The organism is Bradyrhizobium liaoningense (assembly GCF_018130955.1).
GTDB lineage: Bacteria > Pseudomonadota > Alphaproteobacteria > Rhizobiales > Xanthobacteraceae > Bradyrhizobium > Bradyrhizobium liaoningense_C.
Window position 1 is genome coordinate 1 of the sequence record NZ_JAFCJM010000020.1, and the last position, 108265, is coordinate 108265.

Consider the following 108265-nt stretch of genomic DNA (forward strand, 5'->3'; position numbering starts at 1 on the left):
GCGCTTTGCTAATCCTTCGCCGCCATCAGGCTGGATAGAAGACTTCCACCTCCAAGCTGTCGATCATGCTCGGCACACACAAAAAAAGCGGACCGGCTTGCGCCGGTCCGCTTCAAAACGCTGAACTGAAAAAGCTTAGGTGCCGGTGCGCTTATCGTTGCCGAAGCGGCGTACGACCCGGCGTTCGACCACCACCGAGCGCTGTGCGCCCTGCTCGCCGGCGATCACGCGGGTCGCGGTGATGCGGTTGTTGACCCGCGCCTGCTTCTTGACCTCGGCCTGCACGACGTCGAGCGGCATCCCCATCAGGGATGCGGCGATCTCGGCCTGCTGCTCCTGGTCATCGGTGATGCCGACAGCGGCGAAAATCGCCTCGTCCAGGGTCGGCGGATCGTGGCGGACGCGCCGCGTGCCATATTTGGTATTCCAGTCTGCGCTCATAGGGGCCTCGTTTCGATCCGGGATACCTAGTGCCGACCATGTTGCATTGCAATATGAATTTGGGGTGGCAATCCAGCCATGCACTCACAATTTCTCAATCCGGCTCGCCTCGTAGAGGTCGATCGTGGTCGGGGCGGCCGCTAGCGACCGCAGCGCATAGACGAATTCACCTGATGCAGGCACCCTGAAATGGGCAGCCAAGGCCGCCTTGTCAGCCCATTGCTCGAAAAATACCAGCCGGAGCGGATTCTCGCAGTCGATGTGCACGGCGTGCGAGATGCAGCCGGGCTCGGTGCGTGAGCGATGCACATGTTCGAGGCTGAGCCGGCGCACCTCGTCGAACGTCTCTGGCCGGGCCGTCACGCTTCCTGTCACCACGATCATCACGCGCTCCGTCATTTCGCCGCAGCATCCAGCGCCATCTCGACGGCCGGCTGTTGCGGCCAGCGTTTGAGCGCGGCATGCCCCGCGTCCGTCAGCTCGTAGACCCCGCGCTCGGCGCGCGCGAACCAGCCATAGACGTTGTGCAAGAGAATCTTGCCGGCATCCGGGCATTGCACGCGCAATTCGCGCACCTTGCGCGGGCCTGCCGCAAGCTGGGATGCGCAGGCCAGCGCCTGCTGGCGATAGGCGGTCATGATCGGCGCGCGCGTGCTGCCGCCGAGCACGGGATCGCCCTGGCGGCGCTGGTGTTCGGCAACGAGTCGCGAGCGCTTCTTTGGCTCGCGGCGCGGTGCTGATGTCGGCGGCTTGACCAGCACCTCGACCTGGCCGCGATCGGTCACGCCGAGCATGCCGAAGCCGAGGCGGCGGCACAAATTGCGATAGCGCGCATCGCTCTCGCGTCCCTTGCCGCGCGACGACATCTTTGCGGCGATCCAGATCTCGTCGCCTTTTGGCGCGCGATCGACCGCCTGTAGAATCAGTTCGAGGTTGAAGGCGAGCTTGAGTTCGCCGATCACCACGACGGGCGGATCATCGCCGCTGAGGCCCACGAGATCGCAGCCCCCGATTTCGCCCTTCACGGTGAAACCAAGCTTTTCCAGGAAGCATTTGACGGGCAGATAGAGCGCGGTTTCCACGGGCGTTCCGGCGACAGAATCAGTGCGGGCAGTCTAGCCCGGATTGATCCCGCGCTGATCGGGCCTTTCGAAGGAGGGTGAAGCTAAACCCGCCCGCTCACCGGGATCAGGGCGCCGGTGACCGCGCTCGCGGCGTCGCTCGCCAGGAACAGGATCACCTCGGCGAGCTCCTGCGGCGTGACCCATTTGGCGAAATCGGCGTTCGGCATGCTGGCGCGGTTGGCCTGCGTGTCGATGATCGAGGGCAGCACGGCATTCACAGTGACCTTGCCCTTCCATTCGTTGGCGAGCGCCTCGGTCAACCGGTGCACGCCGGCCTTCGAGGCCGCATAGGGGCCCATGCCGGAGCCGGCCTGCAACGCGCCCATGGCGCCGACATTGACGATGCGGCCGCTGCCGGAGGCGGCGAGATGCGACAGCGCGGCGCGCGAGGTATTGAGCGCGGTCAGCACGTTGAGCGCATACATGCGCTGCCATGTCTTGATGTCGCCGTCGCCGATCGTCTCGAAGGCAAAGCCGCCGGCGATGTTGATGAGCGCATCCAGCCGGCCGAAATGTTTTGCGGCGGCATCGATCGCCTTCTTTGCCTGCGCCTCGTCAGACAAGTCGACGCCGCCGATCTCGATGCGGTCTGCCGTGGCGGGCACTTGCGACGGCGCATGGTCGATACCGGCCACGCGCGCGCCACGGGCTTGCGCGATCTGGGCGACCACTTGGCCCAGGGCGCCGAGCGAGCCGGTTATGACAATGACTTTTCCCTGCACGGTGCTCTCCGTCATTTCTGTTCGACCGGACTATTGCTCCGCCCGAATTGGACTTGCAATGGCGATGCCTTGAAGGCTGAATGATGGCTACAACTTTAGATCGCAGGTTGTTCCCATGACAGATGATTTTCCAACCATCGATTTTCCCGCTGAGATCGTCGACATGAAATACCCGCTCACGCATTTTCAAGAGGCGCTGAGCGGACGCGGCGCGGTGCAGATCGTGGCGCTGGGGTCGTCCTCGACCGCGGGCCTGTACAACGTCGTGTCTTATCCGGCACGGCTCGAGCTGTATCTGAGGGCGCATTACAAGGACCACGATCCGCATCAGAACATCCGGATCGACGTGTTCAACCGCGGTAAGGGCGGGGAGGAGGCGCCCGAAGAGCTCGATCGCTTCCAGACCGACATTTTCCAAGACAATCCAGCGCTGGTGATCTGGCAGGTCGGAACCAATGCGGTGTTTCACAACGACCAATACGACGTCGACGTCGTCGCCGCGAAGATCGAGGAGGGACTGGGACGCCTGTGCGGCCACAACTTCGACGTTCTGCTGATCGATCCGCAATACACGACGAAAATGCTCTGGGACGACCGCGCCGAGCTGTCAGACAGGATGGTGCGTCTGATCCGCGCCGCAGCGGACAAGGCCGAGGTCAATCTGTTCCAGCGCTGGGCCTTGATGCGGCACTGGCACGTTCACAACAAGGTCCCGCTCGAGCTGATGGTGGACAAGGCCGATCACGACATGCTGCTGCACCAGAGCGACTGGAGCACCATGCAGGTCGCGCGGGCGCTGACGTCGGCTATTCTCAAGAAAGCCGGCGCGACGAAGAAGTGCGACTGCCTGATTACGACTGGAGATAACGCGCCCGCAGCGCCTCTCGCTCCGCCGGGCCAATCCTGAGCCCGTCCCGCAAATAGGTTTCGAGATCACCATACTCGGCACGCACCGCCTCGAAGCCGGCGTTGAGGTAGGAAGCCTCGACGCTCCCGATCGCGTTGCGCACGTCGTCAGGCAGCTCTGTCGCAGCCGACGCTTCGCGCCGATAGAACTGGTTGGTCAGCAGATAGTCTTCCGCGATGATGTCATCGGACACGCCGAGTGCGTGCAGGATCAGCGCGCTGGCAAAGCCGGTGCGGTCCTTGCCGGCGGTGCAGTGGATGACGAATGGCGCGTGGTCTTCGAGCAGATGGCCGAACAGCGCGCGAAAACTGTGCGTGTTGTGGCGGACATAGTTGCGGTAGGATTCGCGCATGATCTCCAGCGCAACGGGCGCCGTCAGCGTGCCGGCTTCGAGCCGCGCGCGCAGCGCGGCGACCACCGTCGGCTCGATCGGCAGGGAATGTACGGTGATCTCGCGCATGCCGCAGACGCCGGTTGTGCGCTCCTCGACGCCGCGGAAGTCGAACGCGCGCGTCACACCGAGGCCGCGGACGATCGCGACGTCGGCCTCGGTGAGTTGACCGAGATGGTTGGAGCGAAAGATCTGCCGCCAGCGCGTCAGGCGGCCGTCTGCGGCCGGATAGCCGCCGAGGTCGCGAAAATTGCTGGCGCCTTGCAGATTGAGGTGACGGGAAGGGGAGTCTGACATCTGGGCAGCTTGAGCTATCTTGTTGGCGAAGATCGGCGCGTGGCTGACGCGTCGGGCAGTCCATTACAGGGGGCGAACATGGGCCGGCACAAGGCCATTATTTTGGCTGTCGCAATTCTGGCGGGCGGAACTGCGAGCATGCGGCCGGCGGCGGCGCAGACGTTCCAGAATTATCACTGCGCCGATGGTACCAATTTCATCGTCGGTTTTTATGACTACGACAAGCGCGCCTTCGTGCAGATCGACGGCACGTCGCTGCCGCTGAAGAAGCGGGTGACGCTGTCGGGTGCGCGCTATTCGGGAGCAGGGATCACGCTGAAGATCGGCAAGGGCGGCACGACGGTTCAGCATCTCAAGCGGCCGGTCACGGCCTGTGAACCGATCCAGCGATCATGAATCAAAAAGGGTCGAAACGCCGTTGTTTCGACCCTTTTTCAAACTTCCGCCGGGCGCTTGGCGCAGGGCGGTACTTCCGAAGTCGGTAAAGGCATCAGCGATCCCATTTCGGTTTGGCTTCCTCGATCGCCTCCTGATGATACCAGCTTCCGCTGCACACCGTTTCGACCACGGGGGTTGAGCCCTGATTGGCCGGCAGCCTGGGCTCGCCGTAGCGGCGACCCCCGAGGGCGGCACGGCCCCCGACCGGAAACTGGAAGATCTCAGCAGATCCGACACTCAGACCATTGTTCATCATTGCGGTAGTCTCCTTGAGCCGGAGCGGTTGACCTCCATCGTGCGCCCGACTCGTTCGCTTGTGGTTACTGGAATCCCCATATCGGCCGCCCCTTTCGAAATTCAAAGTGCTGAAAAGGAAATCACTACTGGCCTATTTTTTGAGCAGTGAGAGTTCTGCACCCTCCAAGGCAGCCCTTGACTGACTAACGCGTGGGCCATTCCGAAGGTTGCGGGCAGACGGCCGTCGGCTTCGCAAATATTGCGGGCGCCTGATGCGCGTTTCATCGGCAGGGCGGTGCACAACCCCAGGTGCATCAGAATCGGGCGTTTTCCGCGGGATTTTTGCGGTGCGGGGTAACGCAGTCGTGCGCTGCTATGACGCACTCGCCTGTGAATTGCCGCGCGCCGGCGGGACCGGGTTCCCCGCAGTGGAAAACCGCCAGTTCTGCGGCGTTTTGGCACGTTAAATGCTTGTAAGCGGGCGGCCGATGGTGGCCGGGTACAACGTGCGGGGGCCTGAGGTCCCCACCTTTCGCATCATCTACAGAGAGGCTCAATGACCAAGTACAAGCTCGAGTACATTTGGCTCGACGGATATACGCCGACTCCGAATTTGCGCGGCAAAACTCAGATCAAGGAATTTTCGTCGTTCCCCACGCTCGAGCAGCTTCCGCTCTGGGGTTTTGACGGCTCCTCCACCCAGCAGGCCGAAGGCCACAGCTCCGATTGCGTGCTGAAGCCGGTCGCTGTCTTCCCGGACGCTGCGCGCACCAACGGCGTGCTGGTGATGTGCGAAGTCATGATGCCCGATGGCAAGACCCCGCACGCGTCCAACAAGCGCGCGACCATCCTGGACGACGCTGGCGCCTGGTTCGGCTTCGAGCAGGAATACTTCTTCTACAAGGACGGCCGTCCGCTCGGCTTCCCGTCGTCCGGCTATCCGGCCCCGCAGGGCCCGTACTACACCGGCGTCGGCTACTCGAACGTCGGCGACGTCGCCCGCAAGATCGTCGAAGAGCATCTCGACCTCTGCCTCGCGGCCGGCATCAACCATGAAGGCATCAACGCGGAAGTCGCGAAGGGCCAGTGGGAATTCCAGATCTTCGGCAAGGGCTCCAAGACCGCTGCCGACCAGATGTGGATGGCCCGCTACCTGATGCTGCGCCTGACCGAGAAGTACGGCATCGACATCGAGTTCCACTGCAAGCCGCTCGGCGACACCGACTGGAACGGCTCCGGCATGCACGCCAACTTCTCGACCGAGTATATGCGCACGGTCGGCGGCAAGGAGTACTTCGAGGCGCTGATGGCGGCCTTCGACAAGAACCTCATGGACCACATCGCCGTCTACGGCCCGGACAACGACAAGCGTCTGACCGGCAAGCACGAGACCGCGCCCTGGAACAAGTTCAGCTACGGCGTGGCCGACCGCGGTGCTTCGATCCGCGTTCCGCACTCCTTCGTCAACAACGGTTACAAGGGCTATCTGGAAGACCGTCGTCCGAACTCGCAGGGCGACCCATACCAGATCGCTTCGCAGATCCTGAAGACGATCTCGTCCGTGCCGACCGACAAGAAGGCGGCCGCCTAAGATCCTCCGGCCCGGGCTGGGGGGCTTGCCCGGGCTGGCAATCAAATCCGCCGAGGCCGAAAGGCCTTGGCGGATTTTTGCATTTTCATGACAACTCGCCCGCGCGGCGAAATTGGTGCGGCATTCTCGGTGCGCGCTATATCCAGCCTGGGCGAAAGCGGGATAAACTGCGTGCCGGATGCGCGCAGGCCGGGGACGGCTGGTGTTTGAAGGTTTCTACAAGGTTCAGTATGGCCTCGCCGGCGCCGTCGGCCGGAGCGTGATGCATGTCGGCAACGGCAAGATGCTGGGCGGCAACTCGGCCTTTGCGCATATCGGCACTTACGAGAAGACCGCCGAAGGTCTCACGATTGAGATCAAGACCTTTCGTCACAATCCCGATCCCCACTATCGCGCGATGGCGGGGACCGACAATGCGACCCTGATCGCCAAGGGTTGGGCGGACGGCGATCTCGTTCGCTTCAAGGGCGAGATGAAAGAACTGCCCGGCGTGCCCTTCCAATCCGTGATGACGCCGCTGAGGGAGGACGAGGCGCCGATCGCCGGCGGCGTCGGCGAGGGCGGCATCGTCGACGGGCTCTACTCCATCCATTTGCGGATGCTCGACGGTGTGGACGGCGGCTTGACCGGCGTGATGCTGCTCAACCAGGGCCGCATTCTCGGCGGCGATGCCTCCTTCTACTATCTCGGCAGCTACACGGCCGCGAATGGCCGCTGGAAGGGGCAGATCCTCAACCAGGAGCATACGCCGGCGCGCGACGAGAACCCGGTGTTCGGCGGCCATGAGGTCGGCATCGGCTTCTCCGGCACCTATGACGACGATCACGCGGTGCTGGAAGCAACCGCGCTGGCGGGCAAGCGCAGCCTGCGCCTGACCGCCACGCTGCGGCTGATGCACCGCCTCTGATCGGGCAATCTAAGCAGGGCTGTCCATGGACGACACGATCCGCATGCTCTCCACGCTTGGGCTAATGGGCGCGATGCGCAGCCTGTCGTCGGTCTGCGAAGCCGCAATTGGTATGCGCATCGACGCCGACTACGCGCCGACCATGGCGCTGCTGAAGCGGCTGCGCGCGGGCGAGACAGCCGATCTCGTGATCCTCACCCGCGAAGGACTCGACGAGGTCATTGCCGAGGGCCGCGTGGCCGCCGAAAGCGCGGTCGACCTGGCGCGCTCCTACGTCGGCATCGCGGTCAGGGCAGGGGCTGCGTATTCCGACATCACAACCGAAAGCGCGCTGCGCAAGACGCTGCTTGCGGCGCGCGCGGTTGCCTATTCGCGGCTGGGGGCGAGCGGCATCTATTTCGCGCAACTGATCGAGCGCCTCGGGATTGCCGATAAGATCAACGACCGCGCCGTCATCGTGCAGCAGGGCTTTACGGCCGAGCGGCTGGTGAGCGGCGAGGCCGATCTCGCCATACAGCAGGTCAGCGAATTGAAGCAGGTTGCCGGCATCGAGGTCGTGGGTCCGATTCCGCGCGAATTGCAGACGCCGGCGCTGTTTTCCGCCGGCCGGATGGTTGCCGCGAAAGACGCTGTGGCCGCCGACCGGTTGCTGCGTTATCTCGCATCCGCCGAGGCCGCGCCGGCCTTGCGGGCGTCGGGACTCGAGCCTTGAATTTGCCGATTGCCGGACGCAACCTGCGCGCCATGCGAAAGATCGCCTTCGTTCTCTTGCTCGCTCTCGCGTCGCCCTTTCAGGCGCACGCGCAATCGGCCGACCTCGTGCTGTGCGACAGGCTGGCAGCCGATCCCAGCGATCCCGACAAGCCGGCCGATGTCCGGGGCGTGGCTGACGTTGCGTCCGCGGACATTCCGACCGCGATCAAGTTCTGCAAGACGGCGTCGGGCGCCTCGCGGCGCGCGATGTTCCAGCTCGGTCGCGCCTATGCCGCCAACCGGCAGATGCCGGAAGCGATGGCGGCCTGGCGCAAGGCCGCCGACAAGGGCTCGACCTCGGCGATGGTCGAGCTCGGCGTGCTCTACGGCACGGGCGCGGGCGTCGCGAAGGACGAGGCGCAGGCACGAAAACTGTTCGAGAAGGCGGCGGAAGCCGGCAATCCCCGCGGCGTCAGCAATCTCGCGGCCATTGGCGGCGGTACGGCCGCGCCAGCCGATCCGGCGCGCTCGCGCGAGCTGCTCGGCAGGGCCGCCGAGACCAATGCGGAGGCGCAGTATCAGCTCGGCCTGATGCTGTCGAACGGCAGCGGCGGCCAGCAGGACGACGTTGCGGCGCGTGCGATGTTCGAAAAGGCGGCGGCGAAAAACCATCCCGGCGCACTGGAGCGGATGGGCGCTTTCGCGCAGGAAGGCCGCGGCGGTCCGAAGGACAAGGACGCCGCAAAGGCCTATTACGAGCGCGCCGCGGCGCTCGGCGACGAAGATGCCAAGAAGGCGCTGGAGCGGATTCGCTGTCCCTACGCGATCAAGAACAAGCAGGGCCAGCTCGTCACCACCCTGTGTTTCTGATCGCATCCACCAGATTCGGAAGGCATTGATCGAGCGCAACACCCTGCGCCGCCGCGGCACGATAGATTGCATCGCAAGAACAACAACGGAGCTTGCGATGAAACTTCGATGCGGGATGGTGGTGCTGGCCTGGCTGGCATCCTCCACGGTGGTTGCGATGGCCCAGGATCTCAAATCACCGACCGCGAGCGACTATGTGCCGAAGCTCGGCGATATCATGAGCGCGGCGCAGGCGCGTCACCAAAAGCTCTGGCTCGCCGGCAAGGCCCAAAACTGGGAGCTCGCGGCCTACGAGCTGCATCAGCTCAAGGCAAGCCTCGTCGAAGCGGCCTTGCTCTACTCCGGCATTCCCGTCAGCAACGTCACGACGCTGGAGCCGTCATTGCAGTCTGTCTCGGATGCGATCGGGGCCAAGGACGGTCGCAAGTTCGCGAAGGCGCTGGGCGAACTCACTGAGGGCTGCAATGCCTGTCACCGGTCGATGGGGCGGAGTTTCGTCGTGATGCGGGTTCCTGTCGACCAGCAGCCGTTCGGCAATCAAGCGTTTCAGCCGCAGGGCAAGCCGTGAAGGAACTTCCATCTTGCGGTCGCGCTTGAGGGGAAGGGGGCGCCAAGAGGAGGAGCGATCATGATCCGCAAGCTGCGATCCGGCGAATACCGGCTCTATTCGCGCAAGGTCAATCCGAAGACCGGCCGACGCCGCAACCTCGGCACCTTCAAGAGCCGCGCGGCGGCCGAGAAGCACGAGCGCGAGGTGCAGTATTTCAAGCGTCACTAAGGCGTGATGAGCGTCCTGCCGGTGCCAAAAAACAAAACGTCGAAAACAACCCCATGCACAGTAGAAAAGGAGAGCGTTACGAGCGATTGCTGATTTTACGAAAATCGCTTGACCCGTCGGGCAAATCAGGTGTATATTGCCATCATCGCGAGGGATGGGCCCACCAACGGCGGGACCGCGGAAAAGCCTGATGGATCCCGATGGATTCGGTGCGGCGGCGGTGCTAGGTAGCGCGCAACTCGCAAATGGTTTTCCGGGATTTTTTTCGTTGCCGAACGGGCTCTACAAGGTCGAATGCGGCGTCAACGACGCCTTCGGCCGCAGCATCATGTGCATGCACAACGGCAGGCTGCTCGGCGGCAATTCGGCGTTTGCCCATCTCGGCACCTACGAGGAGCGCGATAGCGGGATCATCGCAGAAGTGATCACCCAACGTCACAACCACGACCCCTATTACAAATCGCTGTTGGGGAGCGACGCGATGTCCGTCAGCCTGCTCGGCCGGCCCCACGAAAAGGGCATCCGCTTCGAAGGCGAGGCCGCGCCGGCTCCGGGTTCGCTGTTCTGGGCCGAACTCACGCGGCTCGAGGACGATGCATTGCCGCCGCGGGGCACAGTCGGAGCAGCCGGCATCGCGAACGGGCTCTACTCCATCCACCTGAACGCGCTTGACGGTGTCGATGGCGGGCTGTCCGGCGTGATGCTGCTGATGGACGGCCGCATCCTCGGTGGTGACGCGTTCTTCTACTATCTCGGCTCATATTCGTCGGAGAACGGCCGCTGGAAGGGCGAGATCCTCAATCAGGAGCATACGCCGGCGCGCGGCGAGAACCCGGTATTCGGTGGCCATGAGGTCGGGATCGGCTTTTCCGGCAGCTGCAACGACGAGGGTGGCGAGCTGGAAGGCATCGCGCTCGCGGGCAAGCGCAGCCTGCGGCTGGCGGCGTCGCTCAAGCTGATGCGCCGCGCGTAGAACGTTAGGACGTCTATTGGCTCAACCACGGAAGCGTCGACTGCGGCATTTGTCGGGTGCCGTCGACTGCGTCGCTAGCGCTTTGGCTTGGACAACGAGCGCTTTTGAGCGGCTTCTTGAGCATCTTGCAGGGACTTCGGCAGCAATTTGACAGCGTTAATATCGACGGTCTTCTGCTTGTCTCCACTTCCGTCGATCGAGAATTCATGCGGCTTTATTTGCATGATGCCTGGCTGCATTTTCAAGGTTTCGAATCGACTATCCTTTGCGCGAGAGTCTGATTCCGGGCACGTCCCACCTGGAGAGCTCTCACAAAAGCACCAGCCCACACCTGTGACAGTGTCGGTCTCGTCTAGGCTGTCAAGGATGGTTTGACCGTTAATTCTGCAAGCTGCCGGCGTCGAGAACTCCATGGTGGTGCTGCTCTTGAGCGTCCATACAGACTTGGCTTTACGTGTTGCCGTATCCACGTGTTGAGCCGGCGGAGTGGAGAACAACAAGAGGAATAGGACGTATTTCATTGAACGGCCTTCAGGCTGCGGAGCGTGTTTTGCAGTTGCTGAAGATCAAGACGCTGGTTGGCAACGGTAGCGGAGATCGCGGCCGCATTGCGGACATTCGAATTGATATCTGCAACTGGCAGAGTTCTGACAGTGTACGGCTTTGGCGGTGGATCAATGGGCGTCATGCTAATCTGCAACTGTTCGTCGATGGAATAACTTCCCGATGCAGCAACAAATGCGCCGCCAAACGGAAACGCGTAGCTATAACTTCCGTCGCCGTTGAACCTGATCGTTATTTGAGTGTTATAGCTTGGACTGTCTGCGTTGGCGGACGGATTGACATTCAGTGCGGAAGCACTCCGAACGAGCCAATCATACAAGCCTAGGTTATTCGTAAGTGCGTTGAATGTCGGGCTGGTGTCGCTGCAATCGAGTCGGATTTCCTTGATCAAATCGCCCGAGTTGATCTTGAAAGTGATCGCACTGTTGCGCTCACCCGTCGCGTTGACGGCTAGACCCGGTGGAGATCCGATGACCCACGAAGTGGAATAGGGCGCCCCGATCGAGGAGCTTCTTCCATTGTAACCTGCGCCGGCCGTGATCGCGGAGTCGACCTTCGGCAGGAGTGCGATGCTGATCAGCCAATATCGCGGCTTGAACCGGGCGAAAGTAGGCTGGTCCAGATATCTAAGCGCTGTCTGCAGCCCACAGCTTGCGTTCAAAAGAATTTCCGCAACTGGAAGCTGCGTTTCTCGCGGAATATCCGGGACTAGGCTGCAACCTGCAACAAGGGCTGTTGCCCCTGCGGATAAGAACGCTCGACATAGTCTCCACATGATTGCCGCCCCCCAATGCGACCACCACGCGCTGATTGAAATAGGCGCTGTAACCAAAGGTAGAATATCCGAGGATACGGCTTTGGCAAGTGCGCTCGCGGCCGGCGTGGACGCATCCCTCGGGCAGATCGTGCGCGCCCGGCGGAATGTTCCGGAGGCGAATTTCGTCCACGCGGATATGACGAGCATCCAGCTCCCTACCGGGTCGTTTGACGCCATATCTGCTTTCTGTTCGATGACGCATGTGTCGGGGAACGAGCATGCAGCCCTCATTCGGCGCATCGCGTCGTGGCTTCGGCCGGATGGGATCTTCGTGGCGAGCTTTGGATCGGCGGAAGGCGACTGGCTGAGATTGGCTCGGCACTCCGATGTTCTTCAGCCATCTTGATCCCGATGAGACGAAGCGACTCGTCGTCGACGCTGGTTTCGACATCGAGCAAGCAGAGTTGCTCAAGCAGGACAACGAAGATGCAGTATTCCTTTGGATCTCGGCGCGCCTGAGCATGAGGGCACGTACCGACAAGGGGCGGTCAATGTCCGCTTCGCCCCGATAGCGATGCTCGCACCGCGTCCTAGACCTGCGCTTGCGCCCTCGTCTCCGGGCTGCCTTGACCGAGGCGCGGCTCCATTCCCGCCAACAGTCGTTGCATGTTGGCACGATGGCGAAGATGATGTAGAGGCCTGCGATCACCATCAGCCGATAGGGCAAGGGGTGGTCGAGAGCCCAGACGAGAACGATCGCGGTCAACGCTGCGAGCATCGAGCCGAGGGATACGATCCGGCTTATCGCCAGCACGATGCCAAAGGCCGTCGCAGTGCCTAATCCCACGGGCCATGACATCGCCAGCAACACGCCGAGCCCGGCGGCTGCGGATTTGCCGCCCGTTAAGTTCAACCAGATCGAACGGCCATGCCCGAGCAGCACGGCAATTCCGGCCAGGCAAACGGCCCACGGCACCCAGACTTGCAAATCAGACGCCGTCTGCGGCGTTGGAGATAGCACTGTATAGAGCCAGGGACAGAACGAGCGGGCCACCATGATAGCGGCCACGCCTTTCAGCACATCTGTCATCAGCACCACCAGGGCCGGCCATTTTCCAAGCGTCCGCAGGACATTCGTGGCGCCGGTGGATTTGGAGCCATGCTCCCTGATATCGATGCCTCTCAGGAGCTTTCCCGCCAGATAGCCCGTGGGGGTCGAGCCCAGGAGATAGGCGATCACCAATCCAACCGCGCTCGCTGTCCAGAAACCCATGATTTCGTCTCAAGGAAGCGGTGTGATCGTCATCAAATCGAAGCGCGTCACGCTGTCGGACTTGGTCCAAAGCGCAACGCCACCGGCCTCCGTGAACGTAGTGTCGGTTACCTCGAACAGCATGGCGCCGTCATAGACCACGGTGAAGCGCTGACCTTGCGCTTCCAGTGTCAGCGTGTGCCAATCGCCCGAGGTGACGCGAAGGTTCGCCGTGCCGAGTTGTTGCCGCTTGCCGGCGACGACGCGATAGAAGCGCACATTGTCCTCCAACGCATTGGCGCGCGCGATGTAATAATTGTCCGGGCCGTGCATCCGAACGGCGATGCCGGCAGCTCGATCCACCTTACCGCTCACCGCCTTGAATCTGATCTCGGCTTTGACATTCTTCCCTGAAATCGTGGTGGGGATGGCGAGCGGAAAGCGGTAATCGGTTGTATCAGTGCTGGATTGCTCGATCGCAAAGCCCGTTTTGGCGGTGGGATCGGCAACGACGGTCCATTGCCCCTGGGTGCCCCGGCCGGTGCGCGCAAACGAGAAACCCGGCGGCGGCTTCCCTGCTGTCATTTGGTCAATCTGGATCATGTTGATTTCTCCCTCAGCAAATGCCGGAGCGCTGACGTGTGCGACAATCAACGCAATGGCTGCAGTGATCGCCCTCAAAGACCAAGAAGACCTGTGCATGTGCGCCCTCCCGATCTAGGAATCCGCGAGCACGAGCACCCCGCCATGGACCGCCGAGATCACATAGAGCCGGTCCGGCGGCACCAGCACCGTCGTGTGCGCGTCGGCAGCCGTGACGGTCTGCAGTCTGCGGCCGCTGACGGGGTTGATGGTCTCGACCACCCCTGGTTCGCCAATCGCGACATGGACATTGCCGGTTACCGGATTGAAGAACGTGACATCCGGGGGGCCGGCGATCGGCCAGACGTTGGTGACCTTGCCGGATTGGCTGTCGACTTCGACAAGCTCTGCGTCATCGCAGGCCGCGTAGAGGCGTCCCCGCGCATGGTCGATGTCGAGGCCGTGCGCCCCACCGGACGGAAGCCGCCATTGGGCGAGCGGACTCAGGTCAGGCAAGCTTGCGACCAGGATCATCGAAGGCTCGCGGATGCAGAGAAACAGCCGCTCGGCGACCGCATCCGTCACGCACCAGCGCGGGCGACCGGGCAGGTCGAGGCTCGTGGTCCTGCCGCCGCCGAGACGAAAGGCCTGCAGTGTCGGCTGCTCCCGCTCGTCGCCGATGCAGGCGACGATGCCGAGCGCGAGCCGCTTGACGATTGCGGCGCCGTTCGGCCGGGCGCCGGTTTCGTACACCGCCCTGGTCGCGAGCGTTTCAGCATCGAGCCAGGCAACGCTCGCCGCGCCACGATTGGTGACGAGTATGTCTCCGTCATCGGCGACGGCGCCGGCGCAGCCGGGAAATCCCGACAGCGTTATGGTATGGGAGCCGGCGAGGGGATCGATGACCTCGACCGTGCTGCGCGCGGTGTGGGCGATGAAGACGCGGCGGCTCTTCGGATCGAAGATGCCGTGATCGAAGGAACTCCCCGCGGCATCGGGTATGTCGATCACGCCAATGCGTCGCAGCGAAGCGGTGCTGTCGTCTCGTTGCGCGGTTGCGGTCTTGTCGCGGAATCCGTCCATGTGCAATCTCCCGGAAGAAGCCGAGCGTTGCACAGGCTTGGACGGCGGAGCCGTCTGGCGGGGAGCCTGTGGTGTCCCCGTGCGCGAAACCTAGCGGCGGAGCGTCTCCGCGGCAAGAAACTTCGCGGTCAATATTTCGGCCGGTGCGAGTTAGCCCATTCGCGGGCGTGCCCGATGGGTAGCCGTTGCACCGCCGCGCGGACCTTTTGCGTCGCCGGCAGATTGTCCATGCGCTCCCGCCAGCGGCAGAACGCCGGGAACTTTGGATACATTGCCTGTCCTTCCGCCGTCAGGCTGAACGCAAAAGTGCTCGGCAGCAGATAGAAATCCGCGATCGAAAGCTGGTCGCCCAGCAGAAAGTCCTTGCCGTGAGCCAACTCGCGTTCGACGACGCGAAGCGCTGTGTCGACCTTGGGGAGCGCATGTGCGACGACCTTCTCATCGGATGCGATGCCGAGCTCGGGGAACACCAGGCGTTCGTGCGTCACATGGTAGATCATGTACGGGTAGTAGTAGGAATTGACCGCGCCGATCCACTGGTTCATGCGCGCCCGCGCGCGAACGTCCTGCGGTGTCAGGCGCGGCCCGTTGAAAGCTTCGTCGACGTAGGTTGCGATTGCGCTCGTCTCGTAAACGGTGAAATCGCCGTGCTTGAGGATCGGCACGCGGTTGAACGGGTGCAACGCCAGGTGATCCGGCTTTCCCATGACGGACTCGAGGTCATGGAAGCCGTAGCTGACCCCCTTGTGAGTCAGGAGGAGGCGGACGATGTTGACGAATGTGCTGCGCGGAAAGCCGTAGACGATTGGATCGAACATCCGTTTTCCCCTTTTTGCTTGTCGATCAGAGCGCGAACCAGATCCAGAACGACTTTGCGGCCTCGCGCAGCGCCTGTTCTTGGGTTAGGCCGATGTCGTTGAGCAGATGCGGGTCATCCGCAATCTCGCGGAGCACGGCACGTTCATAGGGCTGGTCGAGCCAGCTCCACCAGCCGCGCCGTCGCGCGGGTCGGGGCCCTCGTCCTGAGCTGGATTGAGGAACTGGCGCGGCCGGCTCGACGGCCTGCACCGGCGGGATCGACAAGGTGTCGGTTAAAAGGAGGGACATCGACAAGCTCCAAATCTCGTGAAATGCTTCGCTGGAGCTTCCCAATAATGGTGCGGGGCGCCGCCCCGCAAAGCATCGTTTCTCTTGCCTGCCCTAGTTTTTCTCATGAAGTCGTGTGATGCGCCCACGCCTGCCGCCGCTGAATGCCCTGAAAGCCTTTGAAGCCGCTGCGCGGCATGAGAGTTTTACGCGCGCCGCCGAGGAGCTTTGCGTCACGCAGGGTGCGGTCAGCCATCAGGTCAAGGCGCTCGAGGCCGAGCTTGCGGTCAAACTGTTCAACCGCGAGCGGCAGCGCCTGATCATCACCGAGGCCGGCCGCGAATATCTCGCCGTCGTGCGCGATGCGCTAGACCGCATTGCGATCGGTACCGAGCGGCTGTTGCAGCGGCAGAATTCCGGCGTGCTGACGGTCTCGACCTCACCGGACTTTGCCGCCAAATGGCTGGTGCATCGGCTCGGCAATTTCGTCGAGGCGCATGCGGGGATCGACCTGCGGGTCTCCGCAACGCTGCATCATGTCGACTTCGCCCGCGAGGAAGTCGACCTTGCCGTGCGTCATGGCGACGGCAACTGGCCGGGGCTTGACGCGGTGCGGCTGAGCCCGGAGCAGCTCTTTGCGGTCTGCAGCCCAAAACTTCTGTCCAGCCGCAAGCGCCTCGGCAAGCCGGCCGATCTCCTCAAGTTTCCGCTGATCCATATGGACAGCCGCGCCGACTGGGATAGCTGGCTGCAGGAGGCAGGGGTCGACCGGGGGGCCGTCACGCATGGTCCGGTGCTCAACCGCGCCAGCATGGTGATTGATGCGGCGATCAACGGGCAGGGGATTGCGCTCGCGCGCACCACGCTTGCGGCATGGGATCTCCTCAAGGGTCACCTGGTGCGACCGTTCGCATTGTCGCTGCCGTTGTCGAAGACATATTGGATCGTGTGCCCGAAAGCGACAGCCAGCCTGCCCAAGATCGTCACGTTTCGCGACTGGTTGCTGGCCGAAGCCACGCGCGATCTCCGGCAGCTTCAGAAGAAGGGAGCCCGGAAAACCTGACGATGTCGTCGAGTTCCCATTCGATGTGCCTCCCTCATACTCCCTTGTGATCGCGCGGGACGCGCTGGTCCCTCACAATTATTGCATGGCCATCGTGATCGGCGGTACTAATGTCGGCGGGGACAAGCAGACTCCCCTTCAGACGCGCGTCGTCCAAGCTCTGCGCAACACTCGATTTGTCGAGGGGATTGCGCGTGGACGAGCGAAACCTTCCCAATATTCCTTCCGAGATCGCCGTCGAATCCGAGCAGAGGATCAAGCGCGGACCTTCCGCGTTTGTCTTTGCCGGCGATCCGGCCCGCGTCAGGGAAGGCTTTGAACTCGCGCTTCACATCATGGGCATCGGCGCGTCGATGGCGGATGAGATCGGGAACGATCCATCCGAACAAGGAGAATGACCATGCGAAGCGTGCTCTGGCTGATAGCCTCGATACTCGCGATCTCCTTCACCACGGTCGCGATGGCCCAAGATATCGAGTGGCAAAAAATCGACGAAGCCTTCGGCAGGAAGGCGGCCGTGTCCGGCGACGCGCACCGCTATGGCTTTCCCCGCAGCGACCTTTCGGTCACGCTGGATGGCGTGGCCATCAAGCCGGCATTCGCTCTGGGTGGCTGGGTCGTGTTCAAGCCCGCCCATGGCGGCGTGATGGTCATGGGCGATCTCGTGCTGCTGGAGACCGAGATCAACCCCGTCATGCTGAAGCTGATCGAGGGCGGGTTGGAGGTCACGGCCGTGCACAATCATTTGCTGCGCGCGAGCCCCGCAACTTTCTACATGCATGTCGGCGGCCACGGCGATGCCGTGAAGATTGCGAACGTAATTCGGGATGCGCTCGGGGCCAGCAACACGCCGCTTGCGACGACCGTCGGTGCCGCTCCACCGCCGGCCGTCGATCTCGACACGGCGCAGCTTGACCAGATCATCGGCGTCAAGGGCCAGAGTAATGGCGGCGTTTACCAGTTCGCCGTGCCGCGCCGCGACCCCGTCAGCGAGGGAGGCATGCAGCTTGTCCCGGTCGGTCCGATGGGCGTTGCGGAGGCGATCAATTTCCAGCCTACCGGAGGCGGCAAGGCGGCGATCACCGGCGACTTCGTTCTGACCGGCGATGAAGTCAACCCGGTCATCAAGGCGTTGCGCAGCAACGGCATCGAGGTGACCGCGCTCCACAGCCACATGATCGATGAGCAGCCGCGCCTGTTCTTCTGCCATTTCTGGGCCAACGATGATGCGGTGAAACTTGCCAGGGGCCTGCGCGCGGCGCTCGACAAGAGCGCGGTGAAGCTACAATGACCGAGGAGGGCTTGTTGACTCGGCTGCTTGACGTCGCGCGCAACGACGGACCGGCTTTTACTGCCCCTTGGCCCTCTGGTCGAATGCGCTCAGGACGGCGAGCGTCATTGCGGTGACACCGGTCTGGATGGTCGGCTTCGGCACCGGCGCGTACAGCGGGGAATGGTTGCCCGGAAGCGGCGGGCCGCCATTGAGCGACGCGGCGACGACTTCAGGATCGTAGACGCCGATATTGAAGAACATCGAAGGCACGCCAGAATTGATGTACTCGGAATAATCCTCGCTCGCGGTGACCGGCGGCGCGAAGTTGAACCTGTCGCCGAAGGCCACCTTCAGCACCTTCTCGGCGGTTGCGCCAACAACGGCATCGTTGACCAGCGCCTTGACCCCTTCGGTAATCATGATGTCAGGCGCCGGCGCATCCGCCATGTCGGCGACCGCCTTGGCGGTTCGCTTGATCCCGTCATGCATTTTGGCGCGCACGTCAGCATCGAAGGTTCTGATGGTGCCCTGTAGAACCGCCTCGTCGGGAATGATGTTGCCGGAGGTGCCGGCATGGAACGAGCCGATCGAGATAACGCCGAATTTGGTCGGGTCCTTCTCACGGCTGATGACGCTCTGGACATCGACTACGAAACGCGACGCCATCGTCACGGGATCGATGGTCGCCTGTGGCGACGCGCCATGGCCGCCACGGCCCTTGAATCTGATGAAGAGGGCGTCGGCGCTGGATGAGCGGACCCCGGGGGTGAAGACGACGGAGCCGTAGGGGAAAGGCCCGCCGCCGCTATGGAGGGCGAAGCCGACGTCGGGCTTGGGAAAGCGGGTGAACAGGCCGTCCATCAGCATGGCCATCGCACCCGCGCCCACCTCTTCGCCGGGCTGGGCGATGAACATCAGCGTGCCCTTCCACCGATCCTTCAGTCCGACCAGCGTTTTTGCCGTTCCGAACCAGCTCGCCATGTGGATGTCGTGGCCGCAGCTATGGGCCACGAAGGTTTCGCGCCCCTGCCAGGTCGTCTTGTCACGGCTTGCATAGGGCAGGCCGGTCTTCTCTTCCATCGGCAGCGCGTCAAGCTCGGTGCGCACCATGATGATCGGGCCATCGCCATTCTTGTAGAGCGCAACCAGCCCGGTCCTGCCGACCTTCTCCGTCACCTCGAAGCCGATCGCGCGCATCTCGGCGGCGAGTTTTGCGGCGGTCTTCTCCTCCTGGAAGGCGAGCTCGGGATGCGCGTGGATGTCCTTGTAGAGCGCATCGAGCTTTGGATATTCGCGCTCGAAGGAGGTCTCGATCGATTGCTTCAAGCCTGCCGCGTCGATCTCCGCATGCGCCGGCAGCGCAACGATGTTGCCCAAAGAAAATGCGGTGGCCAGTGCTGTGAGCAGGGGCTTTGCAAACCGCATGGTCAGACCTCCCTTGAGCTTTCTCCTCGGCCTTGCTTCCCCCACCCAGAATATCGCGATGCAGGAATTTTGACCACCTTCCGCCAAATGCAGGAAGCTCACACAGGCAAGGCCGCGGATGACACGGCTGGCCCGCTCGCTGCACCGCTTTGGCGCCAAAAAGGCGACATCTCCTCCTCGGTTGAGTAGAGTGGGAGGGGAGCGTCGCAGGCCGGGTGTGAGGGGTAAGATGATGAAGAGCGTCTCGGCGGACATGATACCCGAGCACTTCTGGCGAGTTAGGTACGACCAAGACCACGATCCGAATACGCCGACGCTACCGAGCATGTCCGACAGCCCGAACTGCCAGAATTTCGCGTACGCCCTGCTCAAGCACTTCGGATTTGAAATATCCCCGTTTCGGTCCAGCAACCTATGGCAGGACACCAGGGAAACCCATGTGGTGTCGGACGAGTTGAGACCACTCGACCTTTTGCTTTTCAATCGGACTGAAAATCCCTGGGGAGCGCATGTCGCGCTTTATCTCGGCGAGGACCATGCCATTCATCTTAGCAAAAAACAGTCAGGACCGGTGATCTGGCCGCTGGACCAATTCCTCCAGCTTGCTGAGTATCGAACGTTCATCGGGGCAAAGCGGCTCCGAAATATCGGCGTCTGCCCATAGTCGAAGGCACATGGAATGAAGACACGTGCCCGCGATTCCCTGGCGATCGTAGATCCGCTGTGAATGCTGGGCGAGTGGAGGGGGCAATGGAGTGCACGATCCGTCCAGCGCTTGAACATGACGCGGACGAAATAAGCGCGGTCATCTTGCGTGCATTGCGCGAAACGAATGCGAGGGACTATACAGACGAGATCATCCAGAGGGTCGAGCGCAGCTTCAGTCCCAGCGCCGTGCTGGAGCTGATCGGCAAGCGCACGGTCCTTGTTGCCACGATTGACGGCCGCGTCGCTGGGACAGCAAGCCTCGATGGAAGCGTGGTCCGTTCAGTTTTTGTCGCCCCTGATGTTCAGGCTCGGGGGATAGGCAAGCTGCTGATGGCCGCGATCGAGCGCACAGCGCGCGAGAGAAACGTCCCCAGATTGGCCGTCCCCTCTTCGGTCACCGCCGAAGCCTTCTACGCGCGGCTTGGATTCAGGGCCGTGCGCGATAGCTACCATGGTGATGAACGCACGATCATCATGGAGCGATTGCTGGATGAACCACCATAACTCTCGTTAGGTCGAAACCGGGCCTCGCGACTGGTCGCTTCGAAGGTCAGCTGCCTGAAGGTAGCTTCGGCAAAAAGCCGACGCTGGGCCCGCCGCGGCGTTGGAGCGCTTAACGCGCCGGGCAGGCCGCGCCAGTCTTGACCCAGGCTTCGACGAGTGCTCCGGCCTGCTCCTGCGTGCCTGGCGCCGGCGCGCGGCCGAAGCCCGGCTTCCAGGCCCAGCCGACCAGCGTGTCCTTGCCGATGTGCTCGATCAGGTCTTCCACCTTGCGGCCGCCATTGCGCGCAGAATCTGATATCTGCGCGCAGATTTCGCCGACGGTCTTGCCTTCCCAGGCCATCTCGCGCGGCGCCAGATGCCATTCGGGATGACCGGGCACGCGGCCGGGCTCGAAATTGGCCTTCTGGTGGCAGGTGTGACAGCGCATCGTCTCTAAGCCGTGGCCGTCGGCGCCGCGCGTCACCGGCGGCTGATGGATGCGGGGATTGTCACCCTGGCGCGGACTGTCGCCGGCCGGGTGGCAGTTGGTACAGCGCGGATGGGTCAGGACCTTGCCGAGCTCGGTGAACATCGCGGCCGATCGCTGCGCGGTGTCGCTGATGCCAGCAAAGCTATCGGGGGAGGCCAGCGCATGGCTTGCCGTCTCCGAGGCCGCGTAGCCCGCGCAAAGGCTGCTCGTGAGTGCCGCGACGGCAACGACCAGTCGAATTCGCGCGCCGGATTGCATGGCTCTCAACCCCGCGCTCATTTGGTGGCGATCAGGTAGCGCTTGGCGTCGGCCAGAATCACGTCGCGCACGGCCTCGTGGTACTTGATGTAGCCGGTGCAGCGGCAGAGATGGCCGTCGAGCGCCTCGGAGATGGTGGCCTCCAGCGCGTCGCGCGCCACCGGCGTGCGCGAGAGACGTTCGAGCAGCACCTGTCCCTCGTTGAGGAAGCCCGCAGTGCAATAGCCGCATTGAAAGGCGAAGTGGTCGATGAAGGCCTTTTGCAGGGCGGAGAGCTCGCCGTCCTTGGCGTGACCCTCGACGGTGCGGATCGACTTGCCGTCAAAGTTCACGGCCGGTGCGATGCAGGTCGGGCTGGTATAGCTCGTGCCGTCGGGGTTATCGACGATGATGGCGCAGCTCAGGCATTGCGCGGCGCCGCAGCCGAATTTTGTGCCGGTCATGCCGAGCATCTCGCGCAAAAGATCGTTCATCGAGAGATCGTCGCGCACGTCCATCGGACCGTGCTTGCGGCCGTTGATGGTGAGGCTAAGTGTCGTCACGCGAGCACTCCCTTGAGCAGGCTTGCGGTGACCGGCAGCGCGCGGAAGCGGTGGCCGGTGGCGTCGAAGATGGCATTGATGAGGGCCGGCACGATCGGGATCATGACGACCTCCGCCATGCCTTTCGGTGGCTCATCCGGCGTCAATGGCTTCAGCATCTCGATCTCGAGATCGCGCAAGGGCAGGTCGGAGCCGCGCGCGACCAGATAGCGCCCGAGATTCCATCCGCCGTTGCCGGGGCCGCCCTCGAATGGCGGCAGGCTCTCAAGCAACGCGTAGCCGACACCCATGGCAAAACCGCCATGCGATTGGCCCATCACCACCTCGGGCACGAGCGCGGTGCCGCATTCGAACACGCTGTAGGCCTTGGCGATGCGCAGGTTGCCCGAGGCGCGCTCGATCTCGACGCGCACCAGCGTGCCGCACATCGAGGTGTAGGAGGTGCCGATGCGGTTATTGTCGGTCGGTGGAAATTTGACGCTGGTGCGATTGACCCGCTCGAATTTGCCATTGCCCTTGCGGATCGCCAGCGCGTCGATGTCGGCGCGGTACTGCTCGCCGAACAGCGGGAAACGCGCCCGTGACCAGGCCCAACGCGAAAAGCTATGCGCGACCGCGCCGGTGACGAAGCCGCGCGCATGGGCAGTTGCGGCCAGCGCCGGTAGCGCGAGGGGCGCGAGGCCTTCCATTGTGAGCTGGCCGTTCTGCCAGCGCGCATCAGCCCATTGCTTCGCGCGCGGATCGGTTTTCGGGATGCGCCACAGCTCAAGTGCCGCGGGCCACAGGCCGAAGCTGAAGATGACCCGCGCGGCCTCGGCTGCGGAATGCGTGCCGACATGGGCGCCGATCGAGGCTGATGTCGCCGAGCTGATCGACGGCACCCAACGCGGGTTCTTCTCGGCGGCGTCCTGAGTCTTCTGATCCATGGTGTAAGGATCGCCCGAGGTGACGAGGCCGAGCACGTCGTAGCTGTCGACGCGGGCGACCGAGACTTCGTCGGCGATCGCGCCGAGATGCGCGGCGACGCGGTTTGCAAGCGCCGTGCCGATGCCGTTGCCCATCTCGACATGATCGCAGAAGATCGCGATCTTGCCGTCGGCACCGAGCTCGACGCGGCCGAGCGAGCAGTCAGCGCCCGCGCCGTAGTCCTTGGTGACGCAGGCAACGCCGGTGCCGACCAGCCGATCTCCAGACGTTTGCTTGAGCTGCGCGCGCTGCTGCCAGATCGGATGCCTTTCGAGCTTGTCGAGAATTTCAGGCGTGCGCACCGAGACGATGTAGGGATTGCCGGTCATGGTCCGGCCGTTCTGCTTCAAGGCATTGCGGCGGCGGAATTCGATCGGATCGAGCTTCAATTCGGCCGCCGCTTCGTCGATCAGCACCTCCAGCGCCGTCATGGTCTGCAAGGTGCCGTAGCCGCGCATCGAGCCCGCGGTCACGCCGCGAGAATGCAGTGCGACTGTTGTGACGTCGGCCTTCGGGATGTCGTAGATGCCGATCGCAGCGGTGGCGGCGACGGTGGCGACATTGGCGGAGAAGTTGGCGAGACCGCCGCCGTCGAGGACATGGTCGGCGGCGAACGCCTTGATCTTGCCGGTGGCCCGCTCGATGCCGATGCGCGAGCGCATCTTGATCGGGTGACGCTTGATGCCGCCCTGGAATTGCTGGTAGCGATCATGCGCCAGCCGCACGGGCTTGCCGGGGAAGCAGACCGCGGCGAGTGCGACATAGAGCACGAATGGCGTATGATCGCGGCCGCCAAAGCCGCCGCCGACATGGGCGAACTGCGCGTTGATATGCGCGGGCTTGTAGGGCGCGCGGGCCTTGCCGAGCAGGGTCGCGATCGACTCCGCGGCCTCATAGGGCGACTGCACGCCGAGGACCAGTTCGAGATTGCCGCCCTTGCCGTTGTACCAGGCGAGCCCGCATTCCGGCTCCAGGAACATCGGGTCGACCGACTGTGTTTCGAACTCGCGATCGAGCACGAGCATGGCGGCGTTGTCCGCAGCAAGCTCGGCGCGAATCTGCTCGCCATAGCGGGCCGCCTTGGCGTAGTCGGGCGGGGTCTCCCTTGCGAGGGGCGACCACACCGGCAGCGCCGCGGTCTGGACTTTTTTCGGCGAGACCCAGCCCGCCTGGATCGGCGAATACACATCTGGCTGCTCGGGCGAGGCGCCCGCGACGCGCGTGAAGCGGTAGGCGCCGTAGTCGGGAACGATGACCGGCCCGGTTTCCTCGCCGAACCTGACGAAGGTGCCGTCGCGCAAGGCGAGCCGCGCCTGGTCGAAGGCGTCGAACCGCTCGAAGATCAGAAGCGCGACCGGCTGGCCCAGATAAATCGGCGTCTTGCCGACCGGACAGAACAGGTCGCCTTTGTAGAACTCAGGAACCTGCGTGCCGATCCGATCGAGATCGGCTGATGTGACGACCACTGACGGCTTGAGCGCTCCGGAAAGGCGCGCGAGGTCCATACCGGTGTAGACATGCATGGCGTCGTTGGCGCGCACGAGGATGGCGTGCGAGGTGGTTGCGGGCCAGCCCGGCAGGTCGTTGGCGCGGAAGTCGGAGGCGTAGAGTTTTGCGCCGGTGACCTTGGCGACACCGTCGACGCGGCCGGCGCCATTTGCCGCGGGATTGAAACGGCCGCGTCCGGGAAGCGTCTCGTGCGTCGCGAAGGGGGCGTCCTTCGCGAGTGCCAAATGCGACAGGCTGACCGAGATGCCGCCCGCCGATAACCACTTCACGAACTCGCGTCGCGAAGGCCGCATGAGCCGATCCTTGCACAAGGTTTTGAGGGGCACGTCGATGCTGACGGCATCGATGCCCGGGGGATCATCGTTGCGACGTCAGGAGTCGTCGCACCACAATAGAAGCGGGTCGGGCGTTACCATTCGGTGAAGACGGCGGCGGTGTTGCCGCCGCCGTGTGTTCCGATGTTTCCCGGGCCTACTTGAGATCGGCGATCGTCGCGGGGCCGGGCCCCGGCGTGACCAGCGTCGGCCACTGCTTTGAGCCGAATGGAACCAGCGGCGGCAGGAACGGTGTCATGCCGCGCTTGGCCGTCTCTGCGATGATGGCGGCGCGCGCGTCGCCTCCCATCAACTCGTAGTCCATCAGGTGATAATTGCCGAAGAACAGCGAGCCGACCGAGCGGTCGGCGATGATCCGCGTCAGCGATTCCAGCATGTCGGCCGGCGTCGTCGTGAACGAGACGGTCTCGATCAGAAGGAGGCGGGTGTTGATGGCATCGGGGCCGAAGAATTGCGCGAGCACGCTGAAGATCACGTTGTTCTGCCGCGCGACATAGATGGTGTTGCTGGCGGCATAGGTCTTTTCCCAGTCGGGACCGAGTTGCGCCTTCCAGTCCGCGAGCACGCCCATCCAGTGTGCGACCTGGGTTTGCGCGGCCCAGGCGACGTTCCTGGCGAGGGACGGCGCCTGCTTCTTGCCGAACGCCTCCAGTTTCGCGAAGGGAATGGCGCCGGCGGCGAGGCATTCATCCATGAAGGCGAGATTGTTTTGCAGGATGGTGCGGTTGTTGTCGCGCCAGTCGGCCTGCATCGGGGTCGCATCCAGGCTGTCGAGCGCCGACTGCATGCGGCTGCGGAAGGCGAGCATCGGGCCGCGCCACGACTTGTTGTCGGGATTGTCGACATAGGGGCCGACGACTTCGGCCAGGGCCATGGTGCTGTGGCCGACCGATTTCAGGAGCTGATAGACGATCGGCACCTGCGGCGCGTCAAGAGGCGGCTGGCCCGGCCGGTACAGGATCAGGCGGCCGCCGGCGCCGGAGAACAGGCCGAGGATGACCGGGTGCTTGCTCAGGATGTTCTTCTGGAACAGCTTTGCGGCGTCACCATAGAGCTCGAACATCGCCGTGTTCAGCGCAAGCACGTCCTTGGTCGCGACCTCGCCCGGCGCGGCCGTGCTCTTGCCGGAGATCGGCGCCATGTAATCGGGCAGGGTTTGGGCGGTTGCGGCCGCGCCGCTGCCCAGCATCAGTGAGGCGGCGACGGCCAGGCGAAAGTGATGTTTCATCGGCACTCCCCAGGGGCATTTTCAGAAGGCGTTACATCGCCACACGCCCGTTAAGATTCCGCTGGGCGCGCCCGCGCTTTTGGCGAAAAATTGCTAAGGATTCGTCAGGAACGCCTGAACCCGGGGCAAGACCAGGAGATTGCCGGGCTTCCCCTTGCCGCCCATATGGACTAAGACGCGGCAACGCAAATTTCCCCCAAAATGACCTCATGATCCGCCTCGACAACGTCAGCAAGCAGGCTGGCCACCAGATCCTTTTCATCGAAGCCTCCGCGGCCCTGAACAAGGGCGAGAAGATCGGGCTCGTCGGCCCGAACGGCGCCGGCAAGACAACGCTGTTCCGGATGATCGCCGGCCAGGAACTGCCCGATGAGGGACAGGTCTCGACCGATCGCGGCATCACCATCGGCTATTTCAGCCAGGACGTCGGCGAGATGTCTGGCCGCAGCGCCGTGGCCGAGGTCATGGACGGCGCAGGCCCCGTCAGCGAGGTCGCGGCCGAGCTTCGCGAGCTCGAAGCCGCGATGGCCGACCCCGACAAGGCCGACGAGATGGACGAGATCATTGCGCGCTATGGCGAGGTGCAGCACCGCTTCGAGGAGCTCGATGGCTATGCACTGGACGGCCGCGCGCGGGAAGCGCTCAACGGCCTCGGTTTCAGCCAGGAGATGATGGAGGGCGATGTCGGCGCACTCTCCGGGGGCTGGAAGATGCGCGTGGCGCTGGCGCGCATCCTGCTGATGCGCCCCGACGTCATGCTGCTCGACGAGCCGAGCAACCATCTTGATCTGGAAAGCCTGATCTGGCTGGAAAAATTCTTGCACGATTACGAAGGCACGCTGCTGATGACCTCGCATGACCGCGAGTTCATCAACCGCGTGATCTCAAAAGTGATCGAGATCGATAGCGGCTCGCTGACGACCTACACCGGCGATTACGAGTTCTACGAGCAACAGCGCGCGCAGAACGAGAAGCAGCAGCAGGCGCAGTTCGAGCGCCAGCAGGCGATGCTCGCCAAGGAGATCAAGTTCATCGAGCGTTTTAAGGCACGCGCGTCTCATGCAGCTCAAGTGCAGAGCCGGGTGAAAAAACTCGACAAGATCGAGCGCGTCGAGCCGCCGCGTCGCCGCCAGAGCGTCGCGTTCGACTTTCCGCCGGCACCGCGCTCCGGCGAAGACGTCGTGGCCTTGAAGAAGGTCCACAAGGGCTACGGCAGCAAGCGCATCTATGACGGGCTCGACTTCATGATCCGCCGGCGCGAGCGCTGGTGCGTGATGGGTGTCAACGGCGCCGGCAAGTCGACGCTGCTCAAGCTGGTGGCCGGTGCGAGCGAGCCGGACGAGGGCACGGTGGCGTTAGGGGGCAGCGTCAAGATGGGCTATTTCGCCCAGCACGCGATGGACCTGCTCGACGGCGAACGCACCGTGTTCCAGTCGCTGGAAGACGCGTTCCCGACCGCGGGGCAGGGATCATTGCGCGCGCTTGCCGGCTGCTTCGGCTTCTCCGGCGACGACGTCGAGAAACGCTGCCGCGTGCTCTCGGGCGGCGAGAAGGCGCGCCTGGTGATGGCAAAGATGCTGTTCGACCCGCCGAACTTTTTGGTGCTGGACGAGCCGACCAACCATCTCGACCTCGCCACCAAGGAAATGCTGATCACGGCGCTGTCGGATTTCGAGGGCACCATGCTGTTCGTCTCGCACGACCGGCATTTCCTGGCGACGCTGTCGAACCGCGTGCTGGAGCTGACGCCGGAAGGCATCCATCAATATGGCGGCGGCTACACCGAATACGTCGCCCGCACCGGGCAGGAAGCGCCGGGATTGCGGAGCTAAAGCATGATCCGGTTTCCGAAAAGATCATGCTCAAACAAAGACCTAAAGCGCGATGACGAGTCAGCCTAACGCCATCGCGCTTTAGGGCGCGCCGAACTTCGCGCGTCAGAAGCTGTCGTCTAACGCCGCGACGGATGCTTACGCGCGCGTCGTCAAGGTCGATAACTGATCGGTGTCGTAGCGGTTTCGAAGATCGGCAAGCGCTTTTGGATCGGGCGCACCTTGCGCCGCGAGTTTGGCGAGTTCTTCGAAATAGTGCTCGTGGCCGGGCGGAGAGACGGTCATCAGCACGCGGGCCGGTTTCTCGCTGACATTCGTGATGTTATGCGGCACCCCCGGCGGGATGAACAGATAGGTTCCGGGCGTTGCGCGGACCGTCTCGCCGCCGATCTGCCACTCGCACTCGCCCTCGAGCAGGTAGAAGGTCTCCTCCTGCACCCGGTGAACGTGCCGCCCGGTGGCGAACCCCGGCGGGATCGTCCAGTCGAACATGCTCGTGTGCTTCGTGTGTTCGCCTGTCACGAGAAAAACCATGGGATGACCGCGCAACATGACGCCCTTGTTCTCATCGGGCAGGCGAATGACGGCGTGGGCGCTCATGTGATCCTCCAATGACCAGGTGCTTGCTTCTGCTGGCATTTGTGAACATCCGCCGTTCGGGCCGGGAAGTCGTGAATCCATTCCCAAAAATTTGCTAAAAGCGTCCAATGACAATGGGCGGTGACCACTACCGGTTCGGTCCGTTTCGCCTGGACCCGGCGGCCGGCATTCTCTACCGCGGGGCCGAGCCGACCATGCTTGGCCACCGCGCAGTCGCGCTCTTGCGGCTCCTGCTCGACAAGGCGGGGGCGCCGGTTTCGAAGGACGCGCTGGTCGAGGCTGGCTGGGGCGGATTGGCGGTTGCCGACAATAATCTGACGGTCCAGATCGCGGCGCTCCGCCGGGTGCTGGCCGAAGGGGCGGATGCCGAGAGCTGGATCGAAACACTGCCGCGCCGCGGTTATCGCTACGTCGGACCGGCCGTTGCGGCCATTGGCCTTGACGCGGCAGCCGCCCGTGCCGCGTCGGCACCGACACTGCCCGATAAGCCGTCCGTGGCGGTCCTGCCGTTCTCGAACCTCAGCGACGACCCGGAGCAGCAGTACTTCGCGGATGGAATAGTCGACGACATCATCACCGGCCTTGCACGCATCAACTGGCTTTTCGTGATCGCGCGGAACTCGAGCTTCGTCTACAAGGGCCGCGCGGTGGACGTGAAGCAGGTCGGCCGCGAGCTCGGCGTGCGCTATGTACTCGAAGGCAGCGTGCGCAAGGCTGGCGGCAGCGTGCGCGTGACCGCGCAGATGATCGATGCAACGACTGGCGTTCATGTATGGGCCGAGCGCTACCACCGCAGCTCCGAGGACATTTTCGCGCTTCAGGACGAGATCGCGCTGTCGGCGGTGGGCGCGATCGCGCCGAGTGTCCGCCGCGCCGAGATCGAGAGGGTAAAGCGCAAGCGACCCGACAGCCTCGACGCTTACGATCTCGTGCTGCGGGCCCAACCTGACGTCGATTCAGGCATGCCGGAGCAGGTGACGAGAGCGCTGGCGCTTCTCGAGCGTTCGATTGCGCTCGAGCCGGCCTATGCGCTGGCGCATGGTAATGCCGCAATGTGTCACCATTGCCTGTTCCTGCGTGCCGGCTTTAAGGAGCTCGACCGCGCCGCTTCGATCCGGCACGCCAGATCCGCCATTGCCCATGGACAAGACGATGCGCTCGCTCTGACATGGGCCGGATTTTCCATCGGTATGGATGCGCATGATCGCGCGGCGGCCTTCACCGCACTGGACGCCGCCCTCGCCATCAGCCCATCATCGGCGCTGACCTACATTCTCGGCAGCGTCATGCTCGGTTGGGGCGGTGAAGCCGATCGCGCGATAGAATGGAGCGAGCAGGGTCTGCGGCTAAGCCCGTTCGATTCGTGGACCTGGGCCGCGTTGGATGCGCAAGCAATGAGCCATTTGCTGCGCGGACGTTATGAAGAAGCATGTCGTGCGGCCTACAAATCCGTTCAAGCCAATCCGGCACACAGCATCACTTATGTGCAATTGACCGCCGCGCTGGCCAAGCTTGGCCGGTTGGACGAGGCGAGGGCGGCCGCCGCGCGCGTGCTCGAGCTTCAGCCGGCCTTTCGATACGGCCGCCAGTTTGCTGGCGTGAACTGTGCGCCGGCGCTTGCAGAAGCGCTTGGGGGAGCGTTGCGGTCCGCCGGACTCCCGGAGTAGCGCGGGCGTTCGCCGCGGAGCGTATCGCCATCGACGCCACGCGCTAGTTCCTCGGCCCGTTGACGAGACCGGCGACCATGTCGATCTCGTTGGTGAGAATGCCGCCCGAATAATGCCTGGGCAGGCGTGCAAAAAGTTCGGGCGTGTCGATCCCGGTCGAGAACTCGCCGCCATGATAGGGGCCGAGCACGAACACAACGCTGTTTGCCCCGCGCATCCGGTCCAGGAAGCGATCCGGCCAGCCCCACAGCCACGGCGCGACGTTAATCGGCACCAGGACCATCGCGTTGTGACACGTCTGCGGCACGAGGCCGGTCCAGCCATAGCCGATGTAGCGAACCAGGCAGCTCCTGATCGCCGATCGCGAGATCGTCCGGATTTCCGGCGCGCGGGCACGAAGCGCCTCGATCGGCTCGTCGCCGCCATAGACCATGATCCGGCTGCGGCGCGTGGCTGGCAGATTGTTCAGCACGGCGGCGAGTTTCTCGCCTTCGCCGGGATCGCGGCTTTTCACATTGATCAGGAGCCGCCTGTCAGGAAAGGTCTCGAGCACGTCCGCCAGCGACGGCATCATGCCGATTCCCTTGCCGCGAAACGGAAACGTCCTGCCGTTGTCGGCGGTGTAGCCATAGCCGACGTCCAGCGTTTTCAAGCTGGCCATGGTCTGCTCCCGCGTCACGCCATGACCATCGGTGCGGCAATCGAGCGTCCAGTCATGAAATACCGCGAAGGCGCCGTCGGTGGTGGGATGCACATCGAGCTCGACGATATCCGCACCGGCGTCGAAGCCGGCGCGGATCGCCGGGAGCGTGTTCTCGAGATAATCGTGAGTCGGCGGCAGCATCCGCGCCGCCGTGCAGGTCTCATTCGTCAGGCCCTGTTCGTCGAAACGTTGGGCCTTGCCGCGATGCGCGAGCAGCACGGGTTTGTCGGCACGATGGGAGGCGAGAAGGCTGGTGTTGTTGGCGTAAATCCCAGCTGTGATCACGAGGGCAGCGGCCGCGGCGTATTTCAGTTTCCTGCCCAATGAGTCACCCCGGCTTCGTGCTCAGTGTTGCTGGGCATCAAATTCGGTCGATTTGCGGCGATGACGATGCGCCAAGGTGGAAAAATCGTAACCCGGCGATCACGGCGCGCAGCTGTCCGAGGAACGCGCAATCCGGCTATCGTGCCCTAGTAGGTGCGGCCTTGTCGCCCGCGGACGCGCCCCGGCGGTGCCTGATGTGTCTGCGGGCCGTATGGGTTGGCGAAGCACGTCGCTGAGAGTCCCGACGCCGTCGCCCTGCACTGTTCCAGGGATGTATAGCTGCAGTCTATGTAGGTGGAGCCGCTCTGTCCCCACCGCTGGAGGCAAACCGGAGATTGGGAATCGTATCGTTGGGCCGTGGCCGGGGCGACGGCCAGGATCGTCGTGAACGTCGGGATTATCCAGCGAAGCAAGCGCATCGCAACCTCGTTCCAACCGGCGCCATGGAATAGGACACCGCCGACCCGCGCAAGGTGCACTTGGCCGCGCTCAAGAAGAAGTGTGCGATCGGCTTGCATAGACGATCTTCGATCGTCACGGCGAACAAGGATCCGCCAGGACAAAGTGCGTCGATAGCGAACGACGTGACGACCGACGATGCGTGGACGTTTGAGATGCCATGCGGTGCCGTAGCTTGAAGGTCCGTGGACAGCCCGTTACGCTCGCCTCGCTTTTTGGGAATGCGGGAGTTTTCGGGATGGGCGGCTTGGTGATCGCGGGTGGCCGGGTGGTCGATCCGGCCAGCGGGATGGATGCCGTCGGCGACGTCGCCATCATGGATGGCCGGATCGTTGCCGTCGGAACCGGGCTTGGCGGAGCTGAAAGGACGATCGACGCGACCGGGCTGGTGGTGGCGCCCGGCTTCATCGATTTGCACGCGCATGGTCAATCGCTGCCCGCCGACCGCATGCAGGCGTTCGACGGCGTGACGACGACGCTGGATCTCGAGGCCGGCGTGTTGCCGGTCGCGTCCTGGTACAAGAAGCAGGCGAGCAGGGGGCGCGTGCTCAACTACGGCGCCGCCGCGAACTGGGCCTTTGCGCGCATCGGTGCGATGACGGGCTCGAACTCCGAGAGCTCGCTGGAGGCGTTTGGCAATGCCATGCGCGACCGGCGCTGGATCGAGAACGTGGCGAGCGAGACCGAGGTTGCCGGCATCCTCGATCGCCTTGGCGGCGGGCTCAACGAGGGCGGCATCGGCATCGGCATCCTCAACGCCTATGCGCCGGGGGCCGGCGTGCAGGAGCTCACGGCTGTGTGCCAACTGGCGGCCAAGCACGACGTGCCGACCTTCACCCATGTCGCCTTCATGTCCCGCATCGATCCGGAGAGCGCGGCGGAGGCCTATATCCGCCTGATCGGCTACGCCGGTGCCACCGGCGCGCATATGCACATCTGCCACTTCAACTCGTCCAGCAAGACCGACATCGAGCGTTGTGTCGCGCTGGTGGCGAAGGCGCAGGCGCAGGGGCTTCCGATCACGGTCGAATCCTATCCCTACGGCACCGGGTCGACGGTGCTCGCGGCGGCGTTCTTCAGCGACCCCGAATTCGAGGCGCGCAACGGCACCGGCTACGATTCAGTGCAGCGGGTCACCGACGGCAGGCGTTTTCGCGATCGCGAGGAGCTGCTGGCGGCGCAGGCCGCCGAACCCTCCACGCTGGTGCTCTGGCACGTCCTCGATATCGAGAACAACGCGCATCATCGCGATCTCCTCGACATGGCCGTGCTCTATCCCGGCGGCGCGATTGCCTCCGATGCGATGCCCTGGACGCTGTCTGATGGCAAACCCTATACCGGCGATGCCTGGCCGTTGCCGAAGGATGCCACGTCGCATCCGCGCTCGGCCGGCTGCTTCACGCGCTTCATCCGCGAGTGGGTGCGCGAGCGGCGAAAAGTGTCGCTCTCGGAAGGCATCCGCAAATGCTCGCTGATCCCGGCGCAGATTCTGGAGCACAGCACGCCCGCGATGCGCAGCAAGGGACGGCTCGCGGCCGGCGCGGACGCCGATATCGTGGTGTTCGACTACAACACGCTGACCGATCGGGCCGAGTTCTCGGCGATGAACCGCCCGTCGGAGGGCGTCCGCCATCTCGTGGTCAGCGGCCATCCGCTGATCGCCGACGGCGTGCTGGATCTGGCGGCCCGGCCGGGCAAGCCGGTGCGCCGGCCTGTTGTCGAGGCCTGAGGCGTGGCCGTCCCGGTTCTGCTCGTGACGGGCTTCCTCGGGGCGGGCAAGACCACGGTCGTCAACCACCTGTTGAAGCATGCCGAGGGCCGGCGGATCGCCGCCGTCGTCAACGATTTTGGCGCTGTTAACATCGACGCCGAGCTGATCGCTGATGCCGCCGACGGTGTGGTGAGCCTCGCCAATGGCTGCATCTGCTGCACGCTGGAAGGCGACCTTTTGCGCACGCTCGCTGGTCTCCTGCGGCGCGATCCACGACCCGAATTCATCGTGATCGAAACCAGCGGCGTGGCCGATCCGGCCGACATCGTGCGCAACCTGATGGACCCCGTGATCTTTCGCGAAGCGCCGCTGGAGACGGTGCTGTGCGTGGTGGACGCGTCGATGCCGGTGGCAAAGCTCGATGACGCGCTGCTGCGGTCCCAGGTGCGCGCAGCCGATCTGGTCGCGCTGAGCAAGGTCGATCTGGCTGACGCGGCGGGCGCCGCGCAGATCCGCGAAGCCGTTCGTGCGCTGCGCCCGGCGGCGGTGGTGGTCGATGCCATCAACGGTGAAGTGCCCGCGGCGCTGCTTTTTGCACCTGATGTCGATCCCGTCCCAGTGCCGCGCGAGACCGGCCCGCGACGGCCGACGGTCGAGCGCTTCGAGACGCTGAGCTGGACGTCGGACAAGCCGGTGTCGTTGCCGCGGTTGCAGGCGGCGATCGGCGGGCTTGCGCCAAGGCTCGCGCGGGCGAAGGGATTTTTTGAGACGGTCGAGCAGCCCGGCCGCTCGATGGTGTTTCAGCTTGCCGGCGGGCGGGCGACGCTGGCGCCCGGCGGATCGGCGCCAGCGGGGGTGCCAAGGACGCGGATCGTCTTTATCGCGGAGCTGGGCGTGCTCTCGCACGAAGAGATCGAAACGGCCATGCAGGGATGCGTCGCATAAGGCGCACGCGCGGCATCTGGCGAAGCGGGACTGACTAATCCCTCGCCGTCATGGCCGGGCGTAGCCGTGCGAAGGACGGCGTCGCTCACGCTCGCCTGTGCCCGGCCATCCAGGTCTATCCAAAAACGTGGATGCCCGGGACAAGCCCGGGCATGATGAGTTCGTGGAGTCATTGTTCGCTAAAGAGGCAGCGAACTTGCGGCGCCTTACGCGCTGGTCGCGCACTTCTTCATAAAACTGTTCTTGGCGGCGCCTGCGAGCGGCTTGCCGTCGGAGCCGACGGCCTTGGGGGTGCAGGCATCTTCCTTGCACTTCTTCAGGAATGACGTCTTGGCGGCGCCTGCCAGCGGCTTGCCGTCCTTGCCGACCGCCTTGCTCTCGCAGGTCTCTTGCGCGAATGCCGAGCCGGCCGCGAAGGTGGCAACGACCGCAGCCAGGAAAATCCGCTTCATCATGGGTGTCTCCCTAAACCAGAATTGGCGCTTCGAATTGAACGCGGAATCGTGACGCAATCAAGCAGGATCGTGTGAACACGTCGTTCATATTCATTTCTTCCAACGCTCGACGGCGGCTTGCGCCTTGGTCAGGACATCGCCGAGCGCGGCCTGATTGGCGCCGACGGACTGCCGGCGCGAGGAGGGCTCGTCGAAACCATGCGTCGCGCCCGGATAGAGCGTGATGTCGATCGGGGTGCCGGCAGTCCGCGAGCGCCCGGCGATATCCTGGCATTTCGCCGCCGATACTTCCTCGTCACTGGTGCCATGGAAGATCGCAATGGGGGTGCTCGTGACGACAGTCTGCTGAAGCAGAGCCTTCACGCCGCAGCCGGGGTAGAACGCCAGCGCGCCGCGAAAGCCCGTGCCTGAGCCCTGCCGGATCATCACGTTGAGGGCCGTGCTACCGCCGTTCGACCAGCCTTGCAGAAAGACCTGCCCGCTACTGACGTCGCTTCGGCTACGCAAATAGGCGAGCGCGCCTTCGGCATCGAGCGGACGCACCGTCTTTTCATTGACGTCGTCGCGGTCGGGATCGCCGTGGGTGAAGCGGCCAAAGCCGCGCGCCTTGCCGCGCGGCCCAAAGCTGTCGGGCAGCAACGCCAGGTAGCCGCGATCGGCCCAGTACCGGCCCCACATGACATTGCGCTTCGACAGCGTCGAGGCGTTGCAGGCCGATGGTGTCTTTGGTGAGACGAGGGTGCAGTCGGCATTGTGGTTGCTCGAATAGGGCCCGCCGCGGCCGTGCAGCATGACCATGGACGGGTAGGGGCCGGCCGTCTTCGGCTTGAAGACATAACCGACGATGTCTGTCGTGCCGTCACCGCTGCGGAATGACACCGTCTGGGGTTCGGCGGCGGCGGCAGCGCCGGTGACCAGCCACGCCCCGGCGGAGAGGCCGATGAAAAGTCGGAACAGGCAAATTGGCATTGACAGCAGAATCTCCTTGGCGCGCAGGAGACACCGCCGGGAGACAACATTCAACTGCACTTGCTGCACTGCGCGCTGACCGGCCTGCACAAAGCTGTTAGCCTGCCCAAAAATCCAGGTGAGAAAAATCCAGGTGGAGGAGCACCGTGATGGACGCCGTGAGCCCGACAGGCCCCCAGACCGCCGATCAGCATTCCCATCTCGTGCAGCCGCAAGGCATGGAATGGCAAACAACGCGTTTTCCCGGCTGCGAGGCCAAGACGCTGCTGTTCGACCGCTCCACCGGACTGATGACGGCCCTGATGCGCTTTGCGCCGGGTTCGGTGCTGCCCGACCACGAGCATGTCGGCATCGAGCAGAGCTACGTGATCGAAGGCGCGCTGGTCGACAAGGAGGGCCCGGCCAAGGGCATCGCCTGCAAGGCCGGTGAGTTCATCTGGCGTGAGGCCGGCAGCCGCCACGCCGCCTGGTGCCCCGACGGCGCGCTGATCCTGGCGATCTTCCAGGTGCCCAACAAGTTTTTTGAGGCCGACGGTCGTGTGGTGGATGCGTCGGGTCAGGACTGGGACGAGACCTGGGGCCACACCGACGCGCAGCGGGCGCGACGGGGCTAGCCTTCCTCTCAGACGCCGCGCGCGAGCAGGGCCTTGAAATCAGAGCGGGCGCGCTGCGCCTCGGCGCGCGCGACCTCCGACGTCTCGCCCATGCTGAAATAGCCGTGGATCAGGCCGGGGCCTTCGTGATGCTTGACGCGCACGCCGGCGGCTTCGAGCGCCCGCGCATAGGCCGCGCCTTCATCGCGCAGCGGATCAAACCAGGCTGTCGTGACCACGGCGGGTGCGACACCCGCGAGTGACGCGGCACGCAGCGGCGAGACGCGCCAGTCCGTCGCTTGACCAGGATCCGCAAGATAGTGACCGGCAAACCATTCCATCACCGCGCGTGACAGAAAATAGCCTTCGGCGTTTTCGCTGCGCGAGGGGAAGCGGGCGTTCTCGCGCGCATCGGCGTAATTGCCGACGGTGTCGGTCGCGGGATAGACGAGAAACTGTCCGGCGAGCTTGATGCCGGCGTCGCGGCAGGCAATGGCCGTTGCAGCCGCGAGGTTGCCGCCGGCGCTGTCGCCGGCCACCCCGAGCCGTTTTGCATCGCCGCCAAATTCCGCGACACGGTTGAAAATGTCACGTGTCGCCGCAAAGGCGTCCTCGAACGCGCCTGGGAAGCGCGTCTCCGGCGGCCGCCGGTAGTCCACGGACACGACGACCGCGCCGGTCTCGATCGCGAGAAACCGCGCCTGCCGGTCATGCGTTTCGAGATCGCCCGCGACCCAGCCGCCGCCATGGAAGAACACCACCGTCGGTGCCGGTCCCGAGCCGACGCGATAGACGCGCGCGGGAATCGGCCCTGCACCGCCTTTCACTTCGATATCCCCGACGCTGTCGACGGCCGGCGGCGGCACCGCCGCGCGCGCGGCAGCGAGTGCACGCAAGGAATCGCGGGCGCTCTGCGGTGTCATGGTCGCGGGGTCGCGCAGCGGCAGCAGCGGAATGATCTGGGCGATGACGGGATCGAGCGGTGCAGCCATGGCTATTCCCTGGATTTCCTAAATTGAGGCTTCTTGGTTTCGATTGGCCGTTAGCATAGATTTCGCGCGCCGCGCCGGCAATCGGCCGGTCCGTCATGCCCGCGTTGCGTCGATGCAAGTGTCGGGCGGGACGCGCGCAAGGGCAGGGAGCAAGAGACGTGGAATTCGAAGAGCTGGTGCAGTCGCGTCGCAGCGTGCGCGGTTTCAAGAAGCAGGGCGGTGCCGCGGCCGGTGATCGAGGCGATCATCGATGTCGCCAAGCGTGCGCCGTCCTCGATGAACACGCAGCCCTGGCACGTCCACGTGCTCACGGGCGCGCCGCTCGAGGACGTTCGTCGCCGCAACATGGAGGAGATGGTCGCCGGCGCCAAGGTCAAGCGCGACATCGTCAGCCATGGCGAATATCAGGGCATTCATCGCAGCAGGCAGGTCGACATCGCCAAGAAACTGTTCGGCGCGATGGGGATCGCGCGCGACGACAAGCCGATGCGGCAGGATTGGGTGCTGCGCGGCTTCCGCCAGTTCGACGCGCCGGTGTCGCTGGTCCTGACCTACGATCGCGTGCTGGACCCCGGCGCGGTCTGCCACTTCGATCTCGGAGCGCTCTGCTACGGTATCGTGCTGGCGGCGTGGGATCGCGGGCTCGGCTCGGTCATCAACGGGCAGGGCATCATGCGCTCCGACATCGTGCGCGAGGTCGCGCGCATCCCCGAAGACGAGGTCATCATGACCTGTGTCGCGATGGGATATCCCGACGATACGTTTGCCGCGAACGCGGTGCGCTCCGATCGCGAAGATAACCGAGAGTTCGTGCGCTACGTCGGGTTTGCCGATTAGCGCCGTCGTTGCGCAACGAATCATGTGCAGGCTTGTTCGAACGCAGGAAAGATAATTCCGATTTCGAGATGCGTCGCGTTGCTGACGATGGCTCGCCGTTCGAGCGCCCGCAATTCCACGGCGTTGCCTTAGCCGTTCGGAGCATTTGATACCGACCAAGGTCGTAGGCCGCACCAATCATAACTGAATGGCAATACCGAGCGCGTAGGCGTCGTGGCCAGAGGCGCAGCAGGCGTCGCTTGGGGTATTCCGATGCTTTCTTCTCTTTTCAAGGCAAATCATAAGCAGCCGACCGTTTCCATCGTTCCCGACGTTCACGACGAGCCCCCGGCCGTTCGCGCGGCTTGCGCGATCCGCGTGCTGGAGTGCGACGACCGGCTGAACACGATCTCCCCTGAGGATTTCATCTTCGACGGCGTTCACGCGCCGCTGGCGATCGCATTCGTCTCACCGCACACCGACTTTGCGCGCGTGACCTCGTCGCTGCAGCGGCTGGCCGGCACGACGCCGGTCATCACGGTCTCGACGGCCGGCGAGCTGTGCTCGGCAGGCCAATCCCTCTACAAGCCGACCGGCACGACTTGGTCGTCCGTCGTCGTGCAGGTCTTCCCGCCGGATCTTCTGCAAGCGATCAGCATCCACAGCATACCCCTGCACAACTCGGACATTCGCAGCGGGCAGCCCGGCACGGCGCACGAAGCGCGCATCGATGCGATTGCCCGCGACGTCGCCTCGATCAGGACGCCTTTCGCGATCGACGTGCGTGACACGATTGCGCTCGCCATCGTCGACGGCGTGTCGGCCTCGGAGAGCTATCTGATGGAGGCCGTGTATCGGGCCGGCAAATTCCCGTGCGCCTTTGTGGGTGGCTCTGCCGGCGGCAAGCTCGATTTCAAGAACACCTACCTGAGCGACGGCCGCAAGATTCTCGAGAATCACGCCGTCGTCATCTTCATGAAGCTTGCGCCGGGTCGCGCCTACAGCGTGTTCAAGACGCAGAACTTCAAGAAGACGGGCAAATCCTTCGTCGTGATGGGCGCCGATCCCGACCGGCGCACGGCATCGGGCGTGATGGATGTTTCGGCGAACGAGATCCGGCCGTTCGCCGCCGTGCTCGCGGAGGCGCTGAACACGACGCCCGCGAACGTGATGTCGAAGATGTCGCGCTACTCGTTCGGCATCGAGGTCGGCGGGGACCTGTTCGTGCGCTCGGTCGCCGGCATCGATGCCGAGACGGGCGTGATCTCGTTCTTCTGCGACGTCAATTCGGGCGATCGGCTCGAGCTACTGGAAGCAACCGATTTCGTCGATCAGACGCGGCGCGATCTCGAGGCCTTCCTGCGGGACAAGCCGCCTCCGATCGGAGCGATCCTGAACGACTGCATCCTGCGGCGTCTCAACAACGAGGCACAGTTGCGCAGCATGAGCGGCCTATGGCCGATGCCGGTTGCGGGCTTTTCGACCTTCGGCGAGCTGTTCGGCATCAACATCAACCAGACGCTGACGGCGATTGTGTTCTTCGATGTCAGGCAAGAGCCGCTGTCCGATCCCTTCATCGAGATGTTCCCGATCCACTACGCGCATTTCGTCGAGTATTTTACCCGTGCCTATCTCAACCGCATGGTGATGTTGAACCGCATCAAGGACGACATCGTCCGGCGGCTGACGGACTATCTGGGCGCAAGCGCCGCGCTCAGCGGCAAGGTCGAAGGCGCGATCCGGCGGACCGCGTCCATCAGCACCATGGTGGAGCAGATTCGCGCGGTCATCACGGCGAACGCGCAGTCGGCAGCGAAGGCCACCGACACCACCGCGCTGTCGCAGGAGTTTGCCGGCCTCACGCAGTCCATGAACGGGTTGCGCGATATCTTGAAGATCATCGATACGATCGCAGGCCAGACCAATCTCCTGGCGCTGAACGCGACCATCGAGTCGGCGCGGGCCGGCGAGGCGGGTCGCGGCTTCTCGGTGGTGGCGACCGAGGTGAAAAAGCTCGCCCAGGACACAAGAAGCAGCCTGACGCGCACGCACACCTCGATTGGAGGCATGGAGACCTCAATCGAGTCGCTTGGCAGCAACATCACCGCGACCCGCGATCAGCTGATCCGGACCCAGGAAGGCTTCGACGGCATCGTGACTCAGATCGAGGAGATGTTCAAGAATCTCCAGACGATCAACACGGTGCTCGCGGGTCTCGAGACATTCGTGCGCGACCGCAACGGGGCGTTGACCAGCGCCATGCACGATATCGAGACGCTGAAGCGGATCGGGTAGGCCGGTACGCTCCGCTGTCCGATAAAATTCGGTGACGACGCGTGAGTTGGGTCTTGCAATCTCTTCGCATCAGCAGGAACAATACAGCTCCCAAGAGGGTTGTTGCTGGCGCGAGGGATTTAATATGCGGCGGCTGGCTAGCCTGGTTCGATGGTTCTTCGGGCCACGTGTGCGGCGTCCGGTAGAGGACGATCCCAGCCTGCCTTTCACACCCGACGAGTTCGGCCGCCTGATCCGCTCTGGCAGACACGAAGACATGAAGCGGTTGGCGGACGGGCTGGCGTCTCAGTCGATGCTGCGCCGATCCAGATACCGCGCCACGCACTGATCGGCGCGATACCGATCACCGCGTCAGGGCCACTGGCTTGAACGACGCGACCAGCGCCTTCTCCAGTTTTCCGTTCATCCCGCAGAGAATGTCGTAGGCCTCCTTGCGCGGCATCGTCGGCCTGTAGGGCCGGTGCTCGATCAGGGCCGCGAAGATGTCGGAGATGGTGAGGATGCGAACGATATCGGTGATGCTCTCGGCGCAGAGCGCATCCGGATAGCCGCTGCCGTCGAGAAATTCATGATGATGCCTGACGGCGTCGAGGATCTCGGGCGAGATGTCTTTGTGGTCCTTCAGAAAATCAAATCCCGCGGCGGGATGTGTTTCGATCAGCGCGCGTTCTTGCGCGTCGAGACGTCCGGGCTTGTCGAGGATCGCCAGCGGAATCCTGGCCTTGCCGATGTCGTGGAACATGGCGGCCGTGCAGAGCCGCTCGACGTCGGCTTTCCGTACTCCAAGGCTCAGGCCAAAGTCGATCGCGATACCCGTCACCAGCAGGCAATGCTGATAGGTTCCCTCATGATGGCGCCGCACGGTCGTGAGCCATTCGGACAAGCCATGCTCGGAAATGCGGGCCGCGATCTTGCGGCCGGCCTCCCTGGTGCCGTCGATATCGATCGCCTCGCCCAGCATGAGCGAGGTGAACATGGATGCGATGGCGGTAGCCCCGGTTTCGGCGGCGTCGTCCGACCGCGGGGGGTGGCCTGACGATCCGGCTTCCGCCTCGGCCGGATCGCTCAATGCAGCCAGCAGCCTGATGCGGTCGATCGTTCCAGGAAGCACGAGCGTTGCGCCGAGGGCGTAAGCCTGCGAGATGCTGTGGTGGGAGTATTGCTCGACGATGAAGATGCGCTTGGCCGCCTTGGCGAAGCGGGAGGCGCGCCTCTTCAGCGCCGCGATGTTCTCGACCGCACGCAAATCGGCGCGCACCACAACGGCAAGCGGGGTGTGGGGAAGCTTTGCCTCGGCGTCGAGCCGTTCGCCGGCGACGGTGAATCTGCGTCCCAGGATCGAGCAAACGCCCGTCAGCTTGTCCGAGCTGTCGGCCAGCACGTGCACAAAGGCGTTCGCCATCGCCGCATCCCGGGTGCCGTCGCGATTTTCGGCGTGCCTGACTGGCCTTGCATTCTGCACGAGTCGTCTAGGTTCTGTTGGAGTTCAAAGTGATCCGGTGTGTGTCTTATTTGCTCGCCGCCGGCTTCTGCTGCGCCGTGGCCAACGGTGCGGCTGCCTTCTGGCCCTTCTTGTTCGCGAGGATGAAGTGAACGCCCGCTGTGGTGCCGTCGATCCAGACCAGCTCGCAGCGCCGGTAGGCCAGTCCTGTCGACGACAGCACCAGGAAGAACTCTTTGGCCTGGAGCACGTCGAGGGTTCCTTCGACTTCGACCTTGGCGCCGGTGTCCGAGATGTCGAGCAGGACGCAACTACGTCGCCACGTTCCATCCGAGCCCATCAAATTGACGGGCTGGCGGTGATCCATGCGCACCCGAAGCGCTTTGCGATTATCGAATCTCATCGGCCGCCCTCCGATCTTGCAACTTTGCCGTCCTTGGACGCAGCTCCCGCGCCGGCGGCCATTTCGCCCCAGCGGACCGCCCATTGGCTGGTCGAGAGGTACAGCGTCTCGAATAATTGCTGGGCGCGTTCGCGCTCGTCGAAGGAGAGCCGCGAGCCGCCGCGATTGCTGAGAATGGCAAGTGTGGTCTGCCAGTTCAGGCGGGACGCCCGGCAGGCCATTACCAGGCCTTCGCAATCTTTGTCCGCAACGACCGTTTCGATGATGTCGATCGGGGCTCCCGACAGAACTGACAATGCGGTCAGCAAGTTTGCGGTCTCGCCGCGGATGGCGAAGCGGTTCACGGCGGAGTCGTTCAGCTTGCCGATGCGGTTGAGCGCAACGATCTGGGGGCGCGCATCCGCATAGTCGGCGGCGCACGGCCGGCCACCAGTCCTTGCCGAGCCGCCAGTCTCGATGGACGTGGCCGCGCTCTGCACGCTCGCTGCCGCCTCCGGCGATGCCGCCGCGAGCAGTTTTCGGACCACCATGTCGGGGACGTGCGGTCTCAGCACCAGTTCCTTCGTGAGCTCGCCGTCATGCTCGGCCCGGGCCGCCAGGATCGCAAAGGCGGCGTCGGACAGTTGGGCGCCCTGGTTCCTGGCGATCGCGAGGCAAACCTTCTTGCCGCCGCGCTTGGCCAGGATATCGGCGAGCGCTTTCTCGATTTTGCGCCGGCCCGAGATTGCGAGGAGATGCTGCTCGCCGCGCGCCGAGGCGATCGCTTCCAGATCGTCCTGCGTGAGAAGCGGCGAGTTCCGCAGGACGGGGGCAGCGACCGCGGGATCCTCATGAGCGGCAAGACGTCGCAGCATCTTCTTAGGGCCGATCTTCAGGTCGGCAAGCGAGACGCTGAGTGGAACCAGCGCATCGGGCGCGATGCGTTCCATCAGGTGGAGGAGGATATCGTCAAGAAGACTGACCTGTCGCTCTTTGAGCCGATCCTGGCTTGCAACGAGCAACGAAGTGGTCTGCTCGAGGATGAGGAGGCAGCGTTCGGGCGGGCAGGCCGCGATCGCATCCTCCAGCTCGACGACAATATCCGCAGGCGAAATCGCGCGCATGGCGGGCCTGGTAAACTCTGAAAAAGCACTACGTTCTAACGGTTCAATTGCGCGCCAAAGTTGTTAACATGAGTTATAGATTTGAGTCGTTCGGGTATTTCAGCGCCGGAAAAGACTATCGAAATTTGGCAGATCACGCCGTCTGCAGTTGTTCTTTCGATTTTATGCATTGCAACGAGCATATGTGAGCCGACGGATTGGCTCACGGGGATCGCCAGCAGGGAGGGAAATAGCGCCGGCTATTTGTCGGACGCGCGTCATTTAATCACGCGCCATTTTCAAGAAGTTCCATGGGCATTGATGACAGAGCGCCAATGTTGGCGCCAAGGACGTATCGATTTACCGACGTTGACGAGTTCCGCAGTTCCATACGAGCTCTCAATGTCGAATTCACGCCGCTCGTGCGCAAAATCGCGGCCGAGCAGGTGATCCTCAATCTCCCCGGCTGCAACGTCAGTTTCACCAAGGCCTTTCCGCGCGTCATCGATGCGCAGCTCGCGCCGAACTGCACCGCGGTCGGCTTCTTGATGGACGACCACGAGGTTCCCGTTCGCTTCAACGGCGCACAGCGCGACCGTGCGGCGATCGTGATCGGAAGCGGCGGGGGCGCCTACAACACATTTGAAGAGGTGGAGCGACAATTTGCTTTCGTCGTGTTCACACCGGAGGTGAAGGATCGCGGCTGGCCCGAGACGAAGGCGAGCTTCAGGATTGCTGAAACGAGCACAGTCGCACTTCATCAGTTGCGACGGCTCATCACGGAAGTGATCGCCGCCGCATCCGAGCCTGCTGACGCGATCGAGGCGCGCCTGAAGGCGGCGGCGATGCGGCAATCCCTGCTTGGTGCGATCGATGCAGCATTCGCAGCCGTCGTTCCGGCGCGATGGACGGTGCGCCCGAACGATGAGCGGCACCTCAAGATTTTCCAGAATATCAGGGCGCTGCTGTCGGACGATCTCGGTCAGCCCATTTACAGCGAGCAAGTGGCGAGGAAACTCGGCCTCTCTGTCCGCAGCATCCACGACGCGGTTCAGCGCTATCGCGGCATGAGCCTGCACCGGTATCTGCGCCTGAGGCGGTTGTGGCTCGTGCGCAAGAGATTGCTGACCGGCCCCGAGAGTGTGAAGTCCACAGCTCTCGCTTTCGGTTTCTGGCATCTCAGCGATTTTTCCAAGAGCTATCGCGACCGGTTCGGCGAAACGCCGTCGGAAACGCTGGAGCGCGCCCGCAGGACGTGAGGACTTGCGCGGGCGCGACTCGGCCCGCATCCAGCCATGCGCTAGATCCTTGTTGGACGCGTTTTCTTGACGCGAACCGGTATCCATTTCGCTTGAAAACGCTTTAGTATGCCGTCATGAGCAACCGCATCCTCGTCCTTTACGGCTCCTACCGTTCCGACCGCATGGGCATTCGCCTTGCGCATTTCGTCATCGAGCGCCTGCGCCGCCGCGGCGAGGACGTCGAGCTGATCGACGCCAAGGCCATCGGCCTGCCGATGCTCGATCGCATGTACAAGGAACATCCCAAGGGCCAGGCGCCCGAGGCGCTGGAGAAGCTCGCGACCCGGATCCGGGAAGCCGACGGCTTCATCTTCGTCACCGGCGAATATAATTGGGGCATCCAGCCCGGCCTGAAGAACCTCACCGATCATTTCCTCGAGGAGTGGTTCTGGCGGCCCGCGGCGATCGCGAGCTATTCCGCCGGCCGCTTCTCCGGCGCGCGCGCGGCGACCGCGTGGCACGGAACGCTGTCGGAAATGGGCATGGTGGTGGTGTCGAGCACGATCGCCGTCGGCCCGATCGCGCAGTCCTTGTCGGAGGCAGGCGAGCCGACCGGCGAGGGCGGTGCCGCGCTGGAACGCGCCTTCCCGCGCTTCGCCGACGACCTCTTGTGGTGGGTCGAGGCCGCGAAAGGCCAGCGCGCCAGAAAGAAACCGCCTTACTAGGGGAGAGCGTTACGCAGCGCGGACTTCGGACAGGAAGCGGTTCACCTGACCGGCGAGGTCGCGCGACTGGGTCGAGAGCTGCTCGGCCGCGCCCAGCACCTGGTTGGCGGCGGCTCCGGTGTCGTCGGCGGCACGCTGCACGCCGGTGATGTTGCTGTTGACCTCCTGGGTGCCGCGGGCGGCCTCCTGGACGCTGCGGGAAATCTCCTTGGTCGCAGAACCCTGCTCCTCGATCGCCGACGCAATCGCAATCCCGATCTGGTCGATCTCGGCGATGACGTCGGCGACGTTGCGGATGGCGGCAACCGTCTCGTCGCTGGCAGTCTGGATCGCGGAGATCTGCTCGGAGATTTCGGTGGTGGCCTTCGCGGTCTGGCCGGCCAGCGATTTGACTTCGGAGGCGACCACGGCAAAGCCGCGGCCGGCATCGCCTGCGCGCGCCGCTTCGATGGTGGCGTTGAGCGCGAGCAGATTGGTCTGTTCGGCGATGCTCTGAATCAGCGTGACGACGTCGCCGATCTTCTGGGCGCCTTCGGCGAGCGCGCGCGCGGTGTCGCCGGTGCGGCGGGCGTTGTCGACGGCGCGGGATGCGATCTCGGTGGATTGGGCGACCTGACGGGCGATCTCGGCGATCGAGGAGGTCAGCTCCTCCGTGGCGCTCGCGACTGTCTGCACGTTGGTCGAGGTCTGCTCGGACGCCGCAGCGACGACGGCTGCCTGGCTGTTGGTTGTCGATGCGGTCGAGGTCATCGACTGGGCCGTGCTCTCCATCGTGGCTGACGCCGACGACAGCCCGCCGACGAGCTCGCCGACCTTGGTCTCGAAGGCGCGGGTGAGCTCGTCGAGCACCTGGGCGCGCCGCATCTTGACGTCGTTCTCGGCCTGCTTCTCGGCGGCGAGCCGGTCGGCCCTGATCATGTTGTCCTTGAAGACCTGGACGGCGGCGGCCATGTCGCCGATCTCGTCTGAGCGCGCGGCGCCGGGAATTTCACCGGCCATGTCGCCGCCCGCAAGGCCCGACATCCGCGAGGTGAGGCTCACGATCGGCGCGCAGACGCGGCGGCGGACCATCGCGACGAGGCCGATGCTGGCGACGAGCACGGCGGCGAGGCCGGCAAGCGCGATCATGAAGCTCAACCGCGCGGAGGAATAGGCGGCGCCAAGGACCTGCTCGGCATTGTCATAAAAGGCCTCGCGCACGCCGATGACGGCGCCCAGGCCGCGCTGCGAGCCCGCATAGAAGGTGTCGATGTCGATCTCGTATTTGCCGCTTGTCGCGCCGTCCTTGACCAGCTTCAGCTCGCGGCCAAAGCCCTCGACATAGTCGGTGTTCATTTTCTCGAGCGCAGCGGCGACGTTGGCCGGCGTCGCGGGGTTGCCGCGCAATTCCTGGAGCGACATCAGGATCTGGTCGTTGCGGCCCTGCGTGCGGGCGATGTCGATCTTCTCGGCGTCGGTAGCCGCCTTCCTGGCGCCGACGAGGTTCTTGTGCAGGCTGGCGTTCAGGCCGCCGACGTCGCGCAGCGCCCAGGCGACGTTGGCGTAGCTTGCCTGCCGGTAGGCGTCGCCGTTGAGGATCGCCATGCGGCGGACCTGCTCGTTGAGCAGCGCCGTGACGCCGCTGTTGAACACGGCATTATCGGCGACGATCTTCTTCGCCGCGTCCTTGCGCGCGTCGGCAGGCCCATCGATGGCCTTGTCGATGGACTCGCGCAAGGCGCCAAACTTCGCATTTAGCGCATCAATCTGGCTCGCGATCGTGCCGCCGTCGTCGAGCGATCCCGGCAATTGCTCCTTGCGCAGATTGTTCATCTTGTCGCGTGCGCCGTCGGTCAGCTTGCGCAGCTTCTCGTGCTCGGCGCGCTGGCTGGGGTCGACCGTCGCGGGCCCGTAGAGGATGTTGGTGGCAAAACCGCGCTCGGGGTTGAGATAGCGCGGGATGTCGCCGACCGCGCGCACGATTCCGAGCCGGCTCTGCGCCTCCGCGATCCGGTCCATGGTCTGGTACCGGGAGACGGCGACGTAGACGGCAAGGCCGCCGCCGACGGTCGAGAGCGAGACGATGGCCGCGGTCAGAAGCGTACCGATTTTCATGATGGGGTCCGGGCAATTTGCTGCGGGCGGAAAAGCGCCGCAACGATAGATTGGCCGGATTAATCTCGGGTTTACGATCAAGGCCGCGATGGGCCGGCGCGGGGCTAGATTCTTGTTTTGACGCGCTTCCCTTACGCGAACCGGGATCCATTTCGCTTGAAAACGCTTTACGCGTAGGTCGCCGTCCCGTTCCGAAGGGGCCGAAATCGGCCAGGCTGAGGTCCATCGGCGTCTTCCGTTTATTTTGTTGTTTGGCTGAGTGCGTCGGACAGGATCAGCTCCAGCTCCTGGTCCACCTGATCGAGCGGCAGCGCGCTGCGCGCCGCGCGGCATAGCGCAACCGTCCCCTCGATGGACGCGACGACAAGCGTGGCAAGGCGTTTTGCGCGCGGCGCCGGCAGGCCCTCGCGCCGCAGCGCCGCGAGCATGATCTTCTGCCAGTCGGCGAATACGCCGTTGGCGAGATCGAGCAGATGGTCCTGCGCGGCGGCGTCGAGCGCCTCGGCCTTGTCTGAGGGCTCGCCGACATAGTGATCGACGGCAACCGCTAGAACGGGGCAGCCGGCCTCGAACGTCGTCGTCACCAGTCGACGGCGCCAGGATGCGACGAAGGCCTTTAGCCCTGCGATCGCGCCAAGCTCGTTGAGTGCTTTTTCCAAGGGAATGGAGACCTGCTTTCCGGCGAACATCACGGCTTCCGCGATCAGTTGCGGCTTGCCGTCGGGGAAGTGGTGACCGATCGAGCCGCGCGGCGTCGCGGTGTAGCGCACGACGTCGCGCATGCTGGTGGCATTGACGCCGCGACGGCTCATCAGGTCGGCGGCGCCGGCGATCATCTTGTTTCGTGTGGTGGAATTCATCGGGATCCAGAGAATATGACGCTTGACATACTAGCGTCGAAGTGAAGTATGACAAGTGTCATATAAATCCAATCGGCGGCCACGCGCCAACGCACGCCAAACAGGGAGCACGACATGTCCGAAGGACAGATCCGCAGCGAGGCCCACGGCCACATCTTCAAGATCATCATCGACAATCCCGCGAAGAAGAATGCCTTCAGCCCAGCGATGATGGAGCAGCTCTCGGATGCGCTGACCGAGCTCCATACCAACGAAACCTATTGGGTCGGCGTGATCTGCGCCGAGGGCAGGGACTTTACCGCCGGCCTCGACATGCCAAAATTCTTTGGTCCGACGGCGGAGAAGCGCAACATCAAGGAGGGCAACGTCGATCCCTTCGGCCTCAGCAAGCGCTGCAGGAAGCCTGTCGTCACGGCGGTGCAGGGCATCGTCTTCACCATCGGCATCGAGCTGATGCTCGCGGGCGACATCGTGGTGGCGGCCGACGATGCGCGCTTCTGCCAGATGGAATCCAAGCGCGGCATCGCGCCGCTCGGCGGGGCGCATTTCCGCTTCCTGTCGCGCGCCGGCTGGGGCGAAGCGATGTATCACCTGTTTCTGTGCGACGAGTTCTCGGCGCAGCGTGCCCGCGAGATCGGTCTCGTGCAGGAGGTCGTGCCGGCGGGCCAGCAGATCGACCGCGCCATGGCGCTCGCCGAGATCATTGCGCGCAACGCGCCGCTCGGCATCCAGGTCACCAAGGAGGCGGCGGCCAAATATATCGAAGGCGGGGAGGCGGCGGCGATCGGCTACATCCCTGACATCAGGGATCGTGTCCTCAACAGCGCCGACGCGAAGGAAGGCATCCAGTCCTTTGTCGAGCGCCGGGCGGCCGTGTTTCAGGGCCGCTGATCGAGCCTCGCCAGGATGTCCAGCGTCGCGCGATCGCGCTCGCCGCCGAAATATTTGGCGAGCGTGCGGTCGAACACCGGATTGTCCGAGACGGCGGCGAACAGCGTCATTGACGAGCGCAGCTTGACGTCGTCGGGCGAGCCCATGATGCCATTGATGGTGCGGTCCTTCACCGCGAGGACGAGGCCGGTGCATTCGAGCAGCCGCGGGCCGAGCAGGGGGTGCGCCAGGTAGGCCTCGGCCTCCTCGCGGGAGCCGATGGCATAGCGCTGCGACATCGCGCTGAAGCCGAGGCCGGTGACCTGCGGGAAAATGAACCACATCCAGTGGCTCCGCTTCCGGCCGCCGGCGAGTTCGGCCAAAACCCCCGGATAAACCCCGTCCTGGGCCTCGACGAAGCGATTCAGGTCGAAAGTTGCGGTCATTAGCTACCTGGGGCTGCCTCGACGGTCGCGATTATGCCTCACTTTTGGACGCTGATATGATAGCTGGTATAGAGTCTCGACGGGGTTGGGCACCCCGGGGGTTAGGGTCGATTTTGGGGATCTGATGGTTTCCGACGCAAGGCATGCCGAAAGGCTGTTGTCGCGCCGCCGCCGTATCGGGCGGGGGGAGACCATTATGCTGTCGCTCGCTGCGATGGCGCTGTCGCTTGGTGCTGCGGCCTGGATCGCCGACGTAGATTCGGCAGCGCCTTTTGCCTCCGCAGCCCTGACCCCGGGCCCCCAAGCCTCGTTTGCCGACCGCTTTGCCCCGCCGATGGCGAGCGCGCCGGCCGGCCCCGATTCCAGCATTCGGCCGCTTGAGCGTTCGGCGGTCAGCGCGTTCCGCCTCAAGCTCCAGGATGCCAAGGCGCTCCTGGCCCAGCAGCTGCTCTACCAGGACTGGCGCGCGGGCCTTTCCGAAGATACCGATGACGACGACGCGCCGGCCGAGGACGCCAGGCAACCGGTGCAGAAGACCGAAATCCCGATGCCGCGGTCGCGGCCGGCCCAAGCCGATATTGCGGCCCAGATCGCGTCCAGCCAGGCCTTTGCCAGCACAACGCCCGCGACCGACAACCGCACGATGCTGCAAAAGCTGGGCGATTTGTGGCCCGGGAAGATCCGACTGGCGTCGCTGACGCCGGGCGACGGTCTATTCCGCAAGGGGCCTGACCTCGCCGCCCTCGGCTATGATTCCCAGACCGCGGTCTACGACATCTCAGCGCGGGCGGTGTACCTGCCGGGTGGTCTTGTCCTAGAGGCGCATTCGGGCATGGGCAACCTGAAGGACGATCCGGATCACGTGGACAAGCGCATGGTCGGTGCCACACCGCCGGCCACCTACGACCTGAAGCCGCGCGAAAAACTGTTCCACGGCGTGCGGGCCCTGCGCATGACTCCGGCCGAGGGCAGCAGCGCGCTCGGGCGCGTCGGCCTGTTGACCCACAGCTACATGCTCGGGCCGGGCGGCGATTCCAACGGCTGTGTTTCCATCAAGGACTACGAGCGGTTCCTGAAGGCCTACGACAATGGCGAGTTCAACCGCCTCGTCGTCGTGCCGAACCTGAGCGGCGCGGCCTCCGCATCACGCCGCACGACCTCCGACTCCTGACACCTGTCGAAACGGCGCGCGCTTGCGTTGTCGTTTCGTTAAGCCGTCCTCCTCCAGAAGCAGCGTATGAGCGACCCGTCCAATTCCGAAACCCCGCTGCGCACCACGTTCAAGATTCGCCTGAACGGCGATACGCTGGCGATTGCGACCGTCGGCCAGGCCTATCAGTTCCTCACCAACTTCAACTCGGTCGAGTGGATGGAATTCCGCACGCTGCATGACGAGGCCGTCGCGGCGCTCGAAGGCGCGGCCGAGAACGCGATGCTCTCGGTGCAGGCGACGAATGCCGTCCGCGCACTGTTCGTGAGCGCGAAGCTGCTCTGAGAACTGCGTCACCGTCACCCTGAGGTGGCCGCTTCTTCAGCGGCCCTCGAAGGGCGACGGCCCGGCTGCATCGGGGCCGTTCATCCTTCGAGGCTCCCCACGCGACGCGCTGCGTCGCATGGTTCGCACCTCAGGATGACGGGTCGAGCTCTCGAACCACTTCTCGCACTGCTGCGACGAACACCCGGACCTCATTGGACAGGGAGCATGTCGCATGGACCTCGCAAAATTCATCTCCGGGATCGATTGCGGCGATGCGTCGAAGCCGACGGCCGCCGCGCTCGAGGAATTCGAGGCCAAAATCGGCTGCCGGTTGCCGGACGACTATCGCCTGTTCCTGCTGGCCTGTGCCGGCGGCTATTGTAATGCTGGCGCTGAATTCAACTGGCCGCACGGAGACTGGGCCGGTGCCGTCCAGATGGTCGGGGGCTTGCGTCAGGACGATCCCGACTCTTCGCTGCTCCACGCGCGCAACGAGCCGCAATGGCCGACCGTCGACGAGTTGCTCTGGATCATGTGCGACCACGGTGGCAATCCCATCTGCATGACGATCGATCCGGCGCATTTCGGCCAGATCTGGTTCGTCGACCATGAACTCGCCGAATACGAGAAGCCATGGACCCTGGCCGAGGCGATGTCGGACAATTGGGGCTACGTCCTGCCGCTCGCGCCGTCGTTCAGCGAATTCATCGCTGGACTTTACGAGGAAGCGCAGGCGGCCTGATTCTCGCGCCTACAGCCGTGTGGACGACGCAGCTGTGGGCCCTCGTTGCGCTCGACGGGCCCCGATCGGGTTGTTAATCCCGCTCTCCGCTGGGGGAGAGTTTGAGTCGGAATATGACTGTTGCGATCGAGATGGGGCACACGAGCGCCGGCGCCCCCGCGACTCTCGACCTCGAGGAGTTGCTTGCGACACGCCTGCTGGTGCAGGGCAATTCAGGTTCCGGCAAATCCCATCTCTTGCGGCGGCTCCTGGAACAGAGCGCCGCCTGGGTGCAGCAGGCCATCATCGACCCCGAAGGCGACTTCGTGACGCTGAACGAGGCTTTTGGTCACCTCGTGATCGATGCCGAGGACCATACCGAACGGGGCCTTCAGGTCGCGGGCGAGCGGGCGCGCATCCACCGCGTCTCGACCGTGCTCAATCTCGAAGGGCTGGACGCCGAAAACCAGATGCGGCGCGCCGCGGCCTTCCTCAGTGGCCTGTTCGACGTCGAGCGCGACCACTGGTATCCGATGCTCGTCGTGGTGGACGAAGCCCAGCTCTTTGCTCCCGCCGTCGCGGGTGAAGTTTCGGACGAAGCGCGAAAACTTTCGCTCGGCGCCATGACCAATTTGATGTGCCGCGGCCGCAAGCGCGGGCTCGCCGGCGTGATTGCGACCCAGCGCCTGGCAAAGCTCGCCAAGAACGTCGCGGCCGAGGCCTCCAACTTCCTCATGGGCCGGACCTTCCTCGACATCGACATGGCGCGCGCGGCCGATCTGCTCGGCATGGAGCGGCGGCAGGCCGACGCCTTCAGGGACCTGGAGCGCGGACAATTCATGGCGCTCGGCCCGGCGCTCTCCCGCCGCCCGCTCGGCCTGCGCATCGGTTCGACCGACACGCGCGCGCGCAATGCCAGCCCAAAACTGATGCCGCTCCCCGAAGCCGCGCTCGAGGATGCGCGCGCCGTGATCTTGGCGGCCCCGCCGCCCGAGGCCGGCCGGCCCCAGCGCCGGCCGTCACCGGATCTTCTTGACCAGCTCCGGGCGGCAAAGGCGGCGGCGACAGAAATCCGTCCCGAGGCGATCGAAATTCCCCTCAGCGCCGAGCAGATCGCCGAGCTGCGCGAGCGGGTCGACGGCATCCTCAGCGCGATCCTCGCCGAGCCCGATGCGGGATTTCGCGCTGTCGGCGTGCTCTATCAGGAGTTCGTGGTTCGCTGCCGCATCGAGGGCCTCGGTTCTGATGTGCCTGACCTCGGCGAATTCCGCCGCATGCTGACGCGCGCTCGCGCAGGCCTCGGCTCCGATCTCGCTGATGACGAGGCGTGGGAGGACGTCACGCTTCGCGCCGGGATCTTGCCGGAGGATATGCAGGGCGTCTTCATGATGATCGCGCGCGCGGCGAAGGAGGGCTGGCCGTGCCCGAGCGATATCGCGATCGCGCGCGCCTATGGCTCGCACTCGCTGCGCCGCGCCCAGCGCCTGCTCAGCTACATCGAGGAGCAGGGGCTGATCGTCTGCCAGCTCGACGGCGCCGGCCGGCGCATCGTGACGCTCGTCGAGCTCGCCTGGGCGACGGCGCCGGGTGATCCCAATGCGGAAGAGGCGATGCAGAGCCGGGTGGGCTGAGCTTCGCGAAACCCGCGCTCCAGGCTCCTTGCTCGCCTCCTGGGGTGACGGTTTGCGTCAAGTCAAAGGGCGTCTCCTGAGCGGCGGCTATAGCTGGAATCGGGAGGCAGGGTGACCCCAATGCTACCCTTTGCGCAGGACGAGTTCCTTGCGGTCTTTGTGGCGTATAACAGTGCCATCTGGCCGGCCCAGATCGCCGCGTACCTGCTCGGCGGTGTAGCGGTTGCGTTGCTGTTTCGAAGAGGCCAGCTCGCGGATCGCGTGATCGCCGGAATCCTGGCTGCGATGTGGCTGTGGACGGGGATCGCATATCACGCACTCTGGTTCTCGCAAATCAACAAGGCCGCCTATCTCTTTGCGTCGCTGTTTATCGCCCAGGGCATTTATCTCCTATATGCCGGCGTGTATCGTTGCCAAATTCGCTTCGGATTGCGATCGGACCTTGCAACCGCGGTCGGCGTCGCATTGGTCGCCTATGCTGCGATCATCTACCCACTCATTGGCGTCATCGTTGGCCACAGCTATCCGGAGCTGCCGATGTTCGGCGTGACGCCGTGTCCCGTCACCGTCTTCACGCTGGGATTTTTTCTGCTGACGACGGAGCGCCTGCCGCGCTCCCTTCTTGTGGTTCCCTTCGCTTGGTCGTTGATCGGCGGAAGTGCCGCCATTCTCCTTCACGTGCCGCAGGACTGGTTGCTTCTGGCCAGTGGCTGCATCGTGGTCGTGCTGATTGTCCTCAGGGACCGGCGGGCGGCGGCCGGTGTCGGGACGGCATGACGGCGTACCTGCGATCGGCCAGGGTTCACGGGCTCGACGTCTGCGAGTCCGAGGCCGCCGTCGGACAGAACATCCGAGTCATTTCAGAGGCGCCGCTGGGGGCGCCGTCGGATGCGATAGACGGATGCCGGGGGGATATTGAGCGCCGTTCGTCCGACCAGGCTGGCCTTCAGTCCAAGACGATCGAGAATCGGCCGTGGCACCGGACAACGCGGTCCGTATGTGAACTGATAGAGCGTGCCTCCCTCCTGCATGTGGCGAAAGGCTCCGGCCAGGATTGCGATCACTTTGCGCGGCGACATCGACAATAGCGGCAGCCCGCTGACAACCGCAGAGGCTGGCGCCATGAACGGCTCGTGTTGCGAGAGTTGGCGCGCATCCATCCAGAGCAAGCGCGCCCTCGGAAAACGCTGCTGCAAAAGGCGGACGAAATCTGAGCCGTATTCGACGAGCAACAGGTCGCGTTCCGGCACACCGCGCCGTATGAGCGCCTTGGTGAAGATACCGGTCCCAGGCCCCAGTTCGATCACCGGTCCGGTGCCGGGTACGATCTCCTGCGTCATCAGGCGCGCCAGCGATTGACCTGATGGCGCTACGGCCGAGACTTGCCAGGGATTGGAAACGTACGAGCGGAAGAACTGAAAGAAGTCTGCTACGGCGCTGGCGTTCATCACTGTCCTCTCTTTCCATTCACGACAAGCAAACGGACGCGTTTCATGAAAGGCGGCAGGGCACGACTACGATGCGATGTTGTGCTGCCTTGCATCGCCTTGCGCTGCGTTGGAAAGAGGCTCCCACGCTTCCCACGTCGCGAGCCGCTCGGCGTAGGCAGCGCGGGCTCGCGGCAATCCTTCCGTACCGACAAAGAACCGCAACGGAGGGTTCTTGGCGTCGACGATCTTCAGGATCGCATCGGCCGTCGCTTGCGGATCCCCGAATGCGAGCTTGGCGCCCGCCGCAAACATCTCTGCCCTTGTATTGCTGTAGGCGTCAATGACGGGCGAGATCCTGAGCGAAGCCATGCTGGCGAACCCTGTCGCGTAGGCGCCCGGCTCGAGCAGCGTGACCTTGATCCCGAAGCTCTTGACCTCCTGCGCCAGACTCTCATGAAGAGCTTCGAGTGCGAACTTCGAGGCGTTGTAGAACCCGGTGATGGGACCGGCAACGACGCCCGCGACGCTCGATACACCGATGACATGGCCGCTGCGCTGCCGTCGCAGCAGGGGGAGGGCGGCCTGAATGACCCGAAGGGAGCCGAAGACGTTCGTGTCGAACTCGGCACGAACATCGGCCTCGCTTGCCTCCTCGATCGCGCCAACGAGTGCGTAACCCGCGTTGTTGAGGACGACGTCCAATCTTCCGAAGTGCATGTAAGCCCTGGTCACGACGTTCTGGACCGCGTGAGCATTGGTCACGTCCAGCGTCATTGGCAGCACCGCGTCACCGTAGCTGTCCGCAAGATCAGCGACGTCCGCCATGATGCGGGCGGTGGCCGCTACCTTGTCGCCGCGCTTGAGGGCGGCCTCGGCCCAGATGCGGCCAAAGCCGCGCGATGCCCCGGTGATGAACCAGACTTTGCCAGACATGCGATATCCCTTTGTGAGTTGAGTTGGTCTGCAGGTTTTCTCGTAGCGCCGGGAGGGTCGATCGGCAGTGGCGAACCGCGCCAACGAAGTTGCCACAGGCGCCAAAGAAGATGCAGGACATGCGGAGGGCAAGGCGCTCTCAGTATCGCCTCAATGTTGGCTGCGTTCGGCTCCGAACGGTCAGTGAACCTTGTTGCCGTGCAGCTCGCGCCAGCGGCTTGGCGTCACGCCTTCCCAGTATCGGAAAGCGCGATAGAAGGAGCTTGCATCCTGGTAGCCCAGCAGGCACGCGACCTCATCGATTTCAGCCGTTGGATCCGACAGAAGTTGCCGCCCGAGTTCTTGACGCGCCTCAACGAGTAACTCACGGAAGCTCGCACCTTCCTCGGTTATGCGCCGTTGGAGGGTCCGCTCGCTAGTCCCAAGGTCACGCGCCACGTCCGACAGTTCCGGCCGTCCGCTCGCAAGGCTTCTCTTGAGTACGACCTTCACTTGCTCCTTGATCGAGCTGCGCGCTTGCAGCTCGCCTAGTGCCGACGCCAGTGCTGGCGTCAGAATTTCGAGCAGTGCTTGGTTGTGCCCCGGAAAAGGACGATCCAGGTCAGCGGTTTTCAGGATCAGCAGGTTTCGTGCCGAGCCATAACGGATCGGACATTCAAAATACTTCTGGTAGACATCGCTGCTGGGGCGGGAACGGACCAGCTCCACGCGTTTCGGCGTCAAGTGTTGCCAGGTGCCCCGACGCCCGAGTTCGACCAGGGTTGCGAAGGTCACGTCCGTCGAAATCGAGGGCTCAGGTTCGCTTGCGTACGGCCACTCTGCCGTGATCGTGCATTCGTCTTTGCTCTCCTTAACCTGCAATTGCTCGGGCGAGCAAAGCCGCTTGAAACGTGCAATGCGGAGCAGTCCGTCGCGATAATCCCTTGCGTAGAACGCAGCCAGGCTCGACGGGGGATGAACGGCCGATTCGGTACTCTGGACCAGCCTGAGACCGAGACCGGGCTCGGGCTTCAACTCCTCAAGGGCCTTCCAGAGAGCAAAGAACTGCGCAGTGGTGACCTGCCCCTGTTCGTTCAGGTGCAAGGTTGCGGGCAACTTGGCCTGTCGCAGCAGTGCCGCCGGCGGGACCCCGATCTGCTCCACGGTCTGCCAGAAGGCCCGTGGCACCTTGCATCTGTCTGCTGCCATCCCACTCATTGCCGGTCCCGATCCCAGCGCATCTGACTCATGATCACGCGATCGAACATGCGATCGCCGAACCACTCGCGGATCTTGATCATGGGCAAGGCGTACTTGCCAGCGACGTAGCGTGTACGCGGCTTGGCCTCATTCACGGCCTTGGAGACGACGTCAGCGATGACGGTCGGGTTTGTGCCGCGCCCCTGCCCATAAGCATCCCGGGTCGATTTCGCGACCGCGTGCGTCAGCCTGGCATAGGGGCCTGTACCTGAGCGCTTGAGCAGTCCATTGGCAACCACGTCACCGAATCCTGTCTCGATCAGGCCAGGCTCGACCACAACCACTTTGATGCCGAACGGAGCGAGTTCGAGCCGCAGACAATCGGACCAGCCTTCGAGTGCATGCTTGGTTGCGTGGTACCATGAACCGAGCAAGGTGTAGATCTTGCCGCCCATCGAGGTGATGTTGATGATCGTCCCGGAGCGCTTCTCCCTCATTTTCGGCAGCAGGAGCTGCGTCAGCCGGGCGGCACCGAACAAGTTCACTTCGAACTGGTACCTCGCTTCGTCGATGCCGACGTCCTCAACGGGACCGTACAGTCCGAACCCGGCGTTGTTGACGAGCACGTCGATGCCGTCGACTTCTTCAAGGATGGCGTCAACAGCCGCTTTGATCTCGGTGTCCTTGGACACGTCCATACGCAATGGCTTCGCGCCGAGCTTTGCGAGGTCGCCCATTTTCTCGATGCTACGTGCAGCAACGTAGACCTGGAAGCCGTCCTTCATCAGGCGCTTTGCGATTTCCTTCCCCATGCCGGAAGAAGCTCCGGTCACGAGCGCAGTTCTCTTCGATTTGTCAGACATGCCAACCTCTCTTCGTTCTCGGTTATCTTGTGGGGCCTCCATGAAGCGAATTGACTAACAGAGCGCGCCAATAGACTTGCACAACGCGCCAATTCCGACGACTGTTTTAAGTCATTGTACATGCGAGGAAATTCGCGGAGGAAGGCGCGGCACATGGGCCGCGCCTTGGCAAGGCGGTTCGGAATTGCCGGAAACCTGCTCACCCGCGGGCGCGGTGGAAAGTGCGGGTTTGCCCCATGGCTGGAAGGCCGAGATATCCTCTCAGGTGCATCTTGCCGTCCTTGACGGTGGCCTTGCAGTTGTAGGTGCGGCCCGACGAGGCATCGTAAATCGAGCCGCCGCTCCACTCGCCGTCTCCCCAGCGCAAGCCCGTGATGAAGACGATGTTCTTAAGGGTCCGCGAACGCAGCGCGGGGTCAGGGTTCTTGGCGTCCTTCTTGAATGTGACATTGTCCGCTTCCACGATCTCGTTGCCGTAGAGCATGCGCGCCTGGAATTCCGCTCCGGCCTTGAACATGTCGAGTTTGACGGTGCCGTCGTCCGCTTCCCAGGTCCCGACGATCGTATCGGAGGCAGACGGCTCGCCGTGAGCCATCGGCATCAATCCGATGTTCAGTGTCGCCATGAGCAGGAAAATTGCGGATCGTCGGGAAAGCAGGGCTGTTTGCATGTTGTGTTCCTTGATTTGCAATTGGGAGGAGCGATCAAGTCGTTCGCTCGGTGGGCTCGCAGGTGTCTGTAGATTTCGGCGCTGGAGCCGGCAGCGGCAGAAGGCGCCAGCCGAATTGCGCGACGCGCCAATCAAGGGGCATGACGTCTCAAGCGAGGGCTGGACTAATCTCTTGCGCGCTGTCTCCCGATGTCGTCCTGGCGTTCGCCAGGACGACTCCAGAGCGAGGTGGGGCCATTAGCTCTTAATGGCTGACACGGCTATCCCCCGGTTCCGCGTAACCCCACGGAGAAGTTAACCCGCCATTAACCATCCCGGGTCGATCATTAACCATTCAATAACAAGGACGAGTCGGCCGCCATGGAGGCAGCAGCAGCAAGACCTCAACGCCAGTTGGTGCGCCTGCGCGGGCGCTCCTATGTTGCCTTCGTCTTCGTGCCGACGGTGCCAATCGTCGACTGGCTGCAGGAGATCGACGCGACCATCGCGCGCTCGCCGGGATTTTTCGTCGGCCGGCCGGTGGTGGTTGACCTGTCGTCGGTGGACCTCAGCCAGTCCGGCATCACCCATCTCCTGGCGAGCCTTCAGGAACGCAACATCCGCGTACTCGGCGTCGAGGGGGTGGAGGAGGCGCGGCTGACGCCGGCGATGCCGCCGCTGCTCACCGGCGGCCGTGCCTGCGCGATCGAGCAGAACGCGCCGAAAAAGCCGGCGGCCAAGATCGACCTCAAGCCGACCTCGCTGCTCCTGGAGCACCCGGTGCGCTCCGGCCAGACCGTGATTTTCCCCGAAGGGGACGTGACCATTCTCGGCTCGGTGGGATCCGGGGCCGAGGTCGTGGCGGGCGGTTCCATCCACGTCTATGGCGCGCTGCGCGGCCGCGCCATGGCCGGTGTCAACGGACACTCCTCCGCGCGGATCTATTGTCAGAAGATCGAGGCTGAACTGCTTGCAATTGATGGATTTTACCAGACCGCGGACGACATCGACGCCGCCTTGCGCGGCAAGCCGGCCCAGGCCTGGCTACAGGGGAATACCATGCGAATTACAGCACTGAACTGACCAGAAAAGGAGACATTTCAGATGAGTAAGGTACTGGTCGTGACATCAGGCAAGGGCGGGGTCGGCAAGACCACGACCACAGCCGCCCTTGGCGCGGCGCTGGCGCAACGCGGCGACAAGGTCGTCGTCGTCGATTTCGACGTCGGCCTGCGCAACCTTGACCTCGTGATGGGCGCCGAACGCCGCGTGGTGTTCGACCTCATCAACGTCGTGCAGGGGGTGGCGAAGTTGCCGCAGGCGCTGATCCGCGACAAGCGGCTGGAGAACCTCTGGCTGCTGCCGGCCTCGCAAACCCGCGACAAGGACGCGCTGACGGAGGAGGGCGTAGGGAGCGTCATCTCCGACCTACGCTCCCGGTTCGACTGGGTGATCTGCGACAGCCCGGCCGGCATCGAGCGCGGCGCCTCGATGGCGATGCGCTTCGCCGACGAGGCTGTGATCGTCACCAACCCTGAAGTCTCCTCGGTGCGCGACTCAGATCGCATCATCGGCATGCTCGATTCCAAGACGGTCCGGGCCGAGCGCGGCGAGCGGGTCGAGAAACACATTCTCATCACCCGCTACGATCCCGCGCGCGCCTCGCGCGGCGAGATGCTGACCATCGACGACATCCTGGAAATTCTGGCGACGCCCTTGCTGGGCATCATCCCCGAAAGCCAGGACGTGCTGAAAGCCTCCAACGTCGGTACGCCCGTGACGCTGTCCAATGCGGACGGTGCGCCCGCGCGGGCCTACATGGACGCGGCGAAGCGGTTGTGTGGCGAAAACATCCGGATGTCCGTGCCTTCGGAGAAAAAAGGCTTCATGGATCGCCTCTTGCGACGGAGGGCGGCATGAGCATGGGTCTGCTCCGGCTTCTGCGCGGCAAGAAGGCGTCTGCACCGGTCGCTCGCGAGCGGCTGCAGATCCTGCTGGCGCACGAACGCGGAATGCGCGGTCAGCCCGATCTGCTCGGTGTGCTGCGTGAGGAAATTCTCGCTGTCGTCTCCAAGCATGTGAAGCTCGACCCGACCAAGGTCATCGTGCGGCTCGAACGCGGCGACGAGGTGTCGACGCTTGAGGTCGACATCGAGGTGCCCAACGATTTTGAACGCAAGCGCGTGGCGGTCGCGTAGGGAACCGGACATCGGCTGAACCGTTGATCGGTAACCGCGGTGGATCTTGCGAGACCCGCCGCGGTTTCGACGTGTCAAACGGGAGAGCGCCCATGATGTCCGAGCTCCAGGTCCACACCATCGCGCGACAGATGCTCGAACGGCACGGTTATGCCGCGATCGCGAAAGCCGCCGAGCAGGCCCAGGCCTGTGAAGGGCGCGGTGAGGCGGAGGATGCCAAGGAATGGCGTCACATCGAGGACGCCATGAAGATCATCCGCGGACCGCATCAGAGCTGAGTGCGCGTGAAGAGAACGCGTCAAGACTAGGCGCTAAAGCTCCGTTCCGATGTCATCGGAACGGAAAATGCCTCAGTGTTGCTGCTGGTCGCCGGCCTGTGCGGGCGGCCGATGCGGCGTCTGCGTTTGGCTGTTGCGCTCGCCGGTCTCCTTGCATGGGAGCTGGATCCACGACCCGTCGTCCGCCTGCTGATAGGCGCTGCAAGCTGTCGATTTATCCTCGCCTTTCTGGATCTCGGAGTTCTTCGCAAGCACCGGTGTGGTGAGGGCCGCGAGCGCCATGAACGCGGCGGTGGCGGTTGAGGCAATCCGCATGGACGTTCTCCGTCTGGAAGCTGCATCCATGCTTGTGAGGATTGTGACGATTATTGGCCGCGCGGCGGGTTCCATCGCCGCGTGCTTAACTCGGCGAAAACGAAGGCGAGGTTTCACTGCCCGGCGGGCTCGATCGCGATGCCGTTGCGGCGGGCGCAGGCGCGCAGCCAGCCGATCACGCCGCCATGGACCGAGAATTCGTACTTGTCCTCGACCTTGCTTGCCCTGAGCTCGAAAACGGAGCGCTTCTCGATCGCGGCCAGGAGCGCGTTGCCGTGCTGCGGAAACAGGCCGATCTCGTCGTGACCCTGCATCTGCGCGGTGACGGCCGGAAACGGCTCGCCGCCGACTTTCAGCGTCGCCTCAAGGGGCGCGCCTTCCGGCAGATCGAGCTTGGAATCCTTCACCATCATCGAAAAACCCTTCAGCCGGCTTGCCATCAGGAAGGTGCCGAACCGGCGCGGAGGGGCGTCGCCTGGGATCACGTAATGACGGCGGATGAAGCAGACGATGATGGTGCCGTCGCGGTTGCGCAGCTCCGAGGCATCCCAGCCCTCGATCTTCTGCTTGTCCTCGATGCCTGGCGGGCCGGCCGGTGTCGGCTGCATGACCGCGATCTTCGGCGAGCGCGGGCGCGGCGTGGGCATGTCTGGCGCATTGGGATCGGTCGGCCTGTCGATCGCGATGTCAAAGGTCTTGCCGCATTGCTTGAGCCAGCCAAGCGCGTCCTGCGGAAGGTTGACGGTGATGGCGCCGGAATCGACGCCGGCGCCATCCGACCGCAGCGTGACAGATTGGGCCTTGCCGAGTGCTGCGAGCGCGCCATCGGCATCGCCGGGGTGCAGCGCCAGCGCCGTGCCGACGGTGAACCCCACGGCGGGAAAGGTCCGGCCGTCGATGATGACCTCGCCCTGGTCGTCCAGCACCTGTTCGCTCGGAAGGCGATCGTCCATCATCGTGAAGACGAGGCCGGAGCCGCGGCTGATGTTCAGTGCAAAGCGGGTCTCGACCTTGCCGCTTCCGTTCGCGCGCGGCCTGAGGGCGACCAGCACGCATTGGCGGACCTGGCCGTCGGGACCGGTCTGGGGCAGGGCGCTCCAGGCACCTTGGGGAAAGCGGACCTGCTGGCCTGCGACGGGCTTGTCGGCCGGTCCCGCCAGGGCGACCGGCGGCACAGCCGCAGCGAGCAGCGTTACCAGCGCGGCCGCGGCTTTCCCAAAATGTCCAGAGCTTGCCGGCATGGGCCCCTCGCGCGATGTCCTCTGCGGATTGGACGCGGAGGGCCGGGCCGAGGTTCACGGACGGCGCACCGTCCGTGGCCCAGAGGTTAGAACTTCCGTTCCGATAGAATCGGAACGGAAGCTCTGGATTCCTATTTTGACGCGTTTTCTTGACGCGAACCGGTGTCCACTTCGCTGGAAAACGCTCTAGTTGTTGCGAATGAGGCCGGCGAGGACGGCTTTCTGGGTGTCGCACCAGGTCTTCATGCCGAGGCGGCGCTGATCCATGTCGGTGGCCTGGGTCGCGACCGCGACCTCGGCCATCAGATCGTCGTCCTGCTTCTCGCCCATCTTGCCGCCGGTATGCATGAAGGCGATCGCCTTGCGGACCTTCTCGGTCGTGCCGTCGGGCAGGTGCATGTCCTGCGCCCGCTGCACCATGCCTTGGTAGACGACATCCGTGCCGGGGCATTCCACCTTGGCTGCAAACGCCTGCAGCACCATCGTCACATAGACTGACCGCGGCTCAGCCTGAGCGGGTGCAGCAAGCAAGAGCAGGCCGGCGATCAACAAACCGTAGCGCATTCCAATGTCCTCCCGTTTTTTGGGAGGCTAGCGTCCGCTGCGCCGCTCTGCAATGGGCCGTGCGCCGGATTGTCGATGGCCGCGCGGCCGCGCTATCGTGAACGCCTTTGGTCCGGGAGTCCGACATGAGCCTGTTGAGCACGCCGTTCGATCCCGCGCGCGACACGGCAATCGTGACCGGCGCCGGCAACGGCATCGGCCGCGCCATTGCGCTGGCCCTCGTCGGCGAGGGCGTGCGGACGGTGTTTGCCGACGTCAGCGAGGAGCGGGTGCGTGCCGCGATCAAGGCGGTGGCCCGGCCCGAGCTTGCGCTGCCCTGGGTCGGCGATCTCTCCAGTCTCGAAGCCTGTGATGCATTGCTTGCGGCCGCGCACGCAGCTTTCGGCGACGTCACGCATTTCGTGCACAGCGCATCGCCGCCGCGACGGGAGGCCGATCACGCGCTCGCGGTCGATCGCCGGACGTGGCAGGAGATGCACGCGGTCAACCTCGATGCGGGCTTTCATCTGTCGCGCGAGATCGCGAAGCGGCTGATCGCGGCGAAAGAGCCCGGCTCGTTCCTGTTCCTCACCTCGCTGCACGCGGGCACGCCGCGCAACCTGCCGCATTATTCGACCGCAAAGGCGGCGATGGCGATGCTTGTGAAGGAGCTCGCGAAGACGTATGGCCGCTACAACATCCGCGTCAACGCGCTAGTGCCGGGCGCAATCGCGGCGGGCGGCTTCGTCGCCGATCCATCGCTTGCGCGGCACATTCCGCTCGGCCGTCTCGGCGAGGCCAGCGACCTCGCACCGATGGCGCTCGCCGTGCTCTCGAACCGAGTGTCGGCCTATATCACCGGCGCAGCCTTCGTCGTCGACGGCGGACTGTCGCTGACGAACTGGTTCGAGCCGCCGGCGCTCGAGGGTTGATTAGCTCGATCGTCGCCAACTCGGCACGGGATCGAGCGGCGTGCGATAGAGTTCGTTGTGATCGCGGTCGGTGACGCGCACTGCGCAGCCCTTGCTCTGAAGCTCGGGCTTCACTTGCGACAGCTCGCTCGCCAACTGGTGGGCGCGATCGGAAGCGACCTCCAGGTCTTCGAGGATAATGCCGCCCTGGTTCTTGAACTCTTCACCAACCACAAGATCGAAGTAGTAGTAAGGCATCCGAATTCCCCGAGTCCAATGTCCTCAAGTCCAAGTTCATGAGGGATCGTATCACTGAGTCGATCGTTATCGAATGAACACGTCGCGCAATCTCTGTGCGTATGGCGCAAAAATCATGTGCAGTACGAATGCTCGTTAAGTTTTTATTAAATATGTCGGGGCGATGCTCGCCTCATGGAATTGCAACGGAACCGGGCTCCGGGAACCGGCAGTTGCAAGAGAAGGCCGCCGGCATAGATCCCGGCGGCCTTTTCTCTGTGCGGCTTCCTTTCACCGTAGTCGCCCGGGATTAACGCGTCCCACCGACTCGGACAGCGTTACTGCTGCTTTCGCGCTACGATCCATCGCGCCAACGCGACCAGTGCATAGACGGCGATTGCCACGGGCGTGAACAGCACGAGCATGCCGAACAGGGTCATGGCGTCGGCGACGAAATTGCCCGACGCCTGCGTGCCTGCAATGCGCGCGATGATCACGCTTGCGATGCCGATCAGCGCGAACGCAGCGATCGTTGCAAGCAGGATGACGAGCGGCGGTGCCGCCAGCCACGCATTCGAGATCAAGCGTCGGACCGTCATCACAAGATTCGACCAGCGGACCGCCTGCGGAATGCCGCGGACCTCTGCTTTGGTGTCCGTCGCGCCCTGATCGGTTCAGTGGCGCGTTAGAGCATGATCCGGAAAAGTGTGTAGAGTTTTCCCTCGCGACAAACGCGGCACGCGTTTGCGCGGAGAGCATGCTCGAATAAGTTCTAGCGTACCGGCATCGGTGGCCGCACCACCGGCCCATCATCATCGGCGACGGCCTGCGACGTCGGCGCCGGTGGCGGAGGAGCGGCAGCGGCCTGCGATGGCGGCGGCGCGATTGGCATCGGCGCATAGCTCGGTGCGTAAGCCGGCGTGATGACCGGCTTCGGCTTGCGCACCGGTGGCGGCGCCGCTGCTGCGGGCGGCTTCGGCGCGAGCGCGGAAACCCTGGCGCGGGGATCGACGATCTTCGCTTCGGCAGGCTTTGGCGCCGACGCTTTTGCCATCTCGCGCGTCATCTGCTCCTGGCCGGCCTTCAACTCTGCAATCGTCGCTTTCAATTGCTCGATCTGCTGTCCCATCGCGGCGAGATCTTGCGTCATCGATTGCAGCGACTGCGGTGTGTCCGGTGTCGCCACAGCCGGTGCCACCGCGGCCGGTACCACCGCGGCTGCATCCTGAGGCTGCTCGGCGGGCGCTGCCGCGGGTTGATCGGCTGCGGCCGCCTGAGTCTCGGATGCGGCGGGTTGCTCGGCGGCGGCCGGCGTTGCCTTCGAGGCCGTCAGCGTCGGCACCCACGCTGCAATCATCTCCTTGGCGGTGTCGCCATGCGCCTGCCAGGCGATAGTGGCGGCCGCGCTGCCCGCAGCGAACAGCATGCTGAGCGACGCTCCCGCAAGCCATTTGCCGACCCTCGAACGCTTGCGGGTGACACGAAGATCGTTCGCCGCTTCACGTACTGCCGTATCGACCGAAGGCGCGGCAGCGGGGGCTGCAAGTGGTGCCACGCTGATCTTCGGCTCTGTGCGCACCGTTGGGTCGGGCGCGAGCGGGGCTACATTCGTGTTGACGCGCGCGCCGCGCAAGATGTCGGGCGAGATCCTGAACGCGTCGTGCGGATCGTTGTCCTTCACGCCGTCCTGTGTGGTGTCCTTGACGATTTCCTTGGCGATTTCCTTGGCGGTGTCCTTGACGATTTCATCGACGATTTGCTTGCTGTTCAGCGTCGCGAGCATCGAAGCTCCCCTAAGGCCTGATCGTCCGCATTCGCGCGAGCCGATTGAATTGAGGTCAGCGGACCCCTGTCCCACCCCGCACGACTCCAGCCGGGTTTGACCAAAGCAAGGCGAAGGGAAGGTGACTGTGAGGCCGTAGTTTGCCGCACCCGGCGAGTCCCCCTCGATGTCGAATTTCTGTTAGGGTTCCCGGCCGGTTGCCATCTTTTCTGCACGATTTGGGCAGCAAAGTTTGATCCCAAGCTGCACTGGAGGCAGGCGGTGCAAAAATCTCTTCTCACGGGGTTGCTGGCGATCGCATTGCCGCTCGCCGGCTGTATGCAGGCGACGCTCGCGCCGCCATCCGACGCGAGCCTGACGCCGCGTGATCGGCAGTTGCTGGCGCACGCACCCTACGCGCAGGCGAGCGTGCCCGAGCAATATTTGCGGCATGTCGTCGACTATTCGCGCAAGGAGCGGCCCGGTTCCATCCTGGTCGATACGGACGCGCGCTATCTTTACTACGTGCTGCCCGATGGCAAGGCGATCCGGTACGGCGTCGCGGTCGGCGAGGAGGCCATGGCGTTTTCCGGCGTGGCGCAGGTCGGCCGTATGGCGGAATGGCCCGACTGGATTCCGACCGCGGAGATCCAGGCGCGCCTAGGCCCGTATCCGGCGCGCGTTCCCGGCGGCCCCGCAAACCCGCTCGGCGCGCGAGCGCTCTATCTCTATGCCGGTAACAAGGACACCCTCTACCGCATCCACGGCACCAACCAGCCCGAATATATCGGGCAGGCGATTTCATCGGGCTGCATCCGGATGCGCAATGAGGACGTGATCGACCTCTACGGCCGGGTCAAGCAGGGCTCGATGGTGGTGGTGCTGCCGCCGCGGGCCGCGGCCGAGACAGGATCGCGCTGGCGCGGGTGAGGGACGCCCGCGCGACTTACTCTTCCGGCCGGGCGACGCGCCAGAGCATGGTCGTGGCGATGCCGTTGATGTCCCCGGGAGCCTTGTCCGCGAGCGAGGTGTAGAGCGGGCGATAGCGATAGGCCCACATCTTGCTGCCGTCGTTACGGGTGATGATCGTGAAATCGCCGACCGCCTTGGCGTCCTTGGGCGCCGAGAGCGGGGTCCAGTTCTCGGTGCATTTGCCGTCGCAGCTCGACGTCTTTCCGCTGGTATCGCGCTCGTAATAGTACAGCGTCATGCCCTTGAGATCGACGAGCTTCGGACCTTGCTTGGTCTGGACCACGCGCGCCGGCGAGGTCTGCGCGTCCGGCTTCGGCGGCGGTTCCGAGGAGCCGCCATGTCCATTCGCAAGCGCCTGGTCCGCCGAGACCAGCAGGGCCGCGGCCAAAAGTGCGAACCTCAACATCCCAAGCCCCCGATCGCAAAGTTAATCGCGCGTTAAGCGCCGAATGGAATGCGGATGGTAGCCGCAGAAGGTTAGTTCCAGGTTTCGTGCGGCTGCGACAATTATGGGCAAGCGCGCGCGTGGCCCCCGGCATGAACGGCAGATGAACGAGGCGGCGCGCGTTGCGCAATCGCTCCACCTTTCGACGAATGCCGCGGAACGCCTCTTCTGCTCGAACGTTCGGCCATGAGAGGAGGAGCATGTCATGAAGCTGAAAGGCATTTTGATAGCAGCATCGCTGCTCGTGCCCGGTGCAGCGCTCGCGGCGCCGGGTATCGTCACCGCATCGGTAGGCCTGCGCGCAGGACCGGGACCTGGCTTTCCGATGGTCGATCGCATTCCCGCGGGTGCCCGCGTCAACATCCACGGCTGCCTCAAGGGTAATGCCTGGTGCGACGTGAGCTGGACCGACGATCGCGGCTGGGTATCGTCGCAATATCTCGAATATCTCTACCGCAATCGTTACGTCTATCTCCCCGATTATGTCGACGAGATCGATGTGCCGGTCGCGCCGTTCGTGCTGAGCTCGTACTGGTCGAGCTACTATCCAGGGCGGCCCTGGTACAATCGCCGCGCTTACTGGAATGACTATTGGAGCTCGCATCAGAGCACCGCGACGCGGCTGACCATCGATCCGCGCGCTGCCCGTATCGGCCGCGCCGCTGCCGCGCGCGACGCCACGATCGCCGTCCGCGGTGACGCCGCCAAGCGCGACGCTGCAGCGGTTGCGGGCCGGACGCGGGCCGGTGTCAGCGAACGCTTGACGCGCGAGCAGACCATCGACCGCGCGCGCGGTGCGCGTGAGGCGCGTGGTCGCGCGCTGGACGCACAGGCGCGCATGACGCGTGAGAACGGTCCGGCGCGTGCCGCTGCCCGCGTGCAGCAGCAGCCGATCGCGCATGCGCGTCCGCAACCGCCGGCGATGGTGCGCAGCCATGAGGCGCCGCGGATTTCGGCCAGCCCGGCGGCACGTCCGGCAACGCCGCACGTCGCGCAGCCCAGCGTCAGCCACGGTCCGCCGATGAACGCGCATGCGCAGATGCCGGCGCCGCGCGCGGCCGCGCCTGCGATGCCGCACGCCGGTGGCGGCACTGCGCCCCACGGCAACGCCGCGCCACGCGTCGGTGGCGGTCCGCCGGCCGGCGGCCCTCCCGGGCATCAAAAGCACTGACCGTCTAATCGAAAGCCCGGCCCCGCGCCGGGCTTTCCTTTGCTGTCCTATAAGGGGGCAGGGAACTCGCAAAGGGTGCAATTTGATCCAATTGCACCCAGGCGGATTTCATCGATCGTAACATCTTGCATCAATGCTGAAACCATCCACTCGGGCAGGGGGCTCGGAGGGATGAACGATGAAGCAGAGCCAACTGGAGACGCGGCGCCAAAATGTCGCTTTGAAGTCGATGTCGAAGGAAGCCAAGCAGCTTGCAGGTCTGATCGCCGGCCTTCGCAAGTCGATCTCCGGCATCGACAAGCAGCGGACCAAGGACGGGTTGTCGAACGCCGATATCGGGATCTTGGATGAGCGGCGGAATAATTTGCTCGTGACGATTGCAGCATTGGAAGACCGCTTGTCGGCGGTGCAGGGATTGATCGACCTGGGGCGGCCGCACATCATTCGCGTGCACTGATCGGTCCTACGTAAGCGGCACACGACCCGTTTCCAAGCGAAGGCGGCGGCCTCGGGGGACCGGGCAGTCCTTGCATTCCCCGGCAAATTGGTGAAACCCTTGGTCCATAAAATGGACTGAGGGAGATCCGCCATGACCTTTTCGCTCTATGATGCAACGGTCGCCAATTATCTGCAGATCCTTGGCGCCGCCAGCGGTTTCCTGGACAAGGGCCTCGCCCATTGCAAGGAGAAGGGCATCGATCCGGCCGAGATCGTGGAGACGCGGATCGCGCCCGACATGCTGCCGTTCCGTTTCCAGGTCGTCTCGCTCGCGCATCATTCGCGCGGCGCGATGCAGGCGGCGAAGAACGGCGTGTTCGTGCCGCCCGCGCCCAAGGGTGAGGATTATGCCGCCCTGCAGGCGCTGGTGACGGTCGCGCGCGACGAGCTATCCGCCTTGAAGCCCGACGAGGTCAATGCGCTGCTTGGCCGCGACGTCATGTTCAAGCTCGGCGAGCGCACATTGCCGTTCACGGCGGAAGGCTTTTTGATGTCGTTCTCGCTGCCGAACTTTTTCTTCCACGCGACGACCGCTTACGCGATCCTCCGCCACAAGGGCGTGCCGCTCGGCAAGCGCGACTTCATGGGGCGGTTGAATCTGAAGATGTAGGTCCGTAGCGCGGATGAAGCGTTAGCGAAACCGGGATTCCAACGCCGATAGATCCCGGATTGCGCCGCGCTCCATCCGGGCTACGGGCACCCGCTAGCTGGTTGTCTCGCGCAGCGGCGCGCGGCTCAACTCGTTGCCGGCGGCGATGGCCTTGCGCATCAGCCGCATCAATTCGGCCGCCTCCTTGGGCGTGAGGCCGCGCAGCATGATGCGCTGGGCCTCCTCGACCGCCGGCGTGATCGCGCGCAGCGTCCGTTTGCCCTCGTCGGTAATTTCCAGTTCGCGGGCGCGGCGGTCGCGGCTCGAGGCGCGACGGACCAGCAGGTTCTTCTGCACCAGACGGTCGACCACGCCGGTGATGGTGGTCCGGTCGTAGGCGATCAATCCGGCCAGCGTCGCCTGGTCGATCCCCGGATTCGCCTTGATCGAGGCGAGAGCGGCGTATTGCACCGGCGTCAGGTCGAAGCCGGCCTCTCCGACCTCGGCCAGGAACACCGCCACCGCGATCTGCTGGAACCGGCGGGCCAGATGCCCGGGCATCTCGTTGTTGTCTCTCACGGAAACCTCCGAAGCGGCGGAATATTGACAAGTATACTGATAGTCAGCATACTGAGCAATATCGAAAACGAACGCCGGGTCGCTTGATGCGGCCCACGACGGGGAGGAGCGGGTCATGCAATTCCATCTCAATGGCTTTGAGCCGGGCGATCCCGAGATTTCCGATCCCGCCGAGCGCGTTGCGCCGTCGGGTATGCCTGGTTCCGTTCCGAAGGAGGTCGACGTCCTCATCGTCGGCTGCGGGCCCGCCGGGCTGACGCTGGCGGCGCAGCTCTCCCAGTTCGCCGACATCAAGACCTGCATCGTCGAGCAGAAGGCGAGCCGGCTGTTGCGCGGCCAGGCCGACGGCGTGGCCTGCCGCACCATGGAGATGTTCAACGCCTTCGGCTTCGCCGAGCGCATTCAGAAGGAATCCTGCTGGATCACGGAGACGACGTTCTGGAAGCCCGACGCGCAGCGTCCCGACAGGATCGCACGCAGCGGACGGGTGCAGGACGTCGAGGCCGGGCTGTCGGAATTCCCCCACGTCATCCTCAACCAGGCGCGCGTGCATGACAGCTATCTCGACGTCATGCGGCGATCGCCGACCAAGCTCGAGCCGTATTACGCGCGCCGCCTGCTCGACCTGACGGTCGAGCCGACCGCACCGCATCCGGTGACGGTCAGGCTCGAACGCGTCGATCCCGACAACGAGGGCAAGGTCGAAACCGTCCGGGCCCGCTACGTCGTCGGCTGCGACGGCGCGCGCTCGGCGGTGCGCAAATCGATCGGGCGCGAGCTCGTGGGCGAGTCCGCCAACCACGCCTGGGGCGTGATGGACGTGCTCGCGGTGACCGACTTCCCCGACATCCGCTTCAAATGCCTGATCCAGTCCGCCCATGACGGCAGCATCATCATCATCCCGCGCGAAGGCGGCTATCTGGTCCGGCTCTATGTCGAGCTGACCAATCTCGACGCCGGCGAGCGCGTCGCCAACCGCAACATCAGCCCCGACGATCTGATCGCGAAGGCGCGGCGCATCCTCAATCCCCATACGCTCGAGGTGAAGGAGATCGCCTGGTGGTCGGTCTATGAGATCGGCCAGCGCCTGACCGACAAGTTCGACGACGTGCCTGAGAGCGAGGTCGCAACGCGCCTGCCGCACGTGTTCATCGCCGGCGATGCCTGTCATACCCACAGTCCCAAGGCCGGGCAGGGCATGAACGTCTCCATGCAGGACGCCTTCAATCTCGGCTGGAAGCTGGCCGCCGTGTTGCGCAACGCTGCGCCGCCGAGCCTGTTGCACAGCTATTCCGCCGAGCGCCGTGCGATCGCCAAGGAGCTGATCGATTTTGATCGCGAATGGGCAGACATCCTCGCTTCCGCCAAGGGCGACGGCGCGGGCGGCGATGCCGCGAAGACGCAGGACTATTTCGTGCGGCACGGGCGCTACACCGCAGGCACGGCGGCGCACTATCGGCCGTCGCTGCTGACGGGCGAGGCGACCCACCAGCATCTTGCCAAGGGTTTTGTGATCGGCATGCGCTTTCATTCGGCGCCGGTCGTGCGCCTGTCGGATGCAAAGCCTGTTCACCTCGGTCATGTCGCCAAGGCCGATGGCCGCTGGCGGATCTATGCCTTTGCGGATGCGGAGGAGGCAGGAATTCGCGGCTTGTGCAGCTTCCTCAGCGACGACCGGCAGTCGCCGGTCAGGCGCTATACACCGATCGGGGCTGATATCGATGCGGTGATCGACGTCCGCGCGGTATTCCAGCAGCCGCATGCGAGCCTCGACATCGCGGCGATGCCGTCGCTGCTGCTGCCGGCGAAGGGACTGTATGGCTTGCGCGACTACGAAAAAGTGTTCTGCCCCGATCTCAGGGGCGGCCAGGACATCTTTGCGATGCGCGGCATCGACCGGACCAAGGGCTGCATGGTGATCGTGCGGCCGGACCAGTATGTTGCGCATGTGCTGCCGCTCGACGCGCACCGGGAGCTTGCGGCGTATTTCGACGCGTTCATGCTGGCGCAGGGGTGAGGCGGTACCGCTCGCCGGCGCCACAATTGTCTCGATCCAGCCTCAAAGTGCGCTACGATGGCGCTCAGCGCGCGTCAGCCGCGCAGAGAGCAACGAGACGATTGAGGAAACGATATGAAGGTGACGAAGACGAAGGCCGCGGTGGCTGCGCTGGCCGTGGTGGGCGCGGCGATGACGGCGGCTTTTGCCCCGAGCTGGGCCCATGGACCGACCCGGCAGAAAGTGCGGGAATCCATCGAAATCAACGTGCCGCAGGCCAAGGTCTGGGCGGCGATCGGCAATTTCCAGGACATGAGCTGGCTCGCGCCGGTTACCAAGACCGAGGGCGAGAAGGGTAATGAGATCGGCGCGACGCGGCGGCTGACGCTGACGGGCGGTGCGACCGTCGACGAGGAGCTCTATAAATACGAGCCGGACATGCTGAGCTACTCCTACCGGATCACGGCCGTGGACGTGAAAGTGCTGCCGGTCACCAATTATTCCTCGACGCTGACCGTCTCGCCCGCGTCGGACGGCAAATCGAAGGTGGAATGGGCCGGCGCGTTCTACCGCGGCTTCCCCAACAACGACCCGCCGCCGGAGCTGAGCGACGAGGCCGCAGTGAAGGCGGTGAGCGGGCTTTACAAGGCCGGGCTCGAGGGGCTGAAGAAGAAGCTCGAAAGCGGAAGCTGACCGGTGCGCGTCCTGGTTCTGGCGGCGTTTGCCGCCAGCATCGCGCAGGCAACAATTGAGCACGCCTTCGCCGAAGAGGCGTTCGTCACCAATCAGCTCAGCGACAATCTCACTGTGGTGGATCTCGCAAAGCTGCGACCGGTCGCGACCATCGAGATTGGTGGCAAGCCCGTCGGCGTTGCCGTCACCGCGGATGGGCGCTTTGCCTATGTGACGAGCCCCGACGCCAAGGTGCTGACGGTGATCGACGCCGTTGCGCGGAAGGCGGTCGGCCGGATCAACGTAGGCGGCGGTCCGCTCGGGGTCGTCGTGGCGCCGGATGGCGGGACCGTCTATGTCGCCGACTGGTACGCCGCGGCGGTGCGCGTGATCGATCCCAAGGCACAAGGCGTGGTCGCGAGCATCGCGGTCGGCGCCTCGCCCTCCGGACTTGCAATGACGCCTGACGGCCGGCAGTTGCTGTCGGCCGATCGCGACGCCGACAGCGTCTCGGTCGTGGACACGGCGACGCGCGAGCGACGGGCCACCATCAAGGTCGGCACGCGCCCGTTCGGCATCGCCATCGATGCAGAGGGCAGGCGCGCCTATACCGCCAACGTCGGATCCGACGATGTGTCGATCATCGATATCGCCGAGGGGCGCGAGATCGGCCGGGTGGCCGTGGGCATGCGCCCCTATGCGGTGGCGCTGGCGCAAGGCCGCGGCTTCGTCACCGACCAATATGGCGGCACCGTAAGTGTGTTCGATCTTGTGAGCCTGAAACCGGTCGCCCGCATAACGGTCGGCGACTATCCGGAAGGAATTGCGGCAACAGCGGATGGCAAGCGCATCATCGTGGCAAACTGGGAGAGCAACTCGCTCAGCATCATCGATGCGGTGGAGCTGAAGGTGGTCGGCGAGGTCAAGGTCGGCGACGGCCCGCGGGCGTTCGGCGCGTTTTTGCGGAAGACGGAGTAGGGGCGGCGTGCCCTAGTGTCGTTCGGCTTCGGCCTCTTGCTCCAACTGCAGGATATGGGCTCGCAGTGCCTCAAACCTCGTCTCCGTGGCATCGCTGAACAGTGGATCCTTATGCGGGGACAAGGCCTGGGCGATTTCGGCCCAATCGTGCGGCTGCAACGCCTTCGCGGCCGCAGGAAAGAAATCACGATCCTCCATTGCGATGTGGCGTCGCTCGTGCTCCAGGAATTCGCGGATGATGGTATCCACATTCTGGCGAAGCACCTCGCGGCCTGCGAGCACGCTGTCGACCGCCATTGCCATGCGATGCAGTCGCTCGGCCCCTTTCTTATGTTCCTGTGCAAGGTCGCCCACTTTCGCGGCGGCAGCGGGGTCGCGAAGTTTCAGCTTGGCAAAGACCCGATCTTCCTGGGGGTGGTGGTACATCCCGGTGTAGACTTCGAAATATGCAATGATCGCGCGGATAACCTCGTAGTCCGGTCGGTCCGCGCGGTCGAAAATATCCAGCTCGTGTTCGAGGACTGTGAGCAACCGTTCAATGTTGCGGTGCTCACGGCTGAGCAACTCGACGATCATTGCCGTGATCCACAGAGTGAACTTTACAAAGAATGAAGCAATGAATCGCCGAGGCATTGCGCTAGATCAAATGCGAAAGCAAATAATCGCTACGCCATATCGGGATTGAGGTGTCGCTACGCTGAGCCTTCAGTGATCTGTAGCTGAGAGACCTGCCTGCCATTGGTGGGTGCGGAAAGGTTCGTGTCAAAACGGAACCTCGCGGGGAGGTTTTTTTGGCAGGAGCAGACCGAGAGCAGCTTAGAGACCCGCCTTGCGCAAGCCCTCCCGAATCCGCTCGCGATCGGCCGAGTCCCGGAAAGACTCACCGTACTGATCGGCTGCAAAGAACGGATACAGGCGGCGCACATTGGCGGCTGCGCGCTTCGCATCATCCGTGCGTCCGGCCTCGGCGTAGGCCGCCGCGAGCGGGATATAGAGTGGAAGATGATCTGGATAGCGCCCGATAGCGCCTTCGAGGGTCACGATCGTATCCTCATAGCGCCTGTTCAGGTAGTAAGCCATGGCGAGATTACCGAAGGTATTCGGCACAGGTTTTGGGTCGAACCGGAGTGCCTCTTCCAAGATCGTGATTGCCTCACCCGATCGGCCGGCCGAAAGCAGTACCCATCCACGATCGCCATGATTTCCCGTGTAGTTGGGATTGGCTTCCAGCGCGCGCTCGAGCTCGGCAAGTGCAAGCTCATACTGTTGCCGATATGTGTAGAAAACCGCGAGCACGACACGTGCCAGTTCCGTCGACGAATTAATCCGAAGGGCTGTTTGGGCAAGATCGTGCGCGCGGTCGAGCGCCTGGTGCGGCCGCAGGGCCCAACCAAGCTCCGCGGCCTTCACATACGTCAACGCCAGCGCCGCATAAGCCTCAGCATAATTGGGATCTAGCTCGATGGCCTTTTCGAAAAGTTCTTGGGCACGCAGCGTCGTCGACCGAGTGAACTGCCGGAAGATCTGCCGGCCTTGTAGATAATGGTCGTAAGCGCTGAGATTGCTGGTCTGCTTGGCCGAGGCCCGTTCCTGTTCGATGTAAGTTACCCGAATCGCCATCGCACTGACGATCCGACGCGTAATGTTGTCCTGGACGGCGAAGATATCGTCAATCACCTCGTCGTAGCGTTCGGACCAGAGAAGCGTACCGCGCTCGGCATCGGAGAGGCGCGCCGTCACGCGAATCCTGTTACCTGATCTGCGCACGTTGCCATCCACGACGTAGCGAACGCGTAGATCCCGAGCTAGTTGCTGCGGGGGTGCCGCCGCGCCCTTATACGCGGCAACGGCGTTCCAGGATGTGACACTGACGTTTGAGAACTTGCCGAGTGTCGCGATCAGGTCCTCACTGATACCATCGCTGAAGTAGTCGTCGGCCGCAGGGGTGCTTTGGTTCACGAAGGGCAGAACCGCGATCGATGCTCTGGTTAACCCCGGCAGCGTGGATCTTGGCGCCGCCACGAAGTCACGAAGTCCGGAAGCCAGCGGCGGCATTAGCTGCCAGATCGTCCACCCCGCGGCCAGGGTGAGCAATGCTGCCGCTGCGGCGCGGCGCCATCGCCGCTGTGTGATCCGGCTCGTGTGTACGTGCGTCGGGTGTCGCTCTACGCGATAGATCCGTACCGGCTCGACAATGTTCTTGACCTTCTGTTGGCCCAGGAACTTGAAGCCGAATGGCAGCTTGGTCTTGATCTGATCATAGATGCCACCGGAGATGAGAATGCCGCCCGGATCTGCAAGCGCTTGCAATCGGGCAGCAATGTTGACCCCGTCGCCGAACAGGTCGGTGCCCTCGATGATGACATCGCCGAGGTTGATGCCGACGCGAAACTCGAGGTGGCGATCATGCGGTAGGCCGAGGTTTCGCTGCGCCAATTCGTCCTGGACCTCGGTTGCGCAACGTGCCGCCTCGACAGGACTTGCGAACTCCGCGAGGATGCCGTCACCGGCAGTGCCGACAATGCGGCCACAGTGACGGACGATGAGCGCATCGATGGTCGCCCGATACGTCATGAGCGTGCGCAAGGTGCCTTCTTCGTCCGCCTCCATGAGGCGGCTGAACTCTTTCACATCGGCGGAGAGAATCGCGGCGAGCTTGCGCTTCGGAGCGTTGGCCTCAGCCAATTGGTCCGTTTCCCGCGCAACCTTGGAATCGGGTGCCGTCATCATAGCGCCGACCGGCATGCAGGCTGGCCAGAACTCCGCAATCATAGACTTTTTCGCTCGCCTGTGCCATTCTTCCCGTCAAAGGATCGAGAGGAGGCCCTCATGGTCCGACGGTTCACAGCGGCCTTTGCCGCACATTGCGCCGGTGCCTTGATCGTGTTTGCCCTGGCCTCTCCGGCTGCAGCCGAAAGCGCGCATGTCATCAACAAGGACCGCGACGATATCGCGATCCGCGGCTACGACACTGTTGCCTATTTCACCGAGAAGCGCGCAGTGGAAGGCAAGCCCGAGTTCGAGCACAAGTGGCAGGATGCTCGGTGGCTGTTCGCCAATGCCGCGCATCGCGACCTGTTCGTGCAGAATCCGGAACGTTATGTCCCTCGCTTTGGCGGCTTCTGCACTGGCGGCATGGCTTTGAACTACATTCAGGAGCCCAACCCGGAGAACTGGGCGGTGATCGATGGCCGGCTCTATTTCAACACCACCAGCCCTCCATTGGATCGACGAGAAAATCCGCAGGCTGTGATTAAGGCCGCCGAGAGCAACTGGATCGTGCTTGGCCAGCAATATGATCCTACCGCGCGTCGCCCGTGTACAACTTGCGCGGTCCGCTAGATATTGTCTGGATATAGGGTCGCGAGGACGAGCCAGCCCATCCCTATATCCGGTTTGGGTCATGAGCGGTAATGCTCTAACTGATCGTAAGATTTTCCGCTCGGCCGTCAGAAGCCGCCCTATGAGTACACGTCCTAGCTAGTCTGATGCGGCAAAGGCCTTCAGCTTCAGGAAGAAATCCTTCAGGATTGGATTGCGGTTGACGAAGGTGACATAGCGGATCGCGTGACGCCGGCGATCGGTGCTCCATGTCATCTGATCCGTCAGAACCGGCGCCGGAATGATCACGCTCGGCGCCCACTGCGGGTTCAGAAGCCAGCCGACCGGCGCCATGTCCCAGATCTCCTTGGCCCAGCCGAGATGGTCGGATGAATACTCCTTGAACCTCTGAGCGAGGAACGCGCCGATGCTGCCGTGCGGTTCGACGTAACGCTCGATCTCCGGCACGGTCGAGTGGAGATGCGAGGTGACGCCCTTGCAGGGCACGAGCACCAGCGGCACGCCGCTGTCGAGCAGCACCTGAGCGCCGCCGACGTCTTGCTTCAGGTTGAATTCGACCGTATCGGGCCATTCCAGCGCATGGCCGCCGAGCCAGACCACGACGGTGCGATCGATGATGTCAGGCGCCTTCAGGAGCGCCGAGGCGACGTTGCTGATGGCGCCGATGGCCACGATATAGAGCGGCTTGTCCGGCGAGCCCGCCCGCGCCCGGGCGATCATGTCGTCGACCGCGGGCGCCTGCCGGGCCTGCTTGGCGGGGCCGACATAGTCGGTGACGCCACGATGGACGAGGCCCTCGGGCGAGATGCTCAGCCGCTCCAGCAGGCGCAGGATTTCCTGATAGCTCAGCTCCATGCCATGGCCGGGGCCGTCCGCGCGCTTGTTGAAGAACGGCGCGGCATAGATTGCCTCGACGTCAAAACGCTCCTTCGACAGCAGCATCTGGACCAGCGCGAACTGGTCGTCGATCTCGTTATAGGTGTCGGTGTCGAGCACGACGCGCACCCGGCCGACGGGCGGCGCCAGGAGCTGGAGCCGGGCCGCTTCCGTGATCGCCATCATCGTCTCCCTGGACGCACCTCGGCTTTGCCCACGCCTGCGCCGGAATCCGGCACAAGCATCGCCACGATCTCGTCCATCCGCTCAAAGATGTGATCCGGCGCCAGCGCCCGCAGCGCCGCCGGCGCGGCATAGCCCCAGCACACCGCGCCACAGGCGATGCCGGCGCTGCGCGCCGCATCGATGTCGCGCACCTCGTCGCCGATGGAAATGACCTCTGCCGGCCCTACGCCCGCGCGCCGCGTCACCCGACGGAATTTGGCCGCCTTGCCGAACAGCGAGGACGAACAATCGTAGTGCGCAAACAGCGACGCGGCCTCGCCGAGCTTCTCCCGGGCATTGGCCTCGCTGTCCGACGTCACCAGCGCCAACTGCACGCCGTTGCCGGCCAGTGTTCGCAGCATCGCCTCGACCCCGGGAAAGAGCGGGATGGTCGCTGCATGCTCCGCCTTCAGCCGGCGCACATAGCGGGCGATCATCGGCAGTTTCCACAGCGGCACCTCGAGCGTGCTCAGGATCTCGCGACTGGAGGCATGGCGCAGCGCCTCGATCTCGTCATCCGCCACGCGGCGAAAGCCGAAGCGGTCGGCGATATCGTTGATGGTGCGCAGAAACCACGGAAAGCTGTCGGCCAGCGTGCCGTCGAGATCGAAGATGGCGAGGGAGTAGGACACTGAAATGATGCTGCTATTTGCTAAGGCCGGTGGGATGGGCGGCCGCCGGCTTACGCCACCTCGGCGGTGGATTCAATGGAGCCGGCGAAGCCGCTGCGGGGCCCCTCGACGTCGATTGGTGGGCGTGTGTGGCACGAGAGTGACAACCTGCCGCAGGTGCGTCGCGTATGATTGGAGCCTCGATTTTGAGCGTTTTCGCCCGAGTGGGATGATCCGACCGATGATGAAGTCGCTTTGGGCCGCTGCCCTGATGTCCATCCTGTTCACGGGTGCCGCTGCAGCCGCTGACATGCCGCTCAAGGCAGCTCCGAGGGCAGTCGCCGCCGTGTACGATTGGACGGGCTTCTATGTCGGCGGCAACGTCGGTTATGGCTGGGGCGAGGGCACCAATCCGTCCATCTCGGCGGTCGATCCCGGTGGCGTGTCCGGCGTCGGCGCGTTCCTGAGCCCGGCTGGCATCTTTCCTGGCTTCAGCAGCGGAAACATCTACCCCGGCCTCAACTCCTCCGGCGTGTTCGGCGGCCTCCAGCTCGGCTACGACAAGCAGTTCGGAAACTGGGTGGTCGGCGTGGTCGCCGATATCCAGGGGGCGGACTTCAAGTCCAGCGGGGTCGCCTTCACCAATGCTGCCGCCACGTGCTGCAACGTCACCGAGAGCATTTCGGCCAAGATCGACTGGTTCGGCACCTTGCGCGGCAAGGCGGGCTTCGCCGCGAACGACTGGCTGTTCTACGGGACCGGCGGTCTCGCCTATGGCAATACGAGCAGCAGCCTCGGCTTTGCCTGTACGCCGGGCGGCGTGGGTTGCGGCTTTGCCACGATCGGTTTCACCGGCACCGCTTCCGAGGTGAAGGTCGGCTGGGCCGCCGGCGCGGGCGTCTCGAAGGCGTTCGGCAACTGGAATGTCGGCGTCGAATATCTCCACATCGATCTCGGCCGCTCGTCGGTGACGGCGACCTCCACCACGGGATTCTTCACGACCACGACGATCACGGCCAGCCAGCGCTTCATCGAGGATACGGCGCGGCTGACGGTGAACTACAAATGGGGCGGCTCGGTCGTCGCGAAGTATTGAGCGCGGCGGGGCGGTCATTTGATGCCGTCGACCGACACGAGACGGACAAGATGCCGGTCGATCAGGTTCAACTCAGCAAATTCCTGAGCTTTGTGCTGCGGCACAAGCCCGATGAGATCGGCTTGACGCTCAGCGCCGATGGCTGGGCGAACGTCGACGAACTGGTCGAGAAGGCCAACGCGGCGGGGACGGCGTTCGACCGGGACGACCTGCTCCGCGTCGTCGCGACCAGCGACAAGAAGCGGTTTTCGCTCTCGCCTGACGGGGACAGCATTCGCGCCGCGCAAGGGCACTCGGTCCGTGTCGAGCTCGGCCTGGCGCCGCAGGCGCCGCCGTCAATCCTGTATCACGGGACGGCGACGCGGTTCGTCCAAGCGATCCTCTCCGAGGGCCTGAAGCCGCAGGCGCGCCAGCAAGTGCATCTGTCCTCCGATGAGGCGATAGCGGAGCGTGTCGGCCAGCGCCACGGCAAGCCCCACATCTTCAAGGTCGATGCAGGTGGCATGCACGCGAAAGGATTCAAGTTTTTCCGCGCGGATAATGGCGTGTGGCTGACCGATCGTGTGCCGCCGGAGTTTTTGGCGTAGGCAGGACGGCGGCGCAAAATCGCCGGTTGATTGACGATTCGGTGATTTGCCTCCGTGGGCGAGCGTGCCGGCCGCTACTCCGCCGCCTCGCTCGCCGTCCGCCTCCGCTTCGGCTTGTTCGCCTTCTCCAGCACCGGCGCCAAGAACTTCCCCGTATAGCTCCTTGGCGCCTTGACGATATCTTCCGGCGGGCCCCAGGCGACGATTTCGCCGCCGCCGTCACCGCCTTCGGGGCCGAGGTCGATGACCCAGTCCGCGGTCTTGATGACTTCGAGATTGTGCTCGATGACGACGACCGTGTTGCCCTGGGCGACCAGCTCGTGCAGCACCTCCAACAGCTTCTTGACGTCGTGGAAGTGCAGGCCGGTGGTGGGCTCGTCGAGGATGTAGAGCGTGCGGCCGGTGGCGCGCTTTGACAATTCCTTGGCGAGCTTGACGCGCTGGGCTTCGCCGCCCGACAGCGTCGTAGCCTGCTGGCCGACGTGGATGTAATCCAGGCCGACGCGGTGCAGGGTGTTGAAGGTTTCGCGGACGCGCGGGACCGCCTTGAAGAACTCGGCGGCTTCCTCGACGGTCATGTCGAGCACATCGGCGATGCTCTTGCCCTTGAACAGGACTTCAAGCGTCTCGCGGTTGTAGCGCTTGCCCTTGCAGACGTCGCAGGTGACGTAGACGTCGGGCAAAAAGTGCATCTCGATCTTGATGACGCCGTCGCCCTGGCAGGCCTCGCAGCGGCCGCCCTTGACGTTGAAGGAGAAGCGGCCGGGCTCGTAGCCGCGCGCCTTGGCTTCGGGGAGCCCGGCAAACCACTCGCGGATCGGCGTGAAGGCGCCGGTATAGGTCGCAGGATTGGAGCGCGGCGTGCGGCCGATCGGCGACTGGTCGATGTCGATGATCTTGTCGATATGCTCGAGGCCCTCGATGCGGTCGTGGGGCGCGGCGCCTTCGCTGGCATTGTTCAGCTTGCGGGCGATGGCGCGGTAGAGCGTGTCGATCAGCAGCGTCGACTTGCCGCCGCCGGAGACGCCGGTGACGCAGGTGAAAAGGCCGAGCGGAATCTCGGCGGTGACGTTCTTGAGATTATTGCCGCGCGCGTTCACCACCTTGATGGTGCGGCGATGGTTCGGCGGGCGCCGCTCCGGCACCTCGACCTCGAGCTCGCCGGTGAGGTATTTTCCGGTCAGCGATTTCGGGTTGCGCATGATCTCGGCCGGCGTGCCTTCGGCGACGATGTGGCCGCCATGCATGCCGGCGCCGGGGCCGATGTCGAGCACGTAGTCGGCAAGCCGAATGGCGTCCTCGTCATGCTCGACGACGACCACGGTGTTGCCGAGGTCGCGCAGGCGCTTCAGCGTGTCGAGCAGGCGCGCATTATCGCGCTGGTGCAGGCCGATCGAGGGCTCGTCCAGCACGTAGAGCACGCCTGTCAGACCCGAGCCGATCTGCGAGGCCAGGCGGATGCGCTGGCTCTCGCCGCCGGAGAGCGTGCCGGAGGAGCGGGAGAGGGTGAGATAGTTGAGGCCGACGTCGAGCAGGAAGGTGAGGCGCTCGCGGATCTCCTTCAGGATGCGGCCGGCGATCTCGTTCTGCTGCTTGTTCAGCGCCTCCGGCACGGTCGCAAACCACTCGCCGGCGCGCTTCACGGAGAGCTCGGAGATGTCGCCGATATGCTTGCCGCCGACCTTGACGCAGAGCGCCTCGGGCTTCAGGCGATGGCCCTTGCAGGCCTCGCAGGGGACGTCGTGAAAGTACTTTGCGAGCTCCTCACGCGCCCATTCGCTCTCGGTCTCGCGATAGCGGCGGTTGATGTTGGTGATGACGCCCTCGAACGGCTTCTTGGTGTCGTAGGAGCGCACGCCGTCCTCGTAGGAGAACTTGATCTCGTCCTCGCCGGAGCCGTAGAGGATCGCGTTTTGCGTCTTTTTCGGCAGATCCTTCCACTTGGTGGTCGGTGTGAACTTGTAGTGCTTGCCGAGCGCAATGAGCGTCTGCAGGTAATAAGGCGATGACGACTTGGCCCAGGGCGCGATCGCGCCCTTGCCAATGGCGAGTTCCTTGTCGGGGATGACGAGGTCCTCGTCGACATGCTGCTCGACGCCGAGGCCGCCGCAGGCCGGGCAGGCGCCGTAGGGATTGTTGAAGGAAAACAGTCTGGGCTCGATCTCGGGAATGGTGAAGCCGGAGACCGGGCAGGCGAACTTTTCCGAGAACAGGATGCGCTCGGGCCCGCTCTTGTCGTGGATCTTTGCGGTCTTCTTCTTTTCCTCAGACTGCGCGGCCGCCGGCGCGTCGGCGAACTCGACGACGGCAAGGCCCTCGGCAAGCTTCAGCGCGGTCTCAAAGCTCTCGGCCAGGCGCTGGCCGATATCGGCGCGCACCACGATGCGGTCGACGACGACGTCGATGTCATGCGGGAATTTCTTGTCCAGCGTCGGCGCTTCCGCGAGCTCGTAGAAGGTGCCGTCGATCTTGACGCGCTGAAAGCCCTTCTTGAGCCACTCGGCGAGCTCCTTCTTGTACTCGCCCTTGCGTCCCCGCACGACGGGCGCGAGCAGGTAGAGGCGGGTACCCTCCGGCAGCGTCAGCACGCGGTCCACCATCTGCGAGACGGTCTGGCTCTCGATCGGCAGGCCGGTGGCCGGCGAATAGGGCACGCCGACGCGCGCCCAGAGCAGGCGCATGTAGTCGTAGATCTCGGTGACGGTGCCGACGGTGGAGCGCGGGTTCTTCGAGGTCGTCTTCTGCTCGATGGAGATTGCTGGCGACAGGCCGTCGATCTGGTCGACGTCAGGCTTCTGCATCATCTCCAGGAACTGGCGGGCATAGGCGGAGAGCGACTCGACATAGCGGCGCTGGCCCTCGGCATAGATGGTGTCGAAGGCGAGCGAGGATTTGCCGGAGCCGGAGAGGCCGGTGAACACCACGAGCTTGTCGCGGGGAATCTCGACGTCGATGTTCTTGAGGTTATGCTCGCGCGCGCCACGGATCGTGATTGCGCGCAGGTGTGATCCCGCGTTCTGTTGTTGGCGCTTCGCCTTGATCACTTCGTCCATCCCGGTGGTCCCCAAGGAAAAACCCAAAGACGCCGAACGCGCCGATGGTCAGGCGCGCCTCGCCCGGAACCGGGGATGGACGCCATTGGGTGTGCTGCGAACGTAGGAAGAACGACGGCGGATTTCCAGTGCGAGTTGCGAATCGTCAACGGATTGTTGGGCGCGTGGCGGGACGTGGCAGCAGCGGCCGAGACGGTGAGGTGTGAGATTCAGACCGCAATCTCAGATTGTGCTAAAGTACATTCAATAGTTTTACTGACGTCTATTTCATTTCCGGGAGGGCACATGGAAGTCCTCACCAAATTCGCGATCTATTTCACGGGCGGCCTGGCGCTTCTGGCCTGCAATGTCTGGTTCTTCAGCGCGGTCTACCAGAGCGTAACGGGCGGAAACCTCGTCGTCGCGCCAGTCAAGGTCGTGGGCGGAACCGGCGATCCGAACCTCGCCGGCGAGGCTTTGGCGCGGCTGATCATCGCCCGTCTCCAAGCGCTGGAATGGGACCTGAAGGAGTCGCAGTCGTCCCTGACGTCGGAAAATCAGCGTCAAATTCAAGCGCAGCAGCAGGCCAGGCCGGCGGCGTCAGAGATGCCTCGCGGGGTGGCCGCTGGTATGCTCGGAATCCCCCAAACCGCAATCCTGAATGCGCAGTTGTTCGAACCGACGACGATCGACGTCAAGGTGGCCGGTGTCGACGTCGGCGGGATGCTGCCCGGCATCCAGCGCTGGTTCGTCCACGACAAGACGCTAACCTTCGCTGTCTCCATGGACGGGACGTCCGCCATTGTTGCGGGGAACATCGATCCGCTCGCACCCGGCAAGGCCAAGCCATTATGGATGTCGGTCAAGAACGCCAATCCGAATGCCATTGCGGACGCCATCGCGCTGGCCCTCATTCACCGGCGCTGGGCCACCGACAGTCCTCAATACCGAGAGCTCAGCGACGAAGAGTTCAGTCAGCTCGTCGAGTCCATCAACGGGACGGCGAAGGCCAATCGCCGCTTCGCGGTCTACGGTAATAAAGCCAAGCCTGATTTCGTGAAGATTTCGGACGCGCTCCATCCGCTCGCGGATCGCATGGTGAGCTGGAACGAACTGACATCCTTTGCCGCCTCGATTGCGGAGAGCGCCGAGAACTATGAGCGCGCGCGAGACTATTATCGGCGACTGCAGGCCTCGCCGAAGCCGGGACTGGACCCGCAAACCCTGCAGGCCAAGATATCGGCGGTCGAGGCGCTCGCTGCCAAGCTCGCCCCGGCGGCTGCCGAGCTCGCCCCTTCGAGGGAAGACGTCGCGCTGAAGAAGATGCGCGGGCACGTCGCCGACGCCACCCGCATCCTAAACGGCCTGTTCAACGCGAGTTTGCCTGAACCCGAGCTTAAGCTCATTTCGGACGACCAGCGCAACGCATACTGGGATGGCACAACGATCAACGTTCCCCCGAGCGTTCAGGACATCCCTGATGTGATCTATCACGAGGTCGCCTGGCCGTTCGTTCAGTCGCGCTGGCCCAGGTTCAAGTATGAGGGGCAGGAGGGAGCGCTGATCCAATCCTATACAGATGTGCTCGCGACGCTGGTGAAGCAGAAGATGCTGAACCAGACCGCGTCGACTGCCGACTGGGTCATTGCGCCCGGGGCGATGGCGTGGGTCGAGGGCAAGCCCGATCGCACCGACACGCGGCCGCTGCGCTCGATGAAGGCACCCGGGACGGCCTATGACCGGGATGCGCAGTCGAACCATTTCAGCAGGCTCTACAAGGCGCCCAACACCGCCGCCGGCGATTTCGGCGGCGTGCACATCAATTCCGGGATTCCGAACCGCGCGTTCTACGAGACGGCGATGAAGATCGGCACCGACAGCGCGGGAAAGATCTGGATCGCGAGCCTTGACCAGTTCAAGTCACCGACGGACCTGCGCACGGCGGCCAAGGTCATCCTCGAGACTGCCACGAAGCTGAACGGCGCGGACAGCAAGGAGACGAACTCCGTCAAGGCAGCGCTTGATACGGTCGGACTGCTTTAGGACGACGTCGTCTCCCTGCTTTTCGAAAAGCAAAAAGGCCGGCGCTAGGCCGGCCTTTCGCAACGTGGATCAATCTGACGATCAGTACTTCGCGACCACCGGGCCGCCGAAGTGATAGTTCACGCCGACCTGAACGCTGTGCAGGTTGAGCGTCCCGCTGGGAGCACCGAAGTAGTCTTCGCTGCCCAGGCTGCGGTAGAGGTATTCGCCCTTGACCGACCATTGCGGGGCGAAGAAGGCCTCGATGCCCGCACCAACGGTCCAGCCATTGTGGAAGTGGCTCTCCGAGGCGGTGACGCCCAGCGCGCTGACGCTGATCTTGTTGTCGATCCATGCATAGCCACCGGTCGCATAGAGCAGCACCTGATCGAAGGCCACGCCGACGCGGCCGCGAACCGTGCCGAGCGCGTCGATGCGCGAGGTGGTGGTCACGGGAACGACAAGAGCGCCGAAAGCGATGCCCACCGTCGAGGAGGCATTCACATCAGCCCAGGCGCCGTCGGCTTCCAGACCGAAGACGATGTTGCTGGTCTGCCAGTTGTAGCCGATCGTGCCACCGACAAAGCCGCCCTTCATCTTGGGGTCGCCCGAGGTGTTTTCCGAGGCGTAGCCGCCCATGGCACCCAGATAGAACCCGGTCCAGTTGTAGACCGCGGCGACCGGCGCCGGCGCCTTGACGTAGGGCCGCGCAGCCAGATCGGCGGCCATGGCCGGCGCGAACGTGCTCAGTACCAACAAACCGGCCGAAGCCAGCAAAACCTTATTCATTTCAACGATCCCCAAATTACAGAGTCTTCTTGCCTTCCGCAGTCCGGAAGGTGTTCGGGCGTTGCCGCCCGACCAGTTCGATCCTTACAGGGATAAACGCGCAAGTTGTGTATCAGGTCAGCAACACTGCACCAAAAACGTGTGGAGGTATGCAATCCGATACTGGCAGCTATGCCCTGCCCAGCAAAAAGGCCGGCGCGAGGCCGGCCTTTTCAGGAGAAGACGATGTTGGGCGAAGATCAGTACTTCACATCAGTACTTGGCGATGATCGGGCCGCCCCAGCGGTAGTTCACGCGGATCAGGCCGAGATCCACATCCTGGCTGATGCGGTCGCTCTGGACGGCGACGGCGGCGGCGTTGTTGAAGGTGAGGGTGCTGTTGCCGGTGAAGATGTGGTTGTACTCGACGCCCACGGACCAATTCGGCGCAAACCCGACCTCGAGGCCGGCGCCGACCGTGCCGCCCCAGCGGGTTTCGCGGGCCGAGGCGATCAGGACGCCGCCGGGCGTGGTGAAGATGTCGTATTTGTCGCCGACGACCGCGGCGCCGCCCTTCACGTAAGCGAGGACGTTGTTCCAGGCGTAGCCAATCTGGCCGGTGACCAGGCCGAAGGCGTCGATGCGGCTCCGGTTGAGCTGGGCGGGGAAAAGAACGCTGGTGTTGCTGCCGGAGAAGTCGGCCCAGTTGCCCTGGCCTTCGACACCGAACACCCAGCTGCCTGACTGCACGCGGTAGCCGAGCTGGCCACCGACGGTGCCGCCAGTTGCGTTGTGGCAGCCTTCACCGCCGACCAGCGCACCGGCGAAGGTGTAGTTGTCCCAGCACTTGTGAGCGGAGCCGCCACCGCCGTTGAGACCGATATAGAAGCCGCTCCAGTCGTAGATTGCGGCGATCATCGGGGGTGGGGCCTTGGCGTAAGGACGCGCGGCGAGGTCCGCAGCGCTTGCCGGAGCCGACAGGCTCAACGCGATCGCACCGAGTGCTCCCAGCAAAATCTTCTTCATTTTGTATCCCCGGCTGTGGCCGCTTCTTGCTGTCCCCGAAGCGGCCAATCAGGCGCGACGCCCAAATTCCGGTGCGATCCTAACCCGATTTGGCGGCAGCGTCCGTCTCCCAAGTGCAACACTCCGGCGAGAAGCGTCGAGGGTACAAGCCAATGCGGATGAACGGATTTTCCCGACGCGCCGACACGGCATCGCGCCTTGTACGCGCCGTGCAATGGCTGGCTGGCGGCCAGCAAAAAGGCCGGCGCGAGGCCGGCCTTTTCAAGAGATGATGTCAGTGGCTGGTGTCAGTACTTGGCGACCACCGGGCCACCCCAGTTGAAGTGGTAGTTCACGCCAGCCTTGACGGTGTGAACGGTGTCGGTCCACTCGGAGCGGTTGGCCGGAACGGCGAAGTCGTACTGGAGCGTGCTCCTGCCGAAGTCGATGTAGTTGTATTCGACCTTGGCCGACCAGTTCGGGGCGAACATGTATTCGGCGCCGGCGCCGACCGTCCAACCCCAACGGGTGTTGTTCTGGACGAACACGTTGCCGGGAACGCCGTCATAGCGATGCTGGATGTCGGCGACGGCGGCGCCGCCGCTGATGAACCACAGCGCCGGACCGGTCGAGTAGCCGAGGCGGCCCTTGATGTCGCCGAAGCCGCGGATCCGCGTGAAGTAGGTGTCGCCGACGCCAAGGTTGACCTCGGCGGAACGGCCGTTGATGTCAGCCCAGTGATAGTCACCCTCGATGCCGAACACCCAGTTGCCCGCCTGCCAATTGTAGCCGAACACGCCGCCGACGAAGCCGCCGCTGGTGTCGTAGTTCTGGCTGCCGAGGAACACGGCCGAATTCGGGAGCAGGAAGAAGGTCTCGTTGCTGCGGCCCCAAGCGCCGCCACCCTGGATACCAATATAGAACCCAGTCCAAGTGTAGATCGGGGCAGGCGCCACGACCGGAGCCTTCGTGTAGGGGCGCGCAGCCATGTCCGCTGCACCGGCGGGGGCCGAAACGGCCAAGGCGATTGCACCGACAGTACCCAACAGAATCTTCTTCATCGTTTTTCTCTCCAGTACGGTCCGCTCTGATGTCCCCAAAGCGGAGGTCAGGGGCGAGGCCCAATCAACTAATCCGTGTGCATGGCTTAGCTCGATTCCGAGGCAAAGTCCGTCTCCGAAACGCAACACTTGGACGTGAAGTAAGCCGATGAATAATAAGAATTTTTTCCTGTTTTTGGGAACCCAGAAAGGGTTCCATCGGGTTCCATCCGGTTCCGCCTTTTGAGCGACTTTTTGCCGCCCGATTGCCGACATATTCGGCATCATTTCGCCCTGGAACAAAGCTGGAACGTTCTGGCGGCCAATGCTATATGTGGGGATAACCTGCGGGATCGCGGGCTCGTCGGCGCGGCCCGGCGTATAGGGTCGTCGGCGAGGGCGCGGCTAGCGGGTTGCGGGCGAGGTCCCGGCTTTTTCGAAATTTTGCAGTTTGGAGTGGAGAGCGGCGATGGCGGGAAGCGTCAACAAGGTCATTCTGGTTGGAAATCTCGGCAAGGATCCCGAAATCCGTCGCACCCAGGACGGTCGGCCGATCGCAAATCTGAGCGTCGCGACGTCGGAGACCTGGCGCGACAAGGCGACCGGCGAGCGCAAGGAAAAGACCGAGTGGCATCGCGTCGTGATCTTCAACGAAGGCCTCTGCAAGGTCGCCGAGCAGTACCTGAAGAAGGGTGCCAAGATTTACGTCGAGGGTGCGCTCCAGACCCGCAAATGGACCGACCAGAGCGGCGTCGAGAAATACTCCACGGAAGTGGTGCTCCAAGGCTTCAACTCGACCCTGACCATGCTCGATGGCCGCGGCGGTGGCGGCGGTGGCGGTAGCTTCGGCGACGAGCCGGGCGGCGACTTCGGCTCCAGCGGACCGGTCTCGAGCGCGCCGCGCCGCGCCGTGGCCGCCGGCGGCGGCCGCAACAGCGATATGGACGACGACATCCCGTTCTGAGGCTTGAGCGGGGAGAGCGGGACGTTGAGGTCCCAAGACCGGGTCCCAAGACCGGGCCCGTTTGCGCCTACCTGAACTGTCAGCAGTTCTTACCAATCTACCGGTATCGCTAGCGATTTCCGGCTGCGCTCAAGTTTTGCATCAGGCTCTTTGACGGGGGTGTGATGTTAATGGTATTAACTTCATGTTAACGCCATTTACATCGCGCCCTTGAGCAAGAGGGGCCATTTGGGCGCCGACCATGAGCCTGTTGCCGTTACTGGAAGCCGCCCCCGCGATCCCGCTGCACGCCTTCGCGGCCATGGGTGCCTTCGTCCTCGGCCTCGTTCAATTCGCCGCGCCAAAGGGCACGCTGCCGCACCGGACGGTCGGCTGGATCTGGGTTGCCCTGATGCTGCTGGTCGCAGTGTCCTCGTTCTGGATCCACACCATCCGCCTGGTCGGCCCTTTCAGCCCGATCCACCTGCTATTGATCCTCACTCTGGTCGTGCTGCCGCTCGCAGTGTGGCGGGCACATACCCATCGGGTCGCCGATCACCGGCGGATGATGATCTTCCTGTTCGCCGGGGCGCTGGTGATCGCAGGCGTGCTCACGCTGCTGCCCGGGCGGGTCATGCACCACGTCATTTTCGGGGCGTGACAGGCGGTTTTTGCTGTTCGATTCCGGGGCCCTGCAGAGAGGCTTCGCAGGGGCCGTAAGTCTCTGGAAAAATTAGCGGAAAAACCGCCCCGAAAATCTGCCCAAGGGTGGTTATCGGGCCGTCGATACGCTATATGATTCTCAGCTAAAAACTCACCGGATTTCCCCTTGGCCGACGACGACAACAAGCCTGGCGACAAGCCGGAGCCCTCTGACATTCGCCCCGTCTCCATCTACGAGGAGATGAAAAAGTCCTACCTCGACTACGCCATGAGCGTGATCGTGTCGCGGGCGCTGCCCGATGCGCGCGACGGGCTGAAGCCGGTGCACCGCCGCATCCTGTTCGCGATGAACAATCGCGGCGACACGCCGGACAAGAAGCACAAGAAGTCCGCCGGTGCCGTCGGCGAGGTTATGGGTAAGTACCACCCGCACGGCGACCAGGCGATCTACGACGCGCTCGTGCGGATGGCGCAGGACTTTTCGATGCGGGCGCCGCTGATCGACGGGCAGGGCAATTTCGGCTCGGTCGACGGCGATCCGCCGGCGGCGATGCGCTACACCGAGTCCCGTCTGACCAAGATCGCGCTGAAGCTGCTTGAGGACATCGACGACGACACGGTCGATTTCCAGGACAACTACGACGGCTCCGAGAGGGAGCCGGTGGTTCTGCCCGCGCGCTTTCCCAACCTGCTGGTCAACGGCGCCGGTGGCATCGCGGTCGGCATGGCCACCAACATCCCACCGCACAATCTGGGTGAGGTGATCGACGCTTGCGTGGCGCTGATCGACAATCCCTCGCTCACCATCGACGAGCTCAACGGCATCATTCCAGGGCCGGATTTTCCGACCGGCGGCATCATCCTGGGTCGCCAGGGTATCCGCAGCGCCTATCATCTGGGCCGCGGCTCGATCGTGATGCGCGGCAAGGTAACGATCGAGACGATCCGCAAGGAGCGCGAGGCGCTCATCATTACCGAGATTCCTTACCAGGTGAACAAGGCGAGCATGGTCGAGCGCATCGCCGAGCTGGTGAAGGAGAAGAAGATCGAGGGCATCGCCGATCTGCGCGACGAGTCCGACCGTGACGGCTACCGCGTGGTCGTCGAGCTCAAGCGCGATGCCGTGCCCGACGTTGTGCTCAATCAGCTCTACAAGTTCACGCCGCTGCAGACCAGTTTCGGCGTCAACGCAGTCGCGCTCGACTCCGGCCGTCCCCAGACCATGAACCTGAAGGATATGCTGACGATCTTCGTCGGCTTCCGCGAGCAGGTCGTCACCCGCCGGACCAAGCACAAGCTGCGCAAGGCCCGCGAACGTGCGCATGAACAGGTCGGTCTTGCGATCGCGGTCGCCAATATCGACGAGATCATTCGGGTGATCCGGACCTCACCCACACCGGCTGCCGCGCGCGAGACACTGATGACGCGCGACTGGCCTGCCCGCGACGTCGAGGATATCATTACGCTGATCGACGATCCGCGCCATCGCATCAACGAGGACGGCACGATCCGGCTGTCGATGGAGCAGGCCAGGGCAATCCTGGAGCTGCGTTTGGCGCGCCTCACCGCGCTCGGCCGCGACGAAATCGGTGATGAGCTGTCCAAGCTTGCTGCCGAGATCGGCGATTATCTCGACATCCTGCGTTCGCGCGCGCGTATCCTCGGCATCATCAAGGCCGAGCTCGCCGAGGTGAAATCCGAGTTCGCGACCCCGCGCCGGACCGTGATCATGGAGCAGGAAGGCGAGGTCGAGGACGAGGACCTGATCCAGCGCGAGGACATGGTCGTCACCGTCTCCCACGCCGGCTACGTCAAGCGCGTACCGCTGTCGGCCTATCGGGCCCAGCGCCGCGGCGGCAAGGGCCGGGCGGGCATGCAGACCCGCGACGAGGACTTTGTCAGCCGCCTGTTCGTGGCCTCCACGCACACGCCGGTGCTGTTCTTCTCCTCGCGCGGCCAGGTCTACAAGGAGAAGGTCTGGCGACTGCCGATGGCAGCGCCAAACGCGCGCGGCAAGGCGCTGATCAATATCCTGCCGCTGGAGCAGGGCGAGCGTATCACCACCATCATGCCGCTGCCGGAGGACGAATCCACCTGGGGCGAGCTCGACGTGATGTTCGCCACGACAGGCGGCAACGTCCGCCGCAACAAGCTGTCCGACTTCGTCGATGTGCGCCGCTCCGGCATCATCGCCATGAAGCTGGAGGAGGGCGAGGCGATCGTCGACGTGCAGATCTGCACCGAGCGCGACGACGTGCTGCTCACCGCGGCCGGCGGCCAATGCATCCGCTTCCCCGTCACCGACGTGCGCGTGTTCACGGGCCGCACCTCGATGGGCGTGCGTGGCATTGCGCTGGGCGATGCCGACAAGGTGATCTCGCTGGCCATCCTGCGCCATGTCGAGACCACGTCGGACGAGCGCTCGGCCTACCTGAAGATGCGCCGCGCGGTAGCCGGCGAGGGCGCGACCGAGGAGACCGCGGCCGATGCCGAGTCCGAGGAGACCTCAAGCGCGAGCGAACTGACGCAGGAGCGTTACGTCGAAATGTCGGCGGCCGAGCAGGTCGTGCTCACCGTCTCCGTCAACGGCTACGGCAAGCGGACCTCGTCCTACGAGTACCGCACCACCGGCCGTGGCGGCAAAGGCATCGTCGCCATGAGCGTCAACAACCGCAACGGCAATCTAGTCGCCTCGTTCCCGGTCGAGGAGGCCGACCAGATCATGCTGGTGACCGACAAGGGGCAGCTCATCCGCTGCCCGGTCGAAGGCATCCGCATCGCCGGCCGCTCGACGCAGGGCGTGATCGTGTTCGACACCGCAGATGACGAGCACGTGGTTTCCGTCGAGCACATCACGGAAGAGGCCGAGAGCGGGAACGGTGCGAATGGGGAGTCGAACGGGGAGTGATGCGTCATCCCCGCAGTCCGGATGGAGCGAAGCGAAATCCGGGGCTCCGTACGAGACGAGACCCGGATTTCGCTTCACTCTATCTGAGCTACGCACTTGGTGCCGAGGAGCCAGTCACGAATGGCCGACATTTGATTTCCGGAACTGCGCTGAGAGCCGCCGCAGCTAGATCTCCAGCTCCGTGCCGAACTCCACCACCTGTCCGGTCGGCACGCCGAAGAACGCCGCTGACCGTTCGGCATTCCGCTGCAGGAACGCGAACAGCGACTCGCGCCACACCCACATGCCCGGAATGTCCTCGCGCGGGATGATGGTTTCGCGGCCGACGTAATAGGTGATGTCTGAGAGGTCGATGCCCGGCAGCTTGCCCTGCCGGCAGGCGAGCTTCAGCCCCTCATAGATGGTCGGGTTCTGCATGAAGCCGTAATGCAGGACCACGCGCGCGATCGCCGGGATGATCTCGATCACCTCGGCGCGCTCCTCGTCGGGAACGTGCGGGACCTCTTCGATCAGTACGGTGACGAGAACCACGCGCTCGTGCAGCACGCGGTTGTGCTTGACGAACTGGGTCAGCGCAAGCGGCACGCCTTTCGGCGCCGAGGCGAGGTAGACGGCGGTGCCGGGGAGTCTCGCGCGGCACTTGTTGACGGCGGTCTCGATCAGGTCTTCCTCGGGTTGGCGCAGCTTGCCGCGGGCGCTTTCGACCAGCTTCACGCCACTGCGCCAGGTCAGCATCAGGAAGGCGACGAAGCCTGCGAGCAGCAGCGGAAACCAGCCGCCCTCGAACAGCTTGATCGAGTTGGCCGAGAAGAAGATCAGGTCGATCACGAAGAAGAAGCCGTTGACCGCAACCACAAGCCACGGCGAATAGCCCCACTGGATCGCGACGAGGGCGGCGAGCAGGGTGGTGATGGCCATCAACAGCGACACCGCGATGCCGTAGGCGCCGGCCAGCGCGTCCGACGAGCCAAAGGAGAGCACGGCGCCGAGCGTTGCGGCGGCGAGCAGCCAGTTCACCAGCGGCACATAGATCTGACCCATTGCATGGCTGGTGGTGTGACGGATCTGCATGCGCGGCAGGAAGCCGAGCTGGATCGACTGCTGGGTCAGCGAGAACACGCCCGAGATGATCGCCTGCGAGGCGATCACGGTCGCGACCGTCGAGAAGGCGACCAGCGGATAATGCAGCGCATCGGGGCAGAGCTGGAAGAAGGGATTGTCGATCATGCCGGGATCGGTGACGAGAAGCGCGGCCTGGCCGAAATAATTCAGCACCAACGCGGGCAGGCAGATCGCGAACCAGGCGAGCCGGATCGGGAAGCGCCCGAAATGCCCCATGTCGGCATACATCGCCTCGCCGCCGGTGACAGCGAGGAAGGCGGCGCCGAGGATGCCGAAGCTGACGTGGAAATCCTGGTGGATCAGGAATTCAAAGGCATAGAGCGGGCTCAGCGCCGCCAGCACCGCGGGCGCTTGCACAATGCCATGAATGCCGAGCGCTGCGAGCACGAAGAACCAGGCGAGCATGACCGGGCCAAAGATCCGTCCGATGAAGGCGGTGCCCTGTTTCTGCATCATGAACAGGCCAACCAGGATTGCGATGGTGAGGGGTACCACGACGGGCGCCAGCGACGGGGCGTCCACCTTCAGGCCTTCGACGGCGCTCAAGACCGAGATCGCGGGCGTGATCGCGCCGTCGCCATAGAGCAGCGCCGCTCCGACGAGGCCGACGATCAGGAGATGGGCGCGCCAGGTGCCGGGCTGGGCGTGGCGGGCGTGCAGCAGCGCCAGCAGCGCAACGATGCCGCCTTCGCCGCGATTGTCCGCGCGCAGGATCAGAAGCGCGTATTTCAGCGAGATGATCAGCAGTAGCGCCCAGAGGATCAGCGATGCCACGCCGAGCACGGCGTCAGGACTGATCGTCCCACCATGGGCGGCGGCCCTGGCTGCTTCCTTCAGGGCATAGAGGGGGCTGGTGCCGATATCGCCATAGACGACCCCGAGGGCGCCCATGGTCATTGCTATCGGGATTGGATCGGGATGGTGTCCGGTGGCGACGGCGGGCGTACTGGACAAAGGGCGACCCCCAATGGCGGCGCGCCCGACGGGCCATTCCGCGGGGCGCGTGCATTATCATGCAGTCTGCGACGAGACGTCGCAAATTTCCATGGGGTTTATGTGACGAAAGGGTAGGCAGCCAGATTCTTGTTCTACGCGTTCTCTTGGAAAACGCTCTACGGGGTGCGGTCTGCGGACACGAGACGGGCGACGCGAACGTCCTTCTTGGTGCCGGCCTGGCGGAGACATGAGGCTTCAAAGTTCGGCCAGGCCTGCTGCGAGCAATCCTTGCCGATCACGCGGATGTCCAACCGGTCGCTCTTGGCAAGCGGCTGCGGGACGCTGGCTTCCACCTTCGGGGCAAAGCCCGGCAGGACGGTGAGGGCTGCGGCCACGCATGCGGCAAGAGCGATGGCTGAAAGAGCCTTGATCATTGACGGTCCCCTGTGATCGGCCGCTGCGCCCAGTTTGCTGCGACCCGTCGTTTCGTTGGCGGGATTAGTAACCATGGCCAGTTTCCGGACGTCTTCGCGGTTGGGGAAAATGGTTTCGTTCGCCATCCGTTTTGTTTCGTCGCTGCCCCAAGGACGAAACAGATCGATGGATTCCGACAGGTTATGCGGAAAAACCGGCAGAAAGCCTGTCCGGCTTGCCGGGTTGCCCGGGGCGCGGTAGGACGGGTCCATGCCACGCATCGCCTTTTATCCGGGTTCCTTCGACCCCATCACCAACGGCCATCTGGACGTCGTCCGGCACGCCGTTCCCCTGTGCGACAGACTTGTTGTCGCAATCGGTGTCCATCCCGGCAAGAAGCCGCTGTTCTCGACCGAGGAGCGGCTGAAGATGCTCCATGACGTCTGCGGACCAGTGGCTGCCCAGGCCGGCTGCACGCTCGAGGCCACCACCTTCGACGACCTTTCCGTCACTGCGGCGCAGAAGCACGGCGCGACCATCATGATCAGAGGTCTGCGCGACGGCACCGACCTCGATTACGAGATGCGGCTCGCCGGCATGAACGGGGCGATGGCGCCGGATGTGCACACGGTTTTCCTGCCGGCCTCACCGACAGTCCGCCCGATCACCGCCACACTGGTGCGTCAGATCGCAGCCATGGGCGGCGATGTTTCGACGTTCGTGCCGCCGCTCGTTGCGGCCCAGCTCAAGGCGAAATTCGCCTGACAAAGGCGACTGTTATTCTTACCTGATCCGGAGTTTTCATGATCCGTCGTCTCGCAATTCTTGCCACGATTTTCGTCGCGCTCGCCGGTGCGGCCCCGGTTGTCGCGCAGTCCCTGCCGGCGAACCTCGACAAGGCCAATGCCATCGTCATCGACACCACCAAGGGCCGCGTCGTCATCAAGCTGCGGACCGACATCGCGCCCCAGCATGCCGAGCGCATCAAGCAGCTCACGCGCGAGGGCTTTTACAACAACGTGCCGTTCCACCGCGTGATGGACGGCTTCATGGCGCAGACCGGCGACGGCCAGAACGGCAACGGCACCGGCGGCTCGAAATATCCGAACCTGAAGCAGGAATTCTCCAAGGTGCACTTTGCGCGCGGCATCGTCGGCATGGCCCGGCGCGGCGACAGCGTCGACAGCGCCAATTCGCAGTTCTTCATCATGTTCGCGGACGGCGGCAGCCTCGACAACAACTACACCGTGATCGGCGAGGTCGTGCAGGGCATGGACGTCGTCGACAAACTGAAGAAGGCGCCCCCCGGCTCGGGCAGCGGCACCGTCACCGATCCCGACAAGATGGTGAAGGTGCAGGTCGCCTCCGACATCAAATAGAGAACGCCATGGCGCGCCGCGGCGAAAAGCTCATCGTAGCTGCCGCGGTGCTCCTGCTTGGCATCGCCAGCGCGGCCGCCGAGGAGCGGCCGGACCGGGTCGACAGCATCCGCGACGTCTTCGCGCGCATGCGCACCTGCTGGAAGCCGCCGCCGGCCTCGAAGGCTCACCCCATCGACATCACCGTCATAGTGAGCTTCAACCGCGACGGAAACATTTTAGGCCATCCGCGGATCACCTACGAATCCGCGGGGGCCAGCGACAATGACCGGCTACAATACCGGATCGCGGTGATGGAGGCATTGCAACGCTGCACGCCGATGCCATTTACCGAAACGATGGCGGGCGCCTCTGCCGGGCGCCCATTCGCGATCCAGTTCCGCGGCCGGAAGAGTTCACCACAAGAAACACCCCAAGCCAAAGAGAGAAGAGCATGACCGTCACCGACAACACCTTGATCCTCGAGACCACCCAGGGCCCCGTCACCATCGAGATGCGTCCGGATCTCGCGCCGGGCCATGTCGCCCGCATCAAGGAACTGGTGCGCGAGGGCTTTTACGACGGCATTGTCTTCCATCGCGTGATCGACGGCTTCATGGCCCAGACCGGATGCCCGCACGGCACCGGCACCGGCGGCTCCGGCAAGAAGCTGAAGGCCGAGTTCAACGCGGAGCCGCATGTCCGCGGCACCGCCTCGATGGCGCGCGCCGCCAATCCCGATTCCGGCGACAGCCAGTTCTTCATCTGCTTCGACGACGCCCGCTTCCTCGACAAGCAGTACACCGTGTGGGGCAAGGTCACGTCAGGCATGGAGAATGTCGACAAGATCAAGCGCGGCGAGCCCGTGCAGAACCCCGACAAGATCGTCAAGGCGTACATGGCTGCGGACAAGAAATAAGCCAAGCATGTCATTCCGGAGGCCGCGCGAAAGCGCGGCAATCCGGAATCTCGAGATTCCGGGTTCGATGCTGCGCATCGCCCCGGAATGACGCCAACTGAGGCGCAACGGCGCAATGCGCACCGATCTCTTCGACTTCCACCTCCCTCCCGAAAACATCGCGTTGCGTCCGGCGCATCCGCGCGATTCGGCGCGGATGCTGGTGGTGGAGGGCGGTGCCTTGCGCGATCAGATCGTCTCCGCGCTGCCGCAATGGCTGAGGCCTGGAGACCAACTCGTCGTCAACGACACAAAGGTGATCGCGGCGCAATTGAAGGGACGCCGCATCGGGCGCGAGACCGAACCGAAAATCGAGGCGACGCTGATCAAGCGGCTCGATGGCTCGCGCTGGCAGGCGCTGGTGAAGCCGGCGAAGAAGCTTGTCGCCGGCGACCGCATCCGCTTCGGCAATGAGGGAAAAGTCTGCCTGCTCGGCCATCTCGATGCCGAGGTCGAGGCCAAGGGCACCGAAGGCGAGGTGACGCTGTCGTTTTCCTTCCACGGGCCGAGCCTCGACCAGGCCATCGCCGATCTCGGCAGCCCGCCGCTGCCGCCTTATATCGCCTCGAAGCGCACGCCTGACGATCAGGACACCGCCGACTACCAGACCATGTTCGCGGCCAATGAAGGCGCGGTGGCTGCACCGACCGCGGGGTTGCACTTCACGCCAGAGCTGGAAGAGGCGCTGCGCGCGCGCGGCGTCGGCATCAGTCGCGTGACGCTACATGTCGGGGCGGGCACGTTTTTGCCGGTCAAGGTCGAGGACACCGCCGGCCACAAGATGCATGCGGAGTGGGGAACGATCTCAGCGGAGACCGCGGAGACGCTCAATGCTGCGCGGCGCAAGGGCGGCCGCATCGTTGCGGTCGGCACCACCTCGCTGCGGCTGTTGGAGAGCGCAACCAGCGAAGACGGCACGATCCGCCCCTTCGAAGCCGAGACGTCGATCTTCATCACGCCGGGCTATCGCTTCCGCGCGGTCGATATTTTGATGACGAACTTCCATTTGCCGAAGTCGACCCTGTTCATGCTGGTGTCGGCGTTTGCGGGGCTCGACACGATGAAGCAGGCCTACGCGCATGCGATCGCGGGCGGCTACAGGTTCTATTCGTATGGCGATGCGTGCCTGCTGTTTCGGGCAGCAGGCACAACTCCATCGCCGTCACCCTGAGGTGCTCGCCTCTTCGGCGAGCCTCGAAGGGCGACGGCCCCGCTACCGCATCTTGGCCGTTCATCCTTCGAGGCTCCCCATGCGGCGATTCTCGCCGCATGGCTCGCACCTCCAGCGACAATGGCTTCGCCATTGCGCGGGGATGACGGGTCGAGATTTGCGGGCGTGGCGTTATGCCATCACGCGCTCCGGCAACAGCTCCGCGATCTGCACCGCGTTGAGCGCCGCACCCTTCAACAGCTGATCCGCCGCGACGAACATCGAGATCGAGTGGCCGCTCGGATCGCTGAGGTCCTTGCGGATGCGGCCGACCAGCACGTCGTCCTGGCCGGAGGCGTCGATCGGCATCGGAAAATAGTTCCTCGCACGGTCGTCGACGATCTTCACGCCGGGCGCCTGCGCCATGATCGAGCGCACCTGGTCCTCCGTGATCGGCTTTTCGCATTCGAAGGTGATGGCCTCGCAATGGGCACGCAGCACCGGTACGCGGACGCAGGTGACGCCGACGGCGATCGTGTCGTCCTCAAAAATCTTGCGGGTTTCATTGATGACCTTGGTCTCTTCGTCGTTGTAGCCGGTCTCGGGGTCGACGGCGGTATTGTGGTTGAAGAGGTTGAAGGCGTAGGGATGCGGCATCACCTTCGGCGTATAGACCTGCCCGTTGAGGTTGGCGCGGGTGGATTCCACGAGCTCCTCCATGGCCGCGGCACCGGCGCCGCTCGCGGCCTGGTAGGTCGCGATGATCACGCGCTTGATGCGGTTCTTCTGGTGGATCGGCCACAGCGGGACCAGCGCGGTGATGGCGGCGCAGTTCGGGTTGGCGATGATGCCCTTGTTATCCCTGATGCGGTTCGCGTTGATCTCGGGGATCACCAGCGGCACGTTCGGATCCATGCGGAAGGCCGAGGAGTTGTCGACCACAACGGCGCCCGCCTTCACAGCGATCGGCGCGTACTTCTTCGAAATGCTGCCGCCGGCGGAGAACAGCGCGATGTCGACGCCGTCGAAGGAGCGCTCGGTGAGCTCCTCGATGACCACCGGCTGGCCGCGGAAGGAGACCGTCTTTCCGGCAGAGCGGGCGCTGGCGAGCGCCTTCAGCTTGCTGACGCGGAAACCGCGCTTGTCCATGGTGGCGATGAATTCGGCGCCGACGGCGCCGGTGACGCCGACAATCGCGACGACGGGATCGTTACTCACTTTGTCCTCCGTTTCCTGAGCTTGAGACAACAAAAAAGCCCCGGACCATCACGGTGCGGGGCTGCGGTAGAGTGGATTGCGTTAAGTCTGTGACTACGCGCGCACGCCTCCCCGGGCCCCAAAGGCCGTGGTGGTTTTCGTCGTGCGTTTCGTGGTCATGAACATGGCGGCGACTTATGCGTGAGAGTTTTGTCGCCGTCAACGGCTTTTCGCCACAATCGGGACGGCACCGCGGGCCGCGCCGGTGCCGTCACTTTCGCCCGGCGGCGCCCGGGGGCTCGAGAATGACCTCCTTCAGCTCGGTGCCGCTGATGACGACAATCGCAAAATTCAGCCGGCCGCGTTCGCGGATCAGCCCGCCGCTGATCGCCTTGCCCGATGCCGCGTGTTCGGCCACCCGCACCGCATCGGCCAGCCGATGCCGGACGGCACGGAGTGCGGCGAGATTGCTGCGGTCGTCGGCGTCGAGTTCCTTCAGCGGGAGGGCCGCCGCGCCGCCCACGATCTTGCCGGTGGTGGCGTCGATGGCGTGTTGCCAGATCCGGTCATTGTGGAGGGTCTTTACCCGGTACACCGGCGCTTGCGATGCGCCGTCGAAGCTGACATCGGCCGTCGTCGAGCCGGCGTGCAGCGCTTCGGCGATCGCCATCGCCTGGCTCAGCGAGATCGCCGAGCCGTGGAAGAGCTCGATCTCCCGGCTGACCGCCTGCTGATCCTGTTCGGCACCATCGCCGGCATCGTTGCGCAGATAGACCGGCGAATCCGTTGACGAGGCCACTGCAAGGACCGGGGCAGGGAGGAGGAGCGCCAACAGGGCGATCGTGAGCAACTGTCTCCAACATCTCGGCGTGCGCATTGCTGTCTCCATCCTGAAGCGTGTGTCTACCGGCGGATGGGCCGGATCGTCTTGTACAAAAATGCGGCCGACCCTTTGGGCACACGGGTCGGCCGCGGAGCGTCCGAAACGGGACTGTATCCCGTCGCGGCTTTCGGAGTTCTAAAGGCGGCGCGGACCCGCTGGGGCTAGGCGAAAGCAGATGTCGCATCGTCTTTATAATAAAACCATACCGTATCGTTTTGTTATGGTCAATGACGGATCGCCGCCGCGCCGGGCGGCAGCGCATGGTCTCACGGAATTGTCAGCGGGGTGGGCGGCGGCGCGCCGGGCCCTTGGACGCGGCGGTCTGGACACGCTCCGGCGGCCCGAGGGCGCCGGCCAGGAACAGCCGGATCGCCGAGCGCATGCGCTTTTCGGCAGTCTTCAGCTCGAGCGCCATTCCGAAGGTCGCCATGCGGTGGGTGTGGCCGACCACGACGTCGAGAAAGACCTCGGCTGCGATCGTGGTGTCCTCGAGGTCGAGGGCGCCCTGCGCCACCAAATGATCGAAGAAGCGCGCAGTGGTGGCGACGGCCTTCTGCCAGCCCTCTTCCTTGCCGAGCTTTGCGAACTCGGGAAAGTTGATCGATTGTGCCGTCAGCATGCGGCTGAAGGCCGCCGCATCCGGGCCGCAGGTGAACATCAGCATCTCGCGCCCGACGTCTACCAGCCGCTGCTCGGCCGAGACGGTTGCAGGGCTCGTGAGCTGGACTTCCGCAGCCTTCGCGAGCGGGGCAAGCCAGCGCTCGATCTCGCGCCTGAGCACCGCCGCGAAGAGACCGCGCTTGTCGCCATAGCGGGCGTAGACGGTAGGCTTGCTGACCCGGGCGGCTTCCGCGACCGCGTCGAGCGAGGTCGCGTCATAGCCGCGCTCGAGGAAAAGCCGGGTGGCCACCTCGATCAGCCGCTGGTCGCGCTCGAGCGCGGCTGTCTTGGTCGGCCGGCCGCCGCGCGACTTCGGCACGTCGCGTCTTGCGGTTCTCGCCTTGGCCGCAGTCACTCCCATGCCCGTTGATTCCTGCGCGGTTGCGGACAGTCGCCATCGCTCTATAACGTGCGGCAATCGGGGCGTCATCGCCAATCTGGACGAATTGCTCCTGTTTTCAACGGTCTAGAGCATGATCCGGACAAGCTTTACGGCAGCTCCGAGCTCCATGCGCGGCCGGTTGCCGCCTTCTCATATCCGTACTGATAGAGCGCGCGCATATAGGCGGTATCGAACCCTTGCGAGGCCGCCGACGGGTATTCGCGCTCGATGTAGGAGAGGTGAAAGCCCAGCCGGTTGCGCCTGGCGAAGTCATAGGTCGAGAAGATGACGGAGCGCGTCTGCGACTGGGTGATCGACGTCAGGCTGCGCGAAGCGACGTTGATGGTGCCGTTCGGCACGAGCTCGAAGGTGCGTTCGATCTTCTTGTTGACGAGGATGTAGATGTTGAGGCGGCTGTTTTCGGGCAGGCGGCCGTGGAACAGCAGGGCGTCCGGCAGCGTGAGCACCGGCGCGGTCACGCCGCCATCGACATGCATCTCCTGAAAGCGCCGGCCCTGGCCTTCGGCTTCGATCAGGATCGGGGGAAACACCAGCGGAATGCTGGCGGAAGCCGCCATCACGTCGCGGAACAGATGCAGCGCCTCGGGCGAGCCGATCGTGGCGATCTTCCCCATGTCCCAGATGGCGGTCCGCTGGGTATCGAGATCGGTGGTCACCACGAGCAGTCTTCGGCCCTTGGCGTATTCGCGCGCGATCTGGGCCAGGATTTCGGGGCCGACATAGCGAGCGACGAGCTCGCGCAGCCGGGTATTGCCGAACAGGCCGGATCCGAACAGCACGCGCATGATGCTGGGATCTTCGAGCAGGCTTTCGGCAACACCGCTGGTGTAAACCTCCCTCAACGTGTCGTCATATTGCGGCCCAAGAAACGCGAAGGGCGCGATCAGTCCGCCGGTGCTGACTCCGGAGACGATTGAAAAGGTCGGGCGGGTGCCGGACGCGGTCCAGCCATTCAGCACGCCGACGCCATAGGCGCCGTCGGCGCCGCCGCCCGAGAGTGCCAGATAGGTTCTGGTCGCCGAGACGTCGGCCTTCTCAAAGCGGAAGTTCGCGACCGGCTCGTCGGTGTAGCGCCTCAGGCCATCGAGGTTGAGGACGCGGGAACTGCTGGCCTCGGCCGCCGTGTAGGGGGTGCGCGGCAGGGCCGTGCAGGCTGATAGCGCAAGGCTGCACAGCAGCAGGGCCGGCTTGAGACATGATGGGGAGGGCATTGGCCGTCGGTTACCGTTCACGCACACTCTGCCGCCGGCAGCATCGCTGCGGCGTTCCGTTCGGCCCCATCGATAAAACTATACGGTATCGTTTTATTTAACAAGCATACGATGGAACCGTTGCCGTTGCCAATTGTGTCCCGGGTTGGGTAAAGGGGCGCCGAGACGGGGCACTGGACGGGTTGATCGACTGTTCCGGGCACGCAATAAGCAGCCGCATGAGTCTTCCCAATCATTTCGAACTGTTGGCAACCGATGGTGCGGCGCGGGCCGGCCGGCTGACCACGCCGCACGGCGTGGTGCGAACGCCCGCCTTCATGCCGGTCGGCACCGCGGGCGCCATGAAGGGCATGCACTGGCGCGAGGTGCGCGACGCCGGCGCCGACATCGTGCTCGGCAACACCTATCACCTGATGCTGCGGCCGGGCGCCGAGCGGATCGCGGCGCTGGGCGGCCTGCAAAGGTTCACCACCTGGAACGGGCCGATGCTGACGGATTCCGGCGGCTTCCAGGTGATGTCGCTGTCGGACCTGCGCAAGGTTAGCGAGAACGCCGTGACCTTCCGGTCGCACATCGACGGCGCCAAGGTGGAATTGTCGCCGGAGCGCTCGATCGAAGTGCAGCGTCTCCTCGGCTCAGACATCGCGATGCAGATGGACGAATGCGTGCGGCTACCCGCCGAGCGCGATGACATCGAGCGCGCGATGCGGCTTTCGCTGCGTTGGGCCGAGCGCTCGAAGCGCGCCTTCGAGAGCGCGCCTGACGGCTACATGCTGTTCGGAATCGTGCAGGGCGGTGACGTCCCGGTGCTGCGCCATCAAAGCGCGCAAGGCCTCGTCGAGATCGGCTTCCACGGCTACGCGATCGGCGGCCTTGCGGTCGGCGAGCCGCAGGCGGTGATGCTCGCGATGATCGAGGAGAGCGTGCCTTCGCTGCCGACCGATCGGCCGCGCTATCTGATGGGGGTGGGCACGCCTGAGGACATCCTCGAGGCCGTGAAGCGCGGCGTCGACATGTTCGACTGCGTGATGCCGACCCGCAACGGCCGCCATGGTGTCGCCTTCACGCGCTTCGGTCAGGTCAACCTGCGCAACGCGCGCCACGCCGATGACCCGCGCCCGTTGGACGAGGAGAGCGCATGGCCGGCCGCGCGCAACTATGCGCGCGCCTATCTGCACCATCTCGTCAAGTCGGGCGAAACGCTGGGGGCCATGCTGTTGTCGGAAATCAATATCGCCTACTACCAGCACCTGATGCAGGGCATCAGGGACGCTGTCTCACACGGAACTTTCGAACAGTTTTATCAGCAGACGCGTGAAGACTGGGCGAGGGGCGACATCGCGCCCCGCGCGTGACGTCAGTTGCAAGTGAAGCGCTTGACCGAATGCTTGGTCACGAAGCCGTAGCCGCAGGTGTCGCAGGTCCAGAGATAGCTGATCATATGGTCCGAGACATAAGCGGAAGCTTCGGCGGCGACCATGGAGTCGGCGCATACGGGACAGGTCGGCAACTCGCTGCAACGCGGATCGTGGTTACGCGCGACGGTCGTCAAGACTTCAGCAACTGCTGACATCTGGTGACCTCCCTGCTTTTTTCTAGACCTAAGTCTAACATAAGCAGAATCAGTTGACGAGGTCGCAACACAAATGCGTTGGTTTTCTGTTATTTACAACTCACGCGATTTTGCGATGCAGCGAATTTGGACGCTGTCGCATTGTTGCTTGCGCGTCGCCGCAAGCTGCCTCTAACTGATCAAGACCGTAAATAACGCGCATATTGTCGCCACAGGGAGTTTCTCATGGACGCATCGTCCAACACGCGTGCAGCGCACCAACCCGGCCGCGGCCGGGTCTTTGACTCGATCGTCGACACCTTCGGCGATACGCCGATCGTGCGGCTGCGCCGGTTGCCGGGCATGCAGGGCGTGAACGCGACGATTTTAGCCAAGCTCGAATACTTCAATCCGGCCGCGAGCGTGAAGGATCGCATCGGCGCCGCCATGATCATCGCCATGGAAAAGGCCGGCCACATCAAGCCGGACACCGTGCTGATCGAGCCGACCTCCGGCAATACCGGCATCGCGCTCGCCTTCGTCGCAGCCTCGCGCGGCTACCGGCTGAAGCTGGTGATGCCGGAGTCGATGTCGATCGAGCGGCGCAAGATGCTGGCCTTCCTCGGCGCCGAACTGGTGCTGACGCCGGCGGCCCAGGGCATGAAGGGCGCGATCGCGGCGGCCGAGGAGTTGTTGCGCACGACGCCAAACTCCGTCATGCCGCAGCAGTTCAAGAACCTTGCCAATCCTGACGTTCATCGCCGCACCACGGCGGAAGAGATCTGGAACGACACCGGCGGCAACATCGACATCTTCGTCGCTGGCGTCGGCACCGGCGGCACCATCACCGGCGTTGGCCAGGTGCTGAAGCCGCGCAAGCCATCCTTGCGGGTGGTGGCAGTCGAGCCGGAAGAGAGTCCGGTGCTGTCAGGCGGCCAGCACACCCCGCACAAGATCCAGGGCATCGGTGCGGGCTTCGTGCCCGACATCCTCGACCGCTCCGTGATCGACGAGATCGTGAAGGTCAATTCGACGACCGCGATCGAGACTTCACGTGCGTTGGCTCGGCATGAGGGCATTCCGGGCGGCATCTCCTCGGGCGCCGCGATCGCCGCCGCGCTCGCGATCGGGAAGCGGCCGGAATCCGCGGGAAAAACCATCCTGGCGGTGGTGCCGTCCTTTGCCGAGCGCTATCTTTCGACCGCACTGTTTGAGGGAATCTAGGACATGGCGGATCAACCGCGGCGGCCGCGCACGCTCGGCGATGCGAGGTCGGAGGCCGAAGCGGCGTTCAAGAAGGTGACCGCCAAGGTCGCCCAGGCGCCGCCGAAGACGAATGCCGTTCCCGGCGTGAAGGAGCAGGTCACGCTGCGGATCGATCAGGATGTGTTGGAGCACTTTCAGTCCGGCGGTCCCGGCTGGCAGGACCGCATCAACGACGCCCTACGCAAGGCAGCCGGGAAGTAGGCACATCCGGCGGACAAGAAAAAAAGCCCGGCAGCGAGCCGGGCTTTTGTTTTTGACTCGAGGCTGCGCCGCCTTAGCGGCGGAACATGCCGCCCACCATGCCGCCGACAACGCCGCCCACGAAGGCAGCGCCGGCGGCATCGCCGCCGCCGCTGCGCTGAGGCGCCGGAGCCGGAGCCGGAGCACTTTGTTGGGCGGGCGCGGTGTTGGTGGCGCGCCGGGCCTGCTTCGGGCCGTCGCCGCTCGCCGTCGCGGGCGCGGCAACGATCTCGGAAAGCATGGCCTTGTGCTGGAGCTTGTTGAGATAGCCCGTGGACGGGTAGCCGCGCGCAGCCTGCCAGCGCTTGATCACGGAGCGGGTTTCGTCAGTGAACTCGCCCGTCAGCTTGGTGTCGAAGCCGAGCCCGGTCAGGCGGCGTTGCACGTCGCGGCGCTTGCCCTTGTCGAGCCCGATCTGATCCTCGGTGACCTGGCTGGCCTCGTCGGTGAAGGTCGCGGGATCGACGCCGGCGTTCAGGGTGCGCGTCGTGGTCGACGGACCGCTCTTGATCGCCGCAAGCCGCGCCAACGCCAGCGACTTGAATTGGCCGTTGGGATAAGCAGAGATGTAGGCGTTGAGCTCTTCCGCCTTGTTGGACTCCTTCACCGATCGCCAGAACTCGAGTTCGGCCTCGGAACCGCCCGAGGCGACCGGAGCGGCGGTCGCCGTCGGCGCGGCGTTCGCAACCTGCGTTCCCTGTGCCGGGTTGAGATAGACGGCGCCGATCAGGTTGGTATGGCCCCAGGGAAGCTGACCCTTGTGCGTCTCTTCGTTGACCTGGGCGCGGACCGACGTCATGGCCTGCTGGATCTCGATGCCGGGCTTGGTGATGTTGTCGATCAGCGCGCGGGTGAACGGGCTGTTGTTGCCCTCCTGGCCGTCGAGCGCCGTCTGGCCGGGGCCGGTCGCGAAGGCGATCAGCGTACCTTCACCGGACTTCATCTCGGCCAATCCGCTTCCGACGTTGACGCTGCGGGTCGCCGAATTGGACTTGATCTTGGCGGCAAAGGGATTGTCGCGGCAGGCGTCGAGGAACACCAGCTTCACCTTCGCATCGCCCATGGTCTGGTCGAGCGTCAGGTCGATGTTGATGGCGGCGCCGAGCTTGACGTCCATCTCCGTTTTGATGTCGGCATCGACAGGCAGCAGATAGTTGGTGCCGCCGACGGCGATGCCGTGACCGGCATAATAGAACACCGCGACGTCGGTGCCCTGGGCCTTGCGGCCGAAATCCAGGAGCTTCTCGGTCATCTGGTCGCGGGTGAGGTTCGAGCCCTCAATCACCTCGAAACCGACATTGCGCAGCGTTGCCGCCATCGCCTTGGCGTCGATCGGCGGGTTCGGCAGTTGGGCAACGTTCTTGTAGGCACCGTTACCAACCACGAAGGCGACACGGCGGTCGGCATTCGCGGCGTCCACGGTGGCCGCCATGCAGACGAGCGACAGGAGGAGGGTGAGATAGCGCATCTGAAATCCCCAACAGAATCGAATTCGAAGCAGCAACAGGATTGGCTCGAACTTACACAAATCGCCGGTTGTCGCGCCAGCAAATCGAAGATCGCCCAAACCCATCGCCCGCAGCCGAGTGTGAAGGATGGAACCCCCGTTCTAACGTGATCCAGATCACGGACGACTGCTTGGATTGGTCGTTCGGAGTCGCCTAACGGTTCACGGCGCCGGTAGCCGGAATCGGTGGCGCAGGCTTCAGATTCAGAAGATTGCCAGACAGGATCAGCGCGGCGCCGACAACCGTCCAGGCGTCGAGCCGCTCCGAATACAGCAGCCAGCCTGCGGTCGCGGTGAGCGGGACCCGCAGGAAATCCATGGGGACCACGATACTCGCGTCCGCATAGCGCATCGCGCTGGCGAGACAGTAATGCGAGAACGTGCCGCAGACGGCAATCACGATGATCCAGCCCCAGGCATAGGCTGACGGCCAGGACCAGACGAACAGCGTCGGAACGAACCCCGCGATCGATTGCACCACCAGCATCCAGAACAGAATCGAGAGCGCCGTCTCGGTCCGGGTGAG

General features: G+C 63.9%; 116 protein-coding genes and 2 pseudogenes (1 of these 118 cut by a window edge). 58 read left to right on the forward strand and 60 right to left on the reverse strand.

The window, feature by feature from the left end:
* Positions 1-135: 135 nt before the first annotated feature.
* From JQ632_RS18280 to JQ632_RS18295, 4 genes are all read right to left on the reverse strand, one after another.
* Positions 136-441 carry a hypothetical protein gene (locus tag JQ632_RS18280; RefSeq protein WP_212403960.1) on the reverse strand — a complete coding sequence of 102 codons (306 nt, stop codon included), beginning with the start codon at positions 439-441 and terminating at the stop codon, positions 136-138.
* 84 nt (positions 442-525) lie between these two features.
* Positions 526-840, reverse strand: coding sequence for a putative quinol monooxygenase (locus tag JQ632_RS18285; protein WP_312015625.1), 315 nt, complete (start codon positions 838-840; stop codon positions 526-528).
* Positions 837-1523, reverse strand: coding sequence for a DUF2161 family putative PD-(D/E)XK-type phosphodiesterase (locus JQ632_RS18290; RefSeq protein ID WP_212403961.1), 687 nt, complete (start codon positions 1521-1523; stop codon positions 837-839). The genes JQ632_RS18285 and JQ632_RS18290 overlap by 4 nt, the downstream gene beginning before the upstream one ends.
* Before the next feature lie 83 nt (positions 1524-1606).
* A complete protein-coding gene (locus JQ632_RS18295; protein WP_212404077.1) occupies positions 1607-2287 on the reverse strand; it encodes an SDR family oxidoreductase in 681 nt (226 codons plus the stop codon).
* A 115-nt stretch (positions 2288-2402) separates the two neighbouring features.
* Between JQ632_RS18295 and JQ632_RS18300 the strand changes: the two genes are divergently transcribed.
* Positions 2403-3194: an SGNH/GDSL hydrolase family protein gene (locus tag JQ632_RS18300; protein WP_212403962.1), complete on the forward strand. Its 792-nt coding sequence runs from the start codon at positions 2403-2405 to the stop codon at positions 3192-3194.
* Here the strand turns inward: JQ632_RS18300 and JQ632_RS18305 are convergent.
* Entirely contained in the window at positions 3139-3882 is a 744-nt protein-coding gene (locus JQ632_RS18305) for a tyrosine-protein phosphatase (protein WP_212403963.1), read from the reverse strand. The two genes, JQ632_RS18300 and JQ632_RS18305, sit on opposite strands and share 56 nt — an antisense overlap.
* A gap of 78 nt (positions 3883-3960) precedes the next feature.
* Between JQ632_RS18305 and JQ632_RS18310 the strand changes: the two genes are divergently transcribed.
* The gene (locus JQ632_RS18310; RefSeq protein WP_212403964.1) at positions 3961-4278 is read left to right on the forward strand and encodes an MliC family protein; all 318 of its coding nucleotides are present in this window, start codon (positions 3961-3963) and stop codon (positions 4276-4278) included.
* Positions 4279-4372: 94 nt separating this feature from the next.
* Here the strand turns inward: JQ632_RS18310 and JQ632_RS18315 are convergent, their stop codons facing one another.
* Positions 4373-4576, reverse strand: a complete 204-nt coding sequence (locus JQ632_RS18315; RefSeq protein ID WP_212403965.1) for a DUF2735 domain-containing protein — start codon at positions 4574-4576, stop codon at positions 4373-4375.
* A 537-nt stretch (positions 4577-5113) separates the two neighbouring features.
* Between JQ632_RS18315 and JQ632_RS18320 the strand changes: the two genes are divergently transcribed.
* From JQ632_RS18320 to JQ632_RS18350, 7 genes are all read left to right on the forward strand, one after another.
* Complete coding sequence (locus JQ632_RS18320; RefSeq protein WP_212403966.1) at positions 5114-6148, forward strand: glutamine synthetase beta-grasp domain-containing protein; 1035 nt, start codon at positions 5114-5116, stop codon at positions 6146-6148.
* A 202-nt stretch (positions 6149-6350) separates the two neighbouring features.
* A complete protein-coding gene (locus JQ632_RS18325; protein ID WP_212403967.1) occupies positions 6351-7055 on the forward strand; it encodes a GrlR family regulatory protein in 705 nt (234 codons plus the stop codon).
* A 25-nt stretch (positions 7056-7080) separates the two neighbouring features.
* Positions 7081-7767, forward strand: coding sequence for a substrate-binding domain-containing protein (locus JQ632_RS18330; protein ID WP_212403968.1), 687 nt, complete (start codon positions 7081-7083; stop codon positions 7765-7767).
* Positions 7768-7799: 32 nt separating this feature from the next.
* Entirely contained in the window at positions 7800-8618 is an 819-nt protein-coding gene (locus JQ632_RS18335; RefSeq protein WP_212404078.1) for a tetratricopeptide repeat protein, read from the forward strand.
* Positions 8619-8715: 97 nt separating this feature from the next.
* Complete coding sequence (locus JQ632_RS18340) at positions 8716-9186, forward strand: hypothetical protein (protein WP_212403969.1); 471 nt, start codon at positions 8716-8718, stop codon at positions 9184-9186.
* A 60-nt stretch (positions 9187-9246) separates the two neighbouring features.
* Positions 9247-9396, forward strand: coding sequence for a hypothetical protein (locus JQ632_RS18345; RefSeq protein WP_212403970.1), 150 nt, complete (start codon positions 9247-9249; stop codon positions 9394-9396).
* A 268-nt stretch (positions 9397-9664) separates the two neighbouring features.
* Positions 9665-10369, forward strand: a complete 705-nt coding sequence (locus JQ632_RS18350) for a GrlR family regulatory protein (RefSeq protein WP_212404079.1) — start codon at positions 9665-9667, stop codon at positions 10367-10369.
* A gap of 74 nt (positions 10370-10443) precedes the next feature.
* On the opposite strand, the gene JQ632_RS18355 is transcribed toward JQ632_RS18350, so the two are convergent.
* Together JQ632_RS18355 and JQ632_RS18360 are read right to left on the reverse strand one after the other, a co-directional pair.
* Entirely contained in the window at positions 10444-10890 is a 447-nt protein-coding gene (locus JQ632_RS18355; protein WP_212403971.1) for a hypothetical protein, read from the reverse strand.
* Positions 10887-11594, reverse strand: a complete 708-nt coding sequence (locus JQ632_RS18360) for a hypothetical protein (protein WP_212403972.1) — start codon at positions 11592-11594, stop codon at positions 10887-10889. Before JQ632_RS18360 ends, JQ632_RS18355 begins: the two co-directional genes overlap by 4 nt.
* A gap of 112 nt (positions 11595-11706) precedes the next feature.
* Between JQ632_RS18360 and JQ632_RS40465 the strand changes: the two genes are divergently transcribed.
* Complete coding sequence (locus JQ632_RS40465; protein WP_409363497.1) at positions 11707-12096, forward strand: class I SAM-dependent methyltransferase; 390 nt, start codon at positions 11707-11709, stop codon at positions 12094-12096.
* Positions 12097-12280: 184 nt separating this feature from the next.
* On the opposite strand, the pseudogene plsY reads toward JQ632_RS40465, so the two are convergent.
* The 5 genes and pseudogenes from plsY to JQ632_RS18390 form a co-directional block, all read right to left on the reverse strand.
* A pseudogene (plsY, locus tag JQ632_RS18370) lies at positions 12281-12963 on the reverse strand (glycerol-3-phosphate 1-O-acyltransferase PlsY).
* A gap of 9 nt (positions 12964-12972) precedes the next feature.
* On the reverse strand, positions 12973-13644 hold the full coding sequence (locus JQ632_RS18375) for a hypothetical protein (protein WP_212403974.1): 672 nt from the start codon (positions 13642-13644) through the stop codon (positions 12973-12975).
* A gap of 15 nt (positions 13645-13659) precedes the next feature.
* On the reverse strand, positions 13660-14607 hold the full coding sequence (locus JQ632_RS18380) for a YncE family protein (RefSeq protein ID WP_212403975.1): 948 nt from the start codon (positions 14605-14607) through the stop codon (positions 13660-13662).
* 128 nt (positions 14608-14735) lie between these two features.
* Positions 14736-15425 (reverse strand): glutathione S-transferase family protein, encoded by a 690-nt coding sequence (locus JQ632_RS18385; protein WP_212403976.1) that lies wholly within the window; start codon positions 15423-15425, stop codon positions 14736-14738.
* A 25-nt stretch (positions 15426-15450) separates the two neighbouring features.
* Positions 15451-15714, reverse strand: coding sequence for a DUF1127 domain-containing protein (locus tag JQ632_RS18390; protein ID WP_212403977.1), 264 nt, complete (start codon positions 15712-15714; stop codon positions 15451-15453).
* Positions 15715-15832: 118 nt separating this feature from the next.
* Between JQ632_RS18390 and JQ632_RS18395 the strand changes: the two genes are divergently transcribed.
* The 3 genes from JQ632_RS18395 (at position 15833) to JQ632_RS18405 (ending at position 18047) form a co-directional block, all read left to right on the forward strand.
* On the forward strand, positions 15833-16756 hold the full coding sequence (locus tag JQ632_RS18395) for a transcriptional regulator GcvA (protein WP_212403978.1): 924 nt from the start codon (positions 15833-15835) through the stop codon (positions 16754-16756).
* 194 nt (positions 16757-16950) lie between these two features.
* On the forward strand, positions 16951-17154 hold the full coding sequence (locus tag JQ632_RS18400) for a hypothetical protein (protein ID WP_212403979.1): 204 nt from the start codon (positions 16951-16953) through the stop codon (positions 17152-17154).
* Between the two features lie 2 nt (positions 17155-17156).
* Positions 17157-18047 carry a DUF1259 domain-containing protein gene (locus JQ632_RS18405; protein WP_212403980.1) on the forward strand — a complete coding sequence of 297 codons (891 nt, stop codon included), beginning with the start codon at positions 17157-17159 and terminating at the stop codon, positions 18045-18047.
* A 57-nt stretch (positions 18048-18104) separates the two neighbouring features.
* Here JQ632_RS18405 and JQ632_RS18410 read toward each other — a convergent pair whose 3' ends face one another.
* On the reverse strand, positions 18105-19454 hold the full coding sequence (locus JQ632_RS18410; protein WP_212403981.1) for an amidohydrolase: 1350 nt from the start codon (positions 19452-19454) through the stop codon (positions 18105-18107).
* Between the two features lie 229 nt (positions 19455-19683).
* Here JQ632_RS18410 and JQ632_RS18415 point away from each other — a divergent pair, with 229 nt between their 5' ends.
* Both JQ632_RS18415 and JQ632_RS18420 read left to right on the forward strand, forming a co-directional pair.
* Complete coding sequence (locus JQ632_RS18415) at positions 19684-20118, forward strand: NlpC/P60 family protein (RefSeq protein ID WP_212403982.1); 435 nt, start codon at positions 19684-19686, stop codon at positions 20116-20118.
* Between the two features lie 86 nt (positions 20119-20204).
* Positions 20205-20666: a GNAT family N-acetyltransferase gene (locus JQ632_RS18420; RefSeq protein ID WP_212403983.1), complete on the forward strand. Its 462-nt coding sequence runs from the start codon at positions 20205-20207 to the stop codon at positions 20664-20666.
* Between the two features lie 109 nt (positions 20667-20775).
* Here the strand turns inward: JQ632_RS18420 and JQ632_RS18425 are convergent, their stop codons facing one another.
* The 4 genes from JQ632_RS18425 to JQ632_RS18440 form a co-directional block, all read right to left on the reverse strand.
* Entirely contained in the window at positions 20776-21393 is a 618-nt protein-coding gene (locus JQ632_RS18425) for an Isoquinoline 1-oxidoreductase subunit (protein ID WP_212404080.1), read from the reverse strand.
* Between the two features lie 17 nt (positions 21394-21410).
* Positions 21411-21935, reverse strand: coding sequence for a (2Fe-2S)-binding protein (locus JQ632_RS18430; RefSeq protein WP_212403984.1), 525 nt, complete (start codon positions 21933-21935; stop codon positions 21411-21413).
* Positions 21932-24703: a xanthine dehydrogenase family protein molybdopterin-binding subunit gene (locus JQ632_RS18435; RefSeq protein ID WP_212403985.1), complete on the reverse strand. Its 2772-nt coding sequence runs from the start codon at positions 24701-24703 to the stop codon at positions 21932-21934. The genes JQ632_RS18430 and JQ632_RS18435 overlap by 4 nt, the downstream gene beginning before the upstream one ends.
* Positions 24704-24881: 178 nt before the next feature.
* Positions 24882-25973: a hypothetical protein gene (locus tag JQ632_RS18440; protein WP_212403986.1), complete on the reverse strand. Its 1092-nt coding sequence runs from the start codon at positions 25971-25973 to the stop codon at positions 24882-24884.
* Positions 25974-26182: 209 nt separating this feature from the next.
* Here JQ632_RS18440 and JQ632_RS18445 point away from each other — a divergent pair, with 209 nt between their 5' ends.
* A complete protein-coding gene (locus JQ632_RS18445) occupies positions 26183-27805 on the forward strand; it encodes an ABC-F family ATP-binding cassette domain-containing protein (RefSeq protein ID WP_212403987.1) in 1623 nt (540 codons plus the stop codon).
* Positions 27806-27943: 138 nt separating this feature from the next.
* Here the strand turns inward: JQ632_RS18445 and JQ632_RS18450 are convergent, their stop codons facing one another.
* Positions 27944-28405 carry a cupin domain-containing protein gene (locus tag JQ632_RS18450; protein ID WP_212403988.1) on the reverse strand — a complete coding sequence of 154 codons (462 nt, stop codon included), beginning with the start codon at positions 28403-28405 and terminating at the stop codon, positions 27944-27946.
* Positions 28406-28512: 107 nt separating this feature from the next.
* On the opposite strand from JQ632_RS18450, the gene JQ632_RS18455 reads away from it, so the two are divergent.
* Positions 28513-30072, forward strand: coding sequence for a winged helix-turn-helix domain-containing tetratricopeptide repeat protein (locus JQ632_RS18455; RefSeq protein ID WP_212403989.1), 1560 nt, complete (start codon positions 28513-28515; stop codon positions 30070-30072).
* A 43-nt stretch (positions 30073-30115) separates the two neighbouring features.
* Here JQ632_RS18455 and JQ632_RS18460 read toward each other — a convergent pair whose 3' ends face one another.
* A complete protein-coding gene (locus tag JQ632_RS18460) occupies positions 30116-31099 on the reverse strand; it encodes a glycerophosphodiester phosphodiesterase family protein (protein WP_212403990.1) in 984 nt (327 codons plus the stop codon).
* Between the two features lie 146 nt (positions 31100-31245).
* The gene (locus tag JQ632_RS18465) at positions 31246-31617 is read right to left on the reverse strand and encodes a DUF3551 domain-containing protein (protein WP_312015626.1); all 372 of its coding nucleotides are present in this window, start codon (positions 31615-31617) and stop codon (positions 31246-31248) included.
* Between the two features lie 179 nt (positions 31618-31796).
* Between JQ632_RS18465 and JQ632_RS18470 the strand changes: the two genes are divergently transcribed.
* The gene (locus tag JQ632_RS18470; protein WP_212403992.1) at positions 31797-33287 is read left to right on the forward strand and encodes an amidohydrolase family protein; all 1491 of its coding nucleotides are present in this window, start codon (positions 31797-31799) and stop codon (positions 33285-33287) included.
* Positions 33288-33290: 3 nt separating this feature from the next.
* A complete protein-coding gene (locus JQ632_RS18475; protein ID WP_212403993.1) occupies positions 33291-34214 on the forward strand; it encodes a GTP-binding protein in 924 nt (307 codons plus the stop codon).
* A gap of 206 nt (positions 34215-34420) precedes the next feature.
* On the opposite strand, the gene JQ632_RS18480 is transcribed toward JQ632_RS18475, so the two are convergent.
* Positions 34421-34669: a hypothetical protein gene (locus tag JQ632_RS18480; RefSeq protein WP_212403994.1), complete on the reverse strand. Its 249-nt coding sequence runs from the start codon at positions 34667-34669 to the stop codon at positions 34421-34423.
* A 90-nt stretch (positions 34670-34759) separates the two neighbouring features.
* Positions 34760-35638, reverse strand: coding sequence for a dienelactone hydrolase family protein (locus JQ632_RS18485; protein WP_212403995.1), 879 nt, complete (start codon positions 35636-35638; stop codon positions 34760-34762).
* Positions 35639-35787: 149 nt separating this feature from the next.
* Between JQ632_RS18485 and JQ632_RS18490 the strand changes: the two genes are divergently transcribed.
* Complete coding sequence (locus tag JQ632_RS18490) at positions 35788-36252, forward strand: cupin domain-containing protein (protein ID WP_212403996.1); 465 nt, start codon at positions 35788-35790, stop codon at positions 36250-36252.
* An 8-nt stretch (positions 36253-36260) separates the two neighbouring features.
* Here the strand turns inward: JQ632_RS18490 and JQ632_RS18495 are convergent, their stop codons facing one another.
* Entirely contained in the window at positions 36261-37223 is a 963-nt protein-coding gene (locus JQ632_RS18495; RefSeq protein ID WP_212403997.1) for an alpha/beta hydrolase, read from the reverse strand.
* A 158-nt stretch (positions 37224-37381) separates the two neighbouring features.
* Between JQ632_RS18495 and JQ632_RS18500 the strand changes: the two are divergent.
* Together JQ632_RS18500 and JQ632_RS18505 are read left to right on the forward strand one after the other, a co-directional pair.
* Positions 37382-38060: pseudogene (locus JQ632_RS18500) on the forward strand (nitroreductase).
* A 252-nt stretch (positions 38061-38312) separates the two neighbouring features.
* The gene (locus tag JQ632_RS18505; protein WP_212403998.1) at positions 38313-40334 is read left to right on the forward strand and encodes a methyl-accepting chemotaxis protein; all 2022 of its coding nucleotides are present in this window, start codon (positions 38313-38315) and stop codon (positions 40332-40334) included.
* A gap of 343 nt (positions 40335-40677) precedes the next feature.
* Here the strand turns inward: JQ632_RS18505 and JQ632_RS18510 are convergent, their stop codons facing one another.
* The 3 genes from JQ632_RS18510 to JQ632_RS18520 form a co-directional block, all read right to left on the reverse strand.
* A complete protein-coding gene (locus JQ632_RS18510) occupies positions 40678-41736 on the reverse strand; it encodes an HD-GYP domain-containing protein (protein WP_212403999.1) in 1059 nt (352 codons plus the stop codon).
* A gap of 106 nt (positions 41737-41842) precedes the next feature.
* A complete protein-coding gene (locus JQ632_RS18515) occupies positions 41843-42178 on the reverse strand; it encodes a PilZ domain-containing protein (RefSeq protein ID WP_212404000.1) in 336 nt (111 codons plus the stop codon).
* A complete protein-coding gene (locus JQ632_RS18520; protein ID WP_312015627.1) occupies positions 42175-43032 on the reverse strand; it encodes a DUF2336 domain-containing protein in 858 nt (285 codons plus the stop codon). Before JQ632_RS18520 ends, JQ632_RS18515 begins: the two co-directional genes overlap by 4 nt.
* On the opposite strand from JQ632_RS18520, the gene JQ632_RS40300 reads away from it, so the two are divergent.
* The 3 genes from JQ632_RS40300 (at position 43009) to JQ632_RS18530 (ending at position 45226) form a co-directional block, all read left to right on the forward strand.
* Complete coding sequence (locus JQ632_RS40300; RefSeq protein ID WP_312015628.1) at positions 43009-43302, forward strand: hypothetical protein; 294 nt, start codon at positions 43009-43011, stop codon at positions 43300-43302. The two genes, JQ632_RS18520 and JQ632_RS40300, sit on opposite strands and share 24 nt — an antisense overlap.
* 269 nt (positions 43303-43571) lie before the next feature.
* Positions 43572-44519 (forward strand): AraC family transcriptional regulator, encoded by a 948-nt coding sequence (locus JQ632_RS18525; protein ID WP_212404002.1) that lies wholly within the window; start codon positions 43572-43574, stop codon positions 44517-44519.
* Positions 44520-44635: 116 nt separating this feature from the next.
* Entirely contained in the window at positions 44636-45226 is a 591-nt protein-coding gene (locus JQ632_RS18530) for an NADPH-dependent FMN reductase (protein WP_212404003.1), read from the forward strand.
* A 9-nt stretch (positions 45227-45235) separates the two neighbouring features.
* On the opposite strand, the gene JQ632_RS18535 is transcribed toward JQ632_RS18530, so the two are convergent.
* Both JQ632_RS18535 and JQ632_RS18540 read right to left on the reverse strand, forming a co-directional pair.
* The gene (locus JQ632_RS18535; protein ID WP_212404004.1) at positions 45236-47320 is read right to left on the reverse strand and encodes a methyl-accepting chemotaxis protein; all 2085 of its coding nucleotides are present in this window, start codon (positions 47318-47320) and stop codon (positions 45236-45238) included.
* 239 nt (positions 47321-47559) lie between these two features.
* Positions 47560-48180 carry a TetR/AcrR family transcriptional regulator gene (locus JQ632_RS18540; protein ID WP_212404005.1) on the reverse strand — a complete coding sequence of 207 codons (621 nt, stop codon included), beginning with the start codon at positions 48178-48180 and terminating at the stop codon, positions 47560-47562.
* A gap of 114 nt (positions 48181-48294) precedes the next feature.
* Here JQ632_RS18540 and JQ632_RS18545 point away from each other — a divergent pair, with 114 nt between their 5' ends.
* Positions 48295-49071, forward strand: coding sequence for a crotonase/enoyl-CoA hydratase family protein (locus JQ632_RS18545; RefSeq protein WP_212404006.1), 777 nt, complete (start codon positions 48295-48297; stop codon positions 49069-49071).
* Here JQ632_RS18545 and JQ632_RS18550 read toward each other — a convergent pair.
* On the reverse strand, positions 49059-49496 hold the full coding sequence (locus tag JQ632_RS18550; protein WP_212404007.1) for a DUF1810 domain-containing protein: 438 nt from the start codon (positions 49494-49496) through the stop codon (positions 49059-49061). The two genes, JQ632_RS18545 and JQ632_RS18550, sit on opposite strands and share 13 nt — an antisense overlap.
* Positions 49497-49692: 196 nt before the next feature.
* Here JQ632_RS18550 and JQ632_RS18555 point away from each other — a divergent pair, with 196 nt between their 5' ends.
* The 5 genes from JQ632_RS18555 to JQ632_RS18575 all read left to right on the forward strand — a co-directional run bounded on the left by JQ632_RS18555 (position 49693) and on the right by JQ632_RS18575 (position 54102).
* A complete protein-coding gene (locus JQ632_RS18555; protein ID WP_212404008.1) occupies positions 49693-50667 on the forward strand; it encodes a DUF2778 domain-containing protein in 975 nt (324 codons plus the stop codon).
* Between the two features lie 66 nt (positions 50668-50733).
* Positions 50734-50991, forward strand: coding sequence for a hypothetical protein (locus JQ632_RS18560; protein WP_212404009.1), 258 nt, complete (start codon positions 50734-50736; stop codon positions 50989-50991).
* 214 nt (positions 50992-51205) lie between these two features.
* Complete coding sequence (locus JQ632_RS18565; protein ID WP_212404010.1) at positions 51206-51715, forward strand: SMI1/KNR4 family protein; 510 nt, start codon at positions 51206-51208, stop codon at positions 51713-51715.
* Between the two features lie 113 nt (positions 51716-51828).
* A complete protein-coding gene (locus JQ632_RS18570) occupies positions 51829-53325 on the forward strand; it encodes an ATP-binding protein (RefSeq protein WP_212404011.1) in 1497 nt (498 codons plus the stop codon).
* 120 nt (positions 53326-53445) lie between these two features.
* A complete protein-coding gene (locus JQ632_RS18575) occupies positions 53446-54102 on the forward strand; it encodes a DUF6064 family protein (RefSeq protein ID WP_212404012.1) in 657 nt (218 codons plus the stop codon).
* An 83-nt stretch (positions 54103-54185) separates the two neighbouring features.
* On the opposite strand, the gene JQ632_RS18580 is transcribed toward JQ632_RS18575, so the two are convergent.
* From JQ632_RS18580 to JQ632_RS18600, 5 genes are all read right to left on the reverse strand, one after another.
* The gene (locus JQ632_RS18580) at positions 54186-54773 is read right to left on the reverse strand and encodes a class I SAM-dependent methyltransferase (RefSeq protein ID WP_212404013.1); all 588 of its coding nucleotides are present in this window, start codon (positions 54771-54773) and stop codon (positions 54186-54188) included.
* A gap of 66 nt (positions 54774-54839) precedes the next feature.
* Positions 54840-55688 carry an SDR family NAD(P)-dependent oxidoreductase gene (locus JQ632_RS18585; protein ID WP_212404081.1) on the reverse strand — a complete coding sequence of 283 codons (849 nt, stop codon included), beginning with the start codon at positions 55686-55688 and terminating at the stop codon, positions 54840-54842.
* Between the two features lie 180 nt (positions 55689-55868).
* Entirely contained in the window at positions 55869-56876 is a 1008-nt protein-coding gene (locus tag JQ632_RS18590) for an AraC family transcriptional regulator (RefSeq protein WP_249152229.1), read from the reverse strand.
* Between the two features lie 5 nt (positions 56877-56881).
* Entirely contained in the window at positions 56882-57730 is an 849-nt protein-coding gene (locus JQ632_RS18595; RefSeq protein ID WP_212404082.1) for an oxidoreductase, read from the reverse strand.
* A 199-nt stretch (positions 57731-57929) separates the two neighbouring features.
* Positions 57930-58400 carry a DUF2147 domain-containing protein gene (locus tag JQ632_RS18600; RefSeq protein WP_249152230.1) on the reverse strand — a complete coding sequence of 157 codons (471 nt, stop codon included), beginning with the start codon at positions 58398-58400 and terminating at the stop codon, positions 57930-57932.
* A gap of 360 nt (positions 58401-58760) precedes the next feature.
* Between JQ632_RS18600 and minC the strand changes: the two genes are divergently transcribed.
* From minC to JQ632_RS18620, 4 genes are all read left to right on the forward strand, one after another.
* Complete coding sequence (minC, locus tag JQ632_RS18605; RefSeq protein WP_212404015.1) at positions 58761-59462, forward strand: septum site-determining protein MinC; 702 nt, start codon at positions 58761-58763, stop codon at positions 59460-59462.
* A 21-nt stretch (positions 59463-59483) separates the two neighbouring features.
* A complete protein-coding gene (gene minD, locus JQ632_RS18610) occupies positions 59484-60299 on the forward strand; it encodes a septum site-determining protein MinD (RefSeq protein WP_212404016.1) in 816 nt (271 codons plus the stop codon).
* Positions 60296-60577: a cell division topological specificity factor MinE gene (gene minE, locus JQ632_RS18615; RefSeq protein WP_212404017.1), complete on the forward strand. Its 282-nt coding sequence runs from the start codon at positions 60296-60298 to the stop codon at positions 60575-60577. Before minD ends, minE begins: the two co-directional genes overlap by 4 nt.
* A gap of 92 nt (positions 60578-60669) precedes the next feature.
* Entirely contained in the window at positions 60670-60855 is a 186-nt protein-coding gene (locus JQ632_RS18620; RefSeq protein WP_212404018.1) for a hypothetical protein, read from the forward strand.
* A 72-nt stretch (positions 60856-60927) separates the two neighbouring features.
* Here the strand turns inward: JQ632_RS18620 and JQ632_RS18625 are convergent, their stop codons facing one another.
* From JQ632_RS18625 to JQ632_RS18635, 3 genes are all read right to left on the reverse strand, one after another.
* The gene (locus tag JQ632_RS18625; RefSeq protein WP_212404019.1) at positions 60928-61170 is read right to left on the reverse strand and encodes a hypothetical protein; all 243 of its coding nucleotides are present in this window, start codon (positions 61168-61170) and stop codon (positions 60928-60930) included.
* Between the two features lie 113 nt (positions 61171-61283).
* A complete protein-coding gene (locus JQ632_RS18630) occupies positions 61284-62411 on the reverse strand; it encodes a hypothetical protein (RefSeq protein WP_212404020.1) in 1128 nt (375 codons plus the stop codon).
* Between the two features lie 186 nt (positions 62412-62597).
* Positions 62598-62975, reverse strand: a complete 378-nt coding sequence (locus JQ632_RS18635; protein WP_212404021.1) for a hypothetical protein — start codon at positions 62973-62975, stop codon at positions 62598-62600.
* Between the two features lie 125 nt (positions 62976-63100).
* Between JQ632_RS18635 and JQ632_RS18640 the strand changes: the two genes are divergently transcribed.
* Positions 63101-63886: an SDR family NAD(P)-dependent oxidoreductase gene (locus tag JQ632_RS18640; protein ID WP_212404022.1), complete on the forward strand. Its 786-nt coding sequence runs from the start codon at positions 63101-63103 to the stop codon at positions 63884-63886.
* Here JQ632_RS18640 and JQ632_RS18645 read toward each other — a convergent pair whose 3' ends face one another.
* The 3 genes from JQ632_RS18645 to JQ632_RS18655 all read right to left on the reverse strand — a co-directional run bounded on the left by JQ632_RS18645 (position 63887) and on the right by JQ632_RS18655 (position 65885).
* The gene (locus JQ632_RS18645) at positions 63887-64123 is read right to left on the reverse strand and encodes a DUF6894 family protein (RefSeq protein WP_212404023.1); all 237 of its coding nucleotides are present in this window, start codon (positions 64121-64123) and stop codon (positions 63887-63889) included.
* A gap of 317 nt (positions 64124-64440) precedes the next feature.
* Positions 64441-64701 carry a hypothetical protein gene (locus JQ632_RS18650; RefSeq protein ID WP_212404024.1) on the reverse strand — a complete coding sequence of 87 codons (261 nt, stop codon included), beginning with the start codon at positions 64699-64701 and terminating at the stop codon, positions 64441-64443.
* Positions 64702-64874: 173 nt separating this feature from the next.
* On the reverse strand, positions 64875-65885 hold the full coding sequence (locus JQ632_RS18655; RefSeq protein WP_212404025.1) for a hypothetical protein: 1011 nt from the start codon (positions 65883-65885) through the stop codon (positions 64875-64877).
* A gap of 318 nt (positions 65886-66203) precedes the next feature.
* Here JQ632_RS18655 and JQ632_RS18660 point away from each other — a divergent pair, with 318 nt between their 5' ends.
* Positions 66204-66794 (forward strand): L,D-transpeptidase, encoded by a 591-nt coding sequence (locus tag JQ632_RS18660; protein WP_212404084.1) that lies wholly within the window; start codon positions 66204-66206, stop codon positions 66792-66794.
* Positions 66795-66810: 16 nt separating this feature from the next.
* Here JQ632_RS18660 and JQ632_RS18665 read toward each other — a convergent pair whose 3' ends face one another.
* On the reverse strand, positions 66811-67242 hold the full coding sequence (locus tag JQ632_RS18665; RefSeq protein WP_212404026.1) for a hypothetical protein: 432 nt from the start codon (positions 67240-67242) through the stop codon (positions 66811-66813).
* A 244-nt stretch (positions 67243-67486) separates the two neighbouring features.
* On the opposite strand from JQ632_RS18665, the gene JQ632_RS18670 reads away from it, so the two are divergent.
* From JQ632_RS18670 to JQ632_RS18680, 3 genes are all read left to right on the forward strand, one after another.
* Positions 67487-68452, forward strand: a complete 966-nt coding sequence (locus JQ632_RS18670) for an SH3 domain-containing protein (RefSeq protein WP_212404027.1) — start codon at positions 67487-67489, stop codon at positions 68450-68452.
* 178 nt (positions 68453-68630) lie between these two features.
* The gene (locus JQ632_RS18675) at positions 68631-68909 is read left to right on the forward strand and encodes a hypothetical protein (RefSeq protein ID WP_212404028.1); all 279 of its coding nucleotides are present in this window, start codon (positions 68631-68633) and stop codon (positions 68907-68909) included.
* Positions 68910-69041: 132 nt separating this feature from the next.
* On the forward strand, positions 69042-69560 hold the full coding sequence (locus JQ632_RS18680; RefSeq protein ID WP_212404029.1) for a DUF1993 family protein: 519 nt from the start codon (positions 69042-69044) through the stop codon (positions 69558-69560).
* Positions 69561-69653: 93 nt separating this feature from the next.
* Here the strand turns inward: JQ632_RS18680 and JQ632_RS18685 are convergent, their stop codons facing one another.
* Positions 69654-70118, reverse strand: a complete 465-nt coding sequence (locus tag JQ632_RS18685; protein WP_212404085.1) for a MarR family winged helix-turn-helix transcriptional regulator — start codon at positions 70116-70118, stop codon at positions 69654-69656.
* A gap of 115 nt (positions 70119-70233) precedes the next feature.
* Between JQ632_RS18685 and JQ632_RS18690 the strand changes: the two genes are divergently transcribed.
* The 3 genes from JQ632_RS18690 to JQ632_RS18700 all read left to right on the forward strand — a co-directional run bounded on the left by JQ632_RS18690 (position 70234) and on the right by JQ632_RS18700 (position 73764).
* Positions 70234-72135 carry an FAD-binding monooxygenase gene (locus tag JQ632_RS18690; protein ID WP_212404030.1) on the forward strand — a complete coding sequence of 634 codons (1902 nt, stop codon included), beginning with the start codon at positions 70234-70236 and terminating at the stop codon, positions 72133-72135.
* A 114-nt stretch (positions 72136-72249) separates the two neighbouring features.
* A complete protein-coding gene (locus JQ632_RS18695; RefSeq protein WP_212404031.1) occupies positions 72250-72807 on the forward strand; it encodes an SRPBCC family protein in 558 nt (185 codons plus the stop codon).
* Positions 72808-72810: 3 nt separating this feature from the next.
* A complete protein-coding gene (locus tag JQ632_RS18700; RefSeq protein ID WP_212404032.1) occupies positions 72811-73764 on the forward strand; it encodes a YncE family protein in 954 nt (317 codons plus the stop codon).
* Positions 73765-73776: 12 nt separating this feature from the next.
* Here JQ632_RS18700 and JQ632_RS18705 read toward each other — a convergent pair whose 3' ends face one another.
* Positions 73777-74340 carry a hemerythrin domain-containing protein gene (locus JQ632_RS18705; protein ID WP_212404033.1) on the reverse strand — a complete coding sequence of 188 codons (564 nt, stop codon included), beginning with the start codon at positions 74338-74340 and terminating at the stop codon, positions 73777-73779.
* A 240-nt stretch (positions 74341-74580) separates the two neighbouring features.
* Positions 74581-76536, reverse strand: a complete 1956-nt coding sequence (locus JQ632_RS18710; protein ID WP_212404034.1) for a tetratricopeptide repeat protein — start codon at positions 76534-76536, stop codon at positions 74581-74583.
* A 57-nt stretch (positions 76537-76593) separates the two neighbouring features.
* Between JQ632_RS18710 and JQ632_RS18715 the strand changes: the two genes are divergently transcribed.
* Entirely contained in the window at positions 76594-77106 is a 513-nt protein-coding gene (locus JQ632_RS18715) for a YHS domain-containing (seleno)protein (RefSeq protein WP_212404035.1), read from the forward strand.
* Between the two features lie 138 nt (positions 77107-77244).
* On the opposite strand, the gene JQ632_RS18720 is transcribed toward JQ632_RS18715, so the two are convergent.
* Both JQ632_RS18720 and JQ632_RS18725 read right to left on the reverse strand, forming a co-directional pair.
* Complete coding sequence (locus JQ632_RS18720; protein ID WP_212404036.1) at positions 77245-78165, reverse strand: nucleoside hydrolase; 921 nt, start codon at positions 78163-78165, stop codon at positions 77245-77247.
* The gene (locus JQ632_RS18725; RefSeq protein ID WP_212404037.1) at positions 78165-78839 is read right to left on the reverse strand and encodes an HAD-IA family hydrolase; all 675 of its coding nucleotides are present in this window, start codon (positions 78837-78839) and stop codon (positions 78165-78167) included. The genes JQ632_RS18720 and JQ632_RS18725 overlap by 1 nt, the downstream gene beginning before the upstream one ends.
* Positions 78840-79059: 220 nt before the next feature.
* Between JQ632_RS18725 and JQ632_RS18730 the strand changes: the two genes are divergently transcribed.
* Positions 79060-79914 (forward strand): outer membrane protein, encoded by an 855-nt coding sequence (locus tag JQ632_RS18730; RefSeq protein WP_212404038.1) that lies wholly within the window; start codon positions 79060-79062, stop codon positions 79912-79914.
* Positions 79915-79964: 50 nt separating this feature from the next.
* Entirely contained in the window at positions 79965-80501 is a 537-nt protein-coding gene (locus tag JQ632_RS18735) for an RNA 2'-phosphotransferase (RefSeq protein WP_212404039.1), read from the forward strand.
* Between the two features lie 74 nt (positions 80502-80575).
* Here JQ632_RS18735 and uvrA read toward each other — a convergent pair whose 3' ends face one another.
* Positions 80576-83554 carry an excinuclease ABC subunit UvrA gene (gene uvrA / locus JQ632_RS18740; RefSeq protein ID WP_212404040.1) on the reverse strand — a complete coding sequence of 993 codons (2979 nt, stop codon included), beginning with the start codon at positions 83552-83554 and terminating at the stop codon, positions 80576-80578.
* A 75-nt stretch (positions 83555-83629) separates the two neighbouring features.
* Here uvrA and JQ632_RS18745 point away from each other — a divergent pair, with 75 nt between their 5' ends.
* Positions 83630-85576, forward strand: coding sequence for a M4 family metallopeptidase (locus tag JQ632_RS18745; RefSeq protein ID WP_212404041.1), 1947 nt, complete (start codon positions 83630-83632; stop codon positions 85574-85576).
* Between the two features lie 81 nt (positions 85577-85657).
* On the opposite strand, the gene JQ632_RS18750 is transcribed toward JQ632_RS18745, so the two are convergent.
* From JQ632_RS18750 to JQ632_RS18760, 3 genes are all read right to left on the reverse strand, one after another.
* Positions 85658-86344: an outer membrane protein gene (locus JQ632_RS18750; protein WP_212404042.1), complete on the reverse strand. Its 687-nt coding sequence runs from the start codon at positions 86342-86344 to the stop codon at positions 85658-85660.
* Between the two features lie 252 nt (positions 86345-86596).
* The gene (locus JQ632_RS18755; protein ID WP_212404043.1) at positions 86597-87349 is read right to left on the reverse strand and encodes an outer membrane protein; all 753 of its coding nucleotides are present in this window, start codon (positions 87347-87349) and stop codon (positions 86597-86599) included.
* A 287-nt stretch (positions 87350-87636) separates the two neighbouring features.
* Positions 87637-88389, reverse strand: coding sequence for an outer membrane protein (locus JQ632_RS18760; protein ID WP_212404044.1), 753 nt, complete (start codon positions 88387-88389; stop codon positions 87637-87639).
* Between the two features lie 448 nt (positions 88390-88837).
* Between JQ632_RS18760 and JQ632_RS18765 the strand changes: the two genes are divergently transcribed.
* The 3 genes from JQ632_RS18765 to gyrA all read left to right on the forward strand — a co-directional run bounded on the left by JQ632_RS18765 (position 88838) and on the right by gyrA (position 92882).
* Complete coding sequence (locus JQ632_RS18765) at positions 88838-89332, forward strand: single-stranded DNA-binding protein (protein ID WP_212404045.1); 495 nt, start codon at positions 88838-88840, stop codon at positions 89330-89332.
* Positions 89333-89573: 241 nt separating this feature from the next.
* Positions 89574-89972 carry a DUF2306 domain-containing protein gene (locus JQ632_RS18770; protein WP_212404046.1) on the forward strand — a complete coding sequence of 133 codons (399 nt, stop codon included), beginning with the start codon at positions 89574-89576 and terminating at the stop codon, positions 89970-89972.
* Between the two features lie 168 nt (positions 89973-90140).
* Positions 90141-92882, forward strand: a complete 2742-nt coding sequence (gene gyrA / locus JQ632_RS18775; RefSeq protein WP_212404047.1) for a DNA gyrase subunit A — start codon at positions 90141-90143, stop codon at positions 92880-92882.
* A 165-nt stretch (positions 92883-93047) separates the two neighbouring features.
* Here gyrA and JQ632_RS18780 read toward each other — a convergent pair whose 3' ends face one another.
* Together JQ632_RS18780 and JQ632_RS18785 are read right to left on the reverse strand one after the other, a co-directional pair.
* Positions 93048-94901 (reverse strand): potassium transporter Kup, encoded by a 1854-nt coding sequence (locus tag JQ632_RS18780; protein ID WP_212404048.1) that lies wholly within the window; start codon positions 94899-94901, stop codon positions 93048-93050.
* A gap of 215 nt (positions 94902-95116) precedes the next feature.
* A complete protein-coding gene (locus JQ632_RS18785; RefSeq protein WP_212404086.1) occupies positions 95117-95374 on the reverse strand; it encodes a hypothetical protein in 258 nt (85 codons plus the stop codon).
* Positions 95375-95624: 250 nt separating this feature from the next.
* Between JQ632_RS18785 and coaD the strand changes: the two genes are divergently transcribed.
* From coaD to queA, 5 genes are all read left to right on the forward strand, one after another.
* The gene (gene coaD / locus JQ632_RS18790) at positions 95625-96119 is read left to right on the forward strand and encodes a pantetheine-phosphate adenylyltransferase (protein ID WP_212404049.1); all 495 of its coding nucleotides are present in this window, start codon (positions 95625-95627) and stop codon (positions 96117-96119) included.
* Positions 96120-96157: 38 nt separating this feature from the next.
* Positions 96158-96733 (forward strand): peptidylprolyl isomerase, encoded by a 576-nt coding sequence (locus JQ632_RS18795; RefSeq protein WP_212404050.1) that lies wholly within the window; start codon positions 96158-96160, stop codon positions 96731-96733.
* An 8-nt stretch (positions 96734-96741) separates the two neighbouring features.
* On the forward strand, positions 96742-97170 hold the full coding sequence (locus JQ632_RS18800) for a hypothetical protein (protein ID WP_212404051.1): 429 nt from the start codon (positions 96742-96744) through the stop codon (positions 97168-97170).
* Positions 97167-97631: a peptidylprolyl isomerase gene (locus tag JQ632_RS18805; RefSeq protein ID WP_212404052.1), complete on the forward strand. Its 465-nt coding sequence runs from the start codon at positions 97167-97169 to the stop codon at positions 97629-97631. Before JQ632_RS18800 ends, JQ632_RS18805 begins: the two co-directional genes overlap by 4 nt.
* 115 nt (positions 97632-97746) lie before the next feature.
* A complete protein-coding gene (queA, locus tag JQ632_RS18810) occupies positions 97747-98841 on the forward strand; it encodes a tRNA preQ1(34) S-adenosylmethionine ribosyltransferase-isomerase QueA (protein ID WP_212404053.1) in 1095 nt (364 codons plus the stop codon).
* Between the two features lie 171 nt (positions 98842-99012).
* On the opposite strand, the gene JQ632_RS18815 is transcribed toward queA, so the two are convergent.
* From JQ632_RS18815 to JQ632_RS18830, 4 genes are all read right to left on the reverse strand, one after another.
* Entirely contained in the window at positions 99013-100038 is a 1026-nt protein-coding gene (locus tag JQ632_RS18815; protein ID WP_212404054.1) for an aspartate-semialdehyde dehydrogenase, read from the reverse strand.
* A gap of 250 nt (positions 100039-100288) precedes the next feature.
* Positions 100289-100894 carry a PepSY domain-containing protein gene (locus tag JQ632_RS18820; RefSeq protein ID WP_212404055.1) on the reverse strand — a complete coding sequence of 202 codons (606 nt, stop codon included), beginning with the start codon at positions 100892-100894 and terminating at the stop codon, positions 100289-100291.
* A 283-nt stretch (positions 100895-101177) separates the two neighbouring features.
* Positions 101178-101921, reverse strand: coding sequence for a TetR/AcrR family transcriptional regulator (locus JQ632_RS18825; RefSeq protein ID WP_212404056.1), 744 nt, complete (start codon positions 101919-101921; stop codon positions 101178-101180).
* Positions 101922-102049: 128 nt separating this feature from the next.
* Positions 102050-103174, reverse strand: coding sequence for a patatin-like phospholipase family protein (locus JQ632_RS18830; protein WP_212404057.1), 1125 nt, complete (start codon positions 103172-103174; stop codon positions 102050-102052).
* A gap of 218 nt (positions 103175-103392) precedes the next feature.
* On the opposite strand from JQ632_RS18830, the gene tgt reads away from it, so the two are divergent.
* The gene (tgt, locus tag JQ632_RS18835; RefSeq protein ID WP_212404058.1) at positions 103393-104529 is read left to right on the forward strand and encodes a tRNA guanosine(34) transglycosylase Tgt; all 1137 of its coding nucleotides are present in this window, start codon (positions 103393-103395) and stop codon (positions 104527-104529) included.
* A gap of 2 nt (positions 104530-104531) precedes the next feature.
* Here the strand turns inward: tgt and JQ632_RS18840 are convergent, their stop codons facing one another.
* Complete coding sequence (locus tag JQ632_RS18840; protein ID WP_212404059.1) at positions 104532-104747, reverse strand: hypothetical protein; 216 nt, start codon at positions 104745-104747, stop codon at positions 104532-104534.
* Positions 104748-104972: 225 nt separating this feature from the next.
* Here JQ632_RS18840 and cysK point away from each other — a divergent pair, with 225 nt between their 5' ends.
* Positions 104973-105950 (forward strand): cysteine synthase A, encoded by a 978-nt coding sequence (gene cysK / locus JQ632_RS18845; protein WP_212404060.1) that lies wholly within the window; start codon positions 104973-104975, stop codon positions 105948-105950.
* Between the two features lie 3 nt (positions 105951-105953).
* Positions 105954-106193, forward strand: a complete 240-nt coding sequence (locus tag JQ632_RS18850; RefSeq protein WP_212404061.1) for a BrnA antitoxin family protein — start codon at positions 105954-105956, stop codon at positions 106191-106193.
* A gap of 73 nt (positions 106194-106266) precedes the next feature.
* On the opposite strand, the gene JQ632_RS18855 is transcribed toward JQ632_RS18850, so the two are convergent.
* Both JQ632_RS18855 and JQ632_RS18860 read right to left on the reverse strand, forming a co-directional pair.
* The gene (locus JQ632_RS18855) at positions 106267-107700 is read right to left on the reverse strand and encodes a caspase family protein (protein ID WP_212404062.1); all 1434 of its coding nucleotides are present in this window, start codon (positions 107698-107700) and stop codon (positions 106267-106269) included.
* Between the two features lie 193 nt (positions 107701-107893).
* Positions 107894-108265, reverse strand: the 3' end of a protein-coding gene (locus JQ632_RS18860; protein WP_212404063.1) for a DMT family transporter. It continues 513 nt past the right edge of the window; only the last 372 of its 885 coding nucleotides appear in the window; its start codon lies off the right edge, out of view; the stop codon is at positions 107894-107896.

What these genes read in the sequence shown, in the direction of transcription:
- JQ632_RS18280 (WP_212403960.1), bottom strand. Translation starts at nt 441, where the DNA reads ATGAGCGCAGACTGGAATACCAAATATGGCACGCGGCGCGTCCGCCAC.
- JQ632_RS18285 (WP_312015625.1), bottom strand. Translation starts at nt 840, where the DNA reads ATGACGGAGCGCGTGATGATCGTGGTGACAGGAAGCGTGACGGCCCGG.
- JQ632_RS18300 (WP_212403962.1), top strand. Translation starts at nt 2,403, where the DNA reads ATGACAGATGATTTTCCAACCATCGATTTTCCCGCTGAGATCGTCGAC.
- JQ632_RS18305 (WP_212403963.1), bottom strand. Translation starts at nt 3,882, where the DNA reads ATGTCAGACTCCCCTTCCCGTCACCTCAATCTGCAAGGCGCCAGCAAT.
- JQ632_RS18310 (WP_212403964.1), top strand. Translation starts at nt 3,961, where the DNA reads ATGGGCCGGCACAAGGCCATTATTTTGGCTGTCGCAATTCTGGCGGGC.
- JQ632_RS18315 (WP_212403965.1), bottom strand. Translation starts at nt 4,576, where the DNA reads ATGATGAACAATGGTCTGAGTGTCGGATCTGCTGAGATCTTCCAGTTT.
- JQ632_RS18320 (WP_212403966.1), top strand. Translation starts at nt 5,114, where the DNA reads ATGACCAAGTACAAGCTCGAGTACATTTGGCTCGACGGATATACGCCG.
- JQ632_RS18330 (WP_212403968.1), top strand. Translation starts at nt 7,081, where the DNA reads ATGGACGACACGATCCGCATGCTCTCCACGCTTGGGCTAATGGGCGCG.
- JQ632_RS18335 (WP_212404078.1), top strand. Translation starts at nt 7,800, where the DNA reads ATGCGAAAGATCGCCTTCGTTCTCTTGCTCGCTCTCGCGTCGCCCTTT.
- JQ632_RS18340 (WP_212403969.1), top strand. Translation starts at nt 8,716, where the DNA reads ATGAAACTTCGATGCGGGATGGTGGTGCTGGCCTGGCTGGCATCCTCC.
- JQ632_RS18345 (WP_212403970.1), top strand. Translation starts at nt 9,247, where the DNA reads ATGATCCGCAAGCTGCGATCCGGCGAATACCGGCTCTATTCGCGCAAG.
- JQ632_RS18355 (WP_212403971.1), bottom strand. Translation starts at nt 10,890, where the DNA reads ATGAAATACGTCCTATTCCTCTTGTTGTTCTCCACTCCGCCGGCTCAA.
- JQ632_RS40465 (WP_409363497.1), top strand. Translation starts at nt 11,707, where the DNA reads ATGATTGCCGCCCCCCAATGCGACCACCACGCGCTGATTGAAATAGGC.
- JQ632_RS18375 (WP_212403974.1), bottom strand. Translation starts at nt 13,644, where the DNA reads ATGCACAGGTCTTCTTGGTCTTTGAGGGCGATCACTGCAGCCATTGCG.
- JQ632_RS18380 (WP_212403975.1), bottom strand. Translation starts at nt 14,607, where the DNA reads ATGGACGGATTCCGCGACAAGACCGCAACCGCGCAACGAGACGACAGC.
- JQ632_RS18385 (WP_212403976.1), bottom strand. Translation starts at nt 15,425, where the DNA reads ATGTTCGATCCAATCGTCTACGGCTTTCCGCGCAGCACATTCGTCAAC.
- JQ632_RS18390 (WP_212403977.1), bottom strand. Translation starts at nt 15,714, where the DNA reads ATGTCCCTCCTTTTAACCGACACCTTGTCGATCCCGCCGGTGCAGGCC.
- JQ632_RS18395 (WP_212403978.1), top strand. Translation starts at nt 15,833, where the DNA reads ATGCGCCCACGCCTGCCGCCGCTGAATGCCCTGAAAGCCTTTGAAGCC.
- JQ632_RS18405 (WP_212403980.1), top strand. Translation starts at nt 17,157, where the DNA reads ATGCGAAGCGTGCTCTGGCTGATAGCCTCGATACTCGCGATCTCCTTC.
- JQ632_RS18410 (WP_212403981.1), bottom strand. Translation starts at nt 19,454, where the DNA reads ATGCGGTTTGCAAAGCCCCTGCTCACAGCACTGGCCACCGCATTTTCT.
- JQ632_RS18415 (WP_212403982.1), top strand. Translation starts at nt 19,684, where the DNA reads ATGATGAAGAGCGTCTCGGCGGACATGATACCCGAGCACTTCTGGCGA.
- JQ632_RS18420 (WP_212403983.1), top strand. Translation starts at nt 20,205, where the DNA reads ATGGAGTGCACGATCCGTCCAGCGCTTGAACATGACGCGGACGAAATA.
- JQ632_RS18425 (WP_212404080.1), bottom strand. Translation starts at nt 21,393, where the DNA reads ATGCAATCCGGCGCGCGAATTCGACTGGTCGTTGCCGTCGCGGCACTC.
- JQ632_RS18435 (WP_212403985.1), bottom strand. Translation starts at nt 24,703, where the DNA reads ATGCGGCCTTCGCGACGCGAGTTCGTGAAGTGGTTATCGGCGGGCGGC.
- JQ632_RS18440 (WP_212403986.1), bottom strand. Translation starts at nt 25,973, where the DNA reads ATGAAACATCACTTTCGCCTGGCCGTCGCCGCCTCACTGATGCTGGGC.
- JQ632_RS18445 (WP_212403987.1), top strand. Translation starts at nt 26,183, where the DNA reads ATGATCCGCCTCGACAACGTCAGCAAGCAGGCTGGCCACCAGATCCTT.
- JQ632_RS18450 (WP_212403988.1), bottom strand. Translation starts at nt 28,405, where the DNA reads ATGAGCGCCCACGCCGTCATTCGCCTGCCCGATGAGAACAAGGGCGTC.
- JQ632_RS18455 (WP_212403989.1), top strand. Translation starts at nt 28,513, where the DNA reads ATGACAATGGGCGGTGACCACTACCGGTTCGGTCCGTTTCGCCTGGAC.
- JQ632_RS18465 (WP_312015626.1), bottom strand. Translation starts at nt 31,617, where the DNA reads ATGCAAGCCGATCGCACACTTCTTCTTGAGCGCGGCCAAGTGCACCTT.
- JQ632_RS18470 (WP_212403992.1), top strand. Translation starts at nt 31,797, where the DNA reads ATGGGCGGCTTGGTGATCGCGGGTGGCCGGGTGGTCGATCCGGCCAGC.
- JQ632_RS18480 (WP_212403994.1), bottom strand. Translation starts at nt 34,669, where the DNA reads ATGATGAAGCGGATTTTCCTGGCTGCGGTCGTTGCCACCTTCGCGGCC.
- JQ632_RS18485 (WP_212403995.1), bottom strand. Translation starts at nt 35,638, where the DNA reads ATGCCAATTTGCCTGTTCCGACTTTTCATCGGCCTCTCCGCCGGGGCG.
- JQ632_RS18490 (WP_212403996.1), top strand. Translation starts at nt 35,788, where the DNA reads ATGGACGCCGTGAGCCCGACAGGCCCCCAGACCGCCGATCAGCATTCC.
- JQ632_RS18495 (WP_212403997.1), bottom strand. Translation starts at nt 37,223, where the DNA reads ATGGCTGCACCGCTCGATCCCGTCATCGCCCAGATCATTCCGCTGCTG.
- JQ632_RS18505 (WP_212403998.1), top strand. Translation starts at nt 38,313, where the DNA reads ATGCTTTCTTCTCTTTTCAAGGCAAATCATAAGCAGCCGACCGTTTCC.
- JQ632_RS18510 (WP_212403999.1), bottom strand. Translation starts at nt 41,736, where the DNA reads ATGGCGAACGCCTTTGTGCACGTGCTGGCCGACAGCTCGGACAAGCTG.
- JQ632_RS18515 (WP_212404000.1), bottom strand. Translation starts at nt 42,178, where the DNA reads ATGAGATTCGATAATCGCAAAGCGCTTCGGGTGCGCATGGATCACCGC.
- JQ632_RS40300 (WP_312015628.1), top strand. Translation starts at nt 43,009, where the DNA reads ATGAGCGGCAAGACGTCGCAGCATCTTCTTAGGGCCGATCTTCAGGTC.
- JQ632_RS18520 (WP_312015627.1), bottom strand. Translation starts at nt 43,032, where the DNA reads ATGCTGCGACGTCTTGCCGCTCATGAGGATCCCGCGGTCGCTGCCCCC.
- JQ632_RS18525 (WP_212404002.1), top strand. Translation starts at nt 43,572, where the DNA reads ATGGGCATTGATGACAGAGCGCCAATGTTGGCGCCAAGGACGTATCGA.
- JQ632_RS18530 (WP_212404003.1), top strand. Translation starts at nt 44,636, where the DNA reads ATGAGCAACCGCATCCTCGTCCTTTACGGCTCCTACCGTTCCGACCGC.
- JQ632_RS18535 (WP_212404004.1), bottom strand. Translation starts at nt 47,320, where the DNA reads ATGAAAATCGGTACGCTTCTGACCGCGGCCATCGTCTCGCTCTCGACC.
- JQ632_RS18540 (WP_212404005.1), bottom strand. Translation starts at nt 48,180, where the DNA reads ATGAATTCCACCACACGAAACAAGATGATCGCCGGCGCCGCCGACCTG.
- JQ632_RS18545 (WP_212404006.1), top strand. Translation starts at nt 48,295, where the DNA reads ATGTCCGAAGGACAGATCCGCAGCGAGGCCCACGGCCACATCTTCAAG.
- JQ632_RS18550 (WP_212404007.1), bottom strand. Translation starts at nt 49,496, where the DNA reads ATGACCGCAACTTTCGACCTGAATCGCTTCGTCGAGGCCCAGGACGGG.
- JQ632_RS18555 (WP_212404008.1), top strand. Translation starts at nt 49,693, where the DNA reads ATGCTGTCGCTCGCTGCGATGGCGCTGTCGCTTGGTGCTGCGGCCTGG.
- JQ632_RS18560 (WP_212404009.1), top strand. Translation starts at nt 50,734, where the DNA reads ATGAGCGACCCGTCCAATTCCGAAACCCCGCTGCGCACCACGTTCAAG.
- JQ632_RS18565 (WP_212404010.1), top strand. Translation starts at nt 51,206, where the DNA reads ATGGACCTCGCAAAATTCATCTCCGGGATCGATTGCGGCGATGCGTCG.
- JQ632_RS18570 (WP_212404011.1), top strand. Translation starts at nt 51,829, where the DNA reads ATGACTGTTGCGATCGAGATGGGGCACACGAGCGCCGGCGCCCCCGCG.
- JQ632_RS18575 (WP_212404012.1), top strand. Translation starts at nt 53,446, where the DNA reads ATGCTACCCTTTGCGCAGGACGAGTTCCTTGCGGTCTTTGTGGCGTAT.
- JQ632_RS18580 (WP_212404013.1), bottom strand. Translation starts at nt 54,773, where the DNA reads ATGAACGCCAGCGCCGTAGCAGACTTCTTTCAGTTCTTCCGCTCGTAC.
- JQ632_RS18585 (WP_212404081.1), bottom strand. Translation starts at nt 55,688, where the DNA reads ATGTCTGGCAAAGTCTGGTTCATCACCGGGGCATCGCGCGGCTTTGGC.
- JQ632_RS18590 (WP_249152229.1), bottom strand. Translation starts at nt 56,876, where the DNA reads ATGGCAGCAGACAGATGCAAGGTGCCACGGGCCTTCTGGCAGACCGTG.
- JQ632_RS18595 (WP_212404082.1), bottom strand. Translation starts at nt 57,730, where the DNA reads ATGTCTGACAAATCGAAGAGAACTGCGCTCGTGACCGGAGCTTCTTCC.
- JQ632_RS18600 (WP_249152230.1), bottom strand. Translation starts at nt 58,400, where the DNA reads ATGCAAACAGCCCTGCTTTCCCGACGATCCGCAATTTTCCTGCTCATG.
- minC (WP_212404015.1), top strand. Translation starts at nt 58,761, where the DNA reads ATGGAGGCAGCAGCAGCAAGACCTCAACGCCAGTTGGTGCGCCTGCGC.
- minD (WP_212404016.1), top strand. Translation starts at nt 59,484, where the DNA reads ATGAGTAAGGTACTGGTCGTGACATCAGGCAAGGGCGGGGTCGGCAAG.
- minE (WP_212404017.1), top strand. Translation starts at nt 60,296, where the DNA reads ATGAGCATGGGTCTGCTCCGGCTTCTGCGCGGCAAGAAGGCGTCTGCA.
- JQ632_RS18620 (WP_212404018.1), top strand. Translation starts at nt 60,670, where the DNA reads ATGATGTCCGAGCTCCAGGTCCACACCATCGCGCGACAGATGCTCGAA.
- JQ632_RS18625 (WP_212404019.1), bottom strand. Translation starts at nt 61,170, where the DNA reads ATGCGGATTGCCTCAACCGCCACCGCCGCGTTCATGGCGCTCGCGGCC.
- JQ632_RS18630 (WP_212404020.1), bottom strand. Translation starts at nt 62,411, where the DNA reads ATGCCGGCAAGCTCTGGACATTTTGGGAAAGCCGCGGCCGCGCTGGTA.
- JQ632_RS18635 (WP_212404021.1), bottom strand. Translation starts at nt 62,975, where the DNA reads ATGCGCTACGGTTTGTTGATCGCCGGCCTGCTCTTGCTTGCTGCACCC.
- JQ632_RS18640 (WP_212404022.1), top strand. Translation starts at nt 63,101, where the DNA reads ATGAGCCTGTTGAGCACGCCGTTCGATCCCGCGCGCGACACGGCAATC.
- JQ632_RS18645 (WP_212404023.1), bottom strand. Translation starts at nt 64,123, where the DNA reads ATGCCTTACTACTACTTCGATCTTGTGGTTGGTGAAGAGTTCAAGAAC.
- JQ632_RS18650 (WP_212404024.1), bottom strand. Translation starts at nt 64,701, where the DNA reads ATGACGGTCCGACGCTTGATCTCGAATGCGTGGCTGGCGGCACCGCCG.
- JQ632_RS18655 (WP_212404025.1), bottom strand. Translation starts at nt 65,885, where the DNA reads ATGCTCGCGACGCTGAACAGCAAGCAAATCGTCGATGAAATCGTCAAG.
- JQ632_RS18660 (WP_212404084.1), top strand. Translation starts at nt 66,204, where the DNA reads ATGCAGGCGACGCTCGCGCCGCCATCCGACGCGAGCCTGACGCCGCGT.
- JQ632_RS18665 (WP_212404026.1), bottom strand. Translation starts at nt 67,242, where the DNA reads ATGTTGAGGTTCGCACTTTTGGCCGCGGCCCTGCTGGTCTCGGCGGAC.
- JQ632_RS18670 (WP_212404027.1), top strand. Translation starts at nt 67,487, where the DNA reads ATGAAGCTGAAAGGCATTTTGATAGCAGCATCGCTGCTCGTGCCCGGT.
- JQ632_RS18675 (WP_212404028.1), top strand. Translation starts at nt 68,631, where the DNA reads ATGAAGCAGAGCCAACTGGAGACGCGGCGCCAAAATGTCGCTTTGAAG.
- JQ632_RS18680 (WP_212404029.1), top strand. Translation starts at nt 69,042, where the DNA reads ATGACCTTTTCGCTCTATGATGCAACGGTCGCCAATTATCTGCAGATC.
- JQ632_RS18690 (WP_212404030.1), top strand. Translation starts at nt 70,234, where the DNA reads ATGCAATTCCATCTCAATGGCTTTGAGCCGGGCGATCCCGAGATTTCC.
- JQ632_RS18695 (WP_212404031.1), top strand. Translation starts at nt 72,250, where the DNA reads ATGAAGGTGACGAAGACGAAGGCCGCGGTGGCTGCGCTGGCCGTGGTG.
- JQ632_RS18705 (WP_212404033.1), bottom strand. Translation starts at nt 74,340, where the DNA reads ATGATCGTCGAGTTGCTCAGCCGTGAGCACCGCAACATTGAACGGTTG.
- JQ632_RS18710 (WP_212404034.1), bottom strand. Translation starts at nt 76,536, where the DNA reads ATGATTGCGGAGTTCTGGCCAGCCTGCATGCCGGTCGGCGCTATGATG.
- JQ632_RS18715 (WP_212404035.1), top strand. Translation starts at nt 76,594, where the DNA reads ATGGTCCGACGGTTCACAGCGGCCTTTGCCGCACATTGCGCCGGTGCC.
- JQ632_RS18720 (WP_212404036.1), bottom strand. Translation starts at nt 78,165, where the DNA reads ATGGCGATCACGGAAGCGGCCCGGCTCCAGCTCCTGGCGCCGCCCGTC.
- JQ632_RS18730 (WP_212404038.1), top strand. Translation starts at nt 79,060, where the DNA reads ATGATGAAGTCGCTTTGGGCCGCTGCCCTGATGTCCATCCTGTTCACG.
- JQ632_RS18735 (WP_212404039.1), top strand. Translation starts at nt 79,965, where the DNA reads ATGCCGGTCGATCAGGTTCAACTCAGCAAATTCCTGAGCTTTGTGCTG.
- uvrA (WP_212404040.1), bottom strand. Translation starts at nt 83,554, where the DNA reads ATGGACGAAGTGATCAAGGCGAAGCGCCAACAACAGAACGCGGGATCA.
- JQ632_RS18745 (WP_212404041.1), top strand. Translation starts at nt 83,630, where the DNA reads ATGGACGCCATTGGGTGTGCTGCGAACGTAGGAAGAACGACGGCGGAT.
- JQ632_RS18750 (WP_212404042.1), bottom strand. Translation starts at nt 86,344, where the DNA reads ATGAATAAGGTTTTGCTGGCTTCGGCCGGTTTGTTGGTACTGAGCACG.
- JQ632_RS18755 (WP_212404043.1), bottom strand. Translation starts at nt 87,349, where the DNA reads ATGAAGAAGATTTTGCTGGGAGCACTCGGTGCGATCGCGTTGAGCCTG.
- JQ632_RS18760 (WP_212404044.1), bottom strand. Translation starts at nt 88,389, where the DNA reads ATGAAGAAGATTCTGTTGGGTACTGTCGGTGCAATCGCCTTGGCCGTT.
- JQ632_RS18765 (WP_212404045.1), top strand. Translation starts at nt 88,838, where the DNA reads ATGGCGGGAAGCGTCAACAAGGTCATTCTGGTTGGAAATCTCGGCAAG.
- JQ632_RS18770 (WP_212404046.1), top strand. Translation starts at nt 89,574, where the DNA reads ATGAGCCTGTTGCCGTTACTGGAAGCCGCCCCCGCGATCCCGCTGCAC.
- JQ632_RS18780 (WP_212404048.1), bottom strand. Translation starts at nt 94,901, where the DNA reads ATGACCATGGGCGCCCTCGGGGTCGTCTATGGCGATATCGGCACCAGC.
- JQ632_RS18785 (WP_212404086.1), bottom strand. Translation starts at nt 95,374, where the DNA reads ATGATCAAGGCTCTTTCAGCCATCGCTCTTGCCGCATGCGTGGCCGCA.
- coaD (WP_212404049.1), top strand. Translation starts at nt 95,625, where the DNA reads ATGCCACGCATCGCCTTTTATCCGGGTTCCTTCGACCCCATCACCAAC.
- JQ632_RS18795 (WP_212404050.1), top strand. Translation starts at nt 96,158, where the DNA reads ATGATCCGTCGTCTCGCAATTCTTGCCACGATTTTCGTCGCGCTCGCC.
- JQ632_RS18800 (WP_212404051.1), top strand. Translation starts at nt 96,742, where the DNA reads ATGGCGCGCCGCGGCGAAAAGCTCATCGTAGCTGCCGCGGTGCTCCTG.
- JQ632_RS18805 (WP_212404052.1), top strand. Translation starts at nt 97,167, where the DNA reads ATGACCGTCACCGACAACACCTTGATCCTCGAGACCACCCAGGGCCCC.
- queA (WP_212404053.1), top strand. Translation starts at nt 97,747, where the DNA reads ATGCGCACCGATCTCTTCGACTTCCACCTCCCTCCCGAAAACATCGCG.
- JQ632_RS18820 (WP_212404055.1), bottom strand. Translation starts at nt 100,894, where the DNA reads ATGCGCACGCCGAGATGTTGGAGACAGTTGCTCACGATCGCCCTGTTG.
- JQ632_RS18825 (WP_212404056.1), bottom strand. Translation starts at nt 101,921, where the DNA reads ATGGGAGTGACTGCGGCCAAGGCGAGAACCGCAAGACGCGACGTGCCG.
- JQ632_RS18830 (WP_212404057.1), bottom strand. Translation starts at nt 103,174, where the DNA reads ATGCCCTCCCCATCATGTCTCAAGCCGGCCCTGCTGCTGTGCAGCCTT.
- tgt (WP_212404058.1), top strand. Translation starts at nt 103,393, where the DNA reads ATGAGTCTTCCCAATCATTTCGAACTGTTGGCAACCGATGGTGCGGCG.
- JQ632_RS18840 (WP_212404059.1), bottom strand. Translation starts at nt 104,747, where the DNA reads ATGTCAGCAGTTGCTGAAGTCTTGACGACCGTCGCGCGTAACCACGAT.
- cysK (WP_212404060.1), top strand. Translation starts at nt 104,973, where the DNA reads ATGGACGCATCGTCCAACACGCGTGCAGCGCACCAACCCGGCCGCGGC.
- JQ632_RS18850 (WP_212404061.1), top strand. Translation starts at nt 105,954, where the DNA reads ATGGCGGATCAACCGCGGCGGCCGCGCACGCTCGGCGATGCGAGGTCG.
- JQ632_RS18855 (WP_212404062.1), bottom strand. Translation starts at nt 107,700, where the DNA reads ATGCGCTATCTCACCCTCCTCCTGTCGCTCGTCTGCATGGCGGCCACC.